Raw genomic sequence first — 95,059 nt, 5'->3', positions numbered from 1 at the left:
TCCATGTCACTTTGAGTGCCCACACAGATTGTCTGATAAATTGTTAAAGAGCAGTTGCGACGCGCTTTAGCGCTCTGTCGCGAGGTGGCGTATATTACGCTTTCCTCTTTCAGAGTCAACCCGTTTTTCAGGATTTTTCTCTTCAACCGAACTGGCTGTTTGTGTGAAGTGATTCACATCCGCCGTGTCGATGGAGGCGCATTATAGGGAGCCCGCCGGGAATGACAAGCGGAAAAATACAATTTTATTTCAACCGCTCATCTTTTATACGTAACGCTTATTTTTGCTGCTTTTTAATCGCCGCCGGCAGCTCTGTCAGGCTATTTAGCACCCAGTCCGCGGCTTTTTCCGCTTCTTCAGTAACAGGCTTACCGGTACGCACCAGCACTTTAGTACCGACATCAGCGGCCGCTGCAGCCTGCATATCTTCCAGTTTGTCCCCTACCATATAGGAAGCGGCCATATCGATATGCAGATAATCGCGAGCGGAGATCAGCATCCCCGGATGCGGTTTACGGCAATCACAGGTCTGACGGTACTCCTCAACCGCACCCTGCGGGTGATGCGGGCAATAATAGATACCGTCCAGATCGACGCCACGGTCTGCCAGAGACCAGTCCATCCATTCGGTCAGCGTTTCAAACTGGGCTTCGGTAAATTTACCGCGAGCAATACCGGACTGGTTAGTGACCAGCACCAGCGCGTAGCCCATCTCTTTTAGTTCGCGCATTGCGTCAATGACGCCATCGATAAATTCAAAATTGTCGATTTCGTGGACGTAGCCATGATCGACATTAATAGTGCCGTCACGGTCGAGAAAAATTGCGGGTACTGACTTTGCCACCGGTTTGCTCCTGAAAAAGGCTAGTGCCGTTAGTATCGCATGTTTCCGCATGCAAGAAAGTGCTCATTATAAAGAGTCAGATTGATTTAGACGTCTGGATGCCTTAACATCCATTTCATTGCCAGGCATCGCCTGGATACGGCAGAAGAAAATGCCACGGCAAACGGCTAAATGATAATAAATAACTGATGATTAAACTTTCCAATATCACCAAAGTGTTCCAGCAGGGGAATCGCAGCATTCAGGCGCTGAATAACGTCAGCCTGCATGTCCCTGCCGGACAGATTTACGGCGTCATCGGTGCCTCCGGCGCCGGTAAAAGTACGCTGATTCGCTGCGTTAACCTGCTGGAGCGCCCGACCGAGGGCAGCGTACAGGTTGACGGTCAGGAGCTGACTGCGCTGTCGGAAAAAGAGCTAACCCGCGCTCGCCGTCAGATTGGCATGATTTTCCAGCATTTTAACCTGCTGGCATCCCGCACCGTTTTCGGCAACGTGGCGTTACCTCTGGAGCTGGATAACACGCCACAGGCAGAAATCAAACGCCGCGTGACGGAGCTGCTGGATCTTGTCGGCCTGGGTGATAAGCACGACAGCTATCCGGCTAATCTCTCCGGCGGTCAGAAACAGCGTGTCGCCATTGCCCGCGCGCTGGCCAGTAACCCCAAGGTACTGCTGTGCGATGAAGCCACCAGCGCCCTGGATCCGGCCACCACCCGTTCCATTCTCGAACTGCTGAAAGATATTAACCGTCGTCTGGGGCTGACCATCCTACTGATCACCCACGAAATGGATGTGGTGAAACGCATTTGCGACTGCGTGGCAGTGATTAGCAACGGCCAGTTGATTGAGCAGGACACGGTGAGCGAAGTCTTCTCCCATCCGAAGACGCCGCTGGCCCAGCAGTTTATTCAGTCGACCCTGCACCTGGATATTCCGGATGACTACCAGGCGCGCCTGAAACCTACCGCTACAGCGGATAGCGTACCAATGCTGCGCATGGAATTTACCGGCCACTCCGTCGATGCGCCGCTGCTTTCTGAAACCGCGCGTCGCTTCAACGTGAATAACAACATTATTAGCGCGCAGATGGATTATGCCGGCGGGGTGAAGTTCGGCATCATGCTGACTGAAATGCACGGTACACAGGAAGACACTCAGGCGGCTATCGCCTGGCTGCAGGAACATCATGTAAAAGTAGAGGTATTGGGTTATGTCTGAGGCAATGATGTGGCTGCTATTGCGCGGCGTATGGGAAACGCTGGCAATGACCTTTGTCTCCGGCTTCTTCGGTTTTGTCCTTGGTCTGCCGGTGGGCGTGCTGCTGTACGTGACCCGTCCGGGGCAAATCGTCGCCAATGCTAAACTGTACCGGACGCTGTCGGCGCTGGTGAACATTTTCCGCTCCATCCCGTTCATTATCCTGTTGGTCTGGATGATTCCGTTTACCCGCGTGATCGTCGGCACCTCAATCGGCCTGCAGGCGGCGATCGTGCCGTTGACAGTGGGCGCCGCGCCGTTTATCGCTCGCATGGTGGAGAACGCGCTGCTGGAGATCCCGACAGGCCTTATTGAAGCCTCCCGGGCAATGGGCGCTACGCCGCTGCAGATCGTGCGTAAGGTTCTGCTGCCTGAAGCGCTGCCGGGTCTGGTCAACGCCGCCACTATCACTCTTATCACCCTGGTGGGCTATTCCGCCATGGGCGGCGCGGTGGGCGCCGGCGGTTTGGGGCAGATTGGTTATCAGTATGGCTATATCGGCTACAACGCCACCGTGATGAATACCGTACTGGTATTGCTGGTTATTCTGGTTTATTTAATTCAATTCTCTGGCGATCGCATCGTCCGGGCTGTGACTCATAAATAACGTTATTGGCAGACAACACTCATTCTTACAGGAAGGAAATAACATGGCCTTTAATTTCAAAACCTTTGCGGCAGTTGGTGCGTTAATCGGTTCTCTGGCGCTGGTGGGTTGCGGTCAGGATGAAAAAGATCCGAATCATATTAAAGTCGGCGTTATCGTCGGGGCGGAGCAGCAGGTCGCTGAAGTCGCGCAGAAAGTGGCAAAAGAGAAGTATGGCCTTGACGTTGAGCTGGTGACCTTCAACGATTACGTTCTGCCGAACGAAGCGCTGAGCAAAGGTGATATCGACGTCAACGCCTTCCAGCATAAACCGTACCTCGACCAGCAGATTAAAGACCGCGGCTACAAGCTGGTGGCTGTCGGCAATACCTTCGTCTATCCGATCGCGGGTTACTCGAAGAAAATCAAATCGCTGGACGAACTGCAGCCGGGCTCGCAGATCGCCGTCCCTAACGATCCGACCAACCTCGGTCGTTCTCTGCTGCTGCTGCAGCAGGTGGGCCTGATCAAACTGAAAGACGGCGTTGGCCTGCTGCCGACCTCACTGGATATCGTCGAGAACCCGAAAAACCTGAAGATTGTTGAACTGGAAGCGCCGCAGCTGCCGCGTTCTCTCGACGACGCGCAGATTGCGCTGGCCGTTATCAACACCACTTACGCCAGCCAGATTGGCCTGACCCCGGCGAAAGACGGCATCTTTGTTGAAGGGAAAGAGTCGCCGTACGTGAACCTGATCGTGGCGCGTGAAGACAATAAAGATGCTGAGAATGTGAAAAAATTCGTTCAGGCTTACCAGAGCGATGAAGTTTACGAAGCAGCAAACAAGATCTTTAACGGCGGCGCAGTGAAAGGCTGGTAATCTTTTCTCACCGTAATATCATTCAGGACGGGCTTCACGCCCGTCTTGTCATTTATGCAAGCACCTGATTCAATAACGCCCTGTTTTTTATTCATTGAGGAAATATTATGCGTGCTTTACCGGTCTGTTTGATAGCACTCATGTTAAGCGGTTGTTCCATGCTAAGCAGATCTCCCGTCGAGCCTGTTCAAAGCACTGCAACTCCTCCGGTTAAATCGGAGCCGACCAAACCACGCGCAACCCGTCCGGCGCCGGTACGTATTTATACCGATGCGTCAGAGCTGGTAGGTAAACCGTTCCGCGATCTGGGTGAAGTGTCTGGCGAGTCCTGCCAGGCTTCGAATCAGGATTCTCCGCCGAATATCCCTACCGCCCGCAAGCGCCTGCAGATTAATGCCGCACGAATGAAAGCCAATGCTGTCCTGCTGCACCGCTGCGAAGTGACCAGCGGTACCCCAGGCTGCTACCGTCAGGCGGTTTGTCTGGGCTCGGCGCTTAACGTATCGGCGCAATGAGTGCATTTCAGTTCGCGCAGATAGGCGTTATCCGCTCGCCGTATAAAGAGAAGTTTGCCGTGCCTCGCCAGCCGGGTCTGGTCAAGCACGGCGGCGGAGAACTCCATCTGATCGCGCCCTACAACCAGGCCGACGCCGTGCGTGGTCTGGAAAGCTTCAGCCATCTGTGGATCTTGTTTGTGTTTCATCAGACCATGGAAGGCGGCTGGCGTCCGACGGTGCGCCCTCCCCGTCTCGGGGGCAACGCGCGTATGGGCGTCTTCGCCACCCGCTCCACGTTTCGCCCCAATCCCATTGGCATGTCGCTGGTTGAGCTGAAGGGCGTTCGCTGTCAAAAAGAGCAGGTGATACTGGAGCTCGGCAGCCTCGATCTCGTCGACGGTACGCCGGTGGTCGACATCAAACCCTATCTGCCGTTTGCCGAAGCGCTGCCCAACGCGCACGCCAGCTACGCGCAACAGGCACCGCAGGCGGATCAGGTCGTCAGTTTTACCGCCGAGGTCGAAACGCAGCTTTTGCATCTGGAGAAGCGTTATCCGCATCTGAAGGCGTTTATCCGAGAGGTGCTGGCGCAGGATCCGCGTCCGGCCTATCGTAAGGAAGAAGAGGCAGGTAAAAATTACGCCGTCTGGCTGCTGGATTTCAACGTCCGCTGGCGGGTGACTGCCGCCGGTTTTGAAGTCTTTGCCCTCGAAGCGCGCTAATTTTATTTTCCTCTCTTTTGGCATCTTTGCCACACTGGTAAACTAAACCACTTTTTTTGTTTCAGGCTGGGCAACCAGCCTGTTCCGCTCGTTTAACTGGAACCGTTACAACATGCGTACTAGCCAATATCTGCTCTCCACTCTGAAGGAGACACCTGCCGACGCCGAGGTAATCAGCCACCAGCTGATGCTGCGCGCCGGGATGATCCGCAAGCTGGCCTCCGGGTTATACACCTGGCTGCCGACCGGCGTGCGCGTCCTGAAAAAAGTCGAAAACATCGTGCGTGAAGAGATGAACAACGCCGGTGCGATCGAGGTGTTAATGCCGGTCGTTCAGCCATCTGAACTATGGCAGGAGAGCGGTCGCTGGGAGCAGTACGGCCCGGAACTGCTGCGCATTGCCGATCGTGGCGATCGTCCGTTCGTCCTCGGTCCAACCCACGAAGAGGTCATCACCGACCTGATCCGCAACGAGCTGAACTCCTATAAGCAGCTGCCGCTGAACTTCTATCAGATCCAGACCAAATTCCGCGACGAAGTGCGTCCGCGTTTCGGCGTGATGCGCTCCCGCGAATTCCTGATGAAAGATGCGTACTCTTTCCATACTTCGCAGGAATCGCTGCAGGAAACCTACGATGCGATGTACGCCGCTTACAGTAAAATCTTCAGCCGCATGGGGCTGGACTTCCGCGCGGTACAGGCTGATACCGGCTCTATCGGCGGCAGCGCCTCTCATGAATTCCAGGTGCTGGCGCAGAGCGGCGAAGACGATGTGATCTTCTCCGACAGCTCCGACTACGCGGCAAACATCGAGTTTGCGGAAGCCGTTGCGCCGAAAACGCCGCGCGCGGCCGCCACCCAGGAGATGACCCTGGTCGACACGCCGAACGCCAAAACCATCGCCGAGCTGGTTGAGCAGTTCAACCTGCCGATCGAAAAAACCGTGAAAACCCTGCTGGTGAAAGCGGTTGAAGATAGCGCTTCCCCGCTGGTTGCCCTGCTGGTGCGCGGCGATCACGAGCTGAACGAAGTGAAAGCGGAAAAACTGCCGCAGGTCGCCAGCCCGCTGACCTTCGCCACCGAAGAAGAGATCCGCGCCCTGGTGAAAGCCGGTCCGGGCTCTCTGGGTCCGGTGAACCTGCCGGTGCCGGTGATTATCGACCGTACTGTGGCGGTGATGAGCGATTTCGCCGCCGGCGCCAACATCGATGGCAAACACTACTTCGGCATCAACTGGGACCGCGATGTCGCCACGCCGGAAGTCGCGGACATCCGTAACGTCGTCGCCGGCGATCCGAGCCCGGACGGCAAAGGTACCCTGCTTATCAAGCGCGGTATCGAAGTGGGTCATATCTTCCAGCTGGGGACGAAGTACTCCGAGGCGATGAAAGCCGCGGTCCAGGGCGAAGATGGCCGCAACCAGATCCTGACGATGGGCTGCTATGGTATCGGGGTCACTCGCGTAGTGGCGGCGGCGATTGAGCAGAACTTTGACGATCGCGGTATCGTCTGGCCGGATGCGATTGCGCCGTTCCAGGTGGCGATCCTGCCGATGAACATGCACAAATCTTACCGTGTGCAGGAGCTGGCGGAGAAACTGTACGCCGAGCTGAGCGCCCAGGGTATTGAAGTGCTGATGGACGATCGTAAAGAGCGTCCGGGCGTGATGTTCGCAGATATGGAGCTGATCGGTATCCCGCACACCATCGTGCTGGGCGATCGTAACCTCGACAATGACGATATCGAATACAAGTATCGTCGCAACGGTGAGAAGCAGCTGATTAAGACCGGGGATATTGTGGAATATCTGGTTAAAGCGATAAAAGGCTAATCACCCAACCAGGGCCCTGAACGGATGTCAGGGCCTTTTTTTTACAAGTACTGCACCCGTGACTGGACCTCTCCTCAGTAGCGGGCTGCTGACCTCCGCCCTGCTCCTGCCTACCGCCTGCACTGTAGACGTCGGCCGCAACGCCCCTTCCGCATCCGCTACCGATAGCCGCTCACTGCCATGGGCGGTCCCCCTCCAGCGCCAAAGCTCGATTGCCGGCAGCGGACTGCGCGAAATCGCCGAAAGCGACCTACGTTCCGGCGACCTGCTCTTCTTCTCCAGCCTCGGCGTCACTTCGTTTGGGATCCGCGCCTTCAGTCCCTCTTCCGTGAGCCACGTCGCGCTGTATCTGGTGAACAATCCGAAGGCCGGTGCGGAGTAAAAGAACGATTTGCCCTTTCCCACCCGTCATGAGGCTCATGATTCGTGCGCTATGGTTGGTGGAAAAGGGGGGGACGGTAAAACCACCATAACCGAAGTCCGCTGGCCGGCTACCGCTGAGGCGTATCTCCTGCCCGTTTCCCGGGCAGGAGCCGGACAATCAGTGTCCGCAGTCTTTCCCTGGAATAAATTTGCCGGCCTGATCCGTCATCAGCGTTTTCATCATTTCGCCGGTATCCGGGTTCGCCTCGAGGGTAAAGTGCCCTTCCACCACCAGCAGAACCGGACGTGAATCATTGCCGCGGGCAGCGGCATAATCCCGCTCAAGCTGGGCATTGTTCGCCACCGCGACGCGTTTACCGGTCGCGCAATCAGTAAAGGTTGCCGCATCGGCCATATAGAAGTACATGCCACGCATCGCCATCGGGGTGGTCGGCAGGCTGGCCTTCACCGGCTCCAGGGTATAGTTGAGAGGAGACTGAATGGGACTCCCGTTGCGGTCGAGCATCTCCAGCTTGTCGCCCTTCGCGCGAAAGTACGATTTTTCGCCCTTGCTGTTGGTCAGTACCAGCTTATCCGCTGTACGCGCCCAGGTGCCGTAAGAGGCAAAGGAAGATGGTTCACGACCAGCGCCCTGGTAGTGCTCATTCATCACCCAGGTACCGTCTTTTTCCAGGAACAGCGAGGTGTCGATGCCTTCGCAATCCGCGCAGGGCAGCACCCCACGCCAGCTTTGCTGCATCGGTTTGAGCTCTTCCATCGCTGCCGGCTGAACCGTGTCATTTTCGGCGCGATGGTTACAACCAAACAGCGCGAACAGCGAACAGGCCGCTATCACGGAGAATATGATTTTCTTCACTCTACTTTCCTTATGATCCATTCCACCCGTTCGCCGACGCCTTCACTGGCGAACTTTTCCACGCAGCGCCTTGACTGAGGACTTTTGCGCCTTAGAAGCAAGGCGACGCTCTTTGGATGCCCGAGTCGGTCGCGTCTCCCGGCGACTTTTTTGCACTGCGGTTAATTCTTTGATAAGGGCCACCAGCCGGGCGATCGCCGCTTCGCGGTTCATCTCCTGACTGCGATATTCCTGAGCCTTAATGATAACCACACCGTCAGCAGAAATTAAGTGATGGCTGGCGGCGAGCAGGCGCTCTTTGTAAAACGCCGGCAGGCTCGAGGCTTTAATATCGAAGCGCAGATGGATCGCGGTCGACGCTTTGTTCACGTGCTGGCCCCCGGCCCCCTGGGCGCGAATACCTTCCAGCGTGATCTCGTTGTCAGCAATGGCCACACTGCGGCTGATAGTAATCATGCCGGCGCTTGCCAGGCGGTAAGCTGAATTTCCAGATTATTCTGAGCATCGGATAACCAGATGCTCCCCTCCTGCAAAGTGGCCTGCAGCGTCATCGTGCGGTCGGCAAAAGCGCTAAGCTGCGCCAGCTGGGCATCATCAAGATACCAGATGGTCAGCTTCGGGTACGCCGCAAGCTTGTTCTGATTTTGCTGCCACCAGATTTCAGCCGCCCGGCTGTTATAGGCGAACAACGCCACCGCCTGCGCCCGCGAGCAGGCTTTCTTGATACGTTTCTCGTCCGGCAGCCCCAGCTCGATCCACAGATCAACCCCGAGATGATCGTTAAGCAGCCACAGCTCCGGCTCGTCGTCTGACGAAAGGCCGCGCGTAAACTGCAGCCGTTCATCGGCATATTTGATCCACGCCAGCAGGCGCAGCATCATGCGCTCCTGGGTTTCCGACGGGTGCTGCGCCAGCGTCAGGTTAGCATCCAGAAACTGGTTGCGATCCAGATCGGCTACATTCACCGCGGCTTTATATATCGTCGCTTTCAGCGCCATGAATAAACTCCTGAAAAAAATGGCGTACATTGTAGCGAAACTGGCGGCAAAAGGCTGTCAGCAATCGCAGCAACCTGTTTCATCCTGCTGAAATTGCTTAAATGACTATGATATAGTTCCCTTGCTAAACAGAGTTTATCTTCGTAGGCTTAAACTTGCATCCCACGGTTGAGTCAGAACGCTGACAGGAGGGCATGTGGACCACTATTGTGAGTTAATACGCAAGCGGTATGCGGAAATAGCCAGCGGAGACTTAGGGTATATCCCGGATGCGCTGGGTTGCGTGTTGAAAGTATTAAATGAGATTGCGGCGGATGAGGCCCTTTCGGAGTCAGTCAGGGAAAAGGCCGCTTATGCGGCAGCAAACTTACTGGTGAGCGATTATGTCAATGAATGATACTTATCAACCCATTAACTGCGATGATTACGACAACCTGGAGCTGGCCTGCCAGCATCACCTGGTGCTGACGCTGGCGCTGAAGGATGGCGAACAGCTGCAGGCGAAGGCCAGCGATCTAATCTCGCGTAAAAATATCGAGTATCTGGTGGTCGAACTCGCCGGCAACGTCCGCGAGCTGCGCCTGGATAAAATCGCCAGCTTCAGTCACCCGGAAATCGGCACCGTGGTGGTGAGCGAATCCTGAATCAAAACGGGCTTAACCGCCCGTTTTCCTCCATGTCAGACTGACCCCTTCCCCGTCTTTGACTTCACCTTCGTGGGTCACAAACAGATTGTCCGCTGCGGCAATCGGCGTTTCACCGTAAAACAGCAGCGGCGTGGTGTCTCGTCGCCACGGAGCAACGCCCAGCTCCTGCCAGATCTTCTTTAGCTTACGGCCGCCATGACGCCCGACGATATGCAGATTGCCGCTGGCGCGAAAGCGGACGGTGATCGGCTCATCCGCCGAGGGCGGGCGCAGCCTGCCGCCCGGCTGCAGCATCAGCTCGCCGAGACCGTCCGCCAGCCGCAGCGGCTGGCGCCAGTCGGGCCAGTGCTGGACGCTATCCGCCTGCCCGGGTACATATCTCACCCAGTACAAGCGCTGCTGAAAACGACGGACGGTAAATTCCCCCAACCGCAGGCAGGGGCTGGCATCTTCCCGCGCCAGCGCCACCTCGTGCCAGAGGCGCTCCGGCACCTCGCGGGCAGGCATCGGCGCCCGCTGCCCGGCGAGCCAGCGACGCAGCAGCGCCGCGCGGCGGGGAGAACTCATCGACGTCAGTGGTGCGATAGCCAGCGACCCGTCTTCGGCCGCCAGCGACGCGAGCTCCGCCGCCAGTATCTCGTCCAGCAGTTGCTCCTGCTCGGCGCACAGACTGGCGCTGCGGGCGACGGCCTCGCTAAAGTGCGGCCAGCGCTCGCGCAGCAGCGGGATCACCCGCAGGCGCAGAAAGTTGCGGTCATAGGTATCGTCCTGATTACTCTCATCTTCAATCCACGACAACTGATGGGCGAGCGCCCACTGGCGTAGCGATTCGCGGGTTTCATTGAGGAGAGGACGCAGTAGTCGGCTGTCGGCAAAGGCAGAGGATGGCGCCATCGCCGACAGACCAGTAGGACCGCTGCCGCGTTTTAACGCCAGCAGCAGCGTTTCGCACTGGTCATCCTGGTGCTGGGCGGTCACTAACACCTCGCCGGCATTGAGCGTATCCTGAAAGGCCTGATAGCGCGCCGCACGGGCATGGGCCTCGACGCCCAGGCCGCCCCGGGCTAACGTCACGCGATGCACCACCAACGGCACCTGCCACTGCTGGCAAATCTGCCGACAGTGCGCCACCCAGTCGTCTGCGTGGGCGCTAAGGCCGTGGTGAACATGCACCGCCCGCAGCGTCAGCGAGGGATCCTGTTCCCGCAGCAGCACCAGCTGATGCAGAAGAACCGTCGAGTCCAGACCGCCGCTGAAGGCCACCAGCAGCTGGCGATGGGGATGAAGCGTATGCGCAATGTCAGCCGTCATAACCACAAACATACCAAGAAGTGATGGCCCGGCACGTTACCGGGCCAGGGTCGCGCTGGCAAGGTTTACTGCTGATATATTTCCAGCGGCAGGTCGTCCGGATCGCTAAAGAAGGTAAAGCGTTTACCGGTAAAGGGATCGACGCGAATCGCTTCGCACTCCACGCCATGCGCAGTCAAATGCGCTACCGCAGCGTCGATATCATCCACGCTAAAGGCCAGATGACGCAGCCCGCAGGCTTCCGGACGACTTGGGCGGGCTGGCGGAAACGGGAACGAGAACAGCTCAATCACATACTCGCCGTTGAGCGCCAGATCGCCTTTCCAGGAGTCACGCTCGGCGCGATAAAACTCGCTTTGCAGCGTAAACCCCAGAGTATCGCAATAGAACGCTTTACTGCGGGCGTAGTCGGTCGCAATGATGGCAATATGGTGAACCCGTTTCAAACCCAGCATGGTCAAACTCCTTCTGTTAAGCCAGCCACGTTACTCGTGCGCGCCGTTAACGCGCAAGCCTTTCGTCATTTTTTAAGACTCGTACCCGATAAACGCCGTCCTCATCGCGCTTCGCGCCGTGAATATCGGTCTCAAACCCCGGGTAATGACGTCCTATGGAGCAGAGCATCAGCAGGAAGTCGAGCACCGCCCGGCTCTCCTCCGTGATCATCTCTCCTGGCATCAGCAGCGGTACCCCCGGCGGATAAGGGAGGATCATGTTGGCCGAAATCCGGCCCACCAGGTTCTCCAGTTCAATAGTTTCCACCTCACCTTTAATCTGGCGCTGCCAGGCATGATGCGGCGTCATTTTCATTTCCGGCAGGACGTCAAAGGCGCTGAGCATCAGCTGCGGCAGCTGGTGCTGGCGGATCAAGCGGTGGATCCCCTGCGCCAGATCCTGGATCCGCATATTGCGGTAGAAGTCGGGATCTTCGGCGTACAGATCCGGCAGCATATTCTTCACCCGCAGATTGAGATCGTAGGCACGCTTAAACTCGGTCAGGCCGCGCAGCAGCCCCATCGCCCGGGTTTTATCGATACCGATGCTAAAGAGGAACAGCAGGTTGTAGGGGCCCGTTTTCTCTACCACCACGCCCCGCTCGTCGAGGAACTTCGCCACCAGCGCCGCCGGGATCCCCTCTTCATCCATATTCCCCTGCTCGTCCATGCCCGGCGTCAGAATGGTGACCTTCACCGGATCGAGATACATATGATCCGCATCGGCATCTTTGAAACCGTGCCAGTCTTCGCCCGGCGCTACCGGCCAGCACTCGGCTTTATCCACCGCTTCCGGCTGCCAGATATCAAAGAACCAGCCGTCCGACTCTTCGCGCAGTCGCTGCACCTCTTTGCGGAAGTCCAGCGCCCGCTCAATGGAGCGCTGGATCAGGCGCTTACCGGAGTTACCGCGCAGCATCGCCGCCGCGGTCTCAATCGACGCGACGATGGGGTAGCTCGGCGATGTAGAGGTATGCATCATAAAGGCTTCATTAAAGGTCTCTTCATCATAGTTGCCCTTAATGTGGATCAACGAGGCCTGCGACAGCGCGGCCAGCATCTTATGCGTCGACTGCGTCTCGAAGATGACTTTACCGGGGATCCGCTCACCGCTCATGCCGCTTTTCCCCTGATATATCGGATGGAAATGGGTATACGGCACCCAGGCGGAATCGAAATGGATCGATGGGACGTCGAGCGTCTCTTTAAGCCAGGTGGTGTTGTAGAGCAGGCCATCGTAGGTGGAGTTGGTGATCACCGCATGCACGGGCCACTGCGCCCCGCCCGTGTCGCGCACTTTCTGCTGAATACTGTCGCGGGTAAACTCGCGCCGGGGAATACCGCCGAGGATCCCCAGCGCGTTGCGGGTCGGCTTCAGCCACAGGGGAACCACATCGCTCATCATCAGCAGGTGGGCCAGCGATTTGTGACAGTTACGGTCAATCAGCAGCGTGCTGCCGGCTGGCGCCGAGTACATGCCGACAATTTTATTGGACGTTGAGGTACCGTTGGTCACCATATAGCTTTGCTCGGCGCCAAAGGCGCGAGCGATATACTCCTCCGCCTCCAGATGCGGGCCGGTATGATCCAGCAGAGAGCCCAGCTCGGTGACCGAAATCGAGACATCCGCCTTCAGCGTATTCCCGCCAAAAAAGTCATAGAACAGGCAGCCCACTGGGCTTTTCTGATAGGCGCTGCCGCCCATATGACCCGGCGTACAAAAGGTATATTTACCCTCCTGCACATAGTTAAACAGCGCGCGGGTAAACGGCGGGGTGATATTGTCCAGGTACTCGCGGGTATACTGCCCGATGCGGGTGGCGATCTCTTCGGAGAGTCCCAGCGCATATTCGAAGAACCACAGCGTCATGCGCAGATCCTGACTGCTGACATCCATCGTCGAGTGGGCGTTAATAAAGGCGTACAGAGGCAGATATTCATTGAGCTGATTGATATCGCTGCACAGATCGACGCTGTACTCATCCCAGTCGAAGATCACGCCGCAGATGCGCGGGTTGTGCTCGATAAACTGCAGCAGGTCGGCGCTGTTTTGCGGCCAGATGGTCTGAAAGCCCTGGCGCTGCAGCGCCACTTCCAGTTCTTTGATCGGCTCGTCTTTGTGATAGACGCCGTGAGGCCCCATGATGGCGATGATATTCACGCTTTCCTCCTGGTATTCACCTAAGTCCAGCATCATAGCAATCCCCTGGGCGCATCGCACATAAAAAAAGGGCCGGAAAATCCGGCCCTTAGTCTTTTTCGCTAGCGGAATACTTAGGCGTAACCGTAGCTCATCAGACGTTGATAGCGGCGGTTAAGCAGCTCTTCTTCGCTGAGAAGATCGAGATCGGCCAGGTCCGCCAGCAGCTGCGCTTTCAGGTTTGCCGCCATCGCTTCCGGGTTGCGGTGGGCGCCGCCCAGCGGTTCCGGAACGATAGAATCGATCAGCTTCAGCTCTTTCAGACGCGGGGCGATAATGCCCATCGCTTCCGCAGCCAGCGGCGCTTTATCCGCACTCTTCCACAGAATGGAGGCACAGCCTTCCGGCGAAATCACCGAATAGGTGCTGTACTGCAGCATGTTGACCTTGTCGCCCACGCCGATCGCCAGCGCGCCGCCGGAGCCGCCTTCGCCGATCACGGTGCAGATCACCGGCACGCTCAGACGCGACATTTCACGCAGATTGCGAGCGATCGCTTCCGACTGGCCGCGCTCTTCCGCGCCAACGCCCGGGTAGGCGCCCGGGGTGTCGATGAAGGTGATGATCGGCATTTTAAACCGCTCAGCCATCTCCATCAGGCGCAGCGCTTTGCGGTAGCCTTCCGGGGCCGGCATACCAAAGTTGCGACGAATTTTTTCTTTGGTTTCGCGACCTTTCTGATGGCCAATGATCATCACCGGACGACCATCAAGACGCGCGATACCGCCGACAATCGCTTTATCGTCAGCGTAGGCACGGTCACCGGCCAGTTCGTCAAACTCGTCGAACGCCAGGCGGACATAATCCAGGGTGTAAGGACGGCGCGGGTGGCGCGCCAGTTGCGCAACCTGCCATGCACCGAGATCGGAGAAGATTTTGCGCGTCAGCTCTACGCTTTTCTCGCGCAGACGATGCACTTCTTCGTCGATGTTAATATCCAGTTTCTCATCCTGACGGCTTACCGCAGTCAGGGAATCGATTTTCGCTTCCAGCTCTGCAATCGGCTGTTCAAAATCTAGGAAATTCAGACTCATAGTATTCCTGTATTAGTCAAACTCCAGTTCCACCTGCTCCGAGCCGATAAGGCCACGCAGATCGTTGAGTAAACGATCGCTCGGAGAGACGCGCCATGTTGCGCCGAAACGCAACCGCGCGCGTGCATCCGCCCTCTGATAGTAGAGGTGCACTGGAATGGTTCCCGAACGGTGGGGTTCCAGAGACTGACGGAGTCGGTTTAAAAGCTGGTCATCAATTTGCCTGTCCGTCAGCGAGATAGCAAGCCCGCGAGCATATTTTTCCCGGGCTTCGTCAATGTCCATGACTTCACGGGCAGTCATTTTAAGCCCCCCGCTAAAGTCATCAAAGCTGACCTGTCCGCTGACGATAAGTATGCGGTCTTTTTCCAGCAACTGCTGATATTTATCCAGCGCGTCGGTGAATAACATCACTTCCAGCCGCCCGGAACGGTCATCCAGGGTACAGATGCCGATACGATTGCCGCGCTTGGTGACCATTACCCGCGCCGCAATCACCAGCCCCGCCGCCGTGGTCACTTTTCCACGATCGGTCGGATGCATGTCTTTGAGCCTCACGCCGCCGACGTAGCGCTCAATCTCTTTAAGATACTGGTTAATCGGGTGCCCGGTCAGGTACAGCCCCAGGGTCTCCCTTTCACCATCCAGCACCACCTGCTCAGGCCACGGCTGGCAGCTGGCGTAGGACTGTTCAATCTGCTCAGGCTCTTCCGCCAGTACGCCGAACATATCAGCCTGGCCGATGGCCTCGGCTTTGGCGTGCTGGTCGGCGGCTTTCAGCGCATCGCCCAGCGAATTCATCAGCGCCGCACGGTGCGGACCGAGACGATCGAACGCCCCGGACATAATCAGCTTTTCCAGCACGCGACGGTTGAGCTTTTTAATATCGGTCCGCGCGCAGAGGTCGAACAGCTCGCGGAAATAACCGCCGTTGTTGCGCGCCTCAATGATCGCTTCGATCGGCCCTTCGCCGACGCCCTTGATGGCGCCGATACCGTAGACGATCTCGCCGTCGTCGTTGACGTGGAAATGGTACAGGCCGGAGTTAATATCAGGCGGCAAAATTTTCAGCCCCATCCGCCAGCACTCGTCCACCAGGCCAACGACCTTCTCGGTGTTATCCATATCGGCGGTCATTACCGCCGCCATAAACTCAGCCGGATAGTGCGCCTTAAGCCATAGCGTCTGGTAAGAAACCAGCGCGTACGCGGCGGAGTGCGATTTGTTAAACCCGTAACCGGCGAATTTCTCCACCAGGTCAAAGATTTTCATCGCCAGTTCGCCGTCAATGCCGTTTTTCTTCGCCCCATCCTCAAAGATAGAACGCTGCTTGGCCATCTCCTCCGGCTTTTTCTTACCCATCGCGCGACGCAGCATATCCGCGCCGCCGAGGGTATACCCGGACAGCACCTGGGCAATCTGCATGACCTGTTCCTGATACAGGATGATGCCGTAGGTCGGCTCCAGCACCGGTTTCAGGCTTTCATGCTGCCACTGCACGTCCGGATACGAGATCTCTTCTCGGCCGTGCTTACGGTCGATAAAGTTATCTACCATCCCCGACTGCAGCGGGCCCGGGCGGAACAGGGCCACCAGAGCGATCATATCTTCGAAGCAGTCCGGCTGCAGGCGTTTAATCAGATCTTTCATGCCGCGCGATTCAAGCTGGAAGACCGCAGTGGTTTCCGAGCGCTGCAGCATGTCGAAGCTTTTCTTGTCATCCAGCGGGATGGCGGCGATATCCAGCGGCCCTTCACCGTTCTTCTCACGGCGCTTATTAATCATCTCCAGCGCCCAGTTAATGATAGTGAGCGTACGCAGACCGAGGAAGTCGAATTTCACCAGCCCGGCGTATTCCACGTCGTTCTTGTCAAACTGGGTAACCGGATGCAGCCCCTGCTCATCGCAATACAGCGGGGCGAAGTCGGTGATCTTGGTCGGTGCGATAACCACGCCGCCCGCATGCTTACCGGCGTTTCGCGTCACCCCTTCCAGCTTACGCGCCATGTCGATCAGCGCTTTCACTTCTTCGTCCGCCTCGTAGATCTCCGGCAGCTGCGGCTCGGCCTCGAAGGCTTTCGCCAGCGTCATGCCCGGATCGGGCGGCACCAGCTTGGAGATGCGGTCGACAAAGCCGTACGGGTGACCCAGCACGCGGCCCACATCCCGGATGACCGCTTTCGCCGCCATGGTACCGAAGGTGATGATCTGCGATACCGCGTCGCGGCCATACATATCCGCCACGTGCTCGATAACCTGGTCGCGTTTCTCCATGCAGAAGTCGACGTCAAAGTCGGGCATTGAGACACGCTCCGGGTTAAGGAAACGTTCGAACAGCAGGTCGAACTCCAGCGGGTCGAGATCGGTGATCTTCAGCGCGTAGGCCACCAGCGAACCGGCGCCGGAACCGCGGCCCGGGCCGACCGGCACACCGTTATCCTTCGACCACTGGATAAACTCCATCACGATCAGGAAGTAGCCGGGGAAGCCCATCTGGTTGATCACCTGCAGCTCGATATCCAGACGCTCGTCGTATTCCGGCCGGCGCTTCGCGCGCACTTCCGGATCCGGGAAGAGGAATTCCAGCCGCTCCTCCAGACCTTCTTTCGATTTCATCACCAGGAAATCTTCCGTGGTCATATCGCCGGTCGGGAACTGCGGCAGGAAATATTCGCCAAGCCGCACGGTGACGTTGCAGCGCTTGGCAATTTCAACGCTGTTTGCCAGCGCTTCCGGAATATCGGCGAACAGCTCGCACATCTCTTCCTCGCTGCGCATATATTGCTGCGGCGAGTAGTTGCGCGGCCGTTTCGGGTCGTCGAGGGTGAAGCCGTCGTGAATAGCGACGCGGATTTCATGGGCGTCAAAGTCGCCAGTGTCGAGGAAGCGGACATCGTTGGTCGCCACCACCGGCAGACCACGCGCTTCCGCCAGCGCCACGGCGGCATGAAGATAACTCTCTTCATCCTGACGACCGGTGCGGATCAGCTCCAGAAAATAGCGATCCGGGAAATGCTCTTCATAGAAGGCGACGCACTGCTCAACCAGCGGCATGTTGCCGCGGATCAGGCTGACGCCGACGTCGCCTTTACGGCCGCCGGAGAGCAGAATCAGCCCTTCCTGATGTTCCACCAGCCAGTCGCGATCGATCCACGGCCCCAGGGCGCCGTAGCCGCGCTGATAGGCGCGGGAAATCAGCAGAGTCAGGTTCTGGTAGCCGGTGTTATTCGCCGCCAGCACGGTCAGCTCGGTAAATTCGTCGCCGAGCAGGTCGCACTGCACGTGGAAATCGGCGCCGACGATCGGCTTAATCCCCGCGCCGTGTCCCGTCCCGTAGAACTTCACCAGCCCACAGAGATTGGTGAAATCAGTGATCGCCAGCGCTGGCATGCCAAGCGAGGCCGCCTTTTTGACCAGCGGCCCGGTCTTTGCCAGCCCATCGATCATGGAATAGTCGCTGTGCACCCGCAGGTGTACGAAACGTGGTTCAGCCATCTTTAGATCCCGGTGACTTAGTTGGACGCCAGGCCCAGGGCACGCTTCACCGGGCCAAAACTGCGCCGGTGATGCTCTGTTGCGCCGTGTTCCTGCAGCTTCTGCAGGTGAACAGCGGTGGGATAGCCTTTATGCTGGGCAAATCCGTAGTGGGGAAATGCGAGGTCCAGCGTGGCCATTTCGGCGTCACGAGTGACTTTTGCCAGAATAGACGCTGCGCTGATTTCTGCCACCCGGCTGTCGCCTTTGACTACTGCCAGGGAGGGCATCGGTAGCGATGGGCAGCGGTTGCCATCGATCAGAACAAACTCGGGTACAATGCTCAGGCCGGCGACGGCGCGCTGCATCGCCAGCATAGTGGCATGCAGGATATTCAGCTCATCGATTTCGTGCGGCTCGGCGCGTCCCAGGCTCCAGCACAGCGCTTTCTCTTTAATCTCATCGAACAGCGCCAGACGACGCTTCTCGCTGAGTTTTTTGGAATCATTCAGACCCACAATCGGCTTCGCCGGATCGAGGATCACCGCCGCGGTCACCACCGCGCCAACCAGGGGGCCACGCCCGACCTCATCGACGCCGGCAACCAGATGGGTATGCGGATAGACGAACTCCATCATTGTTTTGCTAACTCCAGTACGGCATCCGCCGCCTGCTCATCGGCGTTGCAGCGGATCTGCTGATGCAGCGCGCGGAATGTCTCATGCATCTCATGGCTGGTTTTGCCATCGGCCAGCAGCGGCTGCAGAGCGGCAGCCAGCGCCTGCGGCTCGCACTCATCCTGCAGCAGCTCTTTAACCAGCTCGCGCCCGGCAAGCAGGTTCGGCAACGAGACGTAGTCGGTTTTAACCAACCGCTTCGCCAGCCAGAAGGTGAACGGCTTCATGCGATAGCCAACCACCATCGGACATTTCGCCAGCATACACTCCAGCGCCGCCGTCCCGGAGGCCAGCAGCGCGGCGTCGCTGGCGATCATCGCATCGCGCGCCTGACCGTCCAGCATATGGACGATCATATCCGGCGCCGTCTCAGCTTTAATTCGCTCAAACTGCTCCCGCCGTTTGGCATTAACCAGCGGCACCACCACCTGCAGATCGGGATAGGTAGCCCGCAGAAGCTGAGCAGTTTTCAGAAAGTCCGCGCTGAGCATTTCGACTTCTGCGCCGCGGCTACCGGGCAACAGCGCCAGGCAACGCACGTCGTGCGGGATCCCTAACCGATCGCGCGCGGCGCCTTTGTCAGGATCCAGCGGCATCGCATCCGCCATGGTATGGCCGATAAAACGGCAGGGAACGTTAAATTTGTCATAAAACGCTTTTTCGAAAGGCAGAAAGGCCAGCACCAGATCGGTGGATCTGCCGATTTTGAAAACGCGTTTTTGTCGCCAGGCCCAGACCGACGGGCTGACGTAGTGAATGGTTTTGATGCCCTGCTTTTTCAGATTCCCTTCGAGGGTAATATTGAAATCAGGGGCGTCGATGCCGACGAAGACGTCGGGACGCAGCTCGCCGAAGCGGCAGGTCAAATCGGCGCGAATATGGAGTAAGCGACGCAGGCGACCGAGCACTTCAACAATACCCATCACCGCCAGCTCTTCCATTTCGTACCAGGCTTCACACCCTTCCGCCTGCATCAGCGGTCCCGCCACGCCGACAAAGCGCGCATTCGGGATGTGTGCTTTGAGGGCGCGGATGAGGCCGGCGCCAAGAATATCGCCGGAGGTTTCTCCGGCGACCAGGGCAATCGTCAGGGGACGCTGTTCAGTCATTAACGAATCAAGCCGCGGGTAGAGCGGGCGAAGAAATCGACAAACGGCTGGACTTCAGGATGCTGAGTCGCCAGTTCGGCGATCTCCGGCTTGGCTTCTTCCAGCGTCTTGCCGCTGCGGTACAGCAGTTTATACGCGTTGCGGATCGCGGTAATCGCTTCCCGGCTGAAGCCGCGGCGTTTCAGGCCTTCGATATTGACGCCGAATGGCGTAGCATGGTTGCCCTGGGCAATCACGAACGGCGGAACGTCCTGCGCCACGCCGGAGCAGCCGCCAACCATAACATGTGAGCCAATGACGCAGAACTGGTGCACCGCGGTCATGCCGCCGATAATGACATAATCATCCAGCGAAACATGGCCTGCGAGCGTCGCGTTATTGGCCAGGATGCAGCGATCGCCAAGCGTACAATCGTGCGCCACGTGGGCGTTGATCATCAGCAGGTTATCGTTGCCCACCTTTGTTAATCCACCGCCCTGTACTGTGCCGCGATGAATGGTGACGCTTTCGCGAATGCGGTTGCGATCGCCAATTTCCACCCGGGTCGGTTCGCCAGCATATTTCAGATCCTGGTTAACTTCGCCGATGGAAGCGAACTGATAGATCTCATTGTCACGGCCGATTTTGGTGTGGCCATTAACGACAACGTGAGACTTCAGTACGGTGCCTTCGCCGATTTCGACGTTGGCGCCAACAATACAAAACGGACCAATGTGGACGTTAGCGCCAATCACGGCGCCTTCTTCTACAATGGCGGTAGGATGAACAAAAGCGGTTTTATCAATCACGTATCAGGCCTCCCGGCTACGCGCACACATCATCGTCGCTTCGCAAACCACTTTACCGTCAACCAGCGCAACGCCTTTGAAACGGGTCAGGCCGCGGCGGGTTTTCTCGAAAGTGACTTCCATAATCATCTGATCGCCTGGTACTACCGGGCGTTTGAAACGTGCTTCATCGATGCCCGCGAAGTAATACAGCTCGCCTGGTTCCAGTTTTCCAACGCTTTTGAATGCCAGAATCCCGGTGGCCTGCGCCATTGCTTCCAGAATCAGGACGCCCGGCAAAATCGGCTTACCAGGGAAATGCCCCTGGAAAAACGGCTCGTTTACAGAAACATTTTTTACTGCGCGCAGAAAACGACCTTCTTCAAAATCCAGCACGCGATCTACCAGCAGGAACGGGTAACGGTGAGGCAGAAGTTCCAGAATCTCTTCAATGTGCAGAGTATGAGTGTCAGTAGTCAAAATACTCTTCCTGTCTAAATGTACTAAAAGGCAATAATAACACGGCCTGCGGCAATCTTTTAGCGAATGCAACAGGCCGGAAATGTCATGTGACCAAATGATGAATTAGTCTTGTTGATTAACCTTGCGCTCAATCGCTTTCAGGCGCTTGCTCATCTCGTCAATATTCATCACCAGCGCAGCGGTTTTACGCCACGCCTTGTTCGGCTGCAGCGGAATACCGGAGGAGTATACGCCAGGTTCGCTGATAGGACGCATCACCATCCCCATCCCCGTGACGGTGACCTTATCGCAGATTTCCATATGGCCGTTAATCACGCTGGCGCCGCCAATCATGCAGTAGCGGCCGATTTTCAGGCTGCCTGCCATGATAACGCCGCCGGCAACCGCGGTATTGTCGCCAATCACCACGTTATGTGCAATCTGGCACTGGTTATCGATGATAACGCCGTTGCCAATCACGGTATCGTCCAGCGCGCCGCGGTCAATTGTGGTGCAGGCGCCGATCTCCACGCGATCGCCAATAATGACGCGACCCAGCTGCGGGATCTTCACCCAGTTGCCGCGATCGTTGGCGTAGCCGAAGCCATCCGCGCCGATCACCGTGCTGGACTGGATCAGGCAATTCTCGCCGATCTCAATCTCATGGTAAACGGTCACATTGGCCCACAGACGCGAGCCGGCACCTATTTTCGTATTTTTCCCAACGAAGCAGCCTGCGCCGATGACCACGTTATCACCCAGCACTACCCCGGATTCGATAACGGCGTTGGCGCCGATGGCAACGTTGCTACCCAGCTTCGCCGTCGGATCGATAACCGCGCTCGGCGCGATATCCTGTGCCGGCTGCGGCGTGGTATCCAGAATTTGAGCCATGCGCGCATAGGTCAGGTAGGGATTACGCACTACCAGCGCGGCGCTATGGGCAAAAGGCAAATCATCCTGCGTCATCACAACGGCAGAAGCCTGGCAAGCGGCCAGGTGCTCACGGTACTTAGGGTTGACCATGAAAGTGATTTGGCCCGTTTTCGCGCTCTGCATGGACGCAACGCCGGTGATGACGATGTCGCCATCACCGTGTAATTCTGCATCCAACTGCTGCGCGAGATCAGCCAGTCGAATTGAAGGCATTACTTATTTAACCTGTTTCAGCACATCAGCGGTGATGTCTTTTACATCGCTGCTGTTGTATGCAACGGCATTCGCGTCAACCACCAGATCGATGCTCTGATCTTTCGCTACGCTCTGTACGGCAGTCTGGATACGGGTCACCAGTTTGCCACGCTCTTCGTTGGAACGACGAGCGCGATCCTGTTCAAACGCCTGCGCTTTCTGGGAGAAGGTCTGGCGCTGAGCCATCACGTCTTTTTCCAGTTTGGTACGATCGGCGCCCGGCTTCATGGACTGCAGACGCTGCATTTTAGACTGCAGGTCGCCTTCCATACGCTGCAGTTCGCTAGCGCGGCCTTTGAACTCGTTTTCCAGCGTGTTGGAAACGCCAGTTTTCTGGGCAACCTGTTGGAACAGGCTGTTCATGTTCACCAGGGCAATTTTATCTGCCGCCTGAGCGGAAGTTACCATTGCCAAACCCAGACCTGCAGCTAATAACCACTTTTTCACAATAAACTCCTTACCATCCCATGAGTACCCAGGGGTACCGTTATTTGCGTGGCGAGGCGATAAACGCGTTATCGCCTACGGTCAGCGCTATACTGCACTTGCATTCCGTTGCCGCCAACAATTACCAGGTTTTACCAATGTTAAACTGGAACTGTTCGGCTTTGTCTCCATCGTACTTTTTGAACGGTTGGGCGTAGGAGAAGACCAACGGCCCCAACGGCGACATCCACTGCACGGCAATACCCGCAGACATACGGATGTTGCTCGGATCGCTGTAATCCGGATATCCAGCGTACGCGTTCGAATCCCAGTGAGTATCCCATACGGTACCCATATCCCAGAAGAAGGAAGTCCGGACCGAGTTCGCATATTTGTCACTAATAAACGGCGTCGGGGTAATCAGCTCCAGGCTGGCCACCGCCATGGCGTTACCGCCCACCGCATCATCGGATTTACACGGTGCGGATTCGGTGCTCTTACAGTCGTTGGTATAGCCGCTGTCGCCATCATGACGGCTGCTCGACGGGAAGTACACCGCCTTCGGACCAATGGTGTTCGACTGGAAGCCACGCACGGTGCTGGAGCCACCTGCATAGAAGTTCTCATAGAACGGCATCTCTTTGCCGCCGATACCATCGCCATAGCCAAAGCGGGTACGACCCAGCACCACCCATTCATGATCGTTGTCGATCGGCACATAGGTGGCGGTATCCAACGTCGCTTTGTAGTATTCGTTGTCCGAACCCGGAATGGTCACTTTACCGTTCAGGTTGACGCGCGAACCTTCGGTTGGGAAGAAGCCGCGGTCAAGCTTGTTATAGGTCCAACCGTAGTTGAAGGTGAAGTCATTCGCACTGAACGAGTTCCGGTCGTTGGTGTTGTCCGGATACTGGCCCATCGAGTTCAGGTAACGCCACATCGCCACCTGCGGCTGCATATTGGACAGGGAGTTATGCACATACCCGACGCCCGCGCGCAGCGTGTTGTATTCGTTGACCGGGAAGCCCAGCGTGACGTCTGTACCATAGCTTTTGTTGGTATAGTCAGACAGATCCGCATCGTTCGCGTCAAAGTCATTATAGAAGATACGACCGCCGAGGCTCACACCGTCTACGGTGAAGTACGGGTTGGTCACCGACAGCTCGGTATAGGTCTGGTAGTCGTTTTTGGTGCCGTTGATCCCGACAGCATAGCCAGTACCTAACCAGTTATCCTGCTGAACGCCCGCCTGGAAGCTGACGCCGCTCTCGGTACCGTAACCGATACCGAAGTTGAAGCTACCGGTGTTACGCTCTTTCACCTTGTAGACTACGTCGACCTGGTCCGGACTGCCTGGTACGCGCTGGGTATCGGTATCGACCGTTTCGAAGAAGCCTAAACGGTTGAGACGGTCTTTACCCTGATCGACGAGGTCGCTGCCCAGCCACGCGCCTTCCATCTGGCGCATTTCGCGGCGCAGAACGGCGTCTTTGGAGGTGTCATTGCCTTCGAAGCGAATTTTACGCACGTAATAGCGGTTGCCCGCGTCGACGTTGACGTGCAGCTTAACGGTTTTATCGCTGTCGTTGATCTCCGGCTGCGACTGTACGCGCGGGTAGGCGTAACCATAACGACCCAACAGTTTCTTGATGTCGTTTTCCATCTTGGTCACTTTCGCGCCGTTATACAGTTCACCCGGCTCGACTTTGGTCAGCGCTTCGATTTCCGCGGAATGGCCGGCGAGGTTGCCCGTCACCTGCACCCCGGAAAACTTGTACTGATCGCCTTCGGTGATGTTGACGGTGATATAGATCCCTTTCTTATCCGGCGTCAGGCTGACCTGGGTAGAATCAATGTTGAAACGGGCATAGCCGCGATCCAGGTAGTAGCTGCGCAGGGTTTCAAGGTCGCCCGCCAGTTTCTGCTTCTGGTATTTACGGTCGCCGACCACGTTCCACCACGGCACTTCATCGCGCAGCTGGAAGTGGGAGATCAGCTCATCAGTCGAAAACGCATGGTTGCCGACGATGTTGATCTGCTGAATTTTAGCGGAGACGCCTTCCTGGAAGACCAGTTTCAGGTCGACACGGTTACGCGGCAGCGGGGTAACGACCGCTTTGACGCTGGCGCTGTATTTACCGACGCTGTAGTAGAAATCCTCGAGGCCCTTCTCGATATCCGCGATGGTCGTGCGGTCAAGCGACTCGCCCACCCGAACGCCAGAGGCCTCAAGGTTCTGCTTGAGCATGTCATCTTTCACCGACTTGTTGCCGGAGAAGGTGATGCTGGCGATCGTCGGACGCTCTTTCACCTGCACCAGCAGGGTATCACCATCGCGCAGGACGCGGACGTCCTCGAAGTTGCCAGTGGCAAACAGCGCGCGAATAGTGTTACTGATATCATCGTCGGTCACCGTATCGCCAGGACGCACTGGCATACTGAGGAGGGCCGCACCAACAGCGACACGCTGCAAGCCTTCGAAATGAATGTCCTTCACCACGAACCCTTCAGCACCGTATACAGTCGCGCTGCTAAACAGCAGCGACGCTATGAGCAACTTTTTCATCGCCATCGTTATTATGCGTTCTTCCTAACAAACTCTCTTATAACCGAGAGAAATCATTGAAAAGTGCAAGCCCCATTAACAGCACCAGCAGTATTGAGCCAATGCGATAACTAAAGTCTTGAACTCGCTCGGATACCGGCCCGCCCTTCAGCTTTTCAATCGCCAAAAACAGCAGATGTCCCCCATCCAGTACGGGTAGTGGGAACAGGTTGATGATTCCGAGGTTCACGCTAATCAGCGCAAGGAACATCAGATAATAAATCAACCCAAACTCCGCTGACATTCCAGCCCCCTGAGCGATAGAGATCGGCCCACTGAGGTTGTTCAGTTTGACATCACCGGTTATCAATTTACCCAGCATCCTGACCGTCAGTGACATCAGCTGCCAGGTTTTATCCGTGGCTTCAGCGATGGCGGCAAACGGTCCGTACTGACGTACTGTCTTGTATTCTTCAGGCAGCGGGATGACCTTTGGCACCACCCCTGCGAACCCTTCTGCCTTACCTTTCACCGTTTTTGCATCCGGCGTCAGGGTTAACGGCAGCGCACTCCCCTGCCGTTCAATCTCCAGCGCCAGCGCTTTGCCCGGATTATCGCGCACCAGATTAACAAACGTCATCCACTGCGTTAACGGTTGACCATCGACTTTAACGATCCGGTCGCCCGCTTGCAAACCTGCTTTCTGCGCTGCCGAGCCCGCCTGGACCTCCGCCAGCACTGTATCAATCTGCGCGCTGCGCGGCTGGATCCCCAGCGACGTGACGGGATCTTGCTTGTCTGGCTCAAACGCCCAGTGCCGCAGATCGACGATTTTATCCTGGCGCTGATTAGTCCCGAAAGGGGCGACGGTAAGTATTGTTTGCGGGTTGCCGATTTTGGCCACCAGCTGCAGACGCACCGCATCCCAATCAGGCGTTTCGATACCATCTATCGCTTTAAGTTCCGTTCCTTTTGCAATTTGTGCTTGCGCGGCAACCGAATTGGGCGTTATTTCACCCACTACCGGACGGACCCCAGGAACGCCGATGATGAAGACCAGCCAGTAGGCAAAGATAGCGAAAAGGAAGTTAGCGATGGGACCGGCGGCAATCACCGCCGCGCGCTGGCCGACGGTTTTATTATTGAACGCGTAGTGGCGCATCTCCGGCGCCACCGCTTCAACACGCTCATCCAGCATCTTGACGTAGCCGCCCAGCGGGATCAGGGCAATGACGAACTCTGTACCCTGCTTATCCATCCGCCGCCACAACGCTTTGCCGAAGCCGATAGAAAAACGCTCAACCCGGATACCGCAGCGACGCGCTACCCAAAAATGGCCAAACTCATGCACCGTAATCAGTACGCCAAGCGCAATGATAAAAGCTGCCAGATTCCAGAGCACGCTCAGCATATCACCTTCCGTCAAATCGTCCTGAAGACCAACAGTAGCAGACAGGCGAAGACCGGCACCGCCGCCGTCAGGCTGTCGATACGATCGAGAATACCGCCGTGTCCGGGAATCAAGTGCCCGCTGTCCTTAATGCCGGCCTCGCGCTTAAACATACTTTCCGTCAAATCGCCCAGCACCGAAGCCAGGGCGGCTACCACCGAACAGACCAGCAGCACCGTTGGCGTAACGTCAAGATGGGCCCACACCCCGTAGGCCCAGGAGATCACCGCCGCGGTCAGCAAACCGCCAAAAAAGCCCTGCCAGGTTTTTCCCGGCGAAACCTTCGGCGCCAGCTTGTGCTTGCCAAACATTTTGCCAAACATATAGGCGCCGGAATCCGCTCCCCAGACCAGAATCATCACGTACAGGAGCCACAGCGCACCGCTGTAATGGTTATCGGTATAGTGCCAGGCGCGCAGCGCCAGCATGCCCCAGAAAAACGGGACAATGGTCAGGATACCGAAGATGAGGCGCAGCACTTTAGAGTGACGCCAGAATGCCGCCGACGCCGGATAAGAGAGCACCAGCAGCAGCGCGACGATCCACCAGGCGAAAGAGGCCCACAGCGAGCCTTCAACCATCGGTTGATGAACGTCATAATGGTATTCCGGCAGCAGAAACAGCATCGCCGCCAGCAGAAGGCCGCACAACACCGCCAGCCAGACCCGCTGCGACGTCGAGGTGAAACCACTCAGTTGCCCCCACTCCCATGCGGCGAGCATACAGACCACCAGGGTCACGATAGCAAACCCCATAGGCGGCAATAAAAACAGCGCCGCAATGACGACGGGGATTAAGACGAAAGCAGATATCAGGCGATACTTCAGCAAAAGTGACCCCCATCAGGCATGACTGCCACCCGGCTCAGTGCCGCCGAAACGACGCTCTCGATTAACAAAGGCATGGAGTGCACCTTCAAAGTCCTGTTCAGCAAAATCGGGCCAAAGAACATCCGTAAAGTAAAGTTCGGCATAGGCAATTTGCCAAATCAGAAAATTACTTATTCGGTGCTCTCCCCCGGTCCTAATAACTAAATCTACGGGAGCCAGTTCATGCATGCAGACCTGCTGACTCAGCATGTCTTCCGTGATCTGCTCAGGCAGCAGCGTTCCGTCCTGTACCTGTTTCGCCAGCAAACGAACGCCCTGGGTAATATCCCAGCGACCGCCGTAATTGGCCGCAATATTCAGCGTTAAGCCGGTATTGTTCGCGGTCAGCGCTTCCGCTTTGCGGATACGCTCCTGCAGGCGCGCATTGAAGCGCGTGGTGTCGCCAATAATCCGCAAACGCACATTGTGTCGGTGCAGGCTTTTGACTTCGCTATCCAGCGCCCAGACGAACAGCTCCATCAGCGCACTGACTTCCTGAGCCGGACGGTTCCAGTTTTCGCTGCTGAACGCGTATAACGTTAACGCCTCAATCCCATTATTCGCCGCGAAAGAGACCGCGCGACGCACGGATTTCGCACCGGCCTTGTGCCCGAAAGCGCGAATTTTACCTTGCCGTTTCGCCCAACGGCCGTTGCCATCCATAATAATGGCGACATGACGGCAGCCATGTGTGGGCGATATTTCGCTGACAGTTTGATTAGCAGACAACATCACGCGTTTTAAGTCCATAATAAGGATTAACTAGCCACCAAACAGAGGCCACCGGGCCGCGCTGGATACGCCTTTTTATCCGGTGCCGGGGCTGCAGCCAATCGCAGAGAACAACCAAAAGCTTTACGCAAAAAAGCCGTGTTTTGCCACGGCCACCGTAATCTTTAACAACAAAATGCAACGATCGGGTGGCGCAGACTATATCACTGAAGCTTTGCGCCCACAAATATCACCGCGTTACGCCTGGGTGACCAACCGTTTCAGCTGTTGATGAGCAACCGCGCGGGCCTCAGCGTCGATAACCAGAACGTCATCAATGCTTTGCGGCTCCTGCAGGTTCATCTTATCCAGCACAGTCTGGTTAACCGCCGCAATATCGGTAAAGCGGATATCGCCATGCAGAAACGCGGCAACCGACTCTTCATTGGCCGCATTCAGCGTGGTGGTCGCCGCCTGGCCGACGTCAAACGCCTCCATCGCCAGCTTCAGGCACGGATACCGCGTATAGTCTGGCGCGGAGAAGCTCAGATTGCTCAGCTGGCAGAAGTCCAGCGGCTTAGCGCCGGAGTTAAGCCGTTGCGGCCAGCCCATGGTATGGGCGATCGGCGTGCGCATATCCGGCTCTCCAAGCTGCGCCAGCACGCTGCCGTCCTGATAGCGAACCATCGAGTGGATCACCGACTGCGGATGGATAAGGACCTCCATCTGCCGGGCCGAGGCGTTAAACAGCCAACGCGCTTCAATATATTCCAGGCCTTTGTTCATCATCGTAGCGGAGTCAACGGAGATCTTGCGTCCCATCGACCAGTTAGGATGACGGCAGGCCTGATCCGGCGTCATCGCCGCCAGTTCAGCTACCGCTGTATCACGGAAAGGCCCGCCCGAGCCGGTCAGCAGGATGGATGAAACGCCATTCTGCGCCAGGTCAGCGTATCCCAGATGCTGCTGAATTGTCTCCGGCATACTCTGAAAAATCGCGTTATGTTCGCTATCGACCGGCAGCAATCGCGCCCCCGACCGTTGAACCGCCTCCATGAACAAGCGACCGCAGGTCACCAGCGACTCTTTATTCGCTAACAACACCGTTTTCCCGGCGCGGATCGCCGCCAGCGTCGGCACCAGCCCCGCCGCGCCGACGATAGCCGCCATCACCTGATCGACCTCCTCCAGCGCTGCGACCTCTGCCGCCGCCTGCTGGCCGCTCAGCACCTCGGTACGGCAGCCATGTTCCTGCAGACGGGTGCGCAATCGCTCAGCGCTTTGCGCATCGTCCATCACGGCGTAACGGGGGGTAAATTCAAGGCATTGTTCAACCATACGGTCAACGTTTTTCCCCGCGACCAGCGCGGCGACGGAAAAGCGACCGGGATTATGGCGCACCACGTCCAGCGTGCTACAGCCAATGGAGCCGGTCGAACCGAGAACGGTTAATTGCTTCATGAGACGTCCAGAAGAGTGGAAACAGAATAAAAAGCAAAACGCCGCCAGCAAGCCCCTACGCAGCAATTATCAGGGATAAGACGGCGGCATTAGGCCTTCAACTTAGCGCTAAAGGCTACAAGGCCAGCGGTCGCAACGCAATCCCGAGAATTGAGCGTACAGTCTTCTGTACGGCGTTTCGGATTTTACTCAGACCAGACGCTGTCAGGCCCGAGTAAGGGCAGAGCATCAGAACTGCATCAGTTCTGCTTCTTTGTCTGCCAGCGCCGCGTCAACTTTCTTGATGGCGGCGTCAGTCATTTTCTGCACGTCGTCCTGAGAACGGCGATCGTCATCTTCGCTGATCTCTTTCTCTTTCAGCAGCGCTTTGACTTTGTCGTTGGCGTCGCGGCGAACGTTACGTACGGCAACGCGCGCCTGCTCAGCTTCACCACGCACGATCTTGGTCAGATCTTTACGACGCTCTTCGGTCAGCGGCGGCAACGGAACACGAATATCGCTGCCGGCAGAGCTTGGGTTCAGACCGAGGTCGGACGCCATGATCGCTTTTTCAACGGCCGCGGACATAGAACGGTCAAAGACGTTGATTTTCAGGGTACGGGAGTCTTCGACGGTGACGCTGGCCAGCTGGCGCAGCGGGGTCGGCGTACCGTAGTATTCAACAACAATCCCGTCCAGCAGGCTCGGAGAAGCACGACCCGTGCGAATTTTGCTGATTTGGTTTTTGAATGCTTCGACGCATTTTTCCATGCGGATTTCAGCATCTTTTCTGATATCGCTAATCACGTTACGAATCCTTGAAAGCTTGTCTCAGTCAGACCAGACGGGGCACCCGTCGGAAAATGAGCTAAGTATAGTCAGATTTAATGAAAATCACCGGGTAATATCCCCGCGAAAGTAAAGCGGAATATTACCCGGATTTGGCGCTGACGGGAATTATTCCGTGATCAATGTGCCTTCTTTTTCGCCCATCACCACGCGACGCAGGGCGCCAGGTTTGTTCATGTTGAAGACGCGAATCGGCAATTTATGGTCACGCGCCAGGGTGAAGGCCGCGAGATCCATCACTTTCAGCTCTTTTTCCAGCACTTCGCTGTAGGTCAGCTGATCGTACATCGTGGCGGAAGGATCTTTGGCCGGATCAGCGGTGAATACGCCGTCAACCTTGGTGGCTTTCAGCACCACATCGGCTTCAATTTCAATACCGCGCAGGCAGGCTGCGGAATCGGTGGTAAAGAACGGGTTGCCGGTACCCGCGGAAAGGATCACCACGCGGTTGTTGCGCAGCAGGCTGATCGCCTCTGCCCAGCTGTAGTTGTCGCACACGCCGTTCAGCGGAATGGCGGACATCAGACGAGCGTTCACATAGGCGCGGTGGAGCGCATCGCGCATCGCGAGGCCATTCATAACCGTTGCCAGCATGCCCATGTGGTCGCCCACAACGCGGTTCATACCCGCTTTCGCCAGACCAGCACCACGGAACAGGTTACCGCCACCAATTACTACGCCAACCTGAATACCCAGCTCAACCAGCTCTTTGATCTCCTGAGCCATGCGGTCAAGTATGCTTGCATCAATACCGAAGCCTTCTGAGCCCTGCAGCGCTTCGCCACTTAATTTCAGCAGAATACGTTTGTAGACGGGTTTTGCATTGGTAGCCATGTTTCTTTCCTGAGACTGTCAACGAATGAGATGTGAGAATTCCGGCGACATTGTATGTCGCATTTCAGCGCGGTCACTATAAGCAGTTGGCTGAATTTACAAAATGGGCGCAAAAAGAAGCCGCCCTCAGGCGGCTCCTTGTAAAAATTAAGACTGCTTGGACATCGCAGCAACTTCTGCTGCAAAGTCAGTCTCAACTTTCTCGATGCCTTCGCCCACTTCAAAGCGGATGAAGCCAGTCACGTCAGCGTTGTGCTCTTTCAGCAGCTGACCAACAGATTTGCTCGGCTCCATGACGAAAGGCTGACCAGTCAGAGAAACTTCGCCGGTGAATTTCTTCATGCGGCCTTCAACCATTTTCTCTGCGATTTCTTTCGGCTTACCGGACTGCATCGCGATGTCCAGCTGAACCTGGTACTCTTTCTCTACCACTTCAGCAGACACGTCTTCCGGCTTAACGAATTCCGGCTTGCTTGCAGCAACGTGCATTGCCAGCTGCTTAACCAGCTCTTCGTCAGCGCCTTTAGCGGCAACCAGAACGCCGATGCGCGCACCGTGCTGGTAGCTGCCCAGAACGTCGCCTTCCAGAACAGCGATACGACGGATGTTGATGTTCTCACCGATTTTAGCAACCAGGGCAACACGTTCTTCTTCGAACTGCGCTTTCAGAACTTCAACGTCGGAGATTTTACCCGCAACAGCGGCGTCCAGTACTTTGTCAGCAAATGCCTGGAAACCACCATCTTTAGCAACGAAGTCAGTCTGGCAGTTAACTTCCAGAATGTAACCGTAGTTGCCTTCGATTTTGGTTTTGATCACGCCGTCAGCAGCCACGTTGCCTGCTTTCTTCGCCGCTTTGATCGCGCCGGATTTACGCATGTTTTCGATTGCCAGCTCGATGTCGCCATTCGCTTCAGTCAGCGCTTTTTTGCAATCCATCATGCCTGCGCCAGTACGTTCGCGCAGCTCTTTTACCAGGGAAGCGGTAATTTCAGCCATTCTAAAATCCTCGGGAGATGTGGATACTGCCCGGCCAACGGCCAAACAGCGTAAATTGAAAAAAGGGGCCGATAATGGGCCCCTATTCATACACGGTACTAATAAGGGCTTAAACCTTATTATTCAGCTTCTACGAAGCTTTCTTCCGCCTGAGAAGCCAGGTCCTGAGAGCGACCTTCACGAACGGTAGCAGCAACAGCGCCCAGGTACAGGCTTACTGCGCGGATTGCATCGTCGTTACCCGGGATAACGAAGTCTACGCCGTCCGGATCAGAGTTGGTATCAACGATAGCAAATACCGGGATGCCCAGGTTGTTTGCTTCTTTGATAGCGATGTGCTCGTGGTCAGCGTCGATTACGAACAGTGCGTCCGGCAGGCCGCCCATGTCTTTGATACCGCCCAGGCTGTTTTCCAGCTTGTCCAGCTCACGAGTACGCATCAGCGCTTCTTTCTTGGTCAGCTTGTCGAAAGTACCGTCCTGGGACTGAGTTTCCAGGTCTTTCAGACGTTTGATGGACTGACGAACGGTTTTCCAGTTAGTCAGCATACCGCCCAGCCAGCGATGGTTCACGAAGAACTGGTCGCAGCTCAGAGCAGCGTCTTTTACCGCTTCGCTTGCAGCGCGCTTAGTACCTACGAAAAGGATTTTACCTTTACGAGCAGCGATCTTGTTCAGTTCAGCCAGAGCGTCGTTGAACATCGGTACGGTTTTCTCAAGGTTGATGATGTGAACTTTGTTACGCGCACCGAAGATGAACGGCTTCATTTTCGGGTTCCAGTAACGGGTCTGGTGACCGAAGTGAACACCAGCCTTGAGCATGTCGCGCATGGAAACAGTTGCCATGTTTAAAACCTCTATAGATTAAATTGGGGTTATGCCTCCACGTATCCCATATTACCGACCCCAAAGGGCACCCCGGAATATGTGCCGATACGTGTGTGTTGTTACACAAAGTGAGATTTGTCGCTCCCGTCCATCCTGTGTATCTGAGATGGATCGGAAGTCCGGCGCGCTTTATACCACAAAATCCACCCAGACACCAACTCTTGTTGACGTCGCGTGCTGTTAATGATTCTCAGTTTGGCACCAGCCTGCCCGGACTGTTACCATTGACAGGACTTACTCTATTATTGTCGAAAATATCGACACTGCTGGACATACTCCATGGCTATCTCTATTAAGACATCTGAAGATATTGAAAAAATGCGCGTTGCCGGTCGCCTGGCCGCTGAAGTGCTGGAAATGATCGAACCCTGGGTTAAGCCGGGCGTCAGCACTGGCGAACTGGACCGCATCTGTAACGACTATATCGTTAACGAGCAGAAGGCCATTTCCGCCTGCCTCGGCTATCACGGCTATCCGAAATCCGTCTGCATTTCGGTCAACGAAGTGGTCTGTCATGGTATCCCTGACGACGGCAAACTGCTGAAAGATGGCGATATCGTGAATATCGACGTGACCGTCATTAAAGATGATTTCCATGGCGATACCTCCAAAATGTTTATCGTCGGCAAACCGACGATTCTCGGCGAGCGCCTGTGCCGCATCACTCAGGAAAGCCTGTACCTGGCGCTGAAGATGGTGAAGCCGGGCATCAACCTGCGCACCATCGGCGCGGCGATCCAGAAATATGTGGAAGCGGAAGGGTTCTCTGTGGTTCGCGAATACTGTGGTCACGGCATCGGCCGCGGCTTCCATGAAGAGCCGCAGGTGCTGCACTACGACTCGCCGGAAACCAACGTCGTGCTCAAACCAGGCATGACCTTCACCATCGAGCCGATGGTCAATGCCGGTAAAAAAGAGATCCGCAGCATGAAAGACGGCTGGACGGTGAAAACCAAAGACCGGAGCTTGTCTGCGCAGTACGAGCATACTATTGTGGTGACAGACAACGGCTGCGAAATTCTGACGCTACGTAAGGATGACACCATCCCGGCGATAATCTCGCACGATGAATGATGAAAAGCCGGCGCCCGCCGGCTTTTTTATTAGATAGTTTTTTCTTATGGTGACGCGATGAGCAACTCATTACCTGACACAGCCTCCCCTCTTCTGCCCATCCCGCCGGAACATCCGGTAAGCTGGCCGCAGAGCGATCTGAACTGTGCTGCAATAAAGGCGCACATCGATACCTTTCAGCACTGGCTGGGCGAGGCGTTTGACGCCGGTATCGCCGCGGAGCTGCTCATTGCGGCGCGCACCGAATTTATCGACCAGCTGCTGCAGCGGTTGTGGATCGCCAGTGGATTCGAATCCGTCTGCGACCTGGCGCTGGTGGCCGTCGGCGGCTACGGTCGCGGCGAGCTGCATCCGCTTTCTGACGTCGATCTGCTGATCCTCAGCCGCAAAAAGCTGCCGGACGACCAGGCGCAAAAGGTCGGCGAACTGCTGACGCTGCTGTGGGACGTCAAACTGGAGGTAGGCCATAGCGTACGCACTCTCGAAGAGTGTCTGCTGGAAGGGCTTTCAGATCTCACCGTCGCCACGAACTTAATCGAATCGCGCCTGCTGATCGGCGACGTCGCGCTGTTCCTTGAGCTGCAAAAACATATTTTTAGCGACGGCTTCTGGCCATCAGAAAAGTTCTTCGCCGCCAAGGTCGAAGAGCAGAACGTCCGTCATCAGCGTTATCACGGCACCAGCTATAACCTCGAGCCGGACGTGAAAAGCAGTCCCGGCGGCCTGCGCGATATCCATACGCTACAGTGGGTGGCTCGCCGCCATTTCGGCGCCACCTCAATGGATGAGATGGTCGGCTTCGGTTTTCTGACCGAAGCCGAGCGCAATGAGCTCAACGAGTGTCTGCATCAACTGTGGCGTATCCGCTTCGCGCTGCATCTCGAACTCACTCGCTATGACAACCGCCTGCTTTTCGACCGCCAGCTCAGCGTCGCCCGCCGGCTCGGCTATGAAGGCGACGGCAACCAGCCGATTGAGCATATGATGAAGGACTTCTTCCGCGTCACCCGCCGGGTGAGCGAGCTGAACCAGATGCTGCTGCAGCTGTTTGAAGAGGCCATCCTTGCGCTGACCGAGGATGAAAAACCGCGCCCTATCGATGATGACTTCCAGCTGCGCGGCACGCTGATCGATCTGCGTGACGATACGCTGTTTATTCGCGAGCCGCAGGCCATTCTGCGCATGTTTTATATTATGGTGCGCAACAGCACCATCACCGGCATCTACTCCACGACGTTGCGCCATCTGCGTCACGCCCGCCGCCATCTGACCCAGCCGCTGTGCTATATCCCGGAGGCGCGCACGCTCTTTCTCAGCATGCTGCGCCATCAGGGGGCAGTGAGTCGCGGACTGCTGCCGATGCATCGTCACAGCGTGCTGTGGGCCTATATGCCGCAGTGGTCCCATATCGTCGGCCAGATGCAGTTCGACCTGTTTCACGCCTATACCGTCGATGAACACACCATCCGCGTGATGCTCAAGCTGGAGAGTTTTGCTAAAGAAGAGACTCGTAGCCGCCACCCGCTGTGCGTGGAGCTATGGCCGCGCTTAACGCACCCGGAGCTGATTTTAATCGCCGCCCTGTTCCACGACATCGCCAAAGGGCGCGGCGGCGACCACTCGATCCTCGGCGCGCAGGATGTGCTGAAGTTTGCCGAGCTACACGGGCTGAACTCCCGGGAAACGCAGCTGGTCGCCTGGCTGGTGCGTCACCACTTGCTGATGTCGGTCACCGCCCAGCGGCGCGATATTCAGGATCCGGAGGTGATTAAGCAGTTCGCCGAGGAGGTGCAAACGGAAAATCGCCTGCGCTATCTGGTGTGTCTGACCGTCGCCGATATCTGCGCCACCAACGAAACCCTGTGGAACAGCTGGAAGCAGAGCCTGCTGCGCGAACTCTATTTTGCCACTGAAAAACAGCTGCGTCGCGGCATGCAAAGCACCCCGGACATGCGCGAACGCGTGCGTCACCATCAGTTGCAGGCGCTGGCCCTGCTGCGGATGGACAATATTAATGAAGAGGCGCTGCATCAGATCTGGAACCGCTGCCGCGCCAACTATTTCGTGCGACATACGCCGACGCAGCTCGCCTGGCACGCCCGCAACCTGCTGCGCCACGATCTGAATAAGCCGATGATCCTCCTGAGCTCGCAGGCCACCCGCGGCGGAACGGAGATTTTTATCTGGAGCCCGGATCGCCCTTACCTGTTCGCCGCGGTGTGTGGCGAACTGGACCGTCGCAATCTCAGCGTCCACGATGCGCAGATCTTCACCACCCGCGACGGTATGGCGATGGACACCTTTATTGTCCTCGAACCCGACGGCAGTCCGCTGTCCGCCGATCGCCACGAAGCGATCCGCCAGGGTCTGGAACAGACTATCACGCAGCGCAGTTGGGAACCCCCGGCGCCCCGTCGTCAGGCGGCAAAACTGCGTCATTTCTCGGTGGACACCGAGGTAAATTTCCTGCCGACCCATACCGATCGGAAATCGTTTCTCGAGCTAATAGCCCTTGACCAGCCCGGGCTGCTAGCCCGTGTCGGTCAGGTATTCGCCGACCTCGGAATTTCGCTTCACGGGGCGCGAATTACGACAATTGGTGAGCGAGTAGAAGATTTATTTATAATCGCTACCGCCGACCGGCGTGCCCTTAATAATGAGCTGCAACAAGAAGTGCAACAACGGTTGACAGCGGCCCTCAATCCAAACGATAAAGGGTGACGTATTTTTTTTAGTGAATGGAAAGAAACAATGCAGCAGTTACAGAACGTTATTGAGTCCGCTTTCGAGCGTCGCGCCGACATCACGCCGGCTAATGTGGATACCGTGACCCGCGAAGCGGTTAACCAGGTTATCGCCCTTCTGGATTCCGGCGCGCTGCGCGTCGCTGAGAAGATCGACGGTCAGTGGGTGACGCATCAGTGGCTGAAGAAGGCGGTACTGCTCTCTTTCCGTATTAACGATAACCAGGTTATCGATGGTGCGGAAAGCCGCTACTTCGATAAAGTCCCGATGAAATTCGCTGAATATGACGAAGCGCGTTTCCAGAAAGAAGGTTTCCGCGTGGTGCCGCCGGCAGCGGTTCGTCAGGGCGCGTTCATCGCCCGCAACACCGTGCTGATGCCGTCCTATGTGAACATCGGCGCCTACGTTGACGAAGGCACCATGGTTGACACCTGGGCCACCGTCGGCTCCTGCGCGCAGATCGGTAAAAACGTTCACCTGTCCGGCGGCGTCGGCATTGGTGGCGTACTGGAGCCGCTGCAGGCGAACCCGACCATCATCGAAGATAACTGCTTCATCGGCGCGCGCTCTGAAGTGGTTGAAGGGGTGATTGTCGAAGAAGGCTCCGTGATCTCCATGGGCGTTTACCTCGGTCAGAGCACCAAAATCTACGATCGCGAAACCGGCGAAGTCTTCTACGGCCGCGTGCCGGCTGGTTCGGTAGTGGTATCAGGCAACCTGCCGTCGAAAGATGGTAAATACAGCCTGTACTGCGCGGTGATCGTGAAGAAAGTCGATGCCAAAACCCGCGGCAAGGTCGGCATTAACGAACTGCTGCGCACCATCGACTAAAGCAAATAAAAAGCGGGAGATATCCCGCTTTTTTTATATTTGATGCTGGCGAAAATGGATTTTTTCGTTAATTATTCAATGGTTATGATGCTATCAAAGGTACCGTTATGTACGATAATCTGAAAAGTCTTGGCATTACCAACCCTGATGAGATCGATCGCTATAGCCTGCGGCAGGAAGCTAACAACGACATTCTGAAAATTTACTTTCAGAAAGACAAAGGCGAATTCTTCGCCAAGAGCGTGAAGTTCAAATATCCGCGTCAGCGCAAAACCGTCGTCGCCGACGGCGTCGGCCAGGGCTACAAAGAGGTCCAGGAGATCAGCCCGAACCTGCGCTACGTTATCGATGAGCTGGATCAGATCTGCCAGCGCGATCGCACTGAAATCGATCTCAAGCGTAAAATCCTCGACGATTTACGCCATCTGGAAAGCGTGGTCACCAATAAGATCAGCGAAATCGAAGCCGATCTGGAAAAACTTACCCGTAAGTGACAGCGTTCCCGGCGGCGCACCGCCTGACCGGGCAACCAATATAATCTGCCGCTTACGCCATGCATCCTCCAGGCCGGGTAAGGCGAACCGCCTCCCGGCATTTTTATCTCGACGCCCTATCGTTGCTCATCCAGCTGCAGGGCTATATAGAGCAGCAGCCGATCGTCAAAGCTGCCGAGATCCAGACCGGTCAGCTCCGAGATACGGTTCAACCGATACTCCAGGGTATTGCGATGAATAAACAGCGCCTTTGACGTCGCCAGGGGCTGCACGTTATGGCGAAACCACGCCTGCAGCGTTCGCCGCAGCAGCCCGTTGTTGTCCATCGCCTTGAGACGCGCCAGCGGACGGGCCAGCTCATTGGCCTGCCAGCCGCCGCGCAGGCTGTCAAGCAGCACCGGCAGCATCAGATCCTGATAGAAGTAACAGCGGCTCTCCGGCATCCGCTGCTTGCCCACCATCATCGTCGTGCGTGCGGTACGGTAAGAGCGGGCGATACTCCCGGGACCGGTGAAGAAGTTGCCCAGCGCCACGCGGAAGCGGAGCTGCCCATTCTCTTTCATCCTGGCGATAAGCTGCTCGACGCGCCGGACGTGATCGTCTGCGTCCCAGCGGCCAAAGCTGTTCAGCGCCGGTTTCAACACCACCATTTCCGTGAGCGAGACAATGGCCACCAGATTATTGCGATCGGGGGTGGTCAGCGCGTTCTGCAGCTGCTGTAGCTCCGCCATCGCGCTGTCCACGCCGAGCTGGCCGCTGTCCACCTCAATCATCGCCACTACGCGCGGCTGATTCAGATCAATTCCTAAACGCTGCGCCCATTCGTTCAGCGCCGGGGTATGCTCTTCCGCCTGAATCAGGTTCATCACCAGCTCTTCGCGCAGACGGCTGTCCTGCGCCAGGAGATGCATCAGTCGCGACTGCTCAAGCATCATCTCAGCCGTCATGCACACCAGCTCGCCATATTTTCGCAGCGACTCCGGCTCGCCGGTCAGGCCGATCACCCCGACAATCTCCCCCTCCAGGCGCAGCGGCAGGTTAATGCCCTGGCGCACCCCGTGGAGATGGCGAGCCACCGCATCGTCGATATCCACCACCCGCCCCTGGGAAAGCACCAGCAGCGCGCCTTCGTGCAATTCACCAATCCTTTCCCGATCGCCGCTGCCGATAATCCGCCCGCGGGCATCCATCACGTTGATGTTGGTATCGATGATGCGCATCGTCCGCGCCACAATATCCTGCGCCATTTTGGTATCAAGATGCCAGCCAGCCATGTAATCCTCCCCTTTGCAGGGCACCAGCATAAAAGAGTCGTTGCTCTGCTGCATTGTGCATATGCCTGAAGCCCGGGTGAGATATGTGGAGTTGTGGAAGCGGTCACAGAACGAAAAAAAGCCCCTGCCCTCGGCGAGGGAAGGGGCTGGAGAGCGAGCGCTGACTGTTACTGCAACAGCAGATAGATAGAGGCGTCGCCGCGCTGAATATTCAGCGCCAGCACGGACGGTTTGGCGTCGAAGATTTTCCGCAGATCGGCGATGTTTTTCACCGGCTGCTGGTTCGCCCCGACGATGACGTCGCCTTTCTTGAGGCCAATCTGCGCCGCCGGGGTACCGGCTTTCACATTATTGACCACCACACCTTTGTCCTGACCCTTGTTGCTCATTTCCGCCCCTTCAATCCCGTTGAAGATGGTGCTGGAGTCAACCTGGGTCTGGTTGCTCTGCTGCAGTTCGACGGTCACGGTCACCGGTTTGCCGTCGCGCAGCAGACCAAGCTCAACTTTGCTGCCGATAGGCATGGTGCCGACCTGGGCACGCAGCGCGGCGAAGCTGCTGATCGCCTTCCCGTTGAGAGAGGTGATCACGTCGCCGGCTTTAATGCCCGCTTTCGCGGCCGCCGAACCCGGCATCACCTGGCTGACAAAGGCGCCGCGCTGAGCGTCGACTTTCATCGCTTTCGCCAGCTCAGAGTTCAGTTCGGTCCCCATGATGCCGAGCTCGCCGCGTTTCACCTGGCCATATTTCACCATCTGCTCGGTCAGGTTTTTCACCATGTTGCTTGGGATAGCAAAACCGATACCGATGTTGCCGCCGTCCGGCGCCAGAATGGCGGTGTTGATGCCGATCAGCTCGCCGTTAAGGTTCACCAGCGCGCCGCCGGAGTTCCCGCGGTTAATCGCCGCATCGGTCTGGATAAAGTTTTCGTAGTTTTCCACGTTCAGGCCGCTACGGCCCAGCGCGGAGACAATCCCGGAGGTCACGGTTTCGCCCAGACCGAACGGGTTACCGATAGCCACGGTGTAGTCGCCGACGCGCAGCGCATCAGAGTCGGCGAGCTTAATCGCCGTCAGGTTTTTCGGATCCTGAATCTGAATCAGCGCGATATCGGAGCGCGGATCTTTGCCCACGACTTTGGCATCAAACTTACGGCCATCGCTCAGTTGAACCTTAATCGTGGTGGCGTTGTCCACAACGTGGTTGTTGGTCACCACATACCCTTTGGCCGCATCAATGATGACGCCGGAGCCCAGCGCCATGAATTTCTGCTGCTGGCCGCCGTCAGGCTGACCGCCCTGTCCGCCGCCCTGGCAAAACGGCGAACTCTGGAAAGGAGAACCGTCCTGGCAGAACGGCGAGTTATCGCCAAAGAACTGCTGGAAGTTACGTGGCATCCGTGGGGTATTAACGGTGGTGCTACCTTCAACGTTAATGCTCACCACCGACGGCATCACCTTCTCCAGCATCGGGGCCAGGCTTGGCATCTGCTGTGCATTAGTGGCCGAAGATGCCGTTTCTGCCGCGCTCGCAGAGAGCGGGGACAACGCCAGACCTAAACTCAGAGCCAGTGCACTCATTGCTAACGTGGTTTTTTTCATCAGTTTCAATCTCAATATCAGAAAACGAAAGTTGCTGTGTACGTGACTATCAGAGTCATTTTATAGCGCTAAGTTCCGGAATTAAGTTTCTGGAAAAAGTAAAAATTTATTGTCCATCTTTACAAAACTCCAGCTTATTCCACCGCCATTAGCCGCCGATATTCATCCCACGCATACAAATCCGTCATCCCGCTGATATAATCCTGAATCAGACGGCAGCGATAATAGTATTCCATCAGCGCAAATTCAGGCGCCGTGCACTCCAGCTTATTTACCGCTTCCACATAGGCCAGCCGGTGGCGGGTTGATAGTTTCTGATACAGCCGGGAGGCAATGGGTAAACGCCGTACCCGCTCCTGCGCCACTAATTCGCTGAAATCCTCGAGCGATAATTTCAGCAGCGGCTGATAGATATCGAGCAGGCCGCTGATCACCCGGTAGCCCTGCAATTCCAGCTGCTCGACATCCGGATGGCTAAACACCTGTTTCATCGCCACATTTTTATAAAGCTCCAGCAGCTGACTGCAATCGCTGTCGTCCTCAAGCAGCGCATGATTAAAGTCGCCCGTAAAGATGGCCGGCAGGTTGTCAATAAATCGGCGCGCCGCGTAGGGTACCAGCTTATTCAGCGTGTTCACCCGCAAATACATAAAAAACTGATCTTCCGCGCTCTGTTTCAGGGAATTGGCTCGTGATTTCTCCCAGGCATTTTCCACTACCTGCGAGAATAACGATCCTTTTTCATGGCAGCCCCAGGCGTCGTAAAGATGCTGATAAAGCTGCTCAGCGCTGAAAATACGTTTCTCCACCGCGTCCTCGAGATCCGCGACGCAATATGAGATGTCATCCGCGGCTTCCATAATCCAGGTTAATGGGAACCGATTGTAAGGCGCCAGATCCAGTTCTTTACGCAGGCGCGCCACATACTCCTCTTCGGCTAAATAGTAGCCAGGCTTTTTCATTAAATAGCTGTGGCTGGCTGGCGTCGCCTCAGACCACCACGCCGGCCGAGTATATTTCAGAATACAGCCGACCTGCGCCCAGGTTAGATTCATGCGCATCAGCGTATGGACCAGACGAATGCCCTGGGCGTTGCCCTCAAAGCTGCAGAGATCCTGGCGCACTTTACGGCGCAGCGCGTTTAGCGACGTTTCCCCTTCCTGCAGGCGTAATGCCTGCACTTCACAGCGATCGTCGGTCAGCGGCTGCCCGAGCGCATCGCCGGGCGCCAGACGCTGGCGGAACCAGTCGTTAATCGCCGCCTCGCCAAAATGGCCAAACGGGGGATTGCCGATATCGTGCATCAGGCAGGCCATCTCCACCACGCTCTCGAATGGCCCGGTCAGCTCTTCCAGGCCATACTCTTCCAGCAGCCTCAGCTCTTTCAGCCGGCTCAGCACCTCTTTGGCGATATAGCGTCCCACCTGCTGCACCTCCAGCGAGTGGGTCAGGCGGGTACGCACCGCCGCGTTGCGCTCCAGCGGGAAGACCTGAGTTTTTTGCTGTAAGCGACGGATTGCCGGCGAGTTGACGATCCGTCCCCGATCGCTTTCGAAGATCCGCAGGATGTCGCGCTCCGTCTCGACACGCGGCGGCGAACGGAAGCGTCGACGCCAGTTTATCTTGTTGCGAAAATCAATCTTTGCCATAGCCTCTCCCGCGCGAGCAATACGCTTCCCCTTAAGCGCATGATAGACTATGCAACTAATCCTGACACATCGCGAGTAAATCTATGAAAATTGGCATTATTGGCGCTATGGAAGAGGAAGTTACCCTTCTGCGCGACAAAATCGAAAACCGCCAGACTATCACTATTGGCGGGAGCGAAATCTATACCGGCCAACTTCACGGCGTTGACGTCGCGCTGCTGAAGTCTGGTATCGGGAAAGTGGCCGCGGCGATGGGCGCGACCCTGCTGCTGGAGCGCTGCCAGCCTGACGTGATCATTAATACCGGCTCTGCCGGCGGCCTGGCGCCGACGCTGAAGGTCGGCGATATCGTCGTCTCCGATGAAGCGCGCTACCACGACGCCGACGTCACCGCCTTCGGCTATGAGTACGGCCAGTTGCCTGGCTGTCCGGCCGGCTTTAAAGCGGACGAAAAACTGGTGGCCGCGGCGGAGAGCTGCATTAACGCGTTAGATCTCAATGCCGTTCGCGGCCTGATCGTCAGCGGTGATGCCTTCATTAACGGCTCTGTCGGTCTGGCGAAGATCCGCCATAATTTCCCGCAGGCGATCGCTGTGGAAATGGAAGCGACCGCCATCGCTCACGTCTGCCATAACTTTAAGGTTCCTTTCGTGGTGGTTCGCGCCATCTCCGATGTGGCCGACCAGCAGTCTCACCTCAGCTTTGAGGAGTTCCTTGCGGTCGCCGCCAGACAGTCCACCCTGATGGTGGAGAATCTGGTACAGAACCTGGCACGTGGCTAAGTCGCTCTCCTTCGCGCTTGCCGCGCTGCTGTTACTCGCCCCGGCGTGGCTGCTGGCCGCGCCGCGGGTGATCACCCTCTCCCCCGCCAATACCGAACTGGCCTTTGCCGCCGGGATCACGCCGGTCGGCGTCAGCAGCTATTCCGATTATCCGCCGCAGGCCAAAACGATTGAGCAGGTTGCCAGCTGGCAGGGAATGAACCTGGAGCGCATCGTAGCGCTCAAGCCAGACCTGGTGCTGGCCTGGCGCGGGGGCAATGCCGAACGTCAGGTTAACCAGCTGCAGTCGCTGGGGATCCACGTCCTCTGGGTGCAGACTTCGACCATCGAAGAGATCATCGCCACCCTGCGTCAGCTGGCGCAGTGGAGTCCACAGCCGGAAAAAGCACAGCAGGCGGCGCAGGCGATGCAGCAGGAATACGATGCGCTGAAAGCGCGCTATGCCAGCGCGCCGAAGAAACGCGTCTTCCTGCAGTTCGGTTCCGCACCGCTATTCACCAGCGGCCCCGGCTCAATTCAGGATCAAGTGCTGAGGCTGTGCGGCGGCGAGAATATCTTTGCCGCCAGCCGCGTTCCCTGGCCGCAGGTGAGCCGCGAACAGGTGCTGGCCCGTCAGCCGCAGGCGATTGTGGTGACCGGCGACGCCAGCCGCATCGCCGAAGCGCAGCGCTTTTGGCAACATCAGCTCACCATTTCGTTGATTGCGTTACACAGCGACTGGTTTGAACGCGCAAGCCCACGTATTATCCTCGCCGCCAAACAACTTTGTGCGGCGCTCGACCAGGTAAAATAACCATCCGGCATACCGGATGTTCAGTGGGAATCAACGATGCTTGTCTATTGGCTGGATATTATTGGCACAGCTGTCTTCGCGATCTCCGGCGTTCTGCTGGCGGGGAAATTGCGTATGGACCCATTCGGCGTGCTGGTGTTAGGCGTGGTGACGGCCGTGGGCGGCGGTACCATCCGCGATATGGCGCTGGCGAATGGCCCGGTATTCTGGGTCAAAGATCCCACCGATCTGGTGGTGGCGATGGTCACCAGCATGCTGACCATCCTGCTGGTCCGCCAGCCGCGCCGGCTGCCGAAATGGATCCTGCCCGTTCTTGATGCCGTCGGTCTGGCGGTGTTTGTCGGCATCGGGGTGAATAAAGCGTTTCTCGCCGGCAGCGGCCCGCTGGTCGCGGTGTGCATGGGCGTGGTGACCGGCGTTGGCGGCGGGATAATCCGCGACGTGTTGGCGCGCGAAATTCCTATGATTCTGCGCACCGAGATCTACGCCACCGCCTGTATTGTGGGCGGCATTGTCCACGCCACCGCGCACGACACCTTTCATCTCCCGCTGGAGAATTCGGCGATGATGGGGATGGTGGTGACCCTGGTGATTCGTCTGGCGGCGATCCGCTGGCACCTGAAGCTGCCGACGTTTGCGCTGGACGATAACGGACGGTCATAAAAGCAAAACGGTAACCTGAGGTTACCGTTTTTAACGTTGGCACCCTCTCGCAGAAGGGGAAGACGCCCGGTCGCACTCGCTTTACACGCTGAACGAGGATCCACAGCCGCAGGTGCTTTTCGCGTTCGGGTTGGTCACGATAAAGCGCGAACCTTCCAGCCCTTCGGTATAGTCGACAGAGCCGCCGACCAGATACTGCAGGCTCATCGGGTCAACCACCAGGCCGACACCCTGTTTCTCAATGGTCATATCCCCTTCGTTAACCTGATCGTCGAAGGTGAAGCCATACTGGAAACCGCTGCAACCGCCGCCGGTAATATACACGCGCAGTTTCAGGTTCGGATTATCTTCATCCGCAATCAGGTGTTTTACTTTATTGGCTGCGGCTTCGGTAAACTCCAGCGGCAACGCTACGTCATCACTCATTTTTTGCTCCCATTGATACTTCCGGCCGGTTAAAGAATAACCGGGCCTTTTGAGCCATTATCTAATACCCTGGTAAATCGTTCAAGTATTCTCCCGGGGCGCCTGCTGCGCTTTTGCCGCCTGCTCGGCCTCCTGCTTCGCCAGAGTACGTTGCAGAATGGTCGAATACAAAGGCTTACCGCCGAGGAATTGCGCCAGTAGTGTTGCGCCAAGGCAGGTAATAATCATTGGCAAAATGAGCTGATAGTTATCGGTCATCTCCAGCACCAGCACAATCCCGGTCAGCGGCGCGCGCACCGAGGCGGCGAGCAGCGCGCCCATGCCGGCGATAGCGAAGGTGCCGGCATCGAGATGGTAGGACGGAAACAGCGGGATAGCCGCCATGCCGAACGCCGTGCCCAGCAGCGTGCCGAGCGCCAGCATCGGGGCGAAGATGCCCCCCGGCGCGCCGGAGGAGAAGCAGATCAGCGTGGTCACCACGCGGGCAATAAAGATAAACAGCAGCAAACCGACGGAGAAGTTACCGGCGGCGGCGATGGGGATCAGGTTAAAGCCACCGCCCACCGCGGAGGGCTGCATCAGCCCCAGCAGACCGCAAAGCCCGCCGATGATCCCGCCCATTAACACCCATTTTTTGATGTTGCCGCCGTGAATGCGCTGGAACAGATCCTGGGTGCGCAGCACCAGAAAATTAAACAGCGGGCCGAAGCAGCCAAACAGCATCCCCAGCACCAGGTACAGCCACAGCGTATTCACCGGGGCATTGCTCAGCTTGCCCACCTCTATAATTGCCGCCTCGCCGTTAAAAATGCGAAACACAATGCTCGACATGATCACGCCGGTAAATACCGCTTTAATGGAGATCAGGTTGTAGCGGAACTGCGGGCGCATCTCTTCGATGATAAACAGGATACCAGCCAGCGGCGCGTTAAAAGCCGCTGAGAGACCCGATGCTGCGCCGGTCGCCAGCAGCGTGTGCCGCGCTTCCGGACTGCGCATGCGGAAAATATCCAACACCATGCGCCCAATGTTGCCGCCAAGCTGCACCATCGGCCCTTCGCGTCCCAGCACCATTCCGGCGCCCAGGGTCCCCATGCCGCCGATGAATTTAACCGGCAGCACGCGCCACCAGCGCACCGGCCGCAGCTCCTCCAGCGCCCCTTCGATCTCAGGGATCCCCGATCCGCCAGCCTCCGGCGCAAAGCGGCGCACGAGGAAATAGCCGACCATCGCCAGCAGCGCCGACAAGATAAACGCCAGCGGCCAGACCAGATACCAGTGGTCCGCTACCTGCGCCAGCGCGCCGATCCGCTGGTTCTGCACCCAGTTCACGCTCTTTTCAAACGCCACGCCCACCAGCCCGGCCAGCGTGCCGACCACCGCCGCCATAAACAGCACCGCCAGCGGCGTTTTATCGCGCTGAATTAAGCGGCGCACCGCATCGCCGCGACGCACCCGCACGAACTGATGTGCTTCAAAAGAGGGAGTTTCTGCTTTCATGCCGTTATCAATTATTGGTAATACAAATGAAGAGAGAGGCATTTTAGCCGCCCCGGCGCGCTGCGTCGTCAAAAAAATGCCCTTGCGGCACATTGTTTCAATTGGGCAAAACTTTCATAACCATCCTGGAATAACTTAGAATAGCCGATAAAACATTTTTCACGAACCAGGACCCTGGCCATGAGCAAATCTGAAAATCTGTACCATGCTGCGCGCGAACTGATCCCCGGCGGCGTTAACTCGCCGGTGCGCGCCTTTACCGGCGTCGGCGGCACCCCGCTGTTTATCGAACGCGCGGATGGCGCTTACCTCTATGACGTGGATGGAAAGGCCTATATCGATTATGTCGGCTCGTGGGGTCCGATGGTGCTGGGCCACAACCATCCGGCGATCCGCAACGCGGTGATCGAGGCGGCGTCACGCGGCCTGAGCTTTGGCGCGCCGACCGAAATGGAAGTGAAAATGGCGGCGCTGGTGACCGAGCTGGTACCGACCATGGATATGGTGCGGATGGTGAACTCCGGTACCGAAGCCACCATGAGCGCGATTCGCCTGGCGCGCGGCTTCACCGGCCGCGACAAGATCATCAAGTTCGAAGGCTGCTACCACGGCCATGCCGACTGCCTGCTGGTGAAAGCCGGTTCCGGCGCGCTGACCCTCGGCCAGCCGAACTCGCCGGGCGTGCCGGCTGATTTCGCCAAACACACCCTGACCTGCACCTATAACGACCTCGCCTCGGTGCGCGCGGCGTTCGAGCAATATCCACAGGATATCGCCTGCATCATCGTCGAGCCGGTCGCCGGTAATATGAACTGCATTCCGCCGCAGCCGGAGTTCCTGCCGGGCCTGCGCGCGCTGTGCGACGAATTTGGCGCCCTGCTGATCATCGACGAAGTGATGACCGGCTTCCGCGTGGCGCTGGCGGGCGCGCAGGCTTATTACGGCGTGGAGCCGGATCTGACCTGTCTCGGGAAAATCATCGGCGGCGGGATGCCGGTAGGCGCTTTCGGCGGCCGTCGCGAGGTGATGGACGCTCTGGCGCCCACCGGCCCGGTTTATCAGGCCGGTACCCTCTCCGGTAACCCGATCGCCATGGCCGCCGGCTTCGCCTGCTTAAGCGAAGTGGCGCAGCCGGGCGTACATGAAACCCTCACCGAGCTGACCAACCAGCTGGCGCAAGGTCTGCTTGATGCGGCGCGTGACGCCGGGATCCCGCTGGTGGTCAATAACGTCGGCGGCATGTTCGGCATCTTCTTTACCGATGCCGAAACTGTCACCTGCTATCAGGATGTGGTGAAGTGCGATGTCGAACGCTTCAAGCGCTTCTTCCATCTGATGCTGGAGGAAGGCGTGTACCTGGCGCCGTCAGCATTTGAGGCTGGCTTTATGTCCGTGGCCCACAGCGAAGAAGATATCGACAATACCATCGACGCCGCGCGTCGGGTGTTTGCCAAACTGTAAGCTCCCTGCATGCCGGGTGGCGCTCCGCTTACCCGGCATGCCAAACCCGCAATGGCACGGACCGTAGGTCGGGTAAGGCGTTAGCCGCTACCCGACAAAAAAACGGCACCGTGCGGTAGCCCGGATAAAGCGCAACGCGCCGCTATCCGGGATCTTTCGCGCTAACGCCACGCGTTAGCGGCTCTGCTTTCTCAGCAAATAGATAAAGTACGGCGCGCCGATAAAGGTTGATAACAGCCCCGCCGGGATCTGGTAGGGAAACATGATCATTCGTCCGCACCAGTCGGCGAAGACCAGCAGCAGCCCGCCAGTCAGCCCGGAGATCACCATATGCGGCAGCGTGCGCCGGAAGCCCATCATCCGTGCGATATGCGGCGCCATCAGCCCGACGAAGCTCAGCGGGCCGATGGTCAGCGTCGCCGCCGCCGTCAGGCAGGCCGCCAGCAGCAGCAGAACAATCCGCGATGAGGTCAGCGCCATGCCCACCGCTCGCGCCGCCTCCCCGCCCAGCGGCAGGATGGTCAGCCAGCGGCGACAGAGCGGCGCCAGCGCCAGCAGGAGCAGCATCACCGCGCCGCTGCGGACCACCCTCTCCGGCGTCGCGCTGTAGGTCGACCCTGAGATCCACGTCAGGATCTGCGCCATGCGCGGATCGCCGCTGGCCTGCAGCATCATCAGCAGCATGGTGAAGGCGGTACTGAGCGCCATCCCCGCCAGCAGCATCCGATGCGGCGAAAAGCCGCCGCGCCCGGCGGCCAGCATAATGATCAGCAAGGTGCCGGCCGCGCCAAGGCTCCCGGCCGGCAGCAGCCAGCCAAAGGCGTCGCCAGGGACGAAGAACAGCATCAGCACCACGCCAAAGGCGGCGCCGGAGCTGATGCCCAGCACTTCCGGACTGGCCATCGGATTGCCGGTCAGGCGCTGGATAATACAGCCGGCGACCGCCAGCATCACCCCGGCGAACAGCGCCGACAGCACTCGCGGCCAGCGCCAGGGCAGCAGTTGCTCCAGCAGATCGCCGTGAGCCCACAGCCAACCGTGGGCATCGCGACCAAAGGCCAGCGCCACGCTCACCGCCAGCAGCAGCAACGCGACGCCCCCGAGAACAAACCCTTGCACGTGATAGCGCTCAGGCTGCACGTTATCGCCGCCGTTCATCACCGGGGCGCTGATGCTGCGAAGCCGCGGCAGCAGCCACAGCAGCAGCGGCGCGCCAATCAGGGCGGTGACCGAGCCGGTGGAGACTTCCCGCCATACCCTGCTCAGCCAGAGGATCACCTGATCTGAAAGCCACAGGAGCAGCGCGCCGATCAGCGCCGCCAGCAGCAGCCGGGCCAGCAGTCGACGGGCGCCGAGCATTTTCGCCAGCAGCGGCGCGAACAGGCCGATAAAGCCGATAATCCCGACCGCGTTGACCAGCAGCGCGCTCATCACGATCGCCAGCGTCAGGGCGCCGAGGCGCGCCAGAGACAACGCCAGCCCAAGGTTGCGCGCCACTCCGTCATCAAGCCCCATCAGGGTCAGCGGACGCAGCAGCAGCAGCGTAAGTACTGCGCCGCCCAGCAGCAGCGGCCACAGGCGCTGCGCCACGCTCCAGTCGGTTTGCGTCAGCGTCCCGGTGCTCCACAGGAACATGCTCTGCAGCTGGTCGTGATGGAAAATCACCATCAGCTGGTTAAGCGCCCCGCAGTAGAGGCTGACCACCAGGCCCGCCAGGATCAGCGTTACCGGCGACAGGCGCTTGCCCCAGGAGACGCCAAACACCAGCGCTCCCACCAGACAGGCTCCGGCCAGCGCGGCAAACTGCGACGCCAGCATGCCGGGGATGGCCCACAGCGTAGTGACTGTGATCCCCAGTTGCGCGCCGGTGGCGACGCCAAGGGTGGTTGGCTCCGCCAGCGGATTGCGCAGCACCTGCTGGAACAGTACGCCGACCAGTCCCAGCCCGGCCCCCACCAGCAGTGAAATGGTCACCCGCGGCAGCAGGCTGTAATGAAACAGCATCTGGGCAATCCGATCGCTATCCGGCTGCCACAGCGCCTGCCGCCATTGCGCATAGGGCAAGGCGACGTTGAGATTGACGATGCTCAACGCGAAGGCGGCAACCAACAGCCCGGCCAGCAGGATAATGGCTAACGGTGAAATACGCCTATTCATGCCGGATTCCCCTGGGCCTCGGCCAGCACGCGGGCAAAATGCATCGCCGACAGCGTCGCGCCATAGAACCACACCGCCGGAACGCGCTGGAAGCGCCCCGCGCGCACGAACGGCATCGCCTGCCACAGCGGGGTCGCCAGCAGTTGGGTCATCTCCCGCTCGTTACCATGATCGAAACAGATCACATCGGCCTCGTTAAATTCCGCCAGCCGGTTGATGCCAACGCTGACGCTGCCCCAGAACGCCGCTTCGCCGCGCCAGGCGTTTTTGATGCCAAAGCGATCGAGCACTTCCTGGAACAGGCAGTTTTCGCCAAAAACCAGTACATGGCGCGGATCGAGCAGGGAGATCATCAACAGCGGACGGTCGCCGCGCCCGGCAAAACGCGGCTTCAGGCTCGCCATCAGCGCCTCAAACTCCGCCAGGTGGCGCTGAGCCTGTTGTGGTTTGCCCAGCAGGTCAGCCATCTCCAGCAGCGAGCGCTGAGCCATCGCCAGCGGACGTTTGCCATCGCTGAAGGTAAATCCGCGGCCGGGGGCGATACGCGCCAGCTTCTCCGGCGACGGGCCGTAGCCTGCCGACCAGACGATAAATGACGGTTTCATCTGCGTCAGCAGTTCAAGATTGGGTTCGGTACGCAAACCGACATCGATCACCGAGTCGGGCAGCGCGGGTTCGTTCACCCACAGGCGATAGTTGGGGATATCGGCCACGCCGTAAGGCGTGACGCCCAGCGCCAGCAGCAGCTCCGCCGGCAGCCACTCCAGGGCGACCACGCGCTGCGGGTCAACGTTCGCCGCCTGCGCGCCGCGCATCTGCCACAGCAGCGGCGAGAGCGCCATCGCGGTCAGCAGGCGGCGTCGGGTTATCTGAGTCGGGGTCATCATCAATAGACAAAGCTTACCGGCGCCGCGCCGGCCGGGTGCGGCAGGATCCCCATCGGGATGCCGTAGATTTGTTCCAGGGTGTCGCTGCGCATCAGTTCCGCCGGCGTCCCCTGGGCGATCATTTCTCCGCCGCGCAGGGCCACCAGATAGTCGCAGTAGCGGGCCGCCATATTAATGTCGTGCAGGACGGCGATCACCGTCAGGCCGCGCTGCTGGCTGAGGCGATGCACCAGCGCGAGGACATCAACCTGATGGGCGATATCCAGCGCCGAGGTGGGTTCATCGAGCAGCAGACAGCGGCTATCCTGCGCCACCAGCATGGCGATCCACGCCCGCTGGCGTTCGCCGCCGGAGAGGCTGTCCACCAGGCGATGGGCGAGCGGCTTCAGCCCCACCAGCGCAATCGCCTCTTCCACTTTCTCGCGGTCCGCCGCGCCAAAGCGACCCAGCGCGCCGTGCCACGGGTAGCGGCCGATGGCCACCAGCTCACGCACCGTCATACCTTCGGCCGGCGGCAGCTGCTGCGGCAGATAGGCCACTTTGCGGGCAAAGGCTTTGCTGCCCCAGCTCTCCAGCGGCTGCCCGTCCAGCAGCACATCGCCTGCGGAAGGCGGCTGATGACGGCCAAGCATTTTCAGTAACGTCGACTTGCCGGAGCCATTATGACCGATCAGGCCTGTGACTTTTCCAGCCGGGAAGGTGAGCGAGAGCGGATGGAGCAACGTGCGGCCAGGCACACGGAAAGTGACGCGATCCAACGCGAAGGTGGTTTCTGCGTGCGGAGTCTGTTCCTGCATAGCGATAACCTGATAAAGGGCGCGGCGAACCGCGCCCGTAGGTGGTTAGAAACGGAAGGTGGCGGTGGCGACGACCTGACGTCCGGCCCCCCAGTAGCAAGCGTATTCGCTGTAGCAACTGGAGACATATTCGCGGTCGAACAGGTTGTTGACGTTGACGCCGACCGACGATCCCGGCAGGCCAAAGCGCGCCAGATCGTATTTCACCGTCGCATCCATCAGCGCATAACCGGCCACACTAAAGGAATCATTTTTCTTACCGGTGCTGGTGTCATTTTTGTAGTAGCTGACCGTTGAACCGATATAGCGCGCCCCGGCCCCAATCGTCAGACCGCTGAGCGCGGTTTCGTGGAAGGTATAATCCGCCCACAGGGAGGCCATATTACGCGGCACTTCCGCCGGACGTTTGCCGTTGAACACCGTATCGTGAGTGTATTCCGCATCGGTATAGCTGTAGGCTGCGGTCAGGTTGATATTGGCGTTAACTGCCGCTTTCGCCTCCAGCTCAAGGCCGCGGGAGCGGATCTCGCCGGTCTGGATGCTGAACGCCTGGTTAGCCGGATCCGCCGTCAGGTTCTTGTCTTTGGTCAGCTGATAGACCGCCGCGGTGACCACCACCGGCATATCTTTCGGCACATATTTCACGCCGGCTTCATACTGCTTACCGCGCGACGGATCGAACGGCTTGCCGCTGCTGCTGGAGCCCGATACCGGTTCAAACGATTCGCTGTAGCTGAAGTACGGAGAGATACCGTTATCGAACAGGTAGTTGATGCCGCCGCGCCAGCTGAACTGCTGGTCGTGGTTCTCCGCCAGGCTGTTGGTGGCGCGGGTTAACGTTGAGGTGGTGGCGTAGTCGTAACGACCGCCCAGGGTCATGACCCACTTATCCAACTCCATCTGATCCTGCGCGTACAGGCCGGTCTGTTCCATCCGGTTGAGCACCGCGTACGGGAAGGTAACCTGAATATTCGGGTTGCCGTACTGCGGATTATTCATGCTGATAGGATCCGCCGTCCCGTAGTCGGCATCCACATCATTACGCATCCGCGAGTAGTCCACGCCGGTCAGCAGCGTATGGCTGACCGCGCCGGTGGCGAAATCAGACTGCAGCTGGGTATCGACGGTAAAGGTGTTCAGGTGCTCGTCGGAGCGCACATAGGCGCGATTCATGTAGCCCGGCGCGACATAGCCATTGCCGTACACCGAGCGATACAGGGTATCGACCTCGGCATAGCGCAGGTTCTGCCGCACGGTAAAGGTGTCATCGAACTGATGGGAGAAGCTGTAGCCCACCATCTTCTGGCGGCGGGAGATTTTATTATCCGCCTCGCCTTCATTGAAATCGGTTGGCAGCTTGTGCGCCTTACCGTTGGCGTCGTAATACGGCACCACGGTGCCTTCACGCGGCAGCCAGCCGTAGTAGCCCGCATCCGGGTCATTCTGGAAGTTGCTCAGGAATGTGAAGTCGGTTTTATCGTCCGGACGCCAGCTAAAGGAGGGCGCCACCGCGTAGCGGGTCGATTTCGCCATCTGCTGCTGGGCATCCTGGCTGCGGCCCAGGCCGGTCAGGCGGTAAGACCAGACGCCGGCATCATCAATGGCGTCGCTGAAGTCAAACCCGGTCTGCCACAGATTGTCGGTGCCCATCTTAAACTGCACTTCTTTCAGCGGCTCGGTGGTCGGGCGTTTGCTGACCATGCTGACGATACCGCCCGGGTTGCTGTTGCCGTACAGCACCGAAGTTGGCCCGCGCATCACTTCCACGCGCTCCAGGAAGTAAGGATCCATGGAGACTTCAGAGTAGTTATTCCCCTGCAGCTTCATGCCGTCCAGATACTGGTTGGTGTTGACGGTCGTCGAGGTGGTGAAGCCGCGAATGGTGACCACGTCATAGGTGGTCGAACTGCCGCGGGTGGAGAAGACGCTTGGCGTATAGGAGAGCGCCTCTTTTACCGTCGTCGGCTGGCGCATCTCCATCTCCTGGCGCGTCACCACCGACACAGACTGCGGCGTTTTTTCAATCGGGGTATCGGTTTTCGTCGCCGTAGCGGAGCGTTTCGCCGCGATGGTCGGCGCCGGTCCCCAGGCGCTTTCCTGGGCGGCCGGAGCGGCAACGACGGTGATGGTTTCTTCTTGCTTCGGTTGTTCTGCTGCCTGTGCGTAGACAGACATGCCGCTAACCGCCGTGGCTACTACAGCTGCGACTTTACGCAGCGAGTGATTTGGCTGAGCAGTTTTTGGACGCGCCATGGGTATATCTCTGATGAAAGTGAATGATAACGTAAACGAGAATTATTATTATGACGGGCGATATAATAGGCGAAACGTCGAAGGCAAGGCAAGCGATATGCCTGTCGCTGCGGGTTGAAGGCTGAATTAATAACCAGATAGTTATTATGGAGTTAAAGAGCCGTTAACTTTTTTACAGGCATAAAAAAACCCCTTAATACTTTCGTCTTAAGGGGTCTGGTCTTAGGGCTTAAATCAGTTACTGCCGAACATATCCTTGATCCAGCCCGCGACGCCGTCGCTCTTCTCCTGCTGCTTCGGCGGCTGTTGCTGCGGTTGTTGTTGCTGCTGAGGCTGCTGCTGCCCGGACTGATTGAACGGGTTGTTCGCTTCCTGCTGCTGCAACTGCTGCTGCTGCATCATCTCGCCCTGGCGGCACAGCGCATCCGGCTGCGTCGTCCACACCGGCAGCGAACGCATCCCGCCGCTGCAGACGAAGTTGCCGTTGCTGTCCACGCCCATGTCGACCACATCTTCCGGCGGCGTCAGCACCAGCGGCGTTGGCGTCTGGTTCGCCAGATAACGCTGATAAATCGACATCGCACCGCTGGCGCCGTACAGTTTGGTTGGCTGGTTATTGTCGCGACCCACCCAGGTGATGGTCACCTGGCTACCGTCGATCCCGGCAAACCAGGTATCGACGTTATTGTTGGTGGTCCCGGTTTTCCCCGCCAGATGGAGGCCCGGATACTTCGCCCCCAGCTGACGCCCCGTCCCGCGCTGCACTACCTGCTGCATGGTCCACAGCGTCATGTAGGCCGCCTGGGCAGGCACCGCGCGCTCCGCCTGCGGGTAGCTCTGATACAGCACCGTGCCATCTTCCGCAATCACTGACCGCAGGGCGGAAAGTGGTGCACGGTTGCCGCCGCTGGCGATAGTCTGGAAGGCCTGGGCCACTTCAATCGGCGTCAGGTTCAGCGCGCCAAGCAGCATCGCCGGCACGGCGTTGAGCTGATTCTTCGGCGCTCCCAGTTTGGTCCAGGTATCGACCACCGCCGGCAAGCCCAGCGCCATCCCGAGGTTAACCGTCGGCACGTTCATCGAACGAGTCAGGGCATCTACCAGCATCACCTGACCGCTGAAGCGACGATCGTCGTTCTGCGGCGACCAGGTCTGGCCATTGGACAGGCGAATGGTCACTGGCGCATCGGCGATCCACGTATTCAGGCGATACTGATTCGGCTGGCTCAGCGCGGTCAGATAGGTCGCCGGCTTGGCCAGAGAACCAATCGACCGGCGGGCCTGCATCGCGCGGTTGTAGCCGGCGAACTGCGGCTCCGCGCCGCCGACCATCGCCCGCACTTCACCGGTAAAGCGGTCCACCACCACCATGGCGGTTTCCAGATCTGCCAGCTTGCGCTGTTTCTTCAGTACCGGGATCCCTTCAGTAGCCGCTTTTTCCGCGGCATCCTGCGCCACCGAGTCGAAGGTAGTGAAGATCTTCACGCCAGAGAGATCTTTTACTTTATCGCCCAGCTTCGCCTGCAGCTCCTGACGCACCATCTGCATGAACGCCGGCTGTGGTGAAATCACCCCGCCGCGCGGCTGCACGCCCAGCGGACGCGCGCTCAGCATGTCGTACAGCTCCTGGTCGATGACCTGCTGCTGCTGCAGCAGACGCAGCACCAGATTGCGTCGCTCAAGGGCCAGCTTCGGGTTGCGCCACGGGTTATACACCGAGGCCCCTTTCACCATCCCCACCAGCAGCGCCTGCTGGTCGAGGCTCAGCTCTTCCACCGGACGGCCAAAGTAGTACAGGCTGGCCAGCGGGAAGCCGCGAATTTCGTTATCGCCGCTCTGACCGAGGTACACCTCGTTCATGTACAGCTCAAGGATGCGATCCTTGCTGTAGCGGGCGTCGACGATCAGCGCCATGTACGCTTCGTTGGCTTTACGCCAGTAGGAGCGCTCGCTGGAGAGGAACAGGTTTTTCACCAACTGCTGGGTCAGGGTACTTGCCCCTTGCACCGTCCGGCCTGCCGTCAGGTTCGCCAGCACCGCACGGCCGATGGAATAGAGGCTGATGCCATCGTGCTCGTAGAAGTGGCGGTCTTCGGTCGCCAGCAGTGTATCCACCAGCAGGTCAGGGAAGCCGCTGCGCTTCACGAACAGACGCTGCTCGCCGTTCGGCGACTGCAGCATGGTAATAAGCCGCGGATCGAGGCGGAAGAAACCGAACTGGCGGTTGTTATCCATATTCTCGATGGTTTCCAGATGGTCGCCGTCGAAGGTCAGACGCGCGCGCACCTGCCCTTCTTTACTGTCCGGGAAATCGAACGGACGGCGGATCATCTCGATGCTGTTGGCCTGCACCGTATATTCGCCGGGACGCGTCATCGCGCTAACCTGACGATACTGGGTGGCGTTCAGCAGACGCACCATCTCGTTTTTGCTGATCTGCATGTCCGGCTCAAGGTTCACCATCCGTCCATAGACCGCAGCCGGCAGCTCCCAAACTTTACCGTCGATGCGGCTGCGGATTTTCTGGTCGAGGTAGACGCCATAGGCGGCAATCAGCACCGCGAAGACAATCCCCAGCTTGACCAGCAGCCACAGCCAGCTGCGCTTACGACGAGGCTTGCCACCTTTGCCTTTGGCTTTTCTCGGCACCGGTTTCTCATCCTCATAATCATCGTCATCATACTCGTCGTCGTAGTCCTCTTCCCGGACCCGGCGACGGGTGACTTTCTGTTTTGTCGGACGTGAGGGTCTTCCCTTACGTCCGATAGGCTCGCGGTCATCTCCCGCCATGCTTTTTCTCCGCAACGTTCAGGCGCAAAGGCCTGATTCTCAATACTTCCTCCGTTCAGAGGAAGAAGAAATCTCTCAAATTAACGTTCAGGCTGCTCATCCTCAGGACGACAACCTGCTGGCGGGCAGAACGCGCCGCCCACCTTTCAAAAGGTTGCTTTGCTTCGCTTCACATGATACTAACAATAGAAATTCACCATAAAATCAATGTGTTAAACGCATCACTGGCAGAATAAGTCAGAACATAGCACGTAATGTTCAGGGCATACAGGATAGCACTAAAATGCGACATTCTTAACCAGCATTTTACCTCGTGCTTACGTAACAAGATGGGAAAGAGTATGTTTTTTAATAACATAAAAAATGACGCTCGCCCTGATGCCAAATGCGGCGGCATCGCCTCAGACTGAAAATATATTTCCTGGACGACAGCATTTATTATTGAGAGAAGTAAAGGGGATGAATCGAGTTTCTGCCAATAAAAATGAGAGGCTGTTAACATTTATGTAGAATAATATTTTATGATGACACCAGGGAAATATTTGTTAAACTAGCGGCCAGTGATTCATTATTTTGATTACTCTACTATGCGCATTCCACTTATATTCCCGCTTTGCGTGGTGGCCTTACTCTCTGGCTGCCAACAGAAACCCGCCTCAACGCTCAGTCCGGCCATCAGTAGCCAGGCACAGCTCGAGCAGCTCTCGTCCGTGGCGGCAGGAACGCGCTATCTCAAGAATAAATGTAATCGTAGCGATCTGCCCGCCGATGAAACTATTTATCGGGCGGTGGTGAATGTCGGCAAAGCGCGCGGATGGGAAAATATTGACCCGGCAACGTTAAGTCAAAATAGCGACCGGCTTTACCAACAGCTTTTACAGGACAGCACCCCGGAAGCCACACAGTGCAGTCAATTTAATCGCCAGCTTGCTCCCTTTATTGCCAGCCTACGCGGCGACTAAGCAAAATATCTTCAACGCGCATTGAATTGCGCTTGCTCCTTATTCGCCTTTCGGCTCCTCGTCAATTTTCCCGCCGGGCCAGTCCTCCAGCGCCGCGAGGGTAAAGGTCGTGCCATTGAAGCTAAAGATCGTCACATCCTGCTGGATCTGCTCCACCACCAGATTGGGCAGCGGGGAATCGCCCTCGGTCCACGCTTTGCCGTTTAACACAATGCTGCGCTTTTCCGCTAACGAGGCGTAGACATGGGCGCTGTAGCGCAGAGGCGGCAGCGTATCGCTGTCCACCACCGGCGCGGCGGGCGCGCTGGCTTTTGCCGCCGGCGGCGGCGTCTTTGGCGCGGCCTCTCCGGCAGCGGTTAACGGCAGAAGCGCCGCATGCGCCACCGGCAAGGGCAGCGTTTGCGGCGGTGCCGGGTGACGCCACTGCTCGCCGCCAAACCAGCCGAGCGCGATAAATAATCCGGCGTACAGCGGGATAATCCAGCCAGGGATCTGCACCATCCGGCCGCGGACCACCGGCGCGTCCGCCAGTGTGGTGGGCGGCTGATGCGCCACCAGCGGGGGGATCCCTCTTTCACTGTCATCACGAACAATCACAACGGTCTCCTGTTCCCTCACGATAACGAGAAGGCGCCCTTACGGGCGCCCCACGTCACCTTATTTACTGCTCACCGGCAGGCCGGCGCCCTGCGATTCGCCCTGCGGCAATTCGAGGACGGCAACCGACCAGGCCGGCAGCGTGACCGAGCCGTCAGCGGCAACCTGCACGCCGCTGGCCAGCGACCGGTCGCCCGCCGCCTGCTGAATAGCGCTCAGCTGGAGCGATGTGCCGGCGAAATCCTGCAGCGTCCGGCTTTCCGGGGCAGCGTTGATCGCCACCACGATGCCGTCGACGCGGCTATCCAGGCTGGCGCCAGCCTGGATCCCGTCATCGATGGTCATCACCAGCAGACCAGTCTGCTGATCGGCGCCGGTATTGCGGAAGTCCACGCGCTGCATCACCGTCGCGCCGTCGCCGAGGGTAAACAGCGGCGACGATTTACGCAGCGCGGTCAGCTCCTGATAAAACGCGGTCATCTGCTTGAGCTCGGCTTCGCCCGGGGTGGCCACCCAGTCCTTCACGCGGGCGATGATGTCATAGTTGCTGCCATCATCGCTGCTGAGCGGCATACCGACGTTGTAGTTGTTGTCCTGCAGGGAGTAGTCCACGCGGTTAAACCAGTCGCCGGAATCATACGAGTCGCGGGTAAAGGATTTAGAGCGCAGCAGCTCTGAGCCCTGCTGGTCAAAGGCGATCCCCTGGCCGAGCATCACCGTCGCCAGCGACACCGCCTGCATCCGGACGCGGGTATCGAGATCTGCCTCCTGAGCGGCTTTATAGCTGATCATGTCCCACAGCGTCTGGTTATCGTGTTTTGACACATAGTTCACGACTTCCGTCGGATCAGCCGCGTAGCCGCCTGGCGCACCGTTATAGTCAATCTCGCTGCCTCTCTTCACCGCGCCGTCTTTGTCGATCAGCACGAAGTCCGCAAGGTTACCGGCCATGCCGAGACGGGTCAGATCGGCGAGGTGACGTGCCTGATCGTCGGTCAGGGTGGTCAGCTCATTCGGCAGGACGCCGGCCCCGCTGCCCACGCCCTGGTTCTGGCGCAATGCATCACCGGAGTCGAACGGCCCGCCGCCGCGCACGGCGTCGCGCAGACGATCGGAGAACGTGCCGATCCCGGTGCCTTTGAGATTGATTTGCGAGGCAATTTCAAAGCGATCGCTCTGGTTGGAATCCCAGCCTTCGCCAAAGAAGTAGATATCCGGGTTCAGCGCTTTAATGCGTTCCCAGGCCGAGAGGATCTGCGCTTTCGGGTGGTAGCCCATCAGGTCGAAGCGGAAGCCATCGATCTTATAATCGGTGGTCCATACCGCCAGTGAATCGGCGATAAGCTTGGCGAACATCCGGTGCTCTGGCGCCGAGTCGGAGCAACAGGTAGCCGATTCCACGCTGCCGGTAGTTTCGTTCAGACGCTGATAGTACCAGGGGACGATCTTATCCAGTACCGAAGTGCGGTCGGTCGGGCCGGCGGCGTTGGTGTGGTTGTACACCACGTCCATAATGACGTTCATTCCCAGATCCTGCTTGATCGCCTGAATCATGGTGCGGAACTCTTTAATGCGCGCCGTGCCTTCCGGATCGGTGGCGTAGGATCCTTCCGGTACCGTGTAGTGGAACGGATCGTAGCCCCAGTTATAGGAGTCGGTCTGCGCCACCAGCGTATTCAACGCCTGCACCTGCGGGTTATCCTTGCTGTCGTTCTGCTTCAGCTGAGTCAGCACCTCTTCAACCGTCGAACCGCTGTCGCAATAGCCCGCGAACTCGCTGCTCTTCACCGCGCTGTTGACCTCGCACAGGCGACTGAACGGCTGCTGAATATCGGCGACTTTGTCGCTGAACTCATTGACCGTCGCCAGATCGAAGACCGGCAGCAGCTCAATATGGGTCACGCCCGAGGCCGACAGCTGTTTCAGATGCTGGACCATATTGCTCTCCTGGGCGGTGAGCGCCAGATACTTGCCGCGGAGCTCCGCAGGAACGGTTTGATCCCAGGCGGAGAGATCGCGAATATGCGATTCGTGGATCGTCATTTTCGCCAGGTCGGCTTTGGTTTTCTGCGCGTGCGGCATCGTCAGCCCGTCCCAGCCTTCCGGCTTCAGCGCGCTGTCGTTCAGATCGACCACCTGGCTGTACTCCGAGTTGGTCGACAAACTATGGGCGTAGGGATCGGTCACTTCGTACTGCTCGACTTTACGCGACTGCGGGTGGTAGACCGTCATCGCGTAGCGGTAGAACGCGCCTTTCAGGTCGCTCCCTCCCTGCCAGGACCAGGCGCCGGAGGCGCTGTCGCGGGTCATCGGGTGACTGGCTATCACTTTCTTGTCCGCGCTATAGATCACCAGCTCGACCTGCTGCGCCGTGGGCGCCCAGACGCGGAAGGTCACGCCGCTATCGGTTAGCTGGGCGCCATAGCTCAGCGCCTCGGCGGCGGCGGCATAGGTATCGTCCAGTACGCCGGCGGTCTGCACCTGGGTGGCGGAGCTCAGGATCCCGTCGCTTTCGGCGGATATCGCCACCGTCTCGCCCTGCAGCAATTCATCGACGTTGACGTCATCCGGCAGCTTAAAGGCAGGATAGCTAGCGAGATGCGGGAAGCGCATGCTCACCTGCTGGCTGACGGTGGTGGGGGTCAGCTTGACATATTTATCGGTAAATTCGCCGTTACTGTCGGCAGCCACCTTACTGCTGTGGCTGTAATAGAGGCGCACAATGGGTTTATTTTCCCCGCCCGGCCACAGCAGAGTGGTCTTATCGACCCAATGCGCATCGGCCAGCGCCACGCCAAAGGCGGCGCGGAAGGCGTCGGCGCGGGAGTCATAGACCGCGCTGTTGCCGGCGATGACCGATACCGTCCGATCGGTGAAATCGCTGAAAGAGACGCGCAGGTCGCTGTCGATAAGCTTATTGGTGCCATCGCGGACGATAACGTTGATACATCCGCTCTCTTTGGTCAACGGGATCACCCAGTAAGGGCCATATTTGTCGCTGCCGGTCGGCGTGGTGCTGACATCATTCCAGTCCGCCACCGGCGCGCTCAGCGCATCGCAGGTTTCGTTATTCCACAGATAGAGGTTTTTGCTGGCATAGTCCGCCGGCGTGCTGCTGGTGATGCCGGCGATATCGACGAGATGAATGACAGCCTGGTTGGCAGAGGCCTGTACCGCTTCGCCAGGGACGGCAACGTCCGGTAAACGGACGACGACATCCTGTGGGTCGGGCGTGCCGGGATTACCTGGGTCGCCAGGTGAGCCAGAGGAAGAGGAGGAAGAGCTGTTATCACAGCCACTCAATAATACTAACGATCCAATAAATAGGGCATGACAGGTATATCTGAGCATTCGATAGTCCCTAATATGCTTATTAAATTATAAAAGGTAAGAAAGGATGAATATCTTTACAGCGCGCTAATTAGATATTTTTGCTTTCCCAGGCGCAATCATCCCCCACAAATGAGAGGGGGGCGTAGGAAGCCGGGGGAGTAAATGAATAAAGGGAATGACGACCGCAAACCGCAAACTGATTATGATTCGCCACGCTTATCGCCACTCTCCGGCAATAATTCATTCAAAAGCCAATAATCACCTACCTGTTTCGGTAGGGTATTACGCCAGCGTGCAGAAAAATAAATTAGCAAAGGAATTAAAATGCCAGTTTCTGTGATGGGGTTAACAAATATAAATAAAGGGATAATTAAATTATTACCCCAAATTGTGACGCTCATCATATTAATAACCGCCATTCCGCAGCTGGCGAAATTAACCTGGCGGGTGGTATTCCCTGTGAGTCCTGAGGATATTTCCGCCCTACCGTTAACCATGCCTCCGGCGGCAGATCCGGAATTTAAAAATGTGCGGCCCGCATTTACCCTGTTTGGCCTGGCGGCTAAAAACCCCCCCGCGCCAGCGGTGGCCACCAGCCTCAATCAGGTGCCGGTTTCCAGCCTGAAGCTACGTCTGGCCGGGCTGCTCGCCAGCAGCAACCCGGCGCGATCCATCGCGATTATTGAAAAGGGAAATCAGCAGGTTAGCCTTAGCGTCGGCGATACCACCCCGGGGTACGATGCGCAGATCGCTGCCATCCTGCCAGACCGGATCATCGTCAACTATCAGGGGCGCCAGGAGGCCATTTTATTATTTAACGATACCCGCGCGCCGTCGTCATCGCCCGCCGCCGCGCCCCGTCCGCCCCTGATGAAGCGACTCCGCGAGCAGCCGCAAAATATCCTCACGTATTTAACGATTTCGCCGGTACTCAGCGGCGATAAACTGCAGGGCTATCGACTTAACCCTGGCAAAGACCCCTCGCTGTTTCGCCAGGCCGGCCTACAGGCAAATGATTTGGCGATTGCCTTAAATGGCATCGATTTACGCGAACAGGAACAAGCGCAACAGGCGCTGCAGAATTTGGCCGACATGACCGAAATAACGCTAACCGTTGAGCGGGAAGGCCAACGACACGATATTGCTTTCGCCCTGGGGGATGAATAATTGCCAACCATGAAACGCCTGCGAAAAATGCTGCCTGCGCTGCTGATATTAACCCCGCTGCTATTTTCCCCGGCCGCCGCGGAGGAATTTTCCGCCAGTTTTAAAGGCACCGATATCCAGGAATTTATCAATACCGTCAGCAAAAACCTGAATAAAACGGTGATTATCGATCCCAGCGTACGCGGCACTATCACCGTGCGCAGTTACGATATGCTCAATGAAGAGCAATATTATCAATTCTTCCTCAGCGTGCTGGATGTATACGGCTTCGCCGTGATTAATATGAATAACGGCGTGCTGAAGGTGGTCCGCGCTAAAGACGCCAAGACCTCGGCCGTTCCGGTCGCCAGCGAGGCCGCGCCGGGCGAAGGCGATGAGGTCGTCACCCGGGTGGTGCCCCTGACCAACGTCGCCGCCCGCGATCTCGCGCCGCTGCTCCGCCAGCTGAACGATAACGCTGGCGCCGGCAGCGTGGTCCATTATGAACCCTCCAACGTCCTGCTGATGACCGGCCGCGCGGCGGTCATCAAACGCCTGCTGACTATTGTCGAACGCGTCGACAACGCCGGGGATCGCAGCGTGGTGACCGTGCCTCTCTCCTGGGCCTCCGCCGCGGAGGTGGTCAAACTGGTTACCGAACTCAATAAAGACACCAGCAAATCGGCGCTGCCGGGATCGATGGTGGCGAACGTGGTGGCCGATGAGCGTACCAACTCGGTGCTGGTGAGCGGCGAGCCAAACTCGCGCCAGCGCATTATCGCCATGATCAAACAGCTCGACCGCCAGCAGGCGGTGCAGGGCAACACCAAAGTGATCTACCTGAAGTACGCCAAAGCCGCCGATCTGGTGGAGGTCCTGACCGGGATCAGCAGCTCGTTGCAGAACGATAAGCAAAGCGCCAAACCGGTGGCCGCGATCGATAAAAATATCATTATCAAAGCCCACGGCCAGACCAACGCCCTGATCGTCACCGCCGCGCCGGACGTGATGAACGATCTGGAGCGAGTGATCGCCCAGCTGGATATCCGCCGCCCGCAGGTGCTGGTGGAGGCGATTATCGCCGAAGTGCAGGATGCCGACGGCCTCAATCTCGGTATCCAGTGGGCCAATAAAAACGCCGGCATGACCCAGTTCACCAACAGCGGTTTGCCGATATCCAGCGTCATCGCCGGCGCCAACCAGTACAACAAAGACGGCACCATCAGCAGCTCGCTGGCCAGCGCCCTCGGCTCGTTTAACGGTATCGCCGCCGGTTTCTATCAGGGGAACTGGGCGATGCTGCTGACCGCCCTCTCCAGCAGTACCAAGAACGATATTCTGGCCACCCCCAGCATCGTCACTCTCGACAATATGCAAGCCACCTTCAACGTCGGCCAGGAAGTCCCGGTGTTAACCGGCTCGCAAACCACCTCCGGCGACAACATCTTTAATACCGTCGAGCGCAAAACCGTGGGCATTAAGCTGAAGGTGAAGCCGCAGATTAACGAAGGCGATGCCGTGCTGCTGGAGATTGAGCAGGAAGTATCGAGCGTCGCCGATTCGGCCTCCAGCACCAGCAGCGATCTCGGAGCGACCTTTAATACCCGGACGGTGAATAACGCCGTGCTGGTCGGCAGCGGCGAAACGGTGGTGGTTGGCGGGCTGCTGGATAAAAGCGTCACCGATACCGCCGACAAAGTGCCGCTGCTCGGCGACATCCCGGTGATCGGCGCGCTGTTCCGCTCCGACAGCAAGAAAGTGTCGAAGCGCAACCTGATGCTGTTTATCCGCCCGACCATTATTCGCGACCGCGATGAGTACCGCCAGGCCTCTTCCGGCCAGTACTCCGCCTTCAACGATGCGCAAACCAAACAGCGGGGCAAAGAGAGCAGCGAAGCATCGCTCAGCAACGATCTGTTGCACATCTACCCGCAGCAGGAGACCCAGGCCTTCCGCCAGGTCAGCGCCGCCATTGACGCTTTTAACCTCGGAGGCCGCCTATGACGCCAGCCGCCGAACGCCGTCCGCTACTGCCCTTCGCCTGGGCCCGCGCGCACCATCTGGTGCTGCTGAGCGACGGCGAACGCTGCGAAGCGCTGTGCCGCGCGGACACCGCCGCCCGGGCGCTGCTGGAAGCGCGCCGCCTGGCGGACGGGCCGATGAGCGTCAGCCGTCTGGCGCCGGACGCGTTCGAGAAAGCGCTGGTGCTCAGCTATCAGCGCGACTCGGCGGAAGCGCACCGGATGATGGCCGACATCGGCAATGAGCTTGACCTCTATACCCTCGCCGAAGAGCTGCCGGATACCGACGATCTGCTCGACAGCGAGGACGATGCACCGATTATCCGTCTGATCAACGCCATGCTCACCGAGGCTATCAAAGAGAAAGCCTCCGATATCCATATCGAAACCTATGAGCGCCATCTGCAGATCCGCTTTCGCGTCGACGGCGTGCTGCGGGAAATTCTCCGCCCGCAGCGGCGGCTGGCCGCGCTGTTAATTTCGCGTATCAAGGTGATGGCGAGCCTGGACATTGCGGAAAAACGGGTTCCCCAGGATGGCCGCATGGCGCTGCGCATCGGCGGGCGGGCGATAGACGTGCGCGTCTCCACCCTGCCCTCCAGCCATGGGGAACGCGTGGTGCTGCGCCTGCTGGACAAAAACAGCGTCAACCTGGATCTGCTGACGCTGGGCATGCCCCCCGCCCTGCTCGACCAGGTCGACGCGCTGATCGCCCGGCCACACGGCATCATTCTGGTCACCGGGCCGACCGGATCCGGGAAAAGCACGACGCTCTACGCCGCCCTCAGCCGCCTCGACGCCCGGGAGCGCAACATCATGACCATTGAAGATCCGGTGGAATATGAGCTGGAGGGCATCGGCCAGACCCAGGTCAACGCCAAAGTCGAGATGACCTTCGCCCGCGGCCTGCGCGCCATCCTGCGCCAGGATCCGGACGTGGTGCTGGTGGGCGAAATCCGCGATGGCGAAACCGCGCAGATCGCCGTTCAGGCCTCGCTCACCGGCCACCTGGTGCTGTCGACTCTGCACACCAACAGCGCGCTGGGCGCTATTTCCCGCCTGCAGGATATGGGCGTGGAGCCTTTTTTACTCTCCACGTCGCTGCTGGCAGTGATGTCGCAGCGGCTGGTGCGCCAACTGTGCCCGCACTGCCGTCAGCCCACGCAGGCGGATGCCGACACCGCCCGGCAGATGGCGGTCCCGACCGGCACGCCGCTGTGGCGGCCAAAAGGCTGCGCCCGGTGTAATTTCACCGGCTATCGCGGACGCACCGGCATTCACGAGCTGCTGCCGATCGACGACCGCGTCCGCGCCGCCATCCACCGCGGCGAAAATGAGATCACCCTGATCCAGCAGCTGGGGCCGGCCTGGCAGACCCTGCGCCATGCCGGGCGCGATAAAGCGCTGGCGGGGATCACCAGCTGGGAGGAGGTGATGCGGGTCACCGAACAGCAAACGGCGGACAGCGTCTGAGATGGCCCTGTTTCGCTATCAGGCGCTGGACGCGCAGGGCAAAACCCGCCGCGGCGTTCAACAAGCCGACTCCGCCCGCCACGCCCGCCAGCTGCTGCGGGACAAAGGCTGGCTGGCGCTGGAAGTGGCCGCCGCCGACCCGGCGAGCCGGCTGTGGCGCGGCGGGCTCCTTACCCGGCGCACCAGCGCCGGTGATTTAGCCCTGCTCACTCGCCAGCTGGCCACCCTGGTCGCCGCCGGCATTCCGCTGGAGAAAGCGCTCGATGCCGTCGCCCAGCAGTGCGAAAAGGCGCCGCTGAGAACGTTAATGGCCGGGGTGCGGAGCAAAGTGCTCGAAGGCCATTCGCTGGCGGAGGCGATGCGCGGCTATCCCGCCTGCTTCGACGGCCTGTTCTGCGCCATGGTGGCGGCTGGCGAAACCTCCGGCCATCTCGACGGCGTGCTGAATCGGCTGGCGGACTATACCGAGCAGCGCCAGCAGCTTCGCGCCCGCCTGCTGCAGGCGATGATCTACCCCATCGTGCTGACGCTGGTCGCCATCAGCGTGATCGCCATTCTGCTCTCCACCGTGGTGCCGAAAGTCGTCGAGCAGTTTGTCCATCTTAAACAGGCTCTGCCCCTCTCTACCCGGCTGCTGATGAGCCTGAGCGACATGGTGCGCAGCGCGGGCCCCTGGCTGGTGCTGCTGTCGTTACTGGCGCTGCTGGGGCTGCGCTATCTGCTGCGCCAGCCTGCCCGGCGGCTCGCCTGGGACCGGGCGCTGCTGCGCCTGCCGGTCATCGGCCGCGTGACGCGCAGCGTCAACAGCGCGCGCTACGCCCGCACCTTAAGCATTCTCAACGCCAGCGCGGTGCCGCTGCTGCTGTCGATGCGCATCAGCGCGGGCGTTCTCAGCAATGCCTGGGCGTGCAGCCAGCTGGAGACCGCCAGCGAGTCGGTGCGCGAAGGCGTCAGCCTGCATCGCGCGCTGGAGGCCACGGCGCTGTTTCCGCCGATGATGCGCTACATGATCGCCAGCGGCGAACAGAGCGGTGAGCTGACCGCCATGCTGGAGCGCGCGGCGGAGAACCAGGACCGGGAACTGAGCGCGCAGATCCAGATGTCTCTCAGCCTGTTTGAACCCCTGCTGGTGGTCACCATGGCCGGCATGGTGCTGTTTATCGTGCTGGCCATCCTGCAGCCGATCCTGCAACTGAATACCCTTATGAGTATGTGACTGTATTAATGGAGAAAACTATGCAACGGCAACGCGGCTTCACGTTACTGGAAATTATGGTGGTGATCGTCATTCTCGGCATCCTCGCCAGCCTGGTGGTACCTAACCTGATGGGCAACAAGGAGAAAGCGGACCGCCAGAAGGTGGTCAGCGATCTGGTGGCGCTCGAGGGGGCGCTGGACATGTATAAGCTGGACAACAGCCGCTACCCGAATACCGAACAGGGTCTGCAGGCGCTGGTGACCGCCCCGGCAGTCGAGCCGCATGCCCGCAACTACCCGGAAGGCGGCTATATCCGCCGCCTGCCGCAGGACCCATGGGGAAATGAGTATCAGCTGTTAAGCCCCGGTCAGCATGGCGCCATCGACGTCTTCAGCGTCGGCCCGGACGGGATGCCCGACACCAATGACGACATCGGCAACTGGACCCTCGGGAAGAAATAGTGTCTCAGCGCGGTTTCACCCTCCTGGAAATGATGCTGGTCCTGCTGCTGATCGGCGTCAGCGCCAGCATGGTGCTGCTGGCGTTTCCCTCCGCCCGCACCCAGGAGGCCACGCAGATCCTGGCGCGCTTTCAGGCGCAGCTGGATTTTGTCCGCGAGCGCGGGCAGCAAACCGGCCAGCTCTTCGGGATCGTTATCCACCCTGACCGCTGGCAGTTTATGCGCCTGCAGCCTGCCGACGAAGGCGCCCCGGCGGCGGCTGACGACCGCTGGGGCAACGCGCAGTGGCTGCCGCTGCAGGCCGGGCGCGCCACCACGGCGGAAACCCTCCCGCGGGCCAGGCTGACGCTGCGCTTTCCCAACGGCCAGGCGTGGACGCCGGGCGAGCAGCCCGACGTGATCATCTTTCCCGGCGGCGAAGTCACCCCGTTTCAGCTGCGGATTGACGCCGCGACGGGCATCAACATCGACGCCCAGGGCGACAGTCAGCCGCTGGCGGCGCGGGAGCAGCCATGAAACGCGAGAGCGGAATGACGCTTATCGAAGTGATGGTCGCGCTGGTGATTTTCGCCCTCGCCGGCCTGGCGGTGATGCAATCCACCCTGCAGCAGACGCGGCAGCTCGGGCGTATGGAAGAGAAAATCCTCGCCAGCTGGCTGGCGGATAATCAGCTGGTGCAGCTGCGGCTGGAGAAACGCTGGCCTGCCCTCAGCTGGTCTGAAACCACCGTGGAGGCCGCCGGGACGCGCTGGTTTGTCCGCTGGCAGGGGGTGGAAACCGCGCTGCCGCAGCTGCGGGCGCTGGACGTGGAGGTCCGGCGGCAAAAAAGCGATCCCGCGCCGCTGGCGACTCTGCGCACCTGGGTGACGCCGCCATGATAACGAAAATGCGCGGTTTCACCCTGATTGAAACGCTGCTGGCGCTGGCTATCCTCGCCGTCCTCAGCGCCGCCGCCGTGATGGTGCTGCAGAACGTCATCCGCGCCGATGGCCTCACCCGCGAGAAGAGCCAGCAGATCGCCGCCCTCCAGCGCGCTTTTCGCCAGATAGCCGACGATGTCACGCACATCATTCCCCGTCGCGCCAGAAACAGCGACACGCTTTTCTTTGCCGGACGTTTTCAGTTGCAGAGCGATGACTGGGGGCTGGCCTTCAGCCGCAGCGGCTGGCCGAATCCGCTGGGGATCCTCCCGCGCTCGGAGATCCAGAACGTCAGCTACCGCCTGCGCCAGCAGCAGCTTGAACGGCTGAGCTTCGATCAGCAGGATCCGCTGACCGGCAGCCAGCCGACGGTCCGGGTGCTGCTGCGCGGGGTGACGGCGTTTCGCCTGCGGTTTTATGCCGACGGCCGCTGGCAGGAGACCTGGGACCGCTCGCAGAAGCTGCCGCAGGGGCTGGAGATCACCCTGACCCTGGCGAACAGCGGGGAGATAACCCGCCTGTTTTTACTTACCCCGGGGGGCGGCCAGTGAAAAATCGGCAACGCGGCGTCGCGCTCCTGATGGTGCTGTTCATCCTCGCCCTGATGATGATCCTCGCCAGCGCCATGACCGAACGCACCTCGGTCATGTATCAACACACCGCCGTGACCCTCGATAATCTGCAGGCCAGATGGTACGCCCTGGCGGCGGAAAACATGGCCGCCGCGCTGCTGCAACGCGACGCGCTGGACTCGCCCAGTCAAACGAACCTGGCGCAAACCTGGGCGCAGGAGGGACGCCGCTTTACCCTCGACGATGGCGAAATCCTCGCCACGATCCGCGACGGGCACGCCTGCTTTAACCTCAATGCCATCAACCATCGCGCGGATGAGACCAGCGGCGAAACGCCCTACCTGACCGACGTCTTCGTCCGGCTGCTGGCGCTGCTCGGCGAATCACCGCTGCGCGCCAGCCAGATCGCCGCCGCCCTCGGCGACTGGACGGACAGCGACGGCCAGCCGCGACTGAACGGGGCGGAGGACGAGGTTTATATGGCGCAAACCCCGGGCTATCTCGCCGCCAACCAGCCGATGCAGGACGTCAGCGAGCTGCGCCTGCTGGCCGGTATGGACGCCGCGCTCTATCAGCGCCTGCTCCCCTTCGTCTGCGTCCAGCCGGCTGACGCGCTGCAGGTCAATGTCAACACCCTGCGGCCCTCCCAGGCCGCCCTGCTGGTGGCCCTCTTTCCCGGCGATCTGACGCTGCAGGAGGCGCAACAGCTGTTGCACAACCGCCCGCGAACCGGGTGGAGCAGCGTCGCCGCGTTTCTCGCGCAGCCTACGCTGCAGAAAACCGATACCACGCTCGCCCGCCCCTGGCTGACGGTGCGCAGCACACGCTTTATCGCCGCCTTCACCGTGGTGACCGGCAACCTTCGCTTTCAGCTGCACAGCGTCCTGCAACAGGAGGGGCGCGCCTTTACCGTCGTCCAGCGGCGATACGGACTTTCTATGGTGGTTGATGAATAAGTTTAACGCTTCCCCCCAGGCCATGCTGATCGTGCGCTTCGCCCCCGGGCAGGCGCCGCTGCACTGGGAACTCTTCGCCCCCGGCGATCCGCATCACGAAGCCCGCGGCCGGTGGCCGGCTGACGACGCCAGCCCTTTCCCGGCGCTGGCGGCGCATTACCCGGCCTGGGTGCTGATCCCGGCCAGCGACTGCGCGTTTCACCCCCTCAGCCTGCCGGCAGGCCTGCGTAAACCGCCGCTGCAGGTGGCCCCGTTCCTGTTGGAAGAGCAGCTGGCCGACGATGTGGAAGCCACCCATTTTGCCCTGCTCCACCGCCAGCAGGCCCAGTGCGAGATCGTCGCCGTGCAGCGGCAAAAAATGCGCGACTGGCTGGCGCGCTGCGAGTCGCTCTCCCTACGGCCCCTGGCGTTGACGCCCGATGTGCTGGCCCTGCCCTGGCAACCGCCGGCGTGGAGCGCGGTGCAGGTGGACGAGCAGTGGCTGATCCGCCACCAGCCATGGAGCGGCATGGCGGCGGAAAGTTCCTGGCTGGCGGAGCTGCTGCGGGGCGAGGCGGAAGAGCACGTCATCGACAGCTATTCGCCGCCGCCCGCGGCGCCGGGAGCGTGGCGCGCGCAGCCTGCGCAGACGCTGCTCTCCCTCGCCGCAAATCAACCGGCGGCGCAGAAGCTCAGCCTGCTGCAGGGAGAGTTTGCCATCCGCCGTCGGCAGCCTGCGCAGGGGAGCTGGCGTCCGGCGCGGTATGCCGCGCTGGCCCTGGCGCTGCTGGCGGCGGTGAATAGCGTTCTGGATCATCGCGATCTGGCGCGCCAGGCCGAGGCGGCCCAGCAGGCCAGCCGGGCCTACTATCATCGCTGGTTTCCTACGGAGAAAAAGGTGATTAACCCGCGACTGCAGATGCAGCAGCATCTGCAAACCCTCGCCCGTCAGGCGCAGCATGCCCCCCTCGTCGACCGCCTCAGCGCGTTGCAGAACATCATCAGCGACACGCCGGGGATCCGCCTGCGGGCGCTGAGCTGGGATGCCGCGGCCAACCGTCTGCAACTGGATATCGCCGCGGCCTCTTCCCGGGCGCTGGAGCAGTTCACCCAGCGGGCGCAGCCGCGGTTTCGCGTCCGGCCAGGCGACATGACCACGAAACCGGATGGCATTGAAGGACAACTGACGCTGGAGGAAAACGATGGCTAATCTGTTTATCTGGTGGCGGCAGCGCACGCCGTCGGAGCAGCGCCTGCTGCTCGGACTCGCGGGGCTGCTGGTGGTGTGCGCCCTCTGGTACGGGCTGTGGCAGCCCTGGCGAGCCCGCGAGGCGCAGTGGCGGCAAATCCTGGTGAAAGAACAGGCCAGCCTGCGCTGGATGACGCAGCAGGGTCCGCGCCTGCAGCAGCTCAGCCAGCAGCCCGCGCCGGCGGCAAAAGAGGCGCTCACCGCGCTGGTGATGCGCGAGGCGGCGAGCCACGGGCTGGAAGTCGTTCGTCTGCAGCCGCAGGGAAAACGTCTTCAGGTCACCCTTCAGCCCTGCGCCTTTCAGGCGCTGATGGACTGGCTGGACGCCCCGGCGATGCGCGGCGTCAACGCGGTCTCGCTATCCGTAACCGCACAGCCGTCGCGGCCGGGCTGGGTCACGGTCAACCATCTGCTGCTGGAGCGCGACGATGAAAGCTAACGGGTTCGCGGTTGGGCTACTGCTGGCGCTCTATCTGCTGTGGTTGACCGCCACCGCCCCGGCGCGTCTGTTAGTCCCGATGCTGCCGCCCGAGGTACAGGTGGCCAACCTCAGCGGCAGCATCTGGCGCGGCGCGGCGCAGTCAGTCTCCTGGCGCGGCGAACGGCTTGAGCGGCTGACGTGGTCGCTCACCCTGGCTGGCTGGCAGATCGCGCTCAGCGATCCCCGCGGCGTGGAGGGTCAGGCCCGGCTGTGGGGCATCCGCGATCTGCGCCTGCAGGAGGGACGGCTCAGCGCCCCCGCCAGCCTGCTCGGTCGCTGGCTAACGCCGACCATGCCCGTCAGCGCCGAAGGAGAGGTCACTTTCAGCCTGGCCGAAGCGCACTTCAGCGAGGGGCGCTGTCAGCAAATCACCGCCGGACGCGCGCAGTGGCGTCAGGCCAGGCTGCACTCTCCGGTCGGTAGCCTGGAGTTAGCCCAGGTCAGTGGCACCTTAAGCTGTAAGACGACCGGCGCCGTGGCGCTGGCCATCCGCCAGGATTCTCATCAGCTGAGCCTCAGCGGCCAGGGAACCCTGTCGCCCGATGGCCGCTATCTGTTTCACGGTACGCTACAGCCCAGGCAGGGGATACCGCCCCTGCTGGCGCTGCTGGTCACCCGCCCGATGGCCAAAAACGACCCGGGCCCGACGCCGTGGCAGCTGCAGGGAAAATGGTGATTAAAGGAGCAAAAATGACGACATTAGCCGCATTATCGCTGCATTTCCCCCTTGTCTGGTATGGCTTTCTGCTGCTGTTCGGCCTGGCGCTGGGCAGCTTTTACAACGTGGTGATCTACCGTCTGCCGCGCATGCTGGCCCAGACCGCGGATGACGAGCCGCTAACCCTCAGCACGCCGGGCTCATCCTGTCCGCAGTGTCGCCAGCCGATAGCCTGGCGGGACAATATCCCGCTGCTCAGCTTCCTCTGGCTAGGCCGTCGCGCCCGCTGCTGTCAGGCGCGCATCTCGTGGAGCTATCCGCTGACCGAGCTGACCACCGGCCTGCTGTTTATCCTCGCGGGGGCGCTGCTCGCACCGGGACTGGCGCTGGCGGGCGGCCTGGTGCTGCTCTCCTTTCTGCTGATACTGGCGCGGATTGATGCCCGGACCCAGCTGCTGCCCGATCGCCTGACCCTGCCCCTGCTGTGGGCCGGACTGCTGTTTAATCTTAACGAGGTGTACATTGCGCTGCCGGACGCGGTCGCCGGGGCGATGGCTGGTTATCTGGCGCTGTGGTCGGTTTATTGGCTGTTCCGCCTGCTGACCGGCAAAGAGGCTCTGGGCTATGGCGATTTTAAGCTGCTGGCGGCGCTGGGCGCCTGGTGCGGCTGGCAGGCTCTGCCGCAGGTGCTGTTGTTCGCCTCGGCCAGCGGCCTGACGTGGACCCTGCTGCAGCGCCTGTGGACCCGGCAGTCGCTGCAGCAGCCGCTGGCCTTCGGCCCCTGGCTGGCGCTGGCGGGAGGGGGCGTTTTTCTCTGGCAGCAGATGGTCTAGCGTGAGTGGTTCGACTGGCCGGGCAGAATGCCGCCCGGCGCCTGGGGCTACGAATATTTTTTGCTGCGTCGGGTCGGGGCGGCGTTGGCCGGATCGTCCGGCCAGACGTGTTTCGGATAGCGTCCCTTCATCTCTTTCTGTACCTCACGGTAGCTCCCCTGCCAGAAGGCGCTAAGATCGCGCGTGATCTGCAGCGGACGCTGAGCGGGCGACAGCAGCTCCAGCACCAGCGGCACTCGCCCCTCGGCGATAACCGGCGTCGTGGCCTCGCCGAACATCTCCTGCATACGCACCGCCAGCGCCGGCGGGTTCTCCGCATGGTAACGGATAGCCAGACGGCTGCCGGTCGGCACGGTATAGTGCGTCGGCAGCTCGCGATCCAGCTTCTGGCGCAGCGGCCACGGCAGCCAGTCCTGGAGCGCCTGCCGCAGATCCAGCGCCTTCAGCGCCCGCAGCGAGTGAACGCCGTTCATCTGCGGCAGCAGCCATGCCTCCAGCGAGGCCAGCAGCGAAGCGTCATCCACCGCGGGCCACGCCTCTTCCGGCAGCCACTGCGCCGCACACTGCAGCCGCAGCCGCAGCTGCTCGGCCTCTGGCGTCCAGTTGAGCACACCGAGGCCTTTCTCACGAATCCCGTTGAGCATCGCCTGATGCAGCTCCGCCTCAGAGGGCTTCGCCAGCGGCTGGGTCTTAATCACCAGCTGGCCCGTCACCGTCCGCCGCCAGGCTTTCAGCGTCCCCTGCGCTTCATCCCACTCCACCGTGTCGGAACGCTGCGCCAGCTCGGGACGGGCGGCGATCAGCTCGCCGATATCCACCGGCAGAGCCAGCAGCATGCGGGCATCCGGTGAGGCGCTGCCCTGCAGCAGCAGCGGAGCGATCAGCCACTCATGGCGGCCCAGCGCGTCGTCGGCGTCCAGCATCGCGCCCATACCGTTCGCCAGCTGATAGCGTCCCTCCTGACCGCGGCGGCGGGCGATGCGGTCGGCGAAGGCCGACGCCAGGAGCGCAGCCATTCGTCCCGCATCGGGCTGGCCGCTGCGGCAGGCCAGACGCTTCATCAGCTGCTGCGCGCGCTGCTGCCAGTTAGCCTGCTGACGGGAAAAGACGGCGCCCAAATCCACCAGCCCGCCGCGCGGCGGCTCCTCAAGGATCGCCGCCAGCCTGGCCGCCGTCGCCACTTCGTCATCGGTCTGCGCAGCGGCCAGCATCGCCGCCAGCCGGGGCTCGTTGCCGAGGGTGGCCATTTTGCGGCCAAACGCCGACAGCCGCTCGCCGTCCAGCGCCGAGAGCGCCTCCAGCAGGCGGCGCGCGGCAGCCAGGTTCACCGCCGGCGGCTGATCCAGCCAGGCCAGCGAGGCCGGATCGTGGCAACCCCACTGCAGCAGCTCCAGCAACAGCGCCGACAGATCGCTGTGCAGGATCTCCGGTTCGCTCTGCGCCGCCGCTCGTTCGGCCTGTTCTTTGCCGAGCAAATGCAGGCAGATCCCCGGGGAGAGACGACCGGCGCGTCCGGCGCGCTGGGTCATCGATGCCTGGCTGATGCGCTGCGTCACCAGCCGGGTCAGGCCGGTGCGCGGGTCAAAGCGGGCAACACGCTCCTGGGCGGTGTCGACCACCAGGCGGATGCCCTCGATGGTTAAACTGGTCTCAGCAATGTTGGTGGCCAGCACCACTTTGCGCTTCCCGGCCGGCGCCGGGAGGATCGCTTTGCGCTGCTCGCTTAGGGGCAAAGCGCCATACAGCGGGCAGAGGATGACATCCTCCGCCACGCGCTCCGTCAGCTGTTCCTGAACGCGCTGGATCTCGCCGACGCCGGGCAGAAACAGCAGCATCGATCCCTGTTCATGCCGCAGGAGCTCCGCCGCCGCTATCGCCACCGCCTCATCAAAACGCTGGTGCGCGGAGAGCGGGCTGAAGCGACGCTCCACCGGATAAGCGCGCCCCTCCGAGACCACCACCGGCGCCTCAGGCAGCAGACGCTGCAGGCGATCGTTATCAAGGGTCGCCGACATGATGAGCAGTTTGAGATCGTCACGTAACCCCTGCTGGACATCAAGCAGCAGGGCCAGCGCCAGATCCGCCTGCAGGCTGCGCTCGTGAAACTCATCGAGGATCACCAGCCCCACGCCCGTCAGCTCGGGATCGCGCTGGATCATGCGCGTCAGGATCCCCTCCGTGACCACCTCCAGGCGGGTCTGTGGCCCGACGCAGGTTTCGGCACGCATGCGGTAACCCACGGTCTCCCCTGGCTTTTCGCCGAGCAGTTCAGCCAGCCGCTGCGCGACATTGCGCGCCGCCAGACGCCTCGGCTCCAGCAGGATAATGCGTCCCGCGATGTTACCCTCAGCGAGGATCTGCAGCGGCAGCCAGGTCGACTTCCCGGCGCCGGTCGGCGCGTTGAGCAAAACCTGCGGCGCATGCTGCAGGGCGGATAGCAGTTCTGGGAGGACGGCGGCAACCGGCAATGAGGACACAAAAGGCTCCGGGGGTTAACATTCAGGGGCTCGCATTGTAGCATCCCCCTAATTCATTACCGAGTCTCTATCATGTCTGAGCCGAAAAGGCTGTTTTTTGCGATTGAACTGCCGCCTGCCGTCCGCAAACAGATTGTCCAGTGGCGGGCAACGCACTTCCCTGAGGATGCCGGCAGGCCCGTCGCGGCGGATAACCTTCATCTGACGCTGGCGTTTCTCGGCGAGGTGAGCGCGGAAAAACAGCGGGCGCTGTCTGCCCTCGCCGGCCGCCTCCAGCAGCCGGGCTTTACCCTGACGCTGGACGATGCCGGACAGTGGCTGCGTTCGCGGGTGGTCTGGCTCGGGACCCGTCAGCCACCGCGCGGCCTGCTGCAGCTTGCCAGTATGCTGCGCGCTCAGGCGGCGCGCAGCGGCTGCTATCAGAGTCCGCAGCCGTTTCATCCGCACATTACCCTGTGGCGCGATGCCCGTCAGGCGGTGCCGATCCCGCCGCCCGGCTTTCGCTGGACGTTTCCGGTGAACGAGTTCGTGCTCTATGAATCCAGCTTTAGCCGCGGGCGCACGCGCTACACGGCGCTGGAACATTATCCGTTTGATAAGGAAAATTGATGCAGTTTGATCCGCCGTTGCAACCCGCCATTTTGCTTAAACGTTACAAACGTTTTCTTGCCGACGTGGTGACCCCCGATGGCCGCGAATTGACGCTCCACTGCCCAAATACCGGTGCCATGACCGGCTGCGCCGTCCCGGGCGACACCGTCTGGTATTCCACTTCTGACAATGCGAAGCGCAAATATGCCCATACCTGGGAATTAACTGAAACGCAGCAGGGCGCCGTTATTTGCGTCAACACGCTGCGCGCGAATACGCTGGCGAAAGAAGCAATTTCCGCCGGAATAATCCCTGAACTTTCAGGCTATAACCAGCTGAAAAGCGAAGTGAAATATGGCGCTGAGAATAGCCGTATCGATATTATGTTACAGGCAGATGATCGCCAAAACTGCTATATTGAAGTGAAATCGGTTACGTTGGCGGAGAAAGAATACGGTTATTTTCCTGATGCGGTGACTATGCGCGGACAGAAGCACCTGCGGGAGCTGATGGCCGTCGCGGCAAATGGCGACCGCGCGGTGATTTTATTTGCCGTCCTGCATTCGGCAATTGACCGTTTCTCTCCCGCGCATCATATTGATGCCAGATACGCACAGCTGTTAACAGAAGCCCGCGACAAGGGGGTGGAAATTCTCGCCTGGAAAGCGGAACTTTCTACGACGAGGATGACTCTGAATAAGCCGATCGCCGTGGTGTTAAACCCCGGTAAATAAGTGGCTAAATAGTGTTCGGGTCGCAAGCGCGAATACGCTTTTCTTCACAGGGTTGTCAAGTGTAACGTTTAGATAATTGCTATCCGGAAAAGCATCTGCTATTTATAGCGGCCTGATTTTCCCCCACATGGGGATCGATAGTGCGTGTTAAGGAGAAGCAACATGCAAGAAGGGCAAAACCGTAAAACATCGTCCCTGAGTATTCTCGCCATCGCTGGGGTGGAGCCGTACCAAGAGAAACCGGGCGAAGAGTATATGAACGAAGCCCAGCTGGCGCACTTCAAGCGTATTCTTGAAGCATGGCGTAATCAACTCAGGGATGAAGTGGATCGCACCGTATCGCACATGCAGGATGAAGCTGCTAACTTCCCGGACCCGGTAGACCGTGCCGCCCAGGAAGAAGAGTTCAGCCTGGAGCTGCGTAACCGCGACCGCGAACGTAAACTGATCAAAAAGATCGAGAAAACGCTGAAAAAAGTTGAAGACGAAGACTTCGGCTACTGCGAATCCTGCGGCGTGGAGATCGGCATTCGCCGTCTGGAAGCGCGTCCGACAGCGGATCTGTGCATTGACTGCAAAACCCTGGCGGAAATTCGCGAAAAACAGATGGCGGGCTAATCCCCTGCTGCCTCACTCTCTGGCGGGAGTCTCTCCCGCCTGGTTCTGTTGTCCGTACCATGACTGACTCACGCTATATAGGGCGCTTTGCTCCCTCCCCCTCCGGCGAACTCCACTTCGGCTCTCTGATCGCCGCGCTCGGCAGCTACCTGCAGGCCCGCGCGAACCAGGGTATCTGGCGCGTTCGTATTGAAGATATCGACCCGCCGCGCGAAGTCCCCGGGGCCGCCGACACCATCCTGCGCCAGCTCGACCACTACGGTCTGCACTGGGACGGCGAGGTGCTCTGGCAGTCGCAACGGCACGAAGCCTACCGCGAGGCGCTGGCCTGGCTGAGCGAGCAAGGGCTGAGCTACTACTGCACCTGCACCCGCGCGCGGATCCACGCCGTAGGCGGGATCTATGATGGTCACTGCCGCGACCTTGGGCTGGGGGCGGAAAACGCCGCGCTGCGTCTGCGCCAGACCCGTCCGGTTCTGCAGTTCACCGACCGCCTGCGCGGCACGCTGGTCGCCAACGAGCCGCTGGCGCGAGAAGATTTTATTATCCACCGTCGCGACGGACTGTTTGCCTACAACCTGGCGGTGGTGGTCGATGACCACTTTCAGGGGATCACCGAGATCGTCCGCGGCGCCGATCTGATTGAGCCGACGGTGCGGCAGATTTCGCTGTATCAGCATTTTGGCTGGCAGGCACCGGACTACCTCCATCTGCCGCTGGCCCTCAATGCCGACGGCAATAAGCTCTCTAAACAAAACCACGCGCCGGCGCTGCCGGAAGGCGATCCGCGCCCCGAAATCGTCCGGGCGCTCCGCTTTCTGAATCAGGAGATCGCCGGGGAGTGGCAGGCCCTGAGCATCGATGATTTACTCGCCCAGGCCGTCGCCAACTGGCAGCCGGCGAAAATCGAGCATTCTCAAATGGCTCCCGCTGAGCTATGATTAGCCGCTATTTTTACACTGTACAGTTGATCTGAAGTCCGTCTGACACTACGAGGTGCACCATTTTTACCCGAGTCGCTAATTTTTGCCGTAAGGTGCTAAGCCGTGAGGAGCGCGAGGCAGAAGCCGCCGTCGAACCAACGCCTATGACGGTGATCCCGCGTGAGCAGCATGCTATTTCCCGCAAAGATATCAGTGAAAACGCCCTCAAGGTCATGTACCGCCTCAACAAGGCGGGCTACGAGTCCTGGCTGGTCGGCGGCGGCGTCCGCGACCTGCTGCTTGGCAAAAAGCCAAAAGATTTTGACGTCACGACCAACGCCACGCCGGATCAGGTACGCAAGCTGTTCCGCAACTGCCGTCTGGTCGGGCGCCGTTTCCGCCTCGCGCACGTCATGTTCGGGCCGGAAATTATTGAGGTCGCTACCTTCCGTGGCCATCACGAAGGACACACTACCGATCGCGTCACCTCCCAGCGGGGCCAGAACGGCATGCTGCTGCGTGATAATATCTTCGGCTCGATCGAAGAGGACGCCCAGCGTCGCGACTTCACCATCAACAGCCTCTATTACAGCGTGGCGGACTTTACCGTTCGCGACTACGTCGGCGGCATGAAGGATCTGCAGGACGGCGTGATCCGCCTGATCGGCAATCCGGAAACCCGCTATCGCGAGGATCCGGTACGCATGCTGCGCGCGGTGCGCTTCGCCGCCAAGCTGGATATGACCATCAGTCCGGAAACGGCCGAACCGCTGCCACGGCTGGCCGCCCTGCTCCACGACGTGCCGCCGGCGCGCCTGTTCGAAGAAGTGCTCAAGCTGCTGCAGGCCGGGCATGGCTATCAGACCTACCTGCTGCTGCGGGAATACAACCTGTTCCAGCCGCTGTTCCCGACCATCACCCGCTACTTTACCGAGCGCGGCGATAGCCCGATGGAGCGGATCATCAACCAGGTGCTGAAGAACACCGATACCCGCATTCGTAACGACATGCGCGTCAATCCGGCCTTCCTGTTCGCAGTGATGTTCTGGTATCCGCTGCTGGAGACGGCGCAGAAAATCGCCCAGGAGAGCGGTCTGGCATACTATGACGCCTTCGCCCTGGCGATGAACGACGTACTGGACGAAGCCTGCCGTACGCTGGCGATCCCTAAGCGCATCACCACCCTGATCCGCGATATCTGGCAGCTGCAGCTGCGCATGTCCCGTCGCCAGGGCAAACGCGCCTGGAAGCTGATGGAGCATCCGAAATTCCGCGCCGCCTACGATCTGCTGGAGCTACGCGCTGGCGCTGAAAACAACGGCGAACTGCAGCGTCTGACCAAATGGTGGGGCGAATTTCAGGTCGCCGCGCCGCCGGCGCAAAAAGATATGCTCAACGACCTCGGGGACGATCCGGCGCCGCGCCGTCGCCACCGCCGTCCGCGCAAGCGCGCGCCACGCCAGGGTAACGCATGACCCTGGCCTATATCGCCCTCGGCAGTAACCTCGCTTCGCCACTGGCGCAGGTGCAGGCGGCTATCCACGCCCTGGGCGAAATTCCGCACAGCCGCGTGGTGAACGTCTCTTCGTTCTACCGCACGCCGCCGCTGGGCCCGCAGGATCAGCCAGACTATCTCAACGCCGCCGTCGCGCTGGAAACCACGCTGTCCCCTGAGGCGCTGCTCGATCACACCCAGCGCATTGAGCTGCAGCAGGGTCGGGTGCGCAAAGCCGAACGCTGGGGGCCGCGCACCCTCGATCTCGACATTATGCTGTTTGGCGATGCGGTCATTAACAGCGAGCGCCTGACCGTTCCGCACTACGATATGAGAAACCGCGGCTTTATGCTCTGGCCGCTGTTCGAGATCGCCCCGGACCTCCACTTTCCTGACGGCATGGCGCTGCGCGCCGTGCTGGATGATCTCGGCGCGGCAAAGCCCGCTATCTGGTAATTCCCTCTCCTTTTTTAGCATTTGCGGCGATCGTCGTAATCGGTTGCCCAAAATCATTGCCCCTCTGAATGCTGCTGTTAGAATGCCGGTTAATATGACTTTCATCATCAGGAAATGTTATGAAACCGACCACCATTGCCCTGCTGCAGAAATGCAAACAGGAAAAGAAGCGCTTTGCCACCATTACCGCCTACGACCATAGCTTCGCGAAGCTGTTCGCCGATGAAGGCATTAATGTGCTGCTGGTGGGCGACTCGCTGGGAATGACGGTGCAGGGTCACGACTCCACCCTGCCGGTCACCGTAGAAGATATCGCCTATCACACCCGCGCCGTCCGCCGCGGCGCGCCGAACAGCCTGCTGCTCGCCGATCTGCCGTTTATGGCCTACGCCACGCCGGAGCAGGCCTTCGAAAATGCCGCCGTCGTGATGCGCGCTGGCGCCAATATGGTCAAACTCGAAGGCGGCGCCTGGCTGGCCGAGACCGTGAAGATGCTGGCGGAACGCGCGGTGCCGGTTTGCGGCCATCTCGGCCTGACGCCGCAGTCGGTGAACGTCTTCGGTGGCTATAAAGTGCAGGGACGCGGCGATGCGGCGCAGACCCTGTTTGAAGACGCGTTAGCGCTGGAAGCGGCAGGCGCGCAACTGCTGGTGCTGGAGTGCGTCCCGGTCGCCCTGGCGAAACGCATCACCGAAGCCCTGACCATTCCGGTGATCGGTATCGGCGCGGGCAACGTCACCGATGGGCAGATCCTGGTGATGCATGACGCTTTCGGCATTACCGGCGGCCACATTCCGAAATTTGCCAAGAATTTCCTTGCCGAGGCGGGCGACATCCGCGCCGCGGTGCGGCAGTATATTGCCGAAGTCGAATCCGGGGTCTATCCGGGCGAAGAACACAGTTTCCATTAAGGAGTCTTGTTGTGCTGATTATAGAATCCGTGCTGCTGCTGCGTCAGCATATCCGCCGTCTGCGTCAGGAAGGCAAGCGTATCGCGCTGGTCCCGACGATGGGCAACCTGCATGATGGTCATATGAAGCTGGTTGATGAAGCCAAAGCCAGCGCGGACGTGGTGGTGGTCAGTATTTTCGTCAATCCGATGCAGTTTGACCGCGCCGATGACCTGGCGCGCTACCCGCGCACCCTACAGGATGATTGTGAAAAGCTGAACAAGCGTCATGTCGATTTTGTCTTCGCGCCGACGCCGGCGGAAGTCTACCCGCAGGGCACCGAAGGCCAGACCTACGTCGACGTCCCCGGCCTGTCCACCATGCTGGAAGGCGCCAGCCGCCCGGGCCATTTCCGCGGCGTATCGACCATCGTCAGTAAGCTGTTTAACCTGGTTCAGCCTGACGTCGCTTGCTTTGGCGAGAAAGACTTCCAGCAGCTGGCGCTGATCCGCAAGATGGTTGCCGACATGGGCTACGATATCGATATTATCGGCGTGCCGATCGTCCGCGCGAAGGATGGCCTGGCGCTAAGCTCGCGTAACGGCTACCTGACCGCCGACCAGCGCAAAATCGCTCCCGGCCTGTATAAAGTGCTGAGCGCGGTGGCGGAAAAACTGGCCGCCGGCGACCGTCAGCTCGACGAGATCATCGCTATCGCCGAACAGGAGCTGAACGAGAAAGGTTTCCGCGCCGACGACATTCAGATCCGCGATGCCGACACCCTGCTTGAACTGACCGACGCCAGCCAGCGCGCGGTCATCCTGATGGCCGCCTGGCTCGGTCAGGCCCGCCTGATCGACAACCAGATCGTCACGCTCGGTCAGTAGACAGCGGGTAAAAATCGGGCAATACTTGCCCGGGCTTTTCTCAGGGCGGACGTCGTGTCCGCTCTGCTACATTAAGGTTGAAGGGTAGAAGTTATGATGCGTAATATGCTGCAGGGCAAGCTCCACCGCGTAAAAGTGACGCAGGCTGACCTGCACTATGAAGGTTCCTGCGCCATTGACCAGGACTTCCTGGATGCGGCCGGTATTCTGGAGAATGAAACCATTCACCTCTGGAACGTCACCAACGGCAACCGTTTCTCCACCTACGCCATTGCCGCCGAGCGAGGCTCCAGAATCATCTCCGTTAACGGCGCCGCCGCGCACTGCGCCAGCGTCGGCGATATCCTGATCATCGCCAGCTTCGTCACCATGTCTGACGAAGAGGCGCGCCGCTGGCAGCCCAACATCGCCTACTTCGAAGGCGACAACGAAATGAAGCGCCAGGCAAAAGCGATTCCGGTGCAGGTCGCCTGATGACCACGGCGCCGCACTCAGGCGCAGCGCCGAAGTTTACCCCTGCGGCTGGTTACTGATCAGCCGCGACATCGTCTCCAGCGAATCCGTGCGTAAGATATATAACCGCTTTAGCAGAAACGGATTGTCCCCCGGCTTCACCTTCCCACGCACCGTCGTCACCGCCATATGAAACCCGGCGTCATTCGCCGCCTGCACCGCCGTGGCGTTATAGCCGCCGAAGGGATAGGAAAGGTAGAGCACATGTGGATTAAACTGGCTCAGCGCCCGACGCGAGCGGGCAAAATCAAACAGAATATTATGGTAGTTGCGGCTGAATAAGATCGGCCGCCGGCTGGCGTCCACCCGGTGGAGAAAGTGGGTATGCGACTGAATGTCAAAGACGTCCTGGATCTGCCGGAGCTCAGAAATGCTCATGAACTGCAGCGATTTCGGATCCCATTGCTGCGGATGACGCTTAATACGCGATGAAATAATAAAGGCGGTGGCGTGGAAGCCATACTGTTTCAGCACCGGATAGGCGTAGCGATTTACCGATTTCAAGCCGTCATCGAAGGTGATGGCGACTGCCCGCGCCGGAAGGTTGATTTTATTGCGCACGTAGCCTTCCAGCTGATAGAGGGTCAGCGTGGTATAACCCTGATCCCGCAGCCAGGTCATCTGGTTATTAAAGGCGCGTACCGAGGTGGTGGTCGAGGTATGGCGGAAACGGGTGTTCTCTTCGTCACGCAGAATATGGTGATAGGTCAGCACGGGGATCCCGTTATCCTCCTGCGCATCCAGACTGCTGACCCACGCCAGCCGGTCGCCAATGCGGATCTGAAACCAGGTCTGATTGAGCCGGTCCTTCAGCTTGCTGAGGATCGGATAGCGCAGATTATTGGCCAGCGTGCCGAACGGCGCGCTGCTCACTGAGGGAGCGTCATAGAGCGGCGTATCTTTCCAGGTGAGTAAATTCTGATTACTCAGCGGCTTATTGAGATCCCCAAGACGGTCCTCCACCCGCTGCTTACCCTGCACTGGCTCCAGATGGCCCTTGTCAATAAACCCGGTGCCGAAGCCGAAGCGAAACTCATAGTAATCAGCCGCCGTCGGGACAACCGCGAGGATTTGCCCGGCACGCACATTGCCGACGCTGACCACATGGTTCCCCACCTGCGCCCAGATAACCGCGTCTTCGGTGGTTTGCATATAGCGCACAGGCTTGCCCTGCTGGCTAAGCAGACTGGCGGAGGCGCTGAGTGAGGTCAGTAAAAGAAGCAGAGTAAAAAATCGGGCAAGCATGCGCATCGAACCGGTAAACCATCAACGGCGGTTATTGTAACAAAAGCGGCATCTGTCCCGCTGCTTAATTTCCAAAGGTATCATGACGCAACCGGAACGGGGGGTTCTTCTGCTGCTGATGCCACAGGCTGCTCACCATCGGACCGCCCGCGCTGACGATAGCCTGGCGAAACGCCTCGCTGCTTAACGTATTCCGCAGCAGATACATTCGCTCAAGTAATGAATAGCTGACGCCGGAGATCACTTCGCAGTGGGTATGTTTGTGGCTCATCAGCGCCGCGGCCCGATAAGGCGCCGCGCCGGTTCTGTCGGTAAGGAAAATGACCCCGTCCCCGGAGTCGGTGGCATGCAGCGCATCGCACATCATCCGGCTCAACATATTGCTGCTGAGATTGCGCCAGTAATTGACCGCCCGGCACTGGGCCAGTGGACCAAATTTTTGTTCAAGACGATCCAGCATCTCCTGCGCCAGCTCATCGTGGCAGGTAATGACCCAACCAAGCATGCTTCCCTCCTTAGCCAGCCAACAATGTAGCAAGGGGAAGATGGCGTATCGGTGATGGCGGTCAAAGATAAGCGGTTAGCGCTTCGCGTATTGGCGTCCGGAAGCGCTAACCGTGATGAGTATCAGCTACGCAGGCCGCGGCCGCGCTGGATTAACGACCAGCAGAGGAGATAGAAGGCGACGATGAAGACCACCAGCACCGCAAAGGTGGTCACCAGCGGCACATCGTTGATACCGAGGAAGCCGAAGCGGAAACCGCTGATCATGTAGACGATGGGGTTCAGATGCGACAGCCCCTGCCAGAACGGCGGCAGCAGGGTCAGCGAGTAGAACACCCCGCCGAGATAGGTCAGCGGCGTCAGCACAAAGGTCGGGATCAGGCTGATGTCATCGAAGGTCTTGGCAAACACCGCGTTCAGCAGCCCGGCCAGCGAGAACAGCACCGCGGTAAGGAGCAGCGTCAGGGCGACAAACAGCCAGGAGTGAACCTGGAACGGCACAAAGAACAGCGACACCGCGGTCACCAGGATGCCCACGCACAGCCCGCGCGCCACCCCGCCGCCCACATAGCCGGCGATAATCACGTGCGTCGGCACCGGCGCCACCAGCAGCTCCTCAATGTTGCGCTGAAACTTGGCGCTGAAGAACGACGAGGCGACGTTGGCGTAAGCGTTGGTGATCACCGCCATCATGATCAGGCCCGGCACGATAAACTGCATATAGGTAAAGCCATGCATCTCGCCGATGCGCGAGCCGATCAGGTTGCCGAAAATCACGAAGTACAGGGTCATGGTAATCACCGGCGGCACCAGCGTCTGCACCCAGATGCGCATAAAACGGTGGATCTCTTTGGTCCAGATGCTTTTCAGCGCGACCCAATAAAGCTGCATCATGCTGACTCTCCTTTTCGCTCATGCACCAGGGTGACAAACAGCTCTTCCAGACGGTTGGCTTTGTTACGCATACTCAGTACCTGCACCCCCTGGGCGCTCAGCTGCGCGAAGACGCTGTTAATCCCCTGCTCGCGCAGGACCTCCACTTCCAGCGTCGAGGTATCGACCAGCTGATACTGGTAGCCCTCGAGCTTCGGCACCGGGCTTTTTGGCGCGAGGTCGAGAATAAAGGTCTCTGACTTCAGCTTCGACAGCAGCGCTTTCATCGAGGTGTTTTCCACCAGGGTACCGTGCTGGATGATGCCGATGTTGCGGCACAACATTTCGGCCTCTTCGAGATAGTGGGTGGTCAGAATAATGGTGGTTCCGCGATCGTTGAGATCCTTGAGGAAGCCCCACATCGAGCGGCGGAGTTCGATATCGACGCCGGCGGTCGGCTCGTCGAGGATCAGCAGCTTCGGCTCATGCATCAACGCGCGAGCGATCATCAGGCGGCGCTTCATCCCGCCGGAGAGCATCCGCGCGCGTTCACTGCGTTTTTCCCACAGATCGAGCTGTTTTAAGTACTTTTCGCTGCGGGCGATGGCTTCTTTACGCTCAACGCCGTAGTAGCCCGCCTGGTTAACGACGATCTGCTGCACGGTCTCGAACGGGTTAAAGTTAAACTCCTGCGGCACCAGGCCAAGCTGGCGCTTGGCGTTGACGACATCTTTCTCCAGATCGTAGCCAAAGACATTGACCTGACCGGAGGTTTTGTTCACCAGCGAGCTGATGATGCCGATCGTCGTGGATTTTCCCGCCCCGTTCGGGCCCAGCAGGGCATAGAAATCCCCCGCTTCAACCTGCAGGTCGATTCCCCGCAGTGCCTGAACCCCGCCGGGGTAGGTTTTTTTGAGCTGTTTTAATTCCAGAGCAATGGTCATTAAATATCTCTTCTCGTGTCATGACACGTCATTAACCCGCCTGACTGACGTTTGCGCTGTACTCGCGCGGCCAGCGCATCTGCAGCCTGAAGTATCACGGGTTAAGATGGTTTTAAAAAAGGTGAGCTTACCCTATATTAGCGCAACGCACTTACTTGGTTACAGGCCGATAACGTCCATGAATGATATAGATACACTCATCAGCAACAATGCACTATGGTCAAAAATGCTGGTGGAAGAGGACCCCGGCTTTTTTGAGAAACTGTCGCAAACGCAGAAACCGCGCTTCCTGTGGATTGGCTGTTCTGACAGCCGCGTTCCCGCTGAGCGACTCACCGGCCTGGAGCCAGGCGAACTGTTTGTGCATCGTAACGTGGCGAATCTGGTGATCCACACCGACCTCAACTGCCTGTCGGTGGTACAGTATGCCGTCGATGTCCTTGAAGTTGAGCACATCATTATCTGCGGCCACTACGGCTGCGGCGGCGTGCAGGCGGCGGTGGAGAACCCGGAGCTGGGGCTCATCGACAACTGGCTGCTGCATATCCGCGATATCTGGTTTAAACACAGCTCGCTGCTGGGGGAAATGCCGGAGGAGCGCCGTCTGGATACCCTTTGTGAACTGAACGTGATGGAGCAGGTATACAACCTGGGACATTCGACGATTATGCAATCGGCGTGGAAGCGCGGACAGAAAGTCACCATCCACGGCTGGGCATACGGTATTCACGACGGACTGCTGCGCGATCTGGATGTGACCGCCGTGAGCAGGGAAACCCTCGAACAGCGCTATCGCCACGGGATCTCCAACCTCAAGATCAAGCACATCAACCACAAATAGCCTTCAGACTTAGCCGCTCAGGCGCGAGCGGCGCGCGCCTGAGTGGAATATTCCCTTACTCGTCCAGCAGGGTGACTTTGCCGATATACGGCAGATGGCGGTAGCGCTGAGCGTAGTCGATACCGTAGCCCACCACGAACTCGTCCGGAATGGCGAAACCGACGAACTCAACCGGGACATTCACTTCACGGCGGCTTGGTTTATCCAGCAGCGTACAAATGGCCAGCGACTTCGGCTCGCGCAGACTGAGGATCTCACGCACTTTAGACAGGGTATTGCCGGAGTCGATGATGTCTTCCACGATCAGTACGTCTTTACCACGGATGTCTTCGTCCAGATCTTTGAGGATTTTCACATCACGGGTGGTGGACATGCCGCTGCCGTAGCTCGAGGCGGTCATAAAATCGACTTCATGCGGCACCTGCACTTCACGGCACAGGTCGGCCATGAACATAAACGAGCCGCGCAGCAGCCCCACCAGCACCATTTCGCTGCCGCTGTCCTGATAATGTTCGTTGATTTGACGACCCAGTTCCGCGATGCGCGCTTTGATCTCGGATTCCGGGATCATCACTTCTACAGTATGTTTCATAAGACTAACCATTTGATTCTAAATATAAATCATCAAAGCCGCTGCTTTCGCCCCGACGATGACCGGCAAGCCATCCAGTATACCAGCAAAAAGAAATCTGCGGTGCAGGGATTAATAAAGCCATATTTGTGATTCCGATCACACTTGTTAAATCCTATAATTAATTGCAGTTAAAAAATTAACAAACACATGAGTAACTTTCTATGGCTGAAACAAAGTCTCAACAATCAAGGCTCCTGGTGACGCTGACTGCGCTATTTGCAGCGTTCTGCGGCCTCTATCTTTTAATCGGCGGAGCATGGCTGGTCGTGCTTGGCGGCTCCTGGTACTACCCCATCGCCGGTCTGGTGATGCTGGGCGTGACCGTGATGCTGCTGCGCGGCAAGCGCGCTGCGCTGTGGCTGTACGCCGCGCTGCTGCTGGCGACCATGATCTGGGGCGTCTGGGAAGTCGGCTTCGACTTCTGGGCGCTGACGCCGCGTAGCGACATCCTCGTCTTCTTTGGTATCTGGCTGATCCTGCCTTTTGTCTGGCGTCGTCTGCCGGTGCCTTCCGCTGGCGCCGTAGGCGCGCTGGTCGTCGCCCTGCTGATCAGCGGCGGCATGCTGACCTGGGCTGGTTTTAACGACCCGCAGGAGATCAACGGCACCCTGAGCGCCGACGCCACCCCGGCCGCGCCGATCTCCACCGTTGCCGACGGCGACTGGCCGGCCTATGGCCGCAACCAGGAAGGTCAGCGCTTCTCCCCGCTGAAGCAGATTAACGCCGACAACGTGAAGAACCTGAAGGAAGCCTGGGTGTTCCGCACCGGCGACCTGAAACAGCCGAACGATCCGGGTGAAATCACTAACGAAGTGACACCGATTAAAGTCGGCGACACGCTCTTCCTGTGTACCGCCCATCAGCGCCTGTTCGCGCTTGACGCCGCCACCGGTAAAGAGAAATGGCATTTTGACCCGCAGCTGAACGCCGACCCGTCATTCCAGCACGTCACCTGCCGCGGTGTCTCGTATCACGAAGCGAAAGCGGATAACGCCCCTGCTGACGTCGTGGCCGACTGTCCGCGCCGCATTATCCTGCCGGTGAACGATGGTCGCCTGTTCGCAGTAAACGCCGACAACGGTAAGCTGTGCGAAACTTTTGCCAACAAAGGTATTCTCAACCTGCAGACCAACATGCCAGTGACCACGCCGGGCATGTATGAACCCACTTCCCCGCCGATTATCACCGATAAGACCATCGTAATTGCCGGCGCAGTCACCGATAACTTCTCTACCCGTGAGCCGTCAGGCGTGATCCGCGGTTTTGATGTGAATACCGGGAAACTGCTGTGGGCCTTCGATCCAGGCGCGAAAGATCCGAACGCCATCCCAAGCGATGAGCATCACTTCACGCTCAACTCACCGAACTCCTGGGCGCCTGCCGCCTACGACGCCAAACTGGATCTTGTCTATCTGCCGATGGGCGTGACCACTCCGGATATCTGGGGCGGCAACCGCACGCCGGAGCAAGAGCGCTATGCCAGCTCGATTGTCGCGCTGAACGCCACCACCGGTAAACTGGCCTGGAGCTACCAGACCGTCCACCACGACCTGTGGGATATGGACATGCCTTCTCAGCCGACGCTGGCTGACATTGAAGTCAATGGCAAAACCGTGCCGGTCATCTATGCTCCGGCGAAAACCGGCAACATCTTCGTGCTGGATCGTCGTAACGGCGAGCTGGTGGTCCCGGCCCCGGAAAAACCGGTCCCGCAGGGCGCCGCCAAAGGCGATTATGTGGCCAAAACCCAGCCCTTCTCCGATCTGAGCTTCCGTCCGAAGAAAGATCTGACCGGCGCGGACATGTGGGGCGCCACCATGTTCGACCAGCTGGTGTGCCGCGTGATTTTCCACCAGATGCGCTATGAAGGTATCTTTACCCCGCCGTCTGAGCAGGGCACCCTCGTCTTCCCGGGTAACCTGGGGATGTTTGAATGGGGCGGTATCTCCGTCGATCCGAACCGTCAGGTGGCTATCGCCAACCCAATGGCGCTGCCGTTCGTCTCTAAACTGATCCCACGCGGCCCGGGCAACCCAATGGAACCGCCGAAAGATGCGAAAGGCTCAGGCACCGAGTCCGGCGTGCAGCCGCAGTACGGTGTCCCTTACGGCGTCACCCTGAACCCGTTCCTGTCGCCGTTCGGCCTGCCGTGCAAACAGCCGGCATGGGGCTATATCTCCGCGCTGGATCTAAAAACCAACGAAGTGGTATGGAAAAAACGTATCGGTACTCCGCAGGATAGCCTGCCGTTCCCGATGCCGGTTAAACTGCCGTTCACCATGGGTATGCCGATGCTGGGTGGGCCGATCTCCACGGCGGGTAACGTCCTGTTCATCGGCGCGACCGCGGATAACTACCTGCGCGCGTACAATATGAGCAATGGTGAGAAACTGTGGGAAGCCCGTCTGCCAGCCGGCGGCCAGGCGACTCCGATGACTTACGAAGTGAATGGCAAACAGTATGTTGTCATCTCTGCCGGCGGTCACGGCTCGTTCGGTACCAAAATGGGCGATTATATTGTCGCCTATGCGCTCCCGGATGAGGCGAAATAAAACGCAAAACGGCAACGAAAGTTGCCGTTTTTTTTGTCTTTATCCCCTATTTCCACGCGCCAGGGCTATACCGCCCTAAACCGTGAATCCCAACATCATCCCGGTGTCTTCATGTTCCAGCAGGTGGCAGTGGGCCATATAGGCAAACTCCTTCGGCGCCGGATGATCAAACTTCACTAATACTTCACTCACGCCCCCTTCCACACGAACGGTGTCTTTCCAGCCGCTACGATGCGCCGCTGGCGGTTTGCCGTTTTCGCTAAGGATGCGGAACTGGGTGCCGTGAATGTGGAACGGATGCAGCATCATGTCGCCCTTGCCGGAGATGACCCAGCGTTCATACTCTCCTCTGGCGGCGGCAAACATCGGCACATTCATGTCGAAGGCTTTGCCGTTGATGCGGTTGGCGTTATGGAAATCAAACCCCTTACCCGACGACATACCATGATTCATGCCGGACCCGTGGTTCATGTTGCTCATGTCGCCGTGGTGCATACTCCCCGTGTCGCCCATCTCGCCCATCCCGCCGTGCCCCATCATGCCGTGATCCATTCCGGCCATCGCCTGATCGCCATATTTCTCCATCAGCGCCTGCATGCCCATCCTGTCAAGCATCGGATCCATCGACAGCTGGAGCTGACGCTGCGTCAGCCCCGTCAGGGACGGTAGCGCCGGCAGAGCGGCCAGGGTATCCAGCAGCTTACCGGAGGCAGGAATAACCAGCGGCTGGACGCGCAGTACCGGCTGTGGTTTATCGAAAGGCGCAATGGCCATGCCCATCTGGCTCACCGGCAGGGTCACCAGATCAAAAGGTTTACCGTCGCTGGTGTCCACCAACACCTCAAAACGCTCCCCCATCAAGACCGGCAGTTCATTGACCTTCACCGGCTCCGCCAGCAGACCGCCGTCGCTGGCAACCACGTACAGCGGGCGCTTATCGCTGGTCGCAAAATTGAGGGAACGGGCATTACAGCCGTTCAGCAAGCGCAGACGTAGCCAGCCGCGCGGGGCGGCATGTTCAGGATAGAGAGTGCCATTGGTCAGCAGCGTATCGCCAAACCAGCCGACGGCGGCGCTCATGACATCCAGCTGATAATCAATTTCGCCAGCGGCGGTAAACTTCTTGTCCTGTACGATCACCGGTACATCATCGATTCCCCACTGCTTCGGCAACAGCAGGCGTCCGCTCTCTTCATCCTCGATCAGCACCAGCCCCGCCAGCCCCATCGCCACCTGCCGACCGGTGGTCCCGTGCTGATGGGGGTGAAACCAGCAGGTGGCCGCCCGTTGCGTTGGCGTGAAGCTCACCGTCCGAGTGGCGCCCGGGACGATAACCCCCTGCGGTCCCCCGTCGACCTCGCCCGGGACCTCCAGACCATGCCAGTGCAGAGTGGTCTCTTCTGCCAGCTGGTTAGTAATGTCCACCGTGATGGTCTTCCCCTGCGTCAGCTGTAGCGCGGGCCCCAGCAGCGAGCCGTTATACCCCCATGTGGTGGCGTTCATCCCGCCAAATTGCGTTTTGCCCGCCTGGATGGTCAGCGCGATACGGTTGCGCGCATCGGCCGTCAACAGCGACGGTACCGGCAGGGCCGGGCGACTGGCTGCAAAGACCGCACGGCTCCAAAGCGGTAACGCGCTGGCCATGCTGACCGCGGCGGTCAGTTTGAGGAAGTCTCGACGTTGCATATTCACATCCTTTTATTCTGCGGGCGAATATTTGAGCTTAAACCCTACCGTAACGGGAAGGTCAAGCAGAAGAGTGAGAATAAAGATCGGCGCTGTGTAAAGAAGTATGCTAATTTGAAGCGTCGGTGATCTAACGGTAGAAAAAATGAAGACGCTTTTCAGAACAATGGTACTCGGCAGCCTGCTTACTCTCTCCGCCAACAGCTACGCGCTCAGCGAATCCGAAGCGGAAGACATGGCTGATTTAACCGCGGTTTTTGTGTTTCTGAAAAATGACTGTGGCTACCAGAACCTGCCCAACACACAGATCCGGCGCGCTCTGGTGTTCTTTGCCCAACAGAACCAGTGGGACCTGAGCAACTACGACAGCTACAACATGAAAGCGCTTGGCGAAGACAGCTATCGCGATCTCAGCGGCATTAACCTTCCGACGGCGAAAAAATGTAAAGCGCTGGCCCGCGATTCACTTAGCCTGCTGGCTTACGTCAAATAATTTCCCGCGCGGGCGGCAACGCGCCGCGCTTTTCCCCTCCTCACCCGCCTCTAATATTTACCATTATTATTTTATATAAAATAAACCTTATATATATCGCAATACATCAATCCAATAAATAAATTAAACCCGTACTAACAGCCTTTCCAGAAAAAAAACAATAAAATATCCCTAGTGATATATTGAAAAATAAAAATCAGCCTTTTAGAATCCGTTGAAAATATATCTACTTCATGGACTGAAATTGTGAATATCTCGCTGACTCTTCGTATTATTCCACTCGCCGCTATGTTATTAGCCGGCTGTAGCAATACCGCCTCTCGCCAGCAGGTAAAACCGCTCACCACTCCGCTAACGTCACAGCAGCAGGCAGAGCAGGAGCGCGCGGCTAGCGAACAAGCGCGCATTGAATCCTGCCGACAGGCGCTGGACTCGCTAAAAGAGGTTAACCCACAGCAGGCAACCAAACTCAGCAATGACTTCAATGCCTTAGTGCGTGCGGCATCACAATACAACAGCGTGCGCGAGAAAGTGGCGGATCCCACCCGGCTTGGCATTGACTCCATGTATCAGTTTAAATCCATCAAACTATGCGCCGATATCCAGAAAACGCTGATCGATAGCCTGGTACAGCGGGGTGAAAGCAAACAGCCATGAACAGAGCCGCCACGCTGACCCTCAACGCGCCCCTGCTGATGCTCGTCGCGGCGCTGGCGCTTTCAACACCGTTCTTCGCCGGCGCCGCGCCGGCGTTTCTTGACTACGCCCAGCAGCAAACCCAGGCGCATGAAAAAAGCGATGCTGCAACCGCAAAGCAAACGTCAGGCGATCGTCAAAATGCGGATAATAAAAAAAAGACGCCTAATACCGCGCAAATGCAAAAAAGAATCGCCAGCCAGCAGGCGACCATTGAACAAAAAGATAAAACTATTCAGCAATTAAAAAAACAGCTTGCTAACACTCCGGCCACCGAAACCTCCATCGCGAATGAGCAAGCAGCATTAAATAACAAAATAAAAGAATTACAGGTCGCCTTAACCGCCGCCACCGCGAAAAATGAGGCGTTAATTAAAAAAGAAAGTACAGCCCAGAATACTATTCTGCAGCAAAATCAGGCCGCCGCGCTGCAGCAGATCCAACAATTAACGTCACAGCTTCAGCAAGCCGAAGCTGAAAATAAACGGCTCAGCGCCAGCCTCACCGCTCTGAATACAGATAAGCAGACGCTGGCTAACCGGCTCGCCGCGGCAGAGAAGGCGCAGCAGACCACCCTCGACCAGGTCAAAACCCTTAACGCCGACAAACAGCCGCTGGTCAACCGGCTGGCGGCGACGGAAAAAGAGAAGCAGACCGCCCTCGACCAGGTCAAAACCCTTAACGCCGATAAGCAGTCGCTGGCTAACCGGCTGGCGGCGGCGGAAAAAGAGAAGCAGACCGCCCTCGACCAGATCAAAG

Annotated in this window: 88 protein-coding genes and 2 pseudogenes; 46 read left to right on the top strand and 44 right to left on the bottom strand. The window is 58.9% G+C overall.

Going from position 1 to position 95,059, the window contains the following annotated elements:
• Positions 1-277 precede the first annotated feature (277 nt).
• On the bottom strand, positions 278-844 hold the full coding sequence (gmhB, locus tag ABLV76_RS16515; RefSeq protein ID WP_004204479.1) for a D-glycero-beta-D-manno-heptose 1,7-bisphosphate 7-phosphatase: 567 nt from the start codon (positions 842-844) through the stop codon (positions 278-280).
• Between the two features lie 188 nt (positions 845-1,032).
• Here gmhB and metN point away from each other — a divergent pair, with 188 nt between their 5' ends.
• The 7 genes and pseudogenes from metN to ABLV76_RS16480 form a co-directional block, all read left to right on the top strand.
• Complete coding sequence (gene metN, locus ABLV76_RS16510) at positions 1,033-2,064, top strand: methionine ABC transporter ATP-binding protein MetN (RefSeq protein ID WP_002889450.1); 1,032 nt, start codon at positions 1,033-1,035, stop codon at positions 2,062-2,064.
• A complete protein-coding gene (locus ABLV76_RS16505; RefSeq protein ID WP_004204478.1) occupies positions 2,057-2,710 on the top strand; it encodes a methionine ABC transporter permease MetI in 654 nt (217 codons plus the stop codon). Before metN ends, ABLV76_RS16505 begins: the two co-directional genes overlap by 8 nt.
• 43 nt (positions 2,711-2,753) lie before the next feature.
• Positions 2,754-3,569, top strand: coding sequence for a methionine ABC transporter substrate-binding lipoprotein MetQ (gene metQ / locus ABLV76_RS16500; protein WP_002889445.1), 816 nt, complete (start codon positions 2,754-2,756; stop codon positions 3,567-3,569).
• A gap of 107 nt (positions 3,570-3,676) precedes the next feature.
• Positions 3,677-4,084 carry an Rcs stress response system protein RcsF gene (rcsF, locus tag ABLV76_RS16495; protein WP_004204477.1) on the top strand — a complete coding sequence of 136 codons (408 nt, stop codon included), beginning with the start codon at positions 3,677-3,679 and terminating at the stop codon, positions 4,082-4,084.
• Positions 4,081-4,788 carry a tRNA (N6-threonylcarbamoyladenosine(37)-N6)-methyltransferase TrmO gene (tsaA, locus tag ABLV76_RS16490; RefSeq protein WP_017900660.1) on the top strand — a complete coding sequence of 236 codons (708 nt, stop codon included), beginning with the start codon at positions 4,081-4,083 and terminating at the stop codon, positions 4,786-4,788. The genes rcsF and tsaA overlap by 4 nt, the downstream gene beginning before the upstream one ends.
• Positions 4,789-4,900: 112 nt before the next feature.
• Positions 4,901-6,619 (top strand): proline--tRNA ligase, encoded by a 1,719-nt coding sequence (proS, locus tag ABLV76_RS16485; protein ID WP_004204474.1) that lies wholly within the window; start codon positions 4,901-4,903, stop codon positions 6,617-6,619.
• 58 nt (positions 6,620-6,677) lie between these two features.
• Positions 6,678-6,971 (top strand): annotated as a pseudogene (locus tag ABLV76_RS16480) (hypothetical protein); the annotation flags it as partial.
• Between the two features lie 189 nt (positions 6,972-7,160).
• Here ABLV76_RS16480 and nlpE read toward each other — a convergent pair.
• The 3 genes from nlpE to ABLV76_RS16465 are packed head-to-tail and all read right to left on the bottom strand — an operon-like array spanning position 7,161 to position 8,857.
• The gene (gene nlpE, locus ABLV76_RS16475; protein WP_004204471.1) at positions 7,161-7,859 is read right to left on the bottom strand and encodes an envelope stress response activation lipoprotein NlpE; all 699 of its coding nucleotides are present in this window, start codon (positions 7,857-7,859) and stop codon (positions 7,161-7,163) included.
• Between the two features lie 42 nt (positions 7,860-7,901).
• A complete protein-coding gene (gene arfB, locus ABLV76_RS16470; RefSeq protein ID WP_004204468.1) occupies positions 7,902-8,315 on the bottom strand; it encodes an alternative ribosome rescue aminoacyl-tRNA hydrolase ArfB in 414 nt (137 codons plus the stop codon).
• Complete coding sequence (locus ABLV76_RS16465; RefSeq protein WP_004204466.1) at positions 8,312-8,857, bottom strand: YaeQ family protein; 546 nt, start codon at positions 8,855-8,857, stop codon at positions 8,312-8,314. The genes arfB and ABLV76_RS16465 overlap by 4 nt, the downstream gene beginning before the upstream one ends.
• Before the next feature lie 196 nt (positions 8,858-9,053).
• Between ABLV76_RS16465 and ABLV76_RS16460 the strand changes: the two genes are divergently transcribed.
• Positions 9,054-9,254, top strand: coding sequence for a YaeP family protein (locus ABLV76_RS16460; RefSeq protein ID WP_002889429.1), 201 nt, complete (start codon positions 9,054-9,056; stop codon positions 9,252-9,254).
• Positions 9,241-9,501, top strand: a complete 261-nt coding sequence (rof, locus tag ABLV76_RS16455) for a Rho-binding antiterminator (protein ID WP_002889424.1) — start codon at positions 9,241-9,243, stop codon at positions 9,499-9,501. Before ABLV76_RS16460 ends, rof begins: the two co-directional genes overlap by 14 nt.
• A 12-nt stretch (positions 9,502-9,513) precedes the next feature.
• Here the strand turns inward: rof and tilS are convergent, their stop codons facing one another.
• The 20 genes from tilS to rpsB form a co-directional block, all read right to left on the bottom strand.
• Positions 9,514-10,827 (bottom strand): tRNA lysidine(34) synthetase TilS, encoded by a 1,314-nt coding sequence (gene tilS / locus ABLV76_RS16450; protein WP_108433553.1) that lies wholly within the window; start codon positions 10,825-10,827, stop codon positions 9,514-9,516.
• Positions 10,828-10,880: 53 nt separating this feature from the next.
• The gene (locus ABLV76_RS16445) at positions 10,881-11,270 is read right to left on the bottom strand and encodes a VOC family protein (protein WP_004204463.1); all 390 of its coding nucleotides are present in this window, start codon (positions 11,268-11,270) and stop codon (positions 10,881-10,883) included.
• Positions 11,271-11,316: 46 nt separating this feature from the next.
• Positions 11,317-13,470, bottom strand: a complete 2,154-nt coding sequence (locus tag ABLV76_RS16440; RefSeq protein ID WP_348878387.1) for a lysine decarboxylase LdcC — start codon at positions 13,468-13,470, stop codon at positions 11,317-11,319.
• A 113-nt stretch (positions 13,471-13,583) separates the two neighbouring features.
• A complete protein-coding gene (gene accA / locus ABLV76_RS16435) occupies positions 13,584-14,543 on the bottom strand; it encodes an acetyl-CoA carboxylase carboxyl transferase subunit alpha (RefSeq protein WP_004204460.1) in 960 nt (319 codons plus the stop codon).
• Between the two features lie 12 nt (positions 14,544-14,555).
• Positions 14,556-18,038 carry a DNA polymerase III subunit alpha gene (gene dnaE, locus ABLV76_RS16430; RefSeq protein WP_017900653.1) on the bottom strand — a complete coding sequence of 1,161 codons (3,483 nt, stop codon included), beginning with the start codon at positions 18,036-18,038 and terminating at the stop codon, positions 14,556-14,558.
• Positions 18,039-18,055: 17 nt separating this feature from the next.
• The gene (rnhB, locus tag ABLV76_RS16425; protein ID WP_004204458.1) at positions 18,056-18,655 is read right to left on the bottom strand and encodes a ribonuclease HII; all 600 of its coding nucleotides are present in this window, start codon (positions 18,653-18,655) and stop codon (positions 18,056-18,058) included.
• Positions 18,652-19,803: a lipid-A-disaccharide synthase gene (gene lpxB / locus ABLV76_RS16420; protein ID WP_117130418.1), complete on the bottom strand. Its 1,152-nt coding sequence runs from the start codon at positions 19,801-19,803 to the stop codon at positions 18,652-18,654. Before lpxB ends, rnhB begins: the two co-directional genes overlap by 4 nt.
• A complete protein-coding gene (lpxA, locus tag ABLV76_RS16415; protein ID WP_004204455.1) occupies positions 19,803-20,591 on the bottom strand; it encodes an acyl-ACP--UDP-N-acetylglucosamine O-acyltransferase in 789 nt (262 codons plus the stop codon). The genes lpxB and lpxA overlap by 1 nt, the downstream gene beginning before the upstream one ends.
• A gap of 3 nt (positions 20,592-20,594) precedes the next feature.
• On the bottom strand, positions 20,595-21,050 hold the full coding sequence (gene fabZ, locus ABLV76_RS16410; protein WP_004145858.1) for a 3-hydroxyacyl-ACP dehydratase FabZ: 456 nt from the start codon (positions 21,048-21,050) through the stop codon (positions 20,595-20,597).
• Between the two features lie 105 nt (positions 21,051-21,155).
• The gene (lpxD, locus tag ABLV76_RS16405; RefSeq protein WP_004204453.1) at positions 21,156-22,181 is read right to left on the bottom strand and encodes a UDP-3-O-(3-hydroxymyristoyl)glucosamine N-acyltransferase; all 1,026 of its coding nucleotides are present in this window, start codon (positions 22,179-22,181) and stop codon (positions 21,156-21,158) included.
• A gap of 3 nt (positions 22,182-22,184) precedes the next feature.
• Positions 22,185-22,670 carry a molecular chaperone Skp gene (gene skp, locus ABLV76_RS16400; RefSeq protein WP_002889325.1) on the bottom strand — a complete coding sequence of 162 codons (486 nt, stop codon included), beginning with the start codon at positions 22,668-22,670 and terminating at the stop codon, positions 22,185-22,187.
• 121 nt (positions 22,671-22,791) lie between these two features.
• Positions 22,792-25,221 (bottom strand): outer membrane protein assembly factor BamA, encoded by a 2,430-nt coding sequence (gene bamA / locus ABLV76_RS16395; protein ID WP_004204452.1) that lies wholly within the window; start codon positions 25,219-25,221, stop codon positions 22,792-22,794.
• A gap of 31 nt (positions 25,222-25,252) precedes the next feature.
• Positions 25,253-26,605: a sigma E protease regulator RseP gene (gene rseP, locus ABLV76_RS16390; RefSeq protein ID WP_004204451.1), complete on the bottom strand. Its 1,353-nt coding sequence runs from the start codon at positions 26,603-26,605 to the stop codon at positions 25,253-25,255.
• Positions 26,606-26,616: 11 nt separating this feature from the next.
• Positions 26,617-27,474: a phosphatidate cytidylyltransferase gene (gene cdsA, locus ABLV76_RS16385; RefSeq protein WP_023292047.1), complete on the bottom strand. Its 858-nt coding sequence runs from the start codon at positions 27,472-27,474 to the stop codon at positions 26,617-26,619.
• A 12-nt stretch (positions 27,475-27,486) separates the two neighbouring features.
• The gene (ispU, locus tag ABLV76_RS16380) at positions 27,487-28,245 is read right to left on the bottom strand and encodes a (2E,6E)-farnesyl-diphosphate-specific ditrans,polycis-undecaprenyl-diphosphate synthase (protein ID WP_002889316.1); all 759 of its coding nucleotides are present in this window, start codon (positions 28,243-28,245) and stop codon (positions 27,487-27,489) included.
• A 237-nt stretch (positions 28,246-28,482) separates the two neighbouring features.
• On the bottom strand, positions 28,483-29,685 hold the full coding sequence (gene ispC, locus ABLV76_RS16375; RefSeq protein WP_017900652.1) for a 1-deoxy-D-xylulose-5-phosphate reductoisomerase: 1,203 nt from the start codon (positions 29,683-29,685) through the stop codon (positions 28,483-28,485).
• 228 nt (positions 29,686-29,913) lie between these two features.
• Positions 29,914-30,471, bottom strand: a complete 558-nt coding sequence (gene frr / locus ABLV76_RS16370; protein ID WP_002889308.1) for a ribosome recycling factor — start codon at positions 30,469-30,471, stop codon at positions 29,914-29,916.
• Between the two features lie 150 nt (positions 30,472-30,621).
• On the bottom strand, positions 30,622-31,347 hold the full coding sequence (pyrH, locus tag ABLV76_RS16365; protein ID WP_002889306.1) for a UMP kinase: 726 nt from the start codon (positions 31,345-31,347) through the stop codon (positions 30,622-30,624).
• 147 nt (positions 31,348-31,494) lie between these two features.
• Positions 31,495-32,346: a translation elongation factor Ts gene (gene tsf / locus ABLV76_RS16360; RefSeq protein WP_004151930.1), complete on the bottom strand. Its 852-nt coding sequence runs from the start codon at positions 32,344-32,346 to the stop codon at positions 31,495-31,497.
• Between the two features lie 119 nt (positions 32,347-32,465).
• On the bottom strand, positions 32,466-33,191 hold the full coding sequence (gene rpsB, locus ABLV76_RS16355; RefSeq protein WP_004204447.1) for a 30S ribosomal protein S2: 726 nt from the start codon (positions 33,189-33,191) through the stop codon (positions 32,466-32,468).
• Positions 33,192-33,512: 321 nt separating this feature from the next.
• On the opposite strand from rpsB, the gene map reads away from it, so the two are divergent.
• The 4 genes from map to ABLV76_RS16335 all read left to right on the top strand — a co-directional run bounded on the left by map (position 33,513) and on the right by ABLV76_RS16335 (position 38,377).
• Positions 33,513-34,307 carry a type I methionyl aminopeptidase gene (gene map, locus ABLV76_RS16350; protein ID WP_004204446.1) on the top strand — a complete coding sequence of 265 codons (795 nt, stop codon included), beginning with the start codon at positions 33,513-33,515 and terminating at the stop codon, positions 34,305-34,307.
• Between the two features lie 57 nt (positions 34,308-34,364).
• The gene (glnD, locus tag ABLV76_RS16345) at positions 34,365-37,028 is read left to right on the top strand and encodes a bifunctional uridylyltransferase/uridylyl-removing protein GlnD (protein ID WP_032455578.1); all 2,664 of its coding nucleotides are present in this window, start codon (positions 34,365-34,367) and stop codon (positions 37,026-37,028) included.
• Positions 37,029-37,058: 30 nt separating this feature from the next.
• The gene (gene dapD / locus ABLV76_RS16340; protein ID WP_335810724.1) at positions 37,059-37,883 is read left to right on the top strand and encodes a 2,3,4,5-tetrahydropyridine-2,6-dicarboxylate N-succinyltransferase; all 825 of its coding nucleotides are present in this window, start codon (positions 37,059-37,061) and stop codon (positions 37,881-37,883) included.
• A 107-nt stretch (positions 37,884-37,990) separates the two neighbouring features.
• Positions 37,991-38,377, top strand: coding sequence for a DUF3461 family protein (locus tag ABLV76_RS16335; protein WP_002889292.1), 387 nt, complete (start codon positions 37,991-37,993; stop codon positions 38,375-38,377).
• Between the two features lie 116 nt (positions 38,378-38,493).
• Here the strand turns inward: ABLV76_RS16335 and cdaR are convergent, their stop codons facing one another.
• The 3 genes from cdaR to dgt all read right to left on the bottom strand — a co-directional run bounded on the left by cdaR (position 38,494) and on the right by dgt (position 42,901).
• Complete coding sequence (cdaR, locus tag ABLV76_RS16330; RefSeq protein ID WP_004204443.1) at positions 38,494-39,651, bottom strand: DNA-binding transcriptional regulator CdaR; 1,158 nt, start codon at positions 39,649-39,651, stop codon at positions 38,494-38,496.
• 167 nt (positions 39,652-39,818) lie between these two features.
• Entirely contained in the window at positions 39,819-41,252 is a 1,434-nt protein-coding gene (degP, locus tag ABLV76_RS16325) for a serine endoprotease DegP (RefSeq protein WP_004145870.1), read from the bottom strand.
• 134 nt (positions 41,253-41,386) lie between these two features.
• Positions 41,387-42,901: a dGTPase gene (gene dgt, locus ABLV76_RS16320; protein WP_348878385.1), complete on the bottom strand. Its 1,515-nt coding sequence runs from the start codon at positions 42,899-42,901 to the stop codon at positions 41,387-41,389.
• Between the two features lie 83 nt (positions 42,902-42,984).
• On the opposite strand from dgt, the gene mtnN reads away from it, so the two are divergent.
• Genes mtnN through ABLV76_RS16305 form a run of 3 tightly spaced genes read left to right on the top strand, consistent with a single transcriptional unit; the run spans position 42,985 to position 45,139 of the window.
• On the top strand, positions 42,985-43,683 hold the full coding sequence (gene mtnN, locus ABLV76_RS16315) for a 5'-methylthioadenosine/S-adenosylhomocysteine nucleosidase (protein WP_004204440.1): 699 nt from the start codon (positions 42,985-42,987) through the stop codon (positions 43,681-43,683).
• Positions 43,676-44,476 (top strand): vitamin B12 ABC transporter substrate-binding protein BtuF, encoded by an 801-nt coding sequence (gene btuF / locus ABLV76_RS16310; protein WP_004204438.1) that lies wholly within the window; start codon positions 43,676-43,678, stop codon positions 44,474-44,476. Before mtnN ends, btuF begins: the two co-directional genes overlap by 8 nt.
• A 36-nt stretch (positions 44,477-44,512) precedes the next feature.
• Positions 44,513-45,139 (top strand): TRIC cation channel family protein, encoded by a 627-nt coding sequence (locus ABLV76_RS16305; RefSeq protein ID WP_004204437.1) that lies wholly within the window; start codon positions 44,513-44,515, stop codon positions 45,137-45,139.
• 81 nt (positions 45,140-45,220) lie between these two features.
• Here ABLV76_RS16305 and erpA read toward each other — a convergent pair whose 3' ends face one another.
• On the bottom strand, positions 45,221-45,565 hold the full coding sequence (gene erpA, locus ABLV76_RS16300) for an iron-sulfur cluster insertion protein ErpA (RefSeq protein ID WP_002889275.1): 345 nt from the start codon (positions 45,563-45,565) through the stop codon (positions 45,221-45,223).
• A gap of 81 nt (positions 45,566-45,646) precedes the next feature.
• Positions 45,647-47,065, bottom strand: coding sequence for a H(+)/Cl(-) exchange transporter ClcA (gene clcA, locus ABLV76_RS16295; protein ID WP_004204436.1), 1,419 nt, complete (start codon positions 47,063-47,065; stop codon positions 45,647-45,649).
• A 180-nt stretch (positions 47,066-47,245) separates the two neighbouring features.
• Here clcA and hemL point away from each other — a divergent pair, with 180 nt between their 5' ends.
• Complete coding sequence (gene hemL / locus ABLV76_RS16290; protein WP_017900647.1) at positions 47,246-48,526, top strand: glutamate-1-semialdehyde 2,1-aminomutase; 1,281 nt, start codon at positions 47,246-47,248, stop codon at positions 48,524-48,526.
• A gap of 174 nt (positions 48,527-48,700) precedes the next feature.
• Here hemL and fhuB read toward each other — a convergent pair whose 3' ends face one another.
• The 5 genes from fhuB to mrcB all read right to left on the bottom strand — a co-directional run bounded on the left by fhuB (position 48,701) and on the right by mrcB (position 57,410).
• A complete protein-coding gene (gene fhuB / locus ABLV76_RS16285) occupies positions 48,701-50,683 on the bottom strand; it encodes a Fe(3+)-hydroxamate ABC transporter permease FhuB (protein WP_065697329.1) in 1,983 nt (660 codons plus the stop codon).
• Complete coding sequence (fhuD, locus tag ABLV76_RS16280) at positions 50,680-51,570, bottom strand: Fe(3+)-hydroxamate ABC transporter substrate-binding protein FhuD (RefSeq protein WP_065697328.1); 891 nt, start codon at positions 51,568-51,570, stop codon at positions 50,680-50,682. The genes fhuB and fhuD overlap by 4 nt, the downstream gene beginning before the upstream one ends.
• Complete coding sequence (fhuC, locus tag ABLV76_RS16275) at positions 51,570-52,367, bottom strand: Fe3+-hydroxamate ABC transporter ATP-binding protein FhuC (protein ID WP_004204431.1); 798 nt, start codon at positions 52,365-52,367, stop codon at positions 51,570-51,572. Before fhuC ends, fhuD begins: the two co-directional genes overlap by 1 nt.
• A 45-nt stretch (positions 52,368-52,412) precedes the next feature.
• The gene (fhuA, locus tag ABLV76_RS16270; RefSeq protein ID WP_065697327.1) at positions 52,413-54,620 is read right to left on the bottom strand and encodes a ferrichrome porin FhuA; all 2,208 of its coding nucleotides are present in this window, start codon (positions 54,618-54,620) and stop codon (positions 52,413-52,415) included.
• 234 nt (positions 54,621-54,854) lie between these two features.
• Positions 54,855-57,410: a bifunctional glycosyl transferase/transpeptidase gene (gene mrcB / locus ABLV76_RS16265; protein WP_023319766.1), complete on the bottom strand. Its 2,556-nt coding sequence runs from the start codon at positions 57,408-57,410 to the stop codon at positions 54,855-54,857.
• Between the two features lie 587 nt (positions 57,411-57,997).
• On the opposite strand from mrcB, the gene gspS reads away from it, so the two are divergent.
• The gene (gene gspS / locus ABLV76_RS16260) at positions 57,998-58,372 is read left to right on the top strand and encodes a type II secretion system pilot lipoprotein GspS (RefSeq protein WP_348878386.1); all 375 of its coding nucleotides are present in this window, start codon (positions 57,998-58,000) and stop codon (positions 58,370-58,372) included.
• Positions 58,373-58,411: 39 nt separating this feature from the next.
• Here the strand turns inward: gspS and gspB are convergent, their stop codons facing one another.
• The gene (gene gspB, locus ABLV76_RS16255; protein ID WP_004204426.1) at positions 58,412-58,969 is read right to left on the bottom strand and encodes a type II secretion system assembly factor GspB; all 558 of its coding nucleotides are present in this window, start codon (positions 58,967-58,969) and stop codon (positions 58,412-58,414) included.
• Positions 58,970-59,029: 60 nt separating this feature from the next.
• Complete coding sequence (pulA, locus tag ABLV76_RS16250) at positions 59,030-62,320, bottom strand: pullulanase-type alpha-1,6-glucosidase (protein ID WP_131076859.1); 3,291 nt, start codon at positions 62,318-62,320, stop codon at positions 59,030-59,032.
• 184 nt (positions 62,321-62,504) lie between these two features.
• Here pulA and ABLV76_RS16245 point away from each other — a divergent pair, with 184 nt between their 5' ends.
• The 14 genes from ABLV76_RS16245 to ABLV76_RS16180 are packed head-to-tail and all read left to right on the top strand — an operon-like array spanning position 62,505 to position 74,248.
• Complete coding sequence (locus ABLV76_RS16245) at positions 62,505-62,642, top strand: hypothetical protein (RefSeq protein WP_032426032.1); 138 nt, start codon at positions 62,505-62,507, stop codon at positions 62,640-62,642.
• Positions 62,627-63,469 carry a type II secretion system protein GspC gene (gspC, locus tag ABLV76_RS16240; protein WP_017901152.1) on the top strand — a complete coding sequence of 281 codons (843 nt, stop codon included), beginning with the start codon at positions 62,627-62,629 and terminating at the stop codon, positions 63,467-63,469. The genes ABLV76_RS16245 and gspC overlap by 16 nt, the downstream gene beginning before the upstream one ends.
• Positions 63,470-63,478: 9 nt before the next feature.
• Positions 63,479-65,452 carry a GspD family T2SS secretin variant PulD gene (gene pulD, locus ABLV76_RS16235; protein WP_032455571.1) on the top strand — a complete coding sequence of 658 codons (1,974 nt, stop codon included), beginning with the start codon at positions 63,479-63,481 and terminating at the stop codon, positions 65,450-65,452.
• Complete coding sequence (gene gspE, locus ABLV76_RS16230) at positions 65,449-66,942, top strand: type II secretion system ATPase GspE (RefSeq protein ID WP_017901153.1); 1,494 nt, start codon at positions 65,449-65,451, stop codon at positions 66,940-66,942. The genes pulD and gspE overlap by 4 nt, the downstream gene beginning before the upstream one ends.
• A 1-nt stretch (position 66,943) precedes the next feature.
• Complete coding sequence (gene gspF / locus ABLV76_RS16225; RefSeq protein ID WP_064795049.1) at positions 66,944-68,158, top strand: type II secretion system inner membrane protein GspF; 1,215 nt, start codon at positions 66,944-66,946, stop codon at positions 68,156-68,158.
• 20 nt (positions 68,159-68,178) lie between these two features.
• Positions 68,179-68,601, top strand: a complete 423-nt coding sequence (gene gspG, locus ABLV76_RS16220; protein WP_004204417.1) for a type II secretion system major pseudopilin GspG — start codon at positions 68,179-68,181, stop codon at positions 68,599-68,601.
• A complete protein-coding gene (gene gspH / locus ABLV76_RS16215; protein WP_004204416.1) occupies positions 68,601-69,116 on the top strand; it encodes a type II secretion system minor pseudopilin GspH in 516 nt (171 codons plus the stop codon). The genes gspG and gspH overlap by 1 nt, the downstream gene beginning before the upstream one ends.
• Entirely contained in the window at positions 69,113-69,478 is a 366-nt protein-coding gene (gene gspI / locus ABLV76_RS16210; protein WP_004204415.1) for a type II secretion system minor pseudopilin GspI, read from the top strand. Before gspH ends, gspI begins: the two co-directional genes overlap by 4 nt.
• Positions 69,475-70,071, top strand: a complete 597-nt coding sequence (gene gspJ, locus ABLV76_RS16205) for a type II secretion system minor pseudopilin GspJ (RefSeq protein WP_032455570.1) — start codon at positions 69,475-69,477, stop codon at positions 70,069-70,071. Before gspI ends, gspJ begins: the two co-directional genes overlap by 4 nt.
• Positions 70,068-71,048 (top strand): type II secretion system minor pseudopilin GspK, encoded by a 981-nt coding sequence (gene gspK / locus ABLV76_RS16200; protein WP_077258611.1) that lies wholly within the window; start codon positions 70,068-70,070, stop codon positions 71,046-71,048. Before gspJ ends, gspK begins: the two co-directional genes overlap by 4 nt.
• Positions 71,041-72,237, top strand: a complete 1,197-nt coding sequence (gene gspL, locus ABLV76_RS16195; RefSeq protein ID WP_064795050.1) for a type II secretion system protein GspL — start codon at positions 71,041-71,043, stop codon at positions 72,235-72,237. Before gspK ends, gspL begins: the two co-directional genes overlap by 8 nt.
• A complete protein-coding gene (locus ABLV76_RS16190; RefSeq protein WP_043521988.1) occupies positions 72,230-72,715 on the top strand; it encodes a type II secretion system protein M in 486 nt (161 codons plus the stop codon). The genes gspL and ABLV76_RS16190 overlap by 8 nt, the downstream gene beginning before the upstream one ends.
• The gene (locus ABLV76_RS16185) at positions 72,705-73,433 is read left to right on the top strand and encodes a type II secretion system protein N (RefSeq protein ID WP_348878384.1); all 729 of its coding nucleotides are present in this window, start codon (positions 72,705-72,707) and stop codon (positions 73,431-73,433) included. Before ABLV76_RS16190 ends, ABLV76_RS16185 begins: the two co-directional genes overlap by 11 nt.
• 14 nt (positions 73,434-73,447) lie before the next feature.
• Positions 73,448-74,248, top strand: coding sequence for an A24 family peptidase (locus ABLV76_RS16180; RefSeq protein WP_017901157.1), 801 nt, complete (start codon positions 73,448-73,450; stop codon positions 74,246-74,248).
• 47 nt (positions 74,249-74,295) lie between these two features.
• Here the strand turns inward: ABLV76_RS16180 and hrpB are convergent, their stop codons facing one another.
• A complete protein-coding gene (gene hrpB, locus ABLV76_RS16175) occupies positions 74,296-76,725 on the bottom strand; it encodes an ATP-dependent helicase HrpB (protein ID WP_032455567.1) in 2,430 nt (809 codons plus the stop codon).
• Between the two features lie 72 nt (positions 76,726-76,797).
• Here hrpB and thpR point away from each other — a divergent pair, with 72 nt between their 5' ends.
• From thpR to panD, 9 genes are all read left to right on the top strand, one after another.
• Entirely contained in the window at positions 76,798-77,334 is a 537-nt protein-coding gene (gene thpR, locus ABLV76_RS16170; RefSeq protein WP_004204405.1) for an RNA 2',3'-cyclic phosphodiesterase, read from the top strand.
• Entirely contained in the window at positions 77,334-78,050 is a 717-nt protein-coding gene (gene sfsA / locus ABLV76_RS16165; RefSeq protein WP_004204404.1) for a DNA/RNA nuclease SfsA, read from the top strand. The genes thpR and sfsA overlap by 1 nt, the downstream gene beginning before the upstream one ends.
• Before the next feature lie 162 nt (positions 78,051-78,212).
• Positions 78,213-78,668: an RNA polymerase-binding protein DksA gene (dksA, locus tag ABLV76_RS16160; RefSeq protein ID WP_002888845.1), complete on the top strand. Its 456-nt coding sequence runs from the start codon at positions 78,213-78,215 to the stop codon at positions 78,666-78,668.
• A 59-nt stretch (positions 78,669-78,727) separates the two neighbouring features.
• Positions 78,728-79,609 (top strand): tRNA glutamyl-Q(34) synthetase GluQRS, encoded by an 882-nt coding sequence (gene gluQRS / locus ABLV76_RS16155; RefSeq protein ID WP_004204403.1) that lies wholly within the window; start codon positions 78,728-78,730, stop codon positions 79,607-79,609.
• A 62-nt stretch (positions 79,610-79,671) separates the two neighbouring features.
• Positions 79,672-81,066, top strand: coding sequence for a polynucleotide adenylyltransferase PcnB (gene pcnB / locus ABLV76_RS16150; protein ID WP_071592560.1), 1,395 nt, complete (start codon positions 79,672-79,674; stop codon positions 81,064-81,066).
• Positions 81,063-81,542, top strand: coding sequence for a 2-amino-4-hydroxy-6-hydroxymethyldihydropteridine diphosphokinase (gene folK, locus ABLV76_RS16145; protein ID WP_023319748.1), 480 nt, complete (start codon positions 81,063-81,065; stop codon positions 81,540-81,542). Before pcnB ends, folK begins: the two co-directional genes overlap by 4 nt.
• A gap of 119 nt (positions 81,543-81,661) precedes the next feature.
• On the top strand, positions 81,662-82,453 hold the full coding sequence (panB, locus tag ABLV76_RS16140) for a 3-methyl-2-oxobutanoate hydroxymethyltransferase (RefSeq protein ID WP_004204400.1): 792 nt from the start codon (positions 81,662-81,664) through the stop codon (positions 82,451-82,453).
• An 11-nt stretch (positions 82,454-82,464) separates the two neighbouring features.
• A complete protein-coding gene (gene panC / locus ABLV76_RS16135) occupies positions 82,465-83,319 on the top strand; it encodes a pantoate--beta-alanine ligase (RefSeq protein ID WP_004204399.1) in 855 nt (284 codons plus the stop codon).
• A 93-nt stretch (positions 83,320-83,412) separates the two neighbouring features.
• Positions 83,413-83,793 carry an aspartate 1-decarboxylase gene (gene panD / locus ABLV76_RS16130; protein WP_004204397.1) on the top strand — a complete coding sequence of 127 codons (381 nt, stop codon included), beginning with the start codon at positions 83,413-83,415 and terminating at the stop codon, positions 83,791-83,793.
• A gap of 36 nt (positions 83,794-83,829) precedes the next feature.
• On the opposite strand, the gene ABLV76_RS16125 is transcribed toward panD, so the two are convergent.
• The 4 genes from ABLV76_RS16125 to ABLV76_RS16110 form a co-directional block, all read right to left on the bottom strand.
• Positions 83,830-85,083 (bottom strand): polysaccharide deacetylase family protein, encoded by a 1,254-nt coding sequence (locus ABLV76_RS16125; RefSeq protein WP_017901163.1) that lies wholly within the window; start codon positions 85,081-85,083, stop codon positions 83,830-83,832.
• 58 nt (positions 85,084-85,141) lie between these two features.
• Complete coding sequence (locus ABLV76_RS16120; protein ID WP_004204391.1) at positions 85,142-85,582, bottom strand: PTS sugar transporter subunit IIA; 441 nt, start codon at positions 85,580-85,582, stop codon at positions 85,142-85,144.
• A 122-nt stretch (positions 85,583-85,704) separates the two neighbouring features.
• On the bottom strand, positions 85,705-86,475 hold the full coding sequence (locus tag ABLV76_RS16115; protein ID WP_004204389.1) for an ABC transporter permease: 771 nt from the start codon (positions 86,473-86,475) through the stop codon (positions 85,705-85,707).
• The gene (locus tag ABLV76_RS16110; protein ID WP_004204387.1) at positions 86,472-87,398 is read right to left on the bottom strand and encodes an ABC transporter ATP-binding protein; all 927 of its coding nucleotides are present in this window, start codon (positions 87,396-87,398) and stop codon (positions 86,472-86,474) included. The genes ABLV76_RS16115 and ABLV76_RS16110 overlap by 4 nt, the downstream gene beginning before the upstream one ends.
• Positions 87,399-87,576: 178 nt before the next feature.
• Here ABLV76_RS16110 and can point away from each other — a divergent pair, with 178 nt between their 5' ends.
• Positions 87,577-88,239: a carbonate dehydratase gene (gene can, locus ABLV76_RS16105; RefSeq protein WP_004204385.1), complete on the top strand. Its 663-nt coding sequence runs from the start codon at positions 87,577-87,579 to the stop codon at positions 88,237-88,239.
• Positions 88,240-88,294: 55 nt separating this feature from the next.
• Here the strand turns inward: can and hpt are convergent, their stop codons facing one another.
• A complete protein-coding gene (gene hpt, locus ABLV76_RS16100; protein ID WP_004204384.1) occupies positions 88,295-88,831 on the bottom strand; it encodes a hypoxanthine phosphoribosyltransferase in 537 nt (178 codons plus the stop codon).
• Between the two features lie 4 nt (positions 88,832-88,835).
• On the bottom strand, positions 88,836-88,955 hold the full coding sequence (locus ABLV76_RS16095) for a hypothetical protein (protein WP_032426021.1): 120 nt from the start codon (positions 88,953-88,955) through the stop codon (positions 88,836-88,838).
• A 79-nt stretch (positions 88,956-89,034) separates the two neighbouring features.
• Here ABLV76_RS16095 and ABLV76_RS16090 point away from each other — a divergent pair, with 79 nt between their 5' ends.
• The gene (locus ABLV76_RS16090) at positions 89,035-91,425 is read left to right on the top strand and encodes a glucose/quinate/shikimate family membrane-bound PQQ-dependent dehydrogenase (RefSeq protein ID WP_004204383.1); all 2,391 of its coding nucleotides are present in this window, start codon (positions 89,035-89,037) and stop codon (positions 91,423-91,425) included.
• Between the two features lie 75 nt (positions 91,426-91,500).
• On the opposite strand, the gene cueO is transcribed toward ABLV76_RS16090, so the two are convergent.
• Entirely contained in the window at positions 91,501-93,111 is a 1,611-nt protein-coding gene (gene cueO, locus ABLV76_RS16085) for a multicopper oxidase CueO (RefSeq protein ID WP_348878383.1), read from the bottom strand.
• 145 nt (positions 93,112-93,256) lie between these two features.
• On the opposite strand from cueO, the gene ABLV76_RS16080 reads away from it, so the two are divergent.
• The 3 genes and pseudogenes from ABLV76_RS16080 to ABLV76_RS16070 form a co-directional block, all read left to right on the top strand.
• Entirely contained in the window at positions 93,257-93,604 is a 348-nt protein-coding gene (locus ABLV76_RS16080; RefSeq protein ID WP_004204381.1) for a YacC family pilotin-like protein, read from the top strand.
• A gap of 246 nt (positions 93,605-93,850) precedes the next feature.
• A complete protein-coding gene (locus ABLV76_RS16075; RefSeq protein ID WP_004204380.1) occupies positions 93,851-94,261 on the top strand; it encodes a hypothetical protein in 411 nt (136 codons plus the stop codon).
• Positions 94,258-95,059 (top strand): annotated as a pseudogene (locus ABLV76_RS16070) (peptidylprolyl isomerase); the annotation flags it as partial. The gene ABLV76_RS16075 and the pseudogene ABLV76_RS16070, both read left to right, overlap by 4 nt.

Source organism: Klebsiella sp. GB_Kp047 (genome assembly GCF_040065235.1).
GTDB classification, from domain to species: Bacteria; Pseudomonadota; Gammaproteobacteria; order Enterobacterales; family Enterobacteriaceae; genus Klebsiella; species Klebsiella quasipneumoniae.
Note: the sequence above shows the minus strand (reverse complement) of the source record. Positions and strands in the feature narration are given on the sequence as shown.

Bases quoted from the DNA above. Each gene is read 5' to 3' on its own strand.
- ABLV76_RS16110 (WP_004204387.1), bottom strand. From the start codon at position 87,398: ATGACCATTGCTCTGGAATTAAAACAGCTCAAAAAAACCTACCCCGGC.
- pulD (WP_032455571.1), top strand. From the start codon at position 63,479: ATGAAACGCCTGCGAAAAATGCTGCCTGCGCTGCTGATATTAACCCCG.
- ABLV76_RS16180 (WP_017901157.1), top strand. From the start codon at position 73,448: ATGACGACATTAGCCGCATTATCGCTGCATTTCCCCCTTGTCTGGTAT.
- mtnN (WP_004204440.1), top strand. From the start codon at position 42,985: ATGAAAATTGGCATTATTGGCGCTATGGAAGAGGAAGTTACCCTTCTG.
- gspF (WP_064795049.1), top strand. From the start codon at position 66,944: ATGGCCCTGTTTCGCTATCAGGCGCTGGACGCGCAGGGCAAAACCCGC.
- ABLV76_RS16505 (WP_004204478.1), top strand. From the start codon at position 2,057: ATGTCTGAGGCAATGATGTGGCTGCTATTGCGCGGCGTATGGGAAACG.
- ispU (WP_002889316.1), bottom strand. From the start codon at position 28,245: ATGTTGTCTGCTAATCAAACTGTCAGCGAAATATCGCCCACACATGGC.
- folK (WP_023319748.1), top strand. From the start codon at position 81,063: ATGACCCTGGCCTATATCGCCCTCGGCAGTAACCTCGCTTCGCCACTG.
- ABLV76_RS16190 (WP_043521988.1), top strand. From the start codon at position 72,230: ATGGCTAATCTGTTTATCTGGTGGCGGCAGCGCACGCCGTCGGAGCAG.
- mrcB (WP_023319766.1), bottom strand. From the start codon at position 57,410: ATGGCGGGAGATGACCGCGAGCCTATCGGACGTAAGGGAAGACCCTCA.
- gspG (WP_004204417.1), top strand. From the start codon at position 68,179: ATGCAACGGCAACGCGGCTTCACGTTACTGGAAATTATGGTGGTGATC.
- rseP (WP_004204451.1), bottom strand. From the start codon at position 26,605: ATGCTGAGCGTGCTCTGGAATCTGGCAGCTTTTATCATTGCGCTTGGC.
- dnaE (WP_017900653.1), bottom strand. From the start codon at position 18,038: ATGGCTGAACCACGTTTCGTACACCTGCGGGTGCACAGCGACTATTCC.
- ispC (WP_017900652.1), bottom strand. From the start codon at position 29,685: ATGAAGCAATTAACCGTTCTCGGTTCGACCGGCTCCATTGGCTGTAGC.
- dksA (WP_002888845.1), top strand. From the start codon at position 78,213: ATGCAAGAAGGGCAAAACCGTAAAACATCGTCCCTGAGTATTCTCGCC.
- ABLV76_RS16335 (WP_002889292.1), top strand. From the start codon at position 37,991: ATGTACGATAATCTGAAAAGTCTTGGCATTACCAACCCTGATGAGATC.
- thpR (WP_004204405.1), top strand. From the start codon at position 76,798: ATGTCTGAGCCGAAAAGGCTGTTTTTTGCGATTGAACTGCCGCCTGCC.
- tilS (WP_108433553.1), bottom strand. From the start codon at position 10,827: ATGTTTGTGGTTATGACGGCTGACATTGCGCATACGCTTCATCCCCAT.
- gspE (WP_017901153.1), top strand. From the start codon at position 65,449: ATGACGCCAGCCGCCGAACGCCGTCCGCTACTGCCCTTCGCCTGGGCC.
- gluQRS (WP_004204403.1), top strand. From the start codon at position 78,728: ATGACTGACTCACGCTATATAGGGCGCTTTGCTCCCTCCCCCTCCGGC.
- dgt (WP_348878385.1), bottom strand. From the start codon at position 42,901: ATGGCAAAGATTGATTTTCGCAACAAGATAAACTGGCGTCGACGCTTC.
- ABLV76_RS16095 (WP_032426021.1), bottom strand. From the start codon at position 88,955: ATGGCTTTATTAATCCCTGCACCGCAGATTTCTTTTTGCTGGTATACT.
- tsf (WP_004151930.1), bottom strand. From the start codon at position 32,346: ATGGCTGAAATTACCGCTTCCCTGGTAAAAGAGCTGCGCGAACGTACT.
- ABLV76_RS16125 (WP_017901163.1), bottom strand. From the start codon at position 85,083: ATGCGCATGCTTGCCCGATTTTTTACTCTGCTTCTTTTACTGACCTCA.
- panD (WP_004204397.1), top strand. From the start codon at position 83,413: ATGATGCGTAATATGCTGCAGGGCAAGCTCCACCGCGTAAAAGTGACG.
- cdaR (WP_004204443.1), bottom strand. From the start codon at position 39,651: ATGGCTGGCTGGCATCTTGATACCAAAATGGCGCAGGATATTGTGGCG.
- degP (WP_004145870.1), bottom strand. From the start codon at position 41,252: ATGAAAAAAACCACGTTAGCAATGAGTGCACTGGCTCTGAGTTTAGGT.
- dapD (WP_335810724.1), top strand. From the start codon at position 37,059: ATGCAGCAGTTACAGAACGTTATTGAGTCCGCTTTCGAGCGTCGCGCC.
- ABLV76_RS16115 (WP_004204389.1), bottom strand. From the start codon at position 86,475: ATGATGCAGCTTTATTGGGTCGCGCTGAAAAGCATCTGGACCAAAGAG.
- pyrH (WP_002889306.1), bottom strand. From the start codon at position 31,347: ATGGCTACCAATGCAAAACCCGTCTACAAACGTATTCTGCTGAAATTA.
- ABLV76_RS16465 (WP_004204466.1), bottom strand. From the start codon at position 8,857: ATGGCGCTGAAAGCGACGATATATAAAGCCGCGGTGAATGTAGCCGAT.
- clcA (WP_004204436.1), bottom strand. From the start codon at position 47,065: ATGAAAGCAGAAACTCCCTCTTTTGAAGCACATCAGTTCGTGCGGGTG.
- proS (WP_004204474.1), top strand. From the start codon at position 4,901: ATGCGTACTAGCCAATATCTGCTCTCCACTCTGAAGGAGACACCTGCC.
- rcsF (WP_004204477.1), top strand. From the start codon at position 3,677: ATGCGTGCTTTACCGGTCTGTTTGATAGCACTCATGTTAAGCGGTTGT.
- gspL (WP_064795050.1), top strand. From the start codon at position 71,041: ATGAATAAGTTTAACGCTTCCCCCCAGGCCATGCTGATCGTGCGCTTC.
- gspC (WP_017901152.1), top strand. From the start codon at position 62,627: ATGCCAGTTTCTGTGATGGGGTTAACAAATATAAATAAAGGGATAATT.
- ABLV76_RS16090 (WP_004204383.1), top strand. From the start codon at position 89,035: ATGGCTGAAACAAAGTCTCAACAATCAAGGCTCCTGGTGACGCTGACT.
- rnhB (WP_004204458.1), bottom strand. From the start codon at position 18,655: ATGATGGAGTTCGTCTATCCGCATACCCATCTGGTTGCCGGCGTCGAT.
- rof (WP_002889424.1), top strand. From the start codon at position 9,241: ATGTCAATGAATGATACTTATCAACCCATTAACTGCGATGATTACGAC.
- fhuB (WP_065697329.1), bottom strand. From the start codon at position 50,683: ATGAATAGGCGTATTTCACCGTTAGCCATTATCCTGCTGGCCGGGCTG.
- cueO (WP_348878383.1), bottom strand. From the start codon at position 93,111: ATGCAACGTCGAGACTTCCTCAAACTGACCGCCGCGGTCAGCATGGCC.
- rpsB (WP_004204447.1), bottom strand. From the start codon at position 33,191: ATGGCAACTGTTTCCATGCGCGACATGCTCAAGGCTGGTGTTCACTTC.
- fhuA (WP_065697327.1), bottom strand. From the start codon at position 54,620: ATGGCGCGTCCAAAAACTGCTCAGCCAAATCACTCGCTGCGTAAAGTC.
- ABLV76_RS16185 (WP_348878384.1), top strand. From the start codon at position 72,705: ATGAAAGCTAACGGGTTCGCGGTTGGGCTACTGCTGGCGCTCTATCTG.
- hemL (WP_017900647.1), top strand. From the start codon at position 47,246: ATGAGCAAATCTGAAAATCTGTACCATGCTGCGCGCGAACTGATCCCC.
- gspJ (WP_032455570.1), top strand. From the start codon at position 69,475: ATGATAACGAAAATGCGCGGTTTCACCCTGATTGAAACGCTGCTGGCG.
- accA (WP_004204460.1), bottom strand. From the start codon at position 14,543: ATGAGTCTGAATTTCCTAGATTTTGAACAGCCGATTGCAGAGCTGGAA.
- map (WP_004204446.1), top strand. From the start codon at position 33,513: ATGGCTATCTCTATTAAGACATCTGAAGATATTGAAAAAATGCGCGTT.
- sfsA (WP_004204404.1), top strand. From the start codon at position 77,334: ATGCAGTTTGATCCGCCGTTGCAACCCGCCATTTTGCTTAAACGTTAC.
- lpxD (WP_004204453.1), bottom strand. From the start codon at position 22,181: ATGCCTTCAATTCGACTGGCTGATCTCGCGCAGCAGTTGGATGCAGAA.
- lpxB (WP_117130418.1), bottom strand. From the start codon at position 19,803: ATGACTGAACAGCGTCCCCTGACGATTGCCCTGGTCGCCGGAGAAACC.
- arfB (WP_004204468.1), bottom strand. From the start codon at position 8,315: ATGATTACTATCAGCCGCAGTGTGGCCATTGCTGACAACGAGATCACG.
- gspI (WP_004204415.1), top strand. From the start codon at position 69,113: ATGAAACGCGAGAGCGGAATGACGCTTATCGAAGTGATGGTCGCGCTG.
- fhuD (WP_065697328.1), bottom strand. From the start codon at position 51,570: ATGATGACCCCGACTCAGATAACCCGACGCCGCCTGCTGACCGCGATG.
- ABLV76_RS16445 (WP_004204463.1), bottom strand. From the start codon at position 11,270: ATGCTGGGTTTGAAACGGGTTCACCATATTGCCATCATTGCGACCGAC.
- hpt (WP_004204384.1), bottom strand. From the start codon at position 88,831: ATGAAACATACTGTAGAAGTGATGATCCCGGAATCCGAGATCAAAGCG.
- can (WP_004204385.1), top strand. From the start codon at position 87,577: ATGAATGATATAGATACACTCATCAGCAACAATGCACTATGGTCAAAA.
- ABLV76_RS16245 (WP_032426032.1), top strand. From the start codon at position 62,505: ATGATTCGCCACGCTTATCGCCACTCTCCGGCAATAATTCATTCAAAA.
- panB (WP_004204400.1), top strand. From the start codon at position 81,662: ATGAAACCGACCACCATTGCCCTGCTGCAGAAATGCAAACAGGAAAAG.
- gspS (WP_348878386.1), top strand. From the start codon at position 57,998: ATGCGCATTCCACTTATATTCCCGCTTTGCGTGGTGGCCTTACTCTCT.
- fhuC (WP_004204431.1), bottom strand. From the start codon at position 52,367: ATGCAGGAACAGACTCCGCACGCAGAAACCACCTTCGCGTTGGATCGC.
- ABLV76_RS16080 (WP_004204381.1), top strand. From the start codon at position 93,257: ATGAAGACGCTTTTCAGAACAATGGTACTCGGCAGCCTGCTTACTCTC.
- ABLV76_RS16120 (WP_004204391.1), bottom strand. From the start codon at position 85,582: ATGCTTGGTTGGGTCATTACCTGCCACGATGAGCTGGCGCAGGAGATG.
- metQ (WP_002889445.1), top strand. From the start codon at position 2,754: ATGGCCTTTAATTTCAAAACCTTTGCGGCAGTTGGTGCGTTAATCGGT.
- ABLV76_RS16305 (WP_004204437.1), top strand. From the start codon at position 44,513: ATGCTTGTCTATTGGCTGGATATTATTGGCACAGCTGTCTTCGCGATC.
- bamA (WP_004204452.1), bottom strand. From the start codon at position 25,221: ATGGCGATGAAAAAGTTGCTCATAGCGTCGCTGCTGTTTAGCAGCGCG.
- erpA (WP_002889275.1), bottom strand. From the start codon at position 45,565: ATGAGTGATGACGTAGCGTTGCCGCTGGAGTTTACCGAAGCCGCAGCC.
- glnD (WP_032455578.1), top strand. From the start codon at position 34,365: ATGAGCAACTCATTACCTGACACAGCCTCCCCTCTTCTGCCCATCCCG.
- tsaA (WP_017900660.1), top strand. From the start codon at position 4,081: ATGAGTGCATTTCAGTTCGCGCAGATAGGCGTTATCCGCTCGCCGTAT.
- pulA (WP_131076859.1), bottom strand. From the start codon at position 62,320: ATGCTCAGATATACCTGTCATGCCCTATTTATTGGATCGTTAGTATTA.
- metN (WP_002889450.1), top strand. From the start codon at position 1,033: ATGATTAAACTTTCCAATATCACCAAAGTGTTCCAGCAGGGGAATCGC.